This is a genomic window from Enterococcus pallens ATCC BAA-351, assembly GCF_000407485.1.
Classification (GTDB): Bacteria; Bacillota; Bacilli; order Lactobacillales; family Enterococcaceae; genus Enterococcus_A; species Enterococcus_A pallens.
In genome coordinates, this window is record NZ_ASWD01000008.1 from 1 (window position 1) to 115,343 (window position 115,343).

Here is a 115,343-nt window from a genome sequence, read left to right on the forward strand (position 1 = left end):
GTGGAAGAAAAAGCGTTCGACTTGCATGTATTAGGCACGCCGCCAGCGTTCGTCCTGAGCCAGGATCAAACTCTCATAAAAAGTGTTTGAAACAGTCTTGCGACTGTTCAGCTCAATTTAAAAATTGATTCGCTAGCAATTGCTTGCTATGTTGTTTGCTTCTATATAGAAGCGCCCTACACATTTGGTTTGTTTTATTCGTTCAGTTTTCAAAGGTCTACTTGATAAAATCGTGTGTTTCGTGTTGCACCAGCAACTCTTAAATCTTATCAGGTTGCCAACTCAATGTCAACAACTTTTTAAACTTTTTTTCGAAAAGTTTTTTCGATTTGTTTGAGTAATTCAAATGCGACTTTGATAGAATAACTGATTTGCGGTTATCTGTCAACGACTTTTTTTATTAAATCAAAATTACTTTCAGCTCTTTCGAACAATGAATAATATAGCAGTTTTACAACGATTGGTCAACGAAAATCTTAAAGGTTTTTCTGTTTTTTTCAAATCCGATTTATTTTTGTTTCATAACTATTTTTTGTTCGTTTTTAGTTCAAAATATGCTGCTCTAGCTTACCTTAAGATTTTTTTTTACGCCATTTGTATTCTTGATTTTTCTTAAACTCATAAAGCGTATTTTCGCCTTCATTCCGTTTCTCTGGTAAAATGAGGGAAAGAATATATTTTTTAATTATGGAGGTCATTATATGAAAGTATTAGTTGCCGATGATGATAAAGAAATTGTAGAACTGTTAAGTATTTATTTACACAATGAAGGCTATGAAGTTGTAAAAGCCTACGATGGAAAAGATGCGTTAAGCAAACTACGTACCTCATCAGACATTGAATTATTGATTTTAGATATTATGATGCCGGTTATGGATGGTATGCAAGTTGTGAAAGAACTGCGAAAAGAGTCGCAAATTCCAATAATCATGCTAACTGCCAAAACAACAGACATGGATAAAATCAAAGGCTTAGTGGCTGGAGCTGATGATTATGTAACTAAACCGTTCAATCCTTTAGAAGTTATGGCTAGAGTAAAATCTTTATTACGCAGAACAAAAATGCAAGTTGCTGAAGACCAACCAGATATTCTAGAGATCCAATCATTAATCATTAATAAGGATTCGCATGAAGTTAAAACTGTTGATGGTAAAGAAATACAATTGACTGCATTAGAGTTTGGAATACTTTACCTACTGGCTAGTCATCCAAATCGTGTCTTTAGTGCGGATGAAATTTTCGAACGTGTTTGGAAGCAAGAAAGTATTGTTTCTGCTAAAACTGTTATGGTTCATGTGAGTCATTTACGTGACAAGATCGAAGAAGCAACTGATGGAGAGAAAGTCATCCAAACCGTTTGGGGAGTTGGATACAAGATTGATGCAAAATAAGATTGAAAAGAAACGGCGAGTTACTCTTACTTCAAAAGAAATTAGTGAGTTAATTGCTGAAGGTATCGTCACTATTATTATTTTACTTCTATTGAATGTGGCGATTATGGTTGTTTTGACTCAGATGATTGAAAACTCACCTAATTTGAGTGATGCCATCTACAATTCACGAAATATTTTTGCTCAGAATTTCAATACAGATATTTTTCTGAGTGCTCGAAATTTTCTTTTCCCATTCTTTTTTGTAGTAGATGCTTTAATTGTGTTCTGGCGTTTAATTCGACGTTATCGCCAAATGCAGCTTCGGCATATCATTAATGAGCTACATTATATTGCTAATGGAAACTACGATTATCGAATTCCCTTTGAATTAAGAGGAGATTTGAGTAAAGTTGTTGCCAGTATTAACGGCTTAGTAGATAGCACTGTAGCTGCAATTGAAGATGAAAGAGAAATTGAAAAGTCAAAAGATGAGCTAATAACTAATGTTAGTCACGATATCCGAACACCTTTAACTTCTATTATTGGTTATCTTGGCCTTATTGAAGATGGTCAATATCAATCCAAAGAAGAAGTTCTTAAATATACTCACATCGCTTATACTAAGGCGAAACAAATGAAGTCTCTCGTAGATGATCTGTTTGAGTATACTAAAGTTCGACAACCAACCGTTCCAGTTAATGCAATATCATTCGATATGGTTCAATTATTGGAGCAGTTAGCAGCTGATTTTGAGTTGGAAGCTAATAAAAAGAATGTACAAATATCTGTGGAAACCTCTGAATCTAGTTTAATTATGGATGGAGATACTGAGAAACTTGTTCGAGTGTTTAATAATCTTATCACCAATGCTCTAAAATATGGTGGAGGTGCCACGCAAATTGTTATGCAACTGGAAAAAGCCAATACTGAAGCTATTATTACAGTAAAAAATAATGGTACTCCTATCCCACGTGAATCTTTAGATCAATTATTCGATCGCTTTTATCGTGTGGATGAATCTCGTTCGCAAGAGATCAGCGGTACTGGCTTAGGATTAGCTATTTCGCAAAATATTGTTAATCTCCATGGTGGATATATTTATGCTCAATCTAACAAACAATGGACATCATTTATTATTCATCTTCCTTTAAAAGCCAATATGGCGAAATAACTTAGAAACTACGACTATTTGACTTTAATTTTCTTTTTGCTTATACTGTGGATAATCATATAAATGCAGGAAACCAAGTACTTAAGTTTGTCTTTTTAGAGAGTTGGTGGTAGGTGTAAACCAACAGTCAACTTAAGGAAATCCAGTTTCAAAATCTGCGCTTTTTGAAAGAAAAGCCGGTGGACAGTCGATATTTGTCATGCTAAAGAGCAGCTAAACTCAGCTGAACTCGGGTGGTACCGCGAAATAACACATCATTTCGTCCCAAGATTTTATGGGATGAAGTGGTGTTTTTTTATTTTATTTAAGGGGGAAAAACACATGTTAGATGTAAAAATGATTCGTCACAACTTTGAAGAAGTTCAAGAAAAATTAGCCACGCGTGGTGTAAAAAGTGAGGTATTGGAACGTTTTGTCGATTTAGATGAACGGCGACGTGAATTATTAGTAAAAACAGAGGAATTAAAAAAATATCGTAACGAAGTATCTGGAGAAATTGCCAAATTAAAACGAGATAAAATTGCTGCTGATGATAAAATTGCTGAAATGAAAGAGGTCGGTATAAAAGTAAAGGATCTTGACGGTGAAGTTGCTGAAATTGACGCTCAATTAACTGAAATAGCAACTACACTACCAAATTTACCACATGCTTCAGTGCCTATAGGAGAAGATGAAGAGGATAACGTAGAGGTACGTCGTTGGAGTACTCCACGTCAGTTTGCATTTGAACCAAAACCACATTGGGAAGTTGCTGAAAAATTGGATATATTAGATTTTGAACGAGGAGCAAAAGTTTCAGGCAGTCGATTTGTCTATTATAAAGGCTTAGGCGCTAGATTAGAACGTGCTGTTTATAATTTTATGCTAGACGAGCACGTTTATGAGCAAGGCTATACAGAAATGATTACACCTTATTTAGTCAATAGTGAAGCCATGTTTGGTACCGGGCAATTTCCTAAATTTAAAGAAGATGTTTTTCAAATTGAAGACCGTGACCTTACCTTGATACCAACTGCTGAAGTGCCTCTAACAAACTACTATAGCCATGAAATTTTAGATGGAAAAGAGTTACCAATCTATTTCACTGCCTTATCACCTTCATTCCGCTCGGAAGCTGGAAGCGCTGGTAGAGATACTCGCGGATTGATTCGGTTACACCAATTTCATAAAGTAGAAATGGTGAAGTTCAGTGATAAAGAACATTCTTATGATGAACTAGAAAAAATGACTAATGATGCTGAAATTCTTCTACAAAAGCTGAACCTACCTTATCGCGTGGTTGCGTTATCCACAGGTGATATGGGATTCTCTGCAGCAAAAACTTATGATTTAGAGGTTTGGGTACCTGCTCAAAATACTTATCGTGAAATCAGCTCGTGTTCAAATTGTGGAGATTTTCAAGCAAGACGAGCTATGATTCGATACCGTGATGAAGATGGAAAAGTACAATATGCTCATACTCTAAACGGCTCTGGTTTAGCTGTAGGAAGGACTGTCACAGCAATCTTAGAAAACTATCAAAATGAAGATGGGACTGTTACAATTCCTGAGGTTTTAGTGCCATACATGGGTAATCTAAAAGTTATTAAAAAAGAAAATTAAAAGGAAAAGTTCAAGCTAAGCGTGACTATTTGAATTCATCTATAAAAAAAGAGGAAAGAATCGCGAGATTTTTTCCTCTTTTCTTTATTACTTATTTATTGTTCTACAGAATAATTAGGTGCTTCTTTAGTAATTTGAACATCATGAGGATGGGATTCCTTTAACCCATTTCCACTCATTTGAACAAACTGTGCGTTGTCTCTTAAGTCTTTCAAGTTGGGAGCTCCCACGTACCCCATTCCTGATTTTAATCCACCAATCATTTGGAAAATGATATCCGCAACGCTTCCTTTATATGCAACACGACCTTCAATACCTTCAGGAACTAACTTGTTAGCTTCATTTACACCACTTTGGAAATAACGATCACTTGAACCTTTTTCCATAGCACCTAATGAACCCATTCCACGATATGTCTTAAATCGACGTCCTTGATAAATTTCAAATTCTCCTGGAGATTCATCTGTTCCAGCCAGCATCGATCCCAGCATAACAGCATGCCCTCCAGCAGCTAAAGCTTTAACAATATCTCCTGAATATTTAATACCACCATCTGCAATAATTGCTTTACCATACTGACGAGCAACCGAAGCAGCATCATAAATAGCGGTTAACTGAGGTACACCTACACCGGCTACAACTCGTGTAGTACAAATAGACCCCGGTCCAATACCAACTTTCACTACATCCACGCCAGCATCATATAGTGCTTTAGCACCTTCCGCTGTAGCAATATTTCCTGCAATTAATGTTGCTTCTGGGAAAGTAGCATGAATTTCCTCAATTTTACGAAGGACACCCGCACTATGACCATGTGCTGTGTCAATGACAATCGCGTCTACTCCAGCTTCTAATAATGCCTCTGCGCGCTCAAAAGTATCACTGGTTACGCCAACCGCTGCCGCTACTAATAAACGTCCATGTTCATCTTTAGCCGCATTGGGGAATTCAATCACTTTCTCAATATCTTTGATAGTAATTAATCCGCTTAAACGTCCTTCATTATCAACAATAGGCAATTTTTCAATTTTATGTTTTTGTAAAATCTTTTCTGCGTCTTTCAAAGAAGTCCCAATTGGTGCAGTCACCAAATTATCTTTGGTCATTACTTCGGCAATTGGCATCCGGAAATCAGTAACAAACCGCATATCTCGATTTGTAATGATTCCAACTAATTTGCGATTTTCCAAAGTTTCAACTACTGGTACACCACTAATTCGGTAACGACTCATCAAATCTTCGGCATCCTGAACTCTATGATCAGGAGTTAGGAAAAAAGGATCAATAATTACGCCGCTTTCTGAACGTTTTACTTTACGAACTTCATCTGCTTGGGCAGCTATACTCATATTTTTGTGTACAACACCTAGTCCACCTTGTCGCGCCATTGCAATTGCCATTTTACTATCAGTGACCGTATCCATACTTGCACTCATTAAAGGAATATTTAATTTGATATTTTTGGCTAATTGCACACTCATATCTACTTCATTTGGCAATACATGACTTTCCGCTGGAATTAACAAGACATCATCAAAGGTCAAACCTTTTTTTGCAAATTTCGTTTCCCAATTAGACATTGTTCGTAACCACTCCTCTAAATTATTTTTACTGATTAAACTAACAGATGGATTTAAGTAAGTCAATAACCTAGAAAGAAATCCTCATCTAACCTTCACTTTTTCTCCACTTATCCAATTGTTGTTCTGTCAGTATAGTTTCCTGAGACAATAATTTAAACCAACTATTCTTACCTTTGGCGGCCTTGCTTAAATAAAGTTGTTCTTGGTTGGAAAAACCATCTAGGTGTAAAATGATGAAATATTTATCGACTTGATAGATTAACTACATGTTTTAATAAACGTTTTGTTTCATGAGCTCTTTTTTGTTATTTTGTCGCTTTAGCAACTGCCGTTGTTAGTGTATGTCCCATCATCTAAATAGTTTTTAATAGTTTCTACTCTATCTAACGCAGGAAGTTTATATTTTCGCTTTCCCATATCCTTTTAATAAATTGAAGAAATATAACTCTACTCTTCCCAATACGAAACTGTCTCAGAGAAGCCTCTGTCATCTTACTTCGTTTAACAATACCAACTATTAATTCATTACTTTCTGGCAAATGCTTTACTTTATCCATCGAAACACCTCATTTCTATTTACGATTATACTTTTACTAATATATGTGCTAAATATGTTCACAAGTATCATTTGGATATTTTCTGAAATTTTCATAAAAATGTAGTGAAATCGTAAAATAATCGGTCGATGTTTGCGGCCTCCAATAGTCGCTCCCCTGCTAGTTGTTGTACTACTAATCGAAACTTTTTGTACTGTTTTAAATCAAACATCATCAACTACTGCATTTCTCACTTTGATGAAAGCTTTTGATATTTCCGCTTCAAACGTATAGTGACTAACCACGAGTTTTTTTGCTGGTTTTGGGATTACGTTCTCCATTAGTGCTTGGTTAATTAACGAATTTAGTTCAAAAAAATTATTTATGACTGCAATGATAATTTTTCTCAAATGAATTCGCTATCTGTTAATTTAATCAGTCATGGTACCGCTGTCAATAATACTTTTCATTAAGTTGTCAGTTCTATTGGCACAGCTATCTTGATTAGTATCTTAAGTAGTGTCACTAAAGGAAATCTTCCTAAAGCTGGACTACTAAAAATATTACGCTATAAGACACAAGCGTTAACTGCCAAACTATTCGTGTTACCAAACAGCATTTTATAATGCTATTGCTTTTGAGTATTGTCGGTTCCATCATCACCGTCCTCCTGAAGCAAGAAAAAGGATTACTCAGCAAGCTACTGCTGAATTTCAAAAAAAGTTATGAAGAAATTGGTTGATGAATACAAACAATAAAAATAGAAGGTGATCTTCCAAGTCAGAAAATCACCTTCTATTTTTATTATTTTTGCGGTCTTGGTCCAGCTAAACTGCTGACAATACCAAAACGTTTCTTTAAGAAATAACGTGCAGCCAATGAAACACCGCCCAATACTGCTAATACAAACGGATCGATGATTGGATTTAAAGATGCTGGTAAAAAGACTGCTCCATTAAAAATCAAAAACCAGACTAGCGTCATCGATCCTAGGATCAAAATGGTTTTCCAAGTTTTAGGTTTTTTGGACCTGTCTGCTCCTGGTTGTTCGTATTGGTATACGAATAGATACATGAAGTAAAAGACTAATCCTCCAGTCGCTGATGCCACAACTAACGCTGTTAAGCCGTAAGTAGCCGTTTGTGTTCCACGTGGAACAAATAACGCCATAGCTCCTGATATAAGTGATAGCAAGCCAAACAAGAACATAAAGTTGTCTAACCACATTAGAATAGGCTTTGTGGCCAACTCATTTTTAACTGGTTTATTAACAATTGCCTCTAACCTTTCGGACACTGTACCAAAAAGCTGTCGAGCTGTTTTTCCAGTTTTTTGTTCAGTGACAAGGATAGGCAGCATGTCATGCAAGGCTTCTTCTTGTTGCTCCGATGAAAAATTAGCTGCTTCTAATGATTTTTTCAAGTCAAAGATATATTGCTGATTTCGTTTTGTCAGTTGTGATTCTAGCTCACGATTTTCTGTCGCTAGCTCCTGCAACTTTTCTGGTTCCATCTTTTTTCCCCTTTCGGCTTAAACGTTGAAGCGGAATAACATAACATCGCCATCTTGTACGACGTAGTCTTTTCCTTCCAATCGAACACGCCCTGCTTCTTTAGCGGCGTGCATACTGCCATATTTATCTAGATCTTCAAAGGATACTGTTTCAGCTCTGATGAATCCACGCTCAAAATCAGTATGAATAATTCCTGCAGCTTGTGGAGCCTTCATCCCTTTACGGAAAGTCCACGCTCGAACTTCTTGCTCACCAGCAGTGAAATATGTTGCTAACCCCAGTAAATCGTAAGCAGTTCTGATCAACTGATCCAATCCTGATTCTTCTACACCCATTGCCTCTAAAAATTCCGTTTTGTCTTCATCATCTAATTCAGCAATTTGCTCTTCCGCTTCTGCACTAATTACAATTACTTGAGAATTTTCAGTTGCAGCAAAATTGCGTACTTCTTGAACATAATGATTATTGTCTGGCTCAGCAACGGTTTCTTCGTCGACATTGGCAACATATAAAACAGGCTTACTAGTTAATAAAAATAACCCTTTAACAATTTTTTGTTCTTCATCAGTAAATTCAATTGTTCGTGCTGATTGCCCTTCTTCCAGCACAGGTTTAATTTTATCCAGTACCGCTAATTCAGCTACTGCATTTTTTTCTTTAGTTTTAGCAACCTTCGCTACCCGTGCATAGCGTTTATTGATAGAATCTAGATCAGCGAGTACCAATTCTAAGTTAATTGTCTCAATATCTTCTAGTGGATCTACCCGTCCTTCAACATGAGTAATATTCTCGTTGTCAAAACAGCGAACAACATGACAAATAGCATCTACCTGGCGAATATGACTTAAGAATTGATTTCCTAAGCCTTCTCCTTTACTTGCTCCTTTTACAATTCCGGCAATATCAGTAAATTCAAAAGTAGTAGGAACCGTTTTCTTAGGTTTCACTAACTCTGTTAAACGTTCCAAACGCCAATCTGGTACTTCCACCATACCTACATTGGGATCGATTGTCGCAAAAGGATAATTAGCCGCTTCAGCTCCAGCTTTTGTAATTGCATTAAATAAGGTCGATTTCCCTACATTGGGTAATCCGACAATTCCGGCTGTTAAGGCCATTTTATTTCATCTCTTTCTATATAAGATAATATTTTTTCAATTTTAGCTTTCTTTTTTTTCAAGTATTTTTTTCATTTTCTTTTCAAAATCACGACGAGTCATCATGACAACATGGCCGCAATTAACACACTTAATTTTGATGTCGGCTCCCATGCGCACAATCTCCCAACGATTGGTTTGGCAAGCATGAGGTTTTTTCATTTCAATAATATCGCCTAAATCATACATAGTTATTCCTCCTATGCTTCATCAAAATGAATACTTAAAATATCCAAGATACGTGTTAAATCATCTGGTGACAAGTACTCAATTTCAATTTTTCCTTTGCCATCTTTTTCAACAATTTCCACACTTGTGCCGAACTTATCCATTAAACGATCTTCACTCTCTCTCAGATAGTACGGTTTTTCTTTAGCTAAACGTGGTCCTTTTTTCTTTTCTTTCGTTTTTCCTTCATTATACTCAATTACTATTTGTTCCAATTGGCGAACAGTTAGACTTTCTTTCACAGCACGATTAGCTAATTTTAAGATTTGATCTTTCTTTTTTAAACCCAAGAGCGTCCGAGCCTGTCCCATTGAAAGACGTTCGTCTTGCACCATTTCCTTTACTAGTTTTGGTAAGGTCAGCAAGCGTAAATAGTTCGCAATATATGGACGGCTTTTGCCTAACCGTACAGCAACATCAGCTTGAGTTAATTTTAGATTCTTCATCAGCATATGGTAGGCTTCAGCTTCCTCTAAAGGATTTAAGTCTTCCCGTTGCAAATTTTCTAATACAGCAATTTGCATCATCGCTTCTTCATCAAATTCACGAACAATAGCAGGTATATTTTCTTTACCAGCCAATTTTGAGGCACGAAAACGACGTTCGCCCGCAATCAATTCATAGCCCTTTACCGCAGATTTTCTAACAATAATTGGTTGAAATACACCAGACTGTTCAATTGAATTTGCCAATTCTTGCAACGAAGTCTCGTCGAAAGATTTTCGCGGCTGATAAGGGTTGGGACGTAATTCACTCAAGGGAATTTCGATTATTTGATCATTCTTCATGTCAACCTCTTCAATTTCTGATAGATCTTGAAATAACGCATCGATTCCGCGACCTAAACCTTTATTTTTGCTCACGATCTAACACTTCCTTTGCTAGCGTCTGATACACTTCCGCCCCTTTTGAACGTGGGTCATAATCGATAATAGGTTTGCCGTGACTTGGCGCCTCAGATAATCGAACATTACGAGGGATAATCGTGTCATAAACTTTTTCTTGGAAATAACGACGAACTTCTTCTACCACTTCTGCCCCTAAATTGGTTCGAGCATCATACATGGTCAACAATACGCCTTCAATTTCTAATTCAGGATTGAAATGCTTTTGAACGAGTCGAACGGTATTTAATAACTGACTGAGTCCTTCTAAAGCATAATATTCACATTGAACTGGAATTAAAATAGCGTCACTAGCTGTAAATGCGTTAATAGTTAAATGTCCCAATGATGGTGGACAATCAATCAAAATAAAATCGTACTCGTCACTAACTTCTTTTAGTGCCCCTTTTAAACGGGATTCTCTGGCCATCATGGAGGTTAATTCAATCTCCGCACCAGCTAATTGAAGAGTTGCTGGAACAATAGACAAGTTTTCTCTTTCTGTTTGAATGATTGTCTCTTTAATTGAGACTTCATTAACTAAAACATCATAAATGTCTTCTTTTACGTCTGGTTTTCTAATCCCTAAGCCGCTAGTCGCATTACCTTGTGCATCACTATCAATTAATAAGACTTTTTTTCCAATAAAGGCTAAACAAGCACCCAAATTGACCGTAGTTGTCGTCTTACCGACACCGCCTTTTTGATTTGCAACAGAAATAATCCGTGCCATGTATTTTCCTCCTATTTCAATGGTTGTTTATTAGGCATCCCTGGTTTTCGTGGATACTTTTTTGGTGTTTCTTTTTTCTTTTGAATAGTTAAAATGTAACGACTGCCACCATCCTTAGGTAAGGAAACATCTTGTTCCTTAATCAATTTCCCACCTAAAACAGCAATTGCTTTTCGAGCCTCCTCAAGTTCTTCTTCACTTTTCGCTGCTTTTAAAGCAAAAAAATATCCTTGCTTTTTAACTAGAGGAAGGCAAAGTTCAGCCAATACATTTAGTCTTGCTACAGCGCGAGCCGTGACAAAATCAAAAGATTCTCGCAATCCCTTTTTTTGAGCAAAGGTTTCTGCACGATCATGATATAAAGAAACATTTTCTAAGCCAAGCTCATCCACTAAATTAGTTAAAAAAGTAATTCTTTTATTTAAGGAATCTACAATAGTTACTTGCAGTTGCGGACAAATAATCTTCAATGGAATGCTCGGGAAACCTGCTCCCGCTCCAACATCGCACAATGACCCATCTTTCTGAAATTCTTTCGAAAAAAGCAAAGTTATGGAGTCATAAAAGTGTTTCAAGTATACTTCCTGCTCATCCGTAATCGCTGTTAAATTCATCTTTTGATTCCATTCAACAAGGAGCCTATAATAAGTGGAAAATTGTTCCATTTGTTTAGCGCTTATTTCCAACCCATATTTAGCTAGTTCAGCTTGAAATTCTTCTGGTTTCATAGGAAATCCTCTCATATTGTGAAACAGATAAAATGTTTCACAGACTAACCTCTACTTTAACGCAAATTTCTATTTGATGCAATGCCTTAACTGTGTTTCACAGATTGACTAAAGAAAGTTTTAAATCCATTTGAGAATCTTCCTGTACTTATATAAAAATCCTTTATCTAATTTATCAAAATAAAGCATTAGTACTAAAGCCTTTGCTACCTTAAAATGACTATGTAACTAATTTAAAGAAGTGAGGGTATTAATTATGACTGAACGATTAACCGGACACACATTACTGATTGGTTTAATGGCCTATCCAATTCGTCACAGCATGTCTCCTACAATGCACAATGAAGCTTTTGCAAAGTTAGGGCTCGATTATGCATACTTGGCTTTTGAAGTAGAAAACGAGCAACTTAAAGATGCGGTACAAGCGATTCGTGCTTTAGGTTTGCGCGGTTCAAATGTTTCAATGCCCAACAAACAGGAAATTATTCAGTATTTAGATGAAGTTTCTCCAGAGGCACAATTGATTGGTGCAGTAAATACTGTTACTAATAAAGATGCTAAAGGACATCTAGTTGGATACAACACTGATGGTATTGGCGCTATGGAAGCATTGAAAGATGAAGGCGTAGAAGTGAAAGATGCTATTATTACTTTAACAGGTGCTGGTGGAGCAGGAACGGCGGTAGCGGTGCAAGCAGCATTCGATGGTGCAAAAGAAATTCGTATTTTCAATATAAATGATGGCGTTTTCGAAAATGCTAAGGAAACTGCTAAGAAGATCAATGAACACACAGCCTGTGTTGCCACTGCCACAGACTTATCTGATCAAGAAGCATTCAAAAAATCAATTGCCGAAAGCTCTATTTATATTGATGCAACTGGTGCTGGAATGAAACCACTAGAAGACGTCAGTTTGATTGAAGATCCTTCCATGATTCGTTCTGACTTAGTAGTTTTTGATGTGGTTTATTCTCCAAGAGAAACGAAATTATTGAAATTCGCTAAAGAACAAGGTGCAAAAAAAGCCATCAATGGCTTAGGTATGATGCTTTATCAAGGTGCAGCTGCTTTCAAATTATTTACAGATGAAGATATGCCTGTTTCATATATCAAAGAATTACTATTTAACGAAGAATAAAGAAAAGGGGGCTGTGATGTTTTATGTCATAGCCTCCTTTCTTCACATTTAAGATTAGAAAAACCTAATATTCACCAGCGTATCGTTTTGCATAAATATTCTTAAATTTTAATAATAAGTTTTCTGTTATACAACAATACATCTGGGAGATTTATACTGCAAAACAGAAAAATGGTATCTAACAGTTCTTAACAACACATAAAAAGCAATAGAATTGTTTCACGTGGAACATTCGATTTTTTTCATTTTCCTCAACAATATATAAGCTTCCACTTTTTTATATAACGTGAATTCTCTTTCGTCTTATCATACAGATTTCTTTTCTTTCGTTATTTTAGTTTTCCGTTAAATAACAAGGGCGTGGAAACGAAAAAATATTCTCTTATTGTCTACCCTAAAGGATTATATTTCAGAAAAATTATGTATCGCCAAAACGATAATAGATATCTCCATAAAAATCTCTATAGAATCATAAGATATAGCATTTACTCCTTTTGAAACTATACTGGGATTTCCTAAATTGATTTAAATGTATATCCATAAGTTCTTTCATTATATAAAGGAAATATAAGGCATTTTCGAATAAGCCCTCCAGTTAATATCCTCGTATTATAATGACGCGCTATTTATCAAGGGAAATTGTTTAAACATCATAAAATAGTAAATTCTTACTATCTTACCCTTGATGTTAGATCGGATTCTTTAGTTATCTTATCTATTCCATATTATTAATAGAGTACCTATAATAAATGTAGAAATAAAACGATAGTTAGGCATTAAAGATAGTCTCTAGACAAGAAATTATCTATGAACTTGATTGCTCATAAAGTATGGATTTTTTCTATCATTTACCTATAAAATCTGCATTACACTTCTTTAATCAAAAAAAGATGTATATAGACAAATGTTTCATGTGAAACATTTTCATAGATTTACACACTAAAAATAACTACATATCAATAAAAAACATAAAGCAAAATGTTTCTGCCTTATGTTATTATTTTGTCACTTGCTTTTTTATTCTAAATTTTTAGCTATCTAGTTATTTGTCCTCTTGGATATATAATTATATTAGAGCTCTTTACGATAACATTCTCTTATTAAGCTGATTATACAAATTCTTTATGTTTATCCTTCATAGTGACTTTGTTTGTGGTCACCACGAATTGATAATAATACCTATCCTGTATGTTTGATTTTATTCACCGAATGAATATTAATTCATATTAGCCAGCTATATATTTACTTTCGATATTTCTGACCATCATAATTAGACTCTCTAAATTTCTAGCTAACAGAAAAAAACGACTTTTAATTAAGCCGTTTCTTCTACCTTCGCTATTTTTCCTTGTTCGATATAAACCATCAATATACTAATATCTGCTGGATTTACTCCGCTAATTCGACTAGCTTGCGCTATTGTCTCAGGTTGGATTTTTTGTAATTTTTGACGTGCCTCTGTAGCTAAACCATTAATTGCTTCATAATCAATTCGTTCTGGAATCCGTTTAGCTTCCAGACGTTTGAGTTTTTCTACCTTTTCCATAGCCTTTTTGATATAACCTTCATATTTGATTTGAATTTCTACTTGTTCTATTTCCTTAGTACTTAGTCCTTCATTATGGGGAATAAATTGTAGAACTTCTTTATAATCAATTTCTGGACGCTTCAAAAAATCTGCAGCTAAAACACCATCTTTTAATTCAGCACTGTTTTTTTCTCTCAAAAAGCTTTGTACTTCAGCTGTTGGTTTGATACGAATTTTTTGTAGGCGTTTGATTTCTTCTTCAACATTGTTTTTCTTAATTAAATATTGCTGATACTGTTCATCATTGACTAGGCCAATCATGTGCCCATATTCTGTTAAGCGAAGATCCGCATTATCATGTCGTAAAATTAGACGATATTCTGCTCTTGAAGTTAATAAGCGATAAGGTTCATTGGTACCTTTAGTTACTAAATCATCAATCATTACTCCGATATATCCATCACTTCGTTTCATTATAAACGGTTCTTTTCCTTGGATTTTCAAGGCTGCATTAATTCCTGCGATCAATCCTTGGCCTGCTGCTTCTTCATAACCACTAGTACCATTAGTTTGGCCTGCTGTATAAAGATTTTCAACAACTTTTGTTTCGAGCGTTGGCCGTAATTGATGAGGGGCCACCATATCATATTCGATAGCATAACCCGTACGCATCATTTCCGCATTTTCAAGGCCTTCAATCGAATGTAATACCTCGTTTTGAACATCTTCAGGCAAAGAAGTCGATAGTCCTTGTACATATACTTCTTCTGTGCGTAAACCTTCTGGCTCTAAAAATAGTTGATGGCGATTTTTATCAGAAAAACGAACAATTTTATCCTCGATCGAAGGACAATAACGCGCACCAACTCCTTCTACAATTCCTGTAAACATAGGGGCACGGTGAAGATTCGCTTGAATAATCTCATGGCTTTTGGGATTAGTATAAGTCAACCAACAAGGTACTTGCTCTTGATTGTAGTCTTCGTCAGACGTTTGATAACTAAAATGATTAGGTGCTTTATCCCCTGGTTGAATTTCTGTCTTACTATAATCAATCGATCCAGATTTCACACGAGGAGGAGTACCTGTTTTAAAGCGATGAATTTCAAAACCCAAATCCTTCAAATTATCCGATAATTTGATTGAGGGTTGAGAATTATTTGGTCCAGAAGAATATTTTAATTCTCCAATAATTATTTCGCCTCGTAAAGCCGTTCCAGCAGTAATTATTACTGCTTTAGCTGTATAAACTGCACCAGTAGCTGTAACGACACCTCTGCAAATCCCATCTTCTACTACTAAACGATCCACTACACCTTGTTTCAAAGTTAAGTTTTTTTCTTTTTCAATGGTGTGTTTCATCTCTTCAGCATAAGCATGTTTATCAGCTTGTGCTCTTAATGCACGTACTGCAGGCCCCTTACCAGTATTTAACATGCGCATTTGAATATAGGTTTTATCAATGTTTTTACCCATTTCTCCACCCAATGCGTCAATTTCTCTTACTACTACTCCTTTAGCGGGACCACCAATTGATGGATTACATGGCATGAATGCCACCATTTCCAAGTTAATAGTAATCAACAGGGTTTTGGAACCCATTCTTGCTGCTGCTAATGCCGCCTCTGAACCTGCATGTCCGGCTCCTACGACAATTACATCATATGCTTCTGCTTGATACTCCATATCTCTCTCCTTTATTTTCCTAAACAGAACTGACTAAATAATTGAGTAATTAATTCATCTTGGACACTGTCCCCGACAATCTCTCCTAAATAGTCCCAGCAACGCGTCATATCTATTTGAACTAGATCAACAGGCATTCCTGCCTCAATTCCATTTTGAACCTCTTTTAGAGCCTGTGAGGCGTTTTCCAGTAATGCAATGTGCCTAGTATTTGAAACATAGGTTGCATCTTTTTCACCGGTTTGTCCCCCAAAGAACAAATTAGCAATCGCTTCTTCTAATTGATTCAAGCCATCCTGCTGTAATACTGATATTGCCAATAACTCATCTTTTCCGATTAATTTCTGAAGCTCTTTGCGATCTAATTTAACTGGGAGGTCTGTTTTATTTAGTAATATGATGCGTTTTAACTCTTTGGTTGCCTCTAACAGATTGCGATCTTCTTGAGTCAGTTCTTCGCCTTGATTTAATACTAATAAAATTAAATCAGCTTCACTTAGTGCTTTACGGCTGCGCTCTACCCCAATACGTTCCACGATATCTTCTGTTTCACGAATTCCTGCTGTGTCAACTAATTTAAGCGGTACACCTCGAACACTTACATATTCTTCTATCACATCGCGGGTAGTTCCTGCAATATCAGTAACGATTGCTTTTTCTTCATGGAGCAAATAATTTAGCAAGCTTGATTTACCAACATTCGGACGACCAATGATTGCTGTACTTAATCCCTCACGTAAAATTTTTCCTTGCTTAGCATTCACTAATAAGGCATCAATTTGTTGACTTACTTGGCCAGCCTTCTCTAATAACAATTTAGTAGTTAATTCTTCCACATCATCGTACTCAGGATAATCTATATTTACTTCAACTTGAGCTAATGTTTCAAGTATTTCTTGGCGTAACTGACGGATTAATTTAGATAAATTGCCATCCAACTGATTGATTGCTACATTCATCGCTTTATCCGTTTTGGCACGAATTAAATCCATTACTGCTTCAGCTTGAGATAAGTCTACTCGTCCATTTAGAAATGCTCGTTTAGTAAATTCCCCTGGCTCTGCTAGGCGAGCACCTTCACGTAAAATTAACTGAAGTAATTCGTTGACTACGACAATACCTCCATGGCAATTAATTTCTACAACATCTTCTCTAGTGAATGTTTTGGGTCTCCGCATAACACTAACCATTACTTCATCAACCAGTACTTGATTCGCTGGATCCACTATATGGCCATAGTGAATAGTATGGCTGTCTACTTTTTTTAGTGTCTTTTTGCCACTTTGAAATACTTTATCCGCAATCTCAATTGCTTGATCACCACTCAAACGAACAATGCTGATTGCCCCTTCACCAGGAGGGGTTGAGATTGCCGCTATCGTGTCAAATTCTAAAATATCTGGCACAAAAATCCTCCTTATATGCACAAAAAAAGCGCCCACTCCACCCCTTAAAAATAGAGGTAGATTTAGCACTTTGACTGCTGTCTCTTTATTCTTGTGCTAGGTTAGCACATTTTTTTTCCTTTTTCAAGTTGAAAAAACCCCCGCCATGACGAGGGTCATATCAAAGTAGGCACAACTCAGTCGTATACTTTGATAAGAATGATTTCTAACACAATATACTTGCTTTATCAGCCTTTGTCAATCTGTTCTGATGAATTTAAGCAAGAACTTGCTGAATTAATCACTTTTTAGCTAAAAAAACCGCATCAGCTAAGATGCGGTCGATCTTTCTACAAACTAAAAATATTTCTTTGCTGGCTCAACTACCAAGTAACGATAAGGTTCTTCGCCTTCAGAGTGTGTTTTAATGTATTCATCGTGACTTAGTGCTGAGTGAATCATCTTACGCTCAAAGGCAGGCATAGGCTCTAAAAATACTGGTCGTCCAGTGTCTTTTACCTTTTCAGCAGTCCGTTTGGCCAAACGGACAAGTACTTCTTCGCGTTTTTGACGATAATTTCCCACATTTACAACAACTGAAAGTTTATTTTTTGCTACCCGATGAACAAAAACTTGTGCCAAATATTGTAAGGCATTTAGTATTTTTCCATGCTTTCCGATTAGCATTCCTTGTTTATTTGTTTCTAAATTTAGAGTTGTCAGCCCATTGCTTCCTCGATCAATCTTTACTAACGCTGGAACACCCATTTCTTTAGTTACGTTAGTCAAATAAATTGCTAGTTGTTTTAAGGCTTCCTCATTGTCTAATTCTGTTCCATCATCCGACAGCTGAACTTCAGCAGCCTTTTCTTCCACGATAGCTTCGGTTACAACTTCTTGGACCGCTTCTTCAACAGCTTCATTGATTTCTTCAGAAACAGTCGGTTCCATTGAAACCTGTGCATTCTTCTTGCCAATTCCCAAAAAACCTTTTTTACCTTCATCCAAGATGTCAATTTCCACATCATCTTTTGTTAACCCTAGAACATCTAATCCATGCTTGATTGCTTCATCAATCGTTGCACCTTCATAAACAGGCATTTTTTATTACCTCCTTGTTCTATCTCTTTACATAACTAATTCTTAGTACATAGTTTTATTTTTTGCGCTTTTTCTTAGGATTTCTAGCTTTTTCCAGTGCTCGTTCACGCTGTTTGATCCGTCGTGCTTCTTCTGCTCTTTCTTGACGAATTTTAAACGGGTTGTTTAACAATAATGTTTGAACTGTCTGGAATGCATTTGATACTACCCAATAGAGTGATAACCCACTAGCTAAATTCATCCCCATAACGAAAATCATTACTGGCATAAAGAAATTCATAATTTTAGTCGATGGATTAGATTCCAATTGACTCATGCTCGACAAGTAAGTACTAGCAAACGTAAATATAGCCGCTAGGATAGGTAAAATAAAATACGGATCTGGACGACTTAAATCTAACCACATAAACTGTCCTTGTCTTAATGCCGGGATACGTAAGATTGATTGATACAAGGCAATCATTACTGGCATCTGAACTAACAATGGTAAACATCCTGCATATGGATTTACATTGTGCTCGGCGTACAGTTTTTTAGTCTCAGCTTGGAGTTTTGCTTGTGTCTCTTGATCACGCGAAGCATACTTTTGTTGAAGCGCTTTGATTTTTGGCTGCAAATCTTGCGTTTTACGCATGCTTTTAGTCTGGAAGTGCATCAAAGGCATCAAAATAACTCGGATAATAATCGTGAACAAAATAATCCCAATTCCGACATTACCAAAGGAGAGTCCTTTAATTGCCTCACCAAAATAATAAATGATGTAGCGGCTCCAAATGCCCGTACTGTTTGAGTCTACATCACCTGTACCACAGGCTGACAGCAAAACAACTAACGAAAGCAGTCCTGCCATTAAAAGTATTCGATTGTATTTCTTCACTTAGTTCTGTTCCCTTCCTCATTCAATATTTTTGCTAGCTTTAACACGTGGATCAAATTAGAACGTACTTCTTCATAGGAAAGGTTCTTTATCGACGGTCGTGCAATGACAATGAAATCCAGTCTAGGATCAATATCTGAAGACAACTCATGTAAAACTGCTCGAATGAGTCGTTTTACATAGTTTCGAGTCACTGCGTTACCTACCTTTTTTCCTACAGAAAGTCCTACTCTAAAATGTGTCTGATCAGAAGGCTCTAATCGATAAACCACAAATTTGCGGTTGGCAAAGGAAGTTCCCTCCTGAAAAACTTTTTGAAATTCTTTTTCTTTCTTTACGCGGTATGCTTTTTTCATTCAGCTTCCTTCGTTTCTTTAAATCTATACTTACCAATAATACCATACTTCAATTTGAGGATTCATCTTATTTTAAAAGAAAATATAGAAATCCCAATGCATAAAAAAGGCTTCACGAACAGATTCGGCTTTTTCGCTTAAAAATCGATAAAGCTAGTTCGTGAAGCCAGATATCTTTAAACTTACTATGTAATTAGAAGTTTATTCGGTCCCTCTCATAAAAAAGAAAAAACCACTGGACCGGCAGTGGTTTAAGCAGAAAGTACTTTTCTTCCTTTACGGCGACGGCTAGCTAAAACACGGCGACCATTTTTTGTGCTCATACGTTTGCGGAAACCATGAACTTTCTGACGTTTACGTTTATTAGGTTGATAAGTTCTTTTCATCTATTCCACCTCCATTACCAACGATACATAGACATACTTTAGTAGTATAACGACTTTCACTACTATTTGTCAATCGAAAAAAAATAAAAAAATTTTTAGTTTATCCACATTTTTTGGGGATAACTTCTCTTTAATTGGGGATAATTTATCCACAGAAAAAATCGTCTAGAACTTGTCTCAACTTTTTCCCCAAAAAATTTTAACATGGATAAGTTATGCACATGGTGGATAACTATTGTGCATAACTTGTCTGGTCGTTATCACATCAAGCTCTATTTATTTCCTCTTTTGTGGGTAATCTCGTGGAAAACGATAAAAAAGTTTCCTTATTCACATCCTTGTGGATAATTTTTTTCAACAAAGAGGATATCTTACTCCTTAGTTTTTCACTGTGTGGAAAAACGATAAGAAAAAAACAACTTCAGCTTTTGCCTGTGGAAAACTTTCGAAAAAAATGATAAAGTAGGACTAACTGAATTTTATTATAGTAGGAGGCGAATTATTTGACCTCATTAGAAGATATCTGGCAGGAATTAAAAGAAAGCTATAAGCAAGAATTAAATCCTGCCAGCTATGATGCTTGGGTGGATACAGCCAAGCCTTTGTCTTTTAACAACAATCAAATAACCATTGAAGTCACCAGTGATTTGCACAAAAAATACTGGGAAAAGCACCTAGCAGCAAAAATCGTTGAAATTGGCTTTAAGTTAACAGGGGATGAGATTATGCCGGCCTTTGTCACACCTGACGAAGCACCGGTTTTTACGCCTGTGGCAAAACCGATAACACCAACGGTTGAGGTAACAAAGAAAGCTATGCTTAATCCAAAGTATACTTTTGACACATTTGTGATTGGTAAAGGCAACCAGATGGCACACGCTGCTGCACTTGTCGTTGCTGAAGAACCCGGATCCATTTATAATCCTTTGTTTTTCTATGGGGGAGTTGGTTTGGGGAAAACTCACTTGATGCATGCGATAGGTCATCAAATGCTAGCTATTAATCCGCAGGCAAAAGTTAAGTATGTTTCAAGCGAGACTTTCGCTAATGATTTTATCAACTCAATCAAGAACAAAATCTCAGAAGAATTTCGACAGGAGTATCGTAATGTTGATTTGCTGCTAGTCGATGATATTCAATTCTTTGCAGAAAAAGAAGCTACCCAAGAAGAGTTCTTCCATACATTTGAGAACTTATATAATGATAACAAACAAATTGTTTTAACCAGTGATCGGCTGCCAAATGAGATTCCAAAACTGCAGGAACGCTTAGTTTCACGCTTTGCTTGGGGATTATCTGTAGATATTACGCCGCCAGATCTTGAAACTAGAACTGCTATTTTACGAAAAAAGGCACAAGCAGAAAATCTGGAGATTCCTGATGACACCTTAAGCTATATTGCAGGACAAATTGATTCTAATATTCGTGAATTAGAAGGAGCTTTGGTTCGAGTACAAGCTTTTGCAACTATGAATAACGCAGACATTACCACCAGCATAGCAGCAGATGCTTTGAAAAGCTTAAAGAGCACGGGTAATACACAGCTGTCTATTACACAAATTCAGGAAGAAGTTGCCAAATATTATCATATTCAAGTTAAAGATTTAAAAGGGAAAAAACGAGTAAAAACCATCGTAGTGCCTAGACAAATAGCTATGTATCTTTCAAGAGAAATGACAGACAGTTCTTTACCTAAGATTGGTGCTGAATTTGGTGGCAAAGATCATACGACAGTTATCCATGCTCATGAAAAAATTGCTCAACTAATTAAAACCGATACGAGTACTCAGCAAGAAGTTGCCGAAATCAAAAATTTACTATTAAACTGATCTGTGGAAAAATACATGAAAAAGAACCGGAGTTTTCCACACCTTTTCCACAAGTGGAAAACTCATGATTGAAAGCTTTTCTGCTGTTTTCCACAGGATCCACAGTGCCTACTACTTTTATTACTTAATACTATAAATAAATATATATAAAAAAGGAGTTTCCTTATGAAATTTACTATTAACCGCTCTCGCTTTATTCAAGAATTAGCAACTGTTCAACGGGCTATTTCAACCAAAACGACTATTCCCATCTTAACCGGTGTAAAGATCGTTTTAACCGATGAAGGACTAAATTTAACAGGAAGTAATGCAGACATTTCTATTGAATCATTTTTAGCAGCAGATGATGAAAAAGCGCAGATGCAAATTGAATCAACAGGGATGATTGTTCTGCAAGCCCGTTTCTTTAGTGAAATCATCCGTCGTTTACCTGAAAGTACTTTTACTTTAGAAGTAATGGATAATTATCAAGTAGCTATTACTTCAGGAGCAGCTGAATTTACTGTAAATGGTTTGGATGCCGATAATTATCCACATCTGCCTGTTGTCGAAGAACAAAATCAGTTAAAATTACCTGTCCACATGTTAACAAAATTAATTGGTGAAACTGTCTTTGCGGTTTCTCAACATGAAAGCCGTCCAATCTTAACTGGAGTTCATTTTATGCTAGCTAATAATCAGTTATTGGCTGTAGCAACTGATTCTCATCGTATGAGTCAACGTGTCGTACCTGTCGAAAATGCATCAAGTGATTTTGATATTGTTATTCCTGGTAAAAGTTTAGTGGAGCTTTCTAAATCATTAACAGATGAAGAAGCTGAAGTAGAAATTAGTATTATGGAAAACCAAGTGTTGTTCAAAACACCAACAATGTATTTCTATTCTCGTCTGCTAGAAGGAAATTACCCGGATACAAATCGTTTAATACCTAACAGCTTTAATACGGAAATTACATTTGCTGTTCCAACCTTGCTGGCTGCGATTGAACGTGCTTCTTTATTATCACATGAGGGAAGAAACAATATTGTTCGTTTAGCGATTGAATCTGATTCAGTCATTCTTTACGGAAATTCACCAGAAATAGGTAAAGTAGAAGAAGAGCTTGCTTATGAAAAGGTGACTGGAGATCCATTAGAAATCTCATTCAATCCTGATTATATGAAGGACGCTTTGAGAGCGTTTGGTGATATGAGCATGACGATTCGTTTTATTTCGCCAATTCGTCCGTTTACTTTGGAGCCAAGTGAAGGAGAAGTTTCATTTATTCAATTAATTACTCCAGTGCGGACAAACTAAACTGAAAAGTTTCACAATTCTTTTTGAAAATTTTAGAAAGAGTTAAAATGAGTGTAAAAGGTCTTAAAATCGATTTTAAGACCTTTTTTTCTTTTTGGACTGAAACTTCGAAAATAGAATAAAACTTCTTAAAACGAAAAATACAACGAGTTTATTTGTTTTCTGACTAAAAAAAGAGTATAATATAGAGGTGTTTCTGAAATGAAAATGAGGGATGAAATGTGAAACAACAAATAGTTTTAGAAACTGAATATATGACGCTCGGCCAGTTGTTAAAAGAGATTAATTTAATTTCTAGCGGCGGACAAGCTAAATGGTATTTAGCTGAGCAAACTGTATTCGTAGATGGTGAACCAGAGAATCGCCGTGGACGGAAGCTCTATCCAGGTATGATGATTGAGATACCTGAGATGGGTACTTTTTTTATGGCTAAAAATGGGACTATCGAAGATGAAACTGAATAAACTTCAGCTGAAAAATTATCGGAATTACCAAGAATTATTCTTAGAGTTTCCCAATAGCCTGAATGTTTTCCTAGGCGAAAATGCCCAGGGAAAAACCAACCTGTTAGAAAGCATCTATGTGCTGGCCTTAACAAGAAGTCATCGCACCAATAATGAACATGAGTTAATTGGATGGCATGAAGAGTTCGCGCAGATTAAAGGACGTATATCCAAAGGATCCAGCGAGACGGAATTAGAGCTGCTGCTAACAAAAAAAGGCAGGAAGTCAAAAGTCAATCACATTGAACAGAAACGTTTAAGTAGTTACATAGGCCAACTGAATGTCATCTTATTTGCACCTGAAGACCTTTCATTAGTGAAGGGGAGCCCCCAACTGAGACGGCGGTTTATTGATATGGAATTAGGTCAGATTAGTCCGCTGTATTTATACGATTTAGCCCAGTATCAGAAAACGTTAAAGCAGCGCAATCTCTATCTTAAACAATTAGCCGAAAAGAAACAGACGGATGAGATCTATTTGGACATCCTTACTGAACAACTAGTTGAATTCGGGAGCAAGGTGTTAATCAATCGTTTGCAGTTTATTAAGCGTTTGGAGCACTGGTCCAATGAACTGCACACACGAATTACCAATCAAAGAGAACACTTAGCGATTGAGTATGTAAGCAGCTTTGAAATGGAAAGCCAAAGAATTGAAGATATTCAAGAGACGTTCCAAAATGAGCTCCAAAAAAACCGCAAGCGGGAAATGTTTAGAGGAACGACACTAATTGGTCCTCATCGAGATGACCTGCGTTTTTTAGTTAACGAGCAAAATGTTCAAACATATGGTTCACAGGGGCAACAAAGAACCACTGCGTTGAGTGTCAAATTAGCGGAAATCGATTTGATGAAAGAAGAGACGGGAGAATATCCTTTGTTGCTGTTAGACGATGTGATGAGTGAGCTGGATGATAATCGTCAAGTGCATTTATTAGAAACAATAGAAGATAAAGTTCAAACATTTTTGACAACTACAACCTTAGAACATGTAAAAGGAAAGATGACCGTTCATCCGGATATCTTTTATGTCCAGCAAGGGCAGATAGAAAGGAAAGAAACCTAAATGACAGAAGAAGAAAAGAGTTTACGAGAGCGAGCTCAGGAATATGATGCTAGTCAGATTCAGGTACTCGAAGGTCTCGAAGCCGTTCGTAAGCGTCCTGGTATGTACATTGGCTCAACTAGTACAGAAGGATTGCATCACTTAGTTTGGGAAATTGTTGATAATTCAATTGACGAAGCCTTAGCAGGTTTTGCTACAAGTATTCACGTAATAGTTGAAAAAGACAATAGTATTACTGTTAGTGATGATGGCCGGGGGATTCCGGTAGATATTCAAGCTAAAACAGGCCGGCCGGCTCTTGAAACTGTTTATACCGTGTTACATGCGGGAGGAAAATTCGGCGGCGGCGGGTACAAAGTCTCTGGTGGTTTGCACGGTGTGGGAGCTTCCGTAGTAAATGCATTATCTAGCAGTTTAGACGTACGGGTTTTTAAAAATGGAAAGATTTATTTCCAAGAATACCGACGTGGTGCTGTGGTAGATGATTTGAAGGTCATTGGAGATACCGAAAAGCATGGAACGACTGTTCACTTTGTGCCAGATCCAGAAATCTTTACCGAAGATACGGAATTTAATTTTGAAAAGTTAGCTACACGTGTACGGGAATTAGCCTTTTTGAATCGTGGATTGAAGATTTCGATTGAAGATATGCGCCCCGAAGAGCCAGTTTTACGCGAATACCTTTACGAGGGTGGAATCAAGAGCTATGTTGAGCACTTGAATGCTAGTAAAGCTGTTCTATTTGATGAACCAGTTTTCGTTGAAGGGGAACAACAAGATATTACCGTAGAAGTTGCGATGCAATACACTGACGGATATCACACCAACATATTAAGCTTTGCAAACAATATTCATACCTATGAAGGTGGAACCCATGAGTTTGGCTTTAAAACAGCTTTGACTCGGGTAATTAATGATTATGCCCGCAAACAAAAGATTATGAAAGACAATGATGAAAACCTTTCTGGTGAGGATGTTCGTGAAGGATTGACAGCAGTTATCTCCATCAAACATCCAGAGCCGCAGTTCGAAGGACAGACAAAGACAAAACTTGGAAATTCTGAGGTACGTACAGTAACGGACCGCCTGTTTTCTGAGAGTCTGTCGAAGTTCTTGATGGAAAATCCATCTGTTGGACGTCAAATTGTTGAAAAAGGAATTTTGGCGGCTAAGGCTCGCTTAGCGGCTAAACGCGCCCGGGAAGTTACTCGGCGAAAAGGTGCTTTAGAAATCAGCAACCTGCCAGGGAAATTGGCCGATTGCTCTAGTAATGATCCTGAACGCTGCGAATTATTCATCGTGGAGGGGGATTCTGCCGGAGGATCAGCAAAACAGGGGCGAAATCGTGAATTTCAAGCAATTTTGCCGATTCGGGGGAAAATCTTAAACGTTGAAAAAGCTTCGATGGATAAAATTTTAGCTAACGAAGAAATTCGTTCGTTGTTTACCGCAATGGGAACGGGCTTCGGCGCTGACTTTGATGTAGCAAAAGCTCGTTATCACAAATTAGTGATAATGACCGATGCTGATGTGGATGGCGCCCATATCCGTACATTGCTGCTAACCTTGTTCTATCGTTACATGCGTCCGATTGTTGAAGCAGGATATGTTTATATTGCTCAACCCCCTTTATATGGGATTAAACAAGGCAAGAACATCACATATATCCAACCTGGTAAAAACGCTGAAGAAGAATTGCAGCAAAAAATGGCTGAATTACCAGCTTCGCCAAAACCAAACGTGCAACGCTACAAAGGGTTAGGAGAAATGGATGATCACCAATTGTGGGAAACCACCATGGACCCAGACAATCGTTTAATGCTGCGTGTCAGTGTTGATGATGCGATTGAAGCGGACCAAGTATTTGAAATGCTAATGGGTGATCGTGTAGAACCACGTCGCGCGTTTATTGAAGAAAACGCTCATTACGTTAAGAACTTAGATATTTAGTGAGGAGGATCGATTTGGAAGATCGAAGAGAAAATATCCATGATGTCAATCTAACCAGTGAAATGCGAGAATCCTTCATTGACTATGCCATGAGTGTTATCGTGGCTCGGGCTTTGCCTGACGTTCGTGATGGCTTGAAACCTGTTCACCGAAGAATTTTATATGGAATGAATGAGCTGGGGGTAACTCCTGATAAACCACATAAGAAATCTGCTCGTATCGTAGGGGATGTAATGGGTAAATACCATCCTCATGGTGATAGTGCGATTTATGAGTCAATGGTTCGGATGGCGCAGCCATTTAGTTATCGTAATATGCTGGTAGACGGCCACGGAAACTTTGGTTCAGTGGATGGCGATGGTGCTGCGGCAATGCGTTATACTGAAGCGAGATTAAGTAAAATTGCAATGGAAATGCTGCGGGATATTAATAAAGACACTGTAGATTACCATGGCAACTACGATGATAGTGAGCAAGAACCAGATGTTTTACCAGCTCGGTTTCCCAACCTGCTGGTTAACGGTGCTACAGGTATTGCGGTGGGGATGGCTACCAATATCCCTCCTCACAACTTAAGAGAAGTAATTGATGCAATTGGTCTATTAATGGAAAATCCCGATGTGACAACGCAAGAATTAATGGAGGTTCTTCCTGGACCAGACTTTCCTACAGGCGGTTTGGTCATGGGGAAATCAGGAATTCGGCGAGCGTATGAAACCGGAAAAGGCTCAATTACTGTTCGGGCTAAAATTGAAATAGAAGAACAAAAAAATGGGAAAGAACGCATTATTGTAACTGAGTTGCCATATATGGTGAACAAGGCGAAATTAATTGAGCGTATTTCCGAACTGCATAGAGACAAGCGAATTGAAGGGATCACTGATTTGCGGGATGAAACTTCTCGTGAAGGAATGCGTGTAGTAATTGAGGTCCGTCGAGATGTTAGTGCATCAGTAATCTTGAATAATTTGTATAAATTAACCTCATTGCAAACTTCTTTCAGCTTTAATATGTTGGCAATCGAAAATGGAGTTCCGCGGATTCTGAATTTGAAACAAATTTTAGAAAACTACGTAGCTCACCAAAAAATTGTCATCACTAGACGAACTAAGTTTGAAAAACGTAAAGCCGAAGCTCGTGCGCATATTTTGGAAGGTTTACGGATTGCACTGGATCATATTGATGAAATTATTGCAATCATTCGTGGGTCTGAATCAGATGAAGTAGCGAAAAATACGTTGATCGAACGCTTTGAATTGTCTGATCGGCAGGCACAAGCAATTTTAGATATGCGTCTGCGCCGTCTAACCGGCTTAGAACGCGAGAAAATCGAAAATGAATACCAAGAGCTGCTGAAGTATATCGAGGACTTAGAAGACATTCTAGCGCGTCCTGAGCGGGTGATCGAAATTATCCGAACTGAATTAGAAGAAGTAGCTGCTAAGTTTGGTGATCCTCGTCGTACAGAACTATTAGTAGGAGAGGTATTAAGTCTAGAAGATGAAGATTTAATTGAGGAAGAGGATATTGTTATTACCTTAACTAATAACGGCTATATTAAGCGAGTAGTCTCTAGTGAGTTTAGAGCCCAACGTCGCGGTGGTCGTGGAGTTCAAGGGATGGGTATCCACGATGATGACTTTGTTAAGAACCTTATTTCATGTTCTACGCATGATACGTTGCTTTTCTTTACGAACACAGGTCGAGTTTATCGGGCGAAAGGCTATGAAATTCCCGAATATGGGCGAACAGCTAAGGGAATTCCGATTATCAATCTGTTAGGCATTGATTCCAGTGAAACTATTCAAGCGGTTATTGCGGTTACTGGTGAGGCCTCTGATGGACAATTCTTATTCTTTGTGACGAAAAATGGAATTGTTAAACGGACAACTGTAACGGCATTTTCAAATATCCGCAGCAATGGCCTAATCGCTATCGGTTTGAAGGAAAATGACGAATTGGTTAATGTTCTCTTTACTGAGGGTGAAGAAACGATTATCTTAGGAACTCATAACGGTTATTCCGTTACTTTTGCTGAAGAGGCTGTCCGTGATATGGGACGTACAGCTAGTGGTGTACGTGGTGTACGTTTACGAGAAGATGATTACGTCATTGGATCTGCAGTGCTTAAGGACGATCAAGAAGTATTAGTGATCACCGAAAAAGGCTATGGCAAACGCACTAAAGCGGCTGACTATCCGGTGAAGGGTCGCGGTGGTAAAGGAATCAAGACAGCTAACATTACGGATAAAAATGGTCAGCTTGCAGGTTTAGCAACGGTTAATGGGGATGAAGATATCTTGTTGATTACTGACAAGGGTGTCATTATCCGCTTTAACGTGGCAAGTGTTTCTCAAACTGGTCGTGCTACCTTAGGTGTTCGTCTAATGAAGATGGAAGAAAATACCAAGGTCGTGACAATGGCGGTTGTTGAAAATGAAGCTGAAGAAGCCGAAGAAGAAGCAGCTGAAAATGTAGAAACGAATACAGAAGAAAAAAGCGAATAAATTTTGAAAGACTGAGATTTTTCTCAGTCTTTTTTGCGTAATTTATAGTAAGTAACAAAGAGACTTAAAGAAACATTTGATTTTTGCTGGACGATTATGTATAATGAATATTTGTGAGTAGTCTATATTTTTTTAGATCGCTCTCCTTGCTCTTAGTAAACTGAGAGCCTTATAGTCCATAGGGAGGTGAAAAATCAATGGAAAATACGAAGTATGAAATCACATACATCATTCGTCCAAACATTGATGAAGAAGCAAAATCTGCTTTAGTAGAACGTTTCGATACAATCTTGAAAGATAATGGTGCAGAAATTATCGATTCAAAAGATTGGGAAAAACGCCGTTTCGCATATGAAATGAACGGTTTCCGTGAAGGTGTCTACCATATCGTCAATGCTACTGCTCCAGCATCAGCCGGCGCAATCAACGAATTTGATCGTCTAGCAAAAATCAACGACGATATCATTCGTCACATGATCGTAAAGATTGAGGAGTAATTGTTTCACGTGAAACAATTGACGAGAAAGGAGCTGGCTTTACTTGATTAACAATGTTGTATTAGTTGGTCGCTTAACAAAAGATCCAGATTTACGTTATACTGCAAGTGGTACTGCAGTTGCTACTTTTACTTTGGCGGTAAATCGTAATTTTACTAACCAAAGTGGAAATCGCGAGGCAGATTTTATCAATTGTGTGATTTGGCGTAAATCAGCAGAAACACTAGCAAACTATGCCCGAAAAGGTACTCTATTAGGTGTTACTGGACGCATTCAGACACGTAATTATGAAAACCAACAAGGACAAAGAGTATATGTTACAGAAGTAGTAGCGGATAACTTCCAACTACTTGAATCACGTAATGCAAGTGAACAGCGTCAACAGAGTCCTAACTTTGATGGCGGTGGAACGCAAGGATCCAATAATAGCTTTAACAACAACTTTGAACAATCTTCGCCGTCAGCTAAAAACACGATGCCTGACTTCGATCGTGATTCAGATCCATTCAGTGGGTCTTCGATCGACATTTCAGATGATGATTTACCATTCTAACAATTGATTGGAGGGAAACGGAATGGCTCAACAAAGAAGAGGTCGTAAACGTCGCAAAGTAGATTACATTGCAGCAAATCATATTGAATATATTGATTATAAAGATATCGAATTACTGAAACGATTCATCAGTGAACGTGGTAAAATTTTACCTCGTCGTGTAACAGGTACAAGCGCTAAAAACCAACGCAAAATTACTGTAGCGGTTAAACGTGCACGTATTATGGGATTATTACCATTTGTTTCAGAAGACTAAACTATTTAAAGACTTCCTTGTGAAGTCTTTTTTTGTTTCACGTGAAACATCTAAGGATTCGCTCACTGGCAGTGATTGTGATAGAATAAAGTCTGTCAGGAGGAAGATGGATGAAAAAGAACACGAAATTTACGTTGTCTCTTTTTTTCTTTTTTTTATTGTTGCTGATTCAACTAATGGCAATCTTTTTCTTGCCCCTTAATTATGTATCTGCTGCGATTGTTGTGTTTATTGATTTGCTACTATTGGTACAAATTGTACTACAGCATCGACGTTTACAAATCAGCAACCACCAGAAAATTATGCAGGCTTCTAGAGTTGCCGAGAAAGCACTGGATTATGTATCTGAGGATATGCCAGTGGGGGTAATATCTTGGGGAACGGATTATCAATTTATTTGGATGAATCCTTATATAACGGATAAGGTAAAGGAGCTTTCATTAGCTGACCAGCAAGACATGATTAATGAGTTAATTCAACGGGATGAAAGAGGAAAAAACGTTTATAAGATTAAAGATACCTTGTATCATTTCCAATTGAATAAAGAAAAGCAATTGGTTTATTTGATTGATATTACTAAAGAAGTGGAATTAGAAACGAAAGAACAGAACTTGCAAGCAGCTGTAGGTCTTTTATCCGTTGACAACTATGATGATGTAATTGACCGAAGAGATGACAAGGAAATCTCTTATTTGAATTCATTTATCACCACGGTTATTTCCGATTGGATGGATTCTTATCAGATTTTTTATAAGCGAATCAATGCGGAACGTTTTTTCTTTTTAGCACGGTATGAAGATTTAGAAGCTATGATTGACAATAACTTTGATTTGCTGGAGAAGATACGTGCGGCGGCAGAAAAAGAGGGGATTCTAATTACGGTTAGTATGGGAATCAGCTACGGGAATCAGTCGTTGGAAGTAATTGGAGATACGGCACAGAATAATCTAGACATCGCCTTAGTTCGAGGTGGAGATCAGGTAGTAGTGAAAGACGCTGAGGAAAATGCTAAACCCGTATTCTACGGTGGAAATTCAACTAGTGCAGCGAAGCGGACTCGCGTACGTTCCCGGGCGATGTCGACTGCCTTGAGGAATGTTTTCAATGAGACGGGAAATGTGTATGTGATGGGGCATCGTTTCCCAGATATGGATGCTATTGGAGCTTCGTTTGGAGTTTCATGTTTGGCTCGATTTCATAATAAATCAGTTCGTGTAGTTATTGATGAGCAAGAGACTATTCCTGATGTGGATCGTTGTTTGGAAGAGATTCATAAAGATGGGGAATTAGAGGACTTGTTGATTTCACCGTCGGAAGCGATGAAGCAGCGAAAGACAGGAGATTTGCTGGTGATGGTGGACTATCACCGTCCCTCTCTTTCGATTTCTCAAGATCTGTATGAACAATTTGATAATGTGGTAATTATTGATCATCATCGCCGAGGAGAAGAATTTCCTAGCAAGCCGTTATTAACGTATATTGAATCATCAGCTTCATCGGCTTCTGAGCTAGTTGCTGAATTAATTCAATTTGAAAGCAAAGACGATCGTCAAATGACTAAAATGGAAGCAACTTTATTACTAGCAGGAATAACGGTAGACACGAAGAATTTTTCTATTCGCACGACAGCGCGCACTTTTGATGTTGCCAGCTATTTGAAGACTTGTGGAGCGGATGCTTCTTTAGTACAATATATTTTAAGTACGGACATTCAGTCTTACCTTGAGATTAGTCAGCTGGTAGGAGAAAGTGAGTATGTTCGTGAAGATATTGTTGTAACTGCAGGAAGTGAGACAAAAAAATACGATAGTGTCACTGCAGCAAAGACTGCAGATACCTTATTGTCTATGGTAAACATAAATGCTTCCTTTGTTATTATTAGACGCACAGATGATGTAATAGCTATTAGCGCCCGTAGCACTGGGACGATTAATGTCCAAAGAATTATGGAGGCTATGGGTGGCGGTGGTCATTTTACGAATGCCGCAGTTCAATTGGAGGATACATCAGTTGCTGAAGCTAGAGAAAAGCTGTTAGCAACTATTAATGAACAATTGTCGGGAGGAGAAGACGAATGAAAGTAATTTTCTTGGAAGATGTAAAAGGAAAAGGCAAAAAAGGGGAAGTGAAAGAAGTCCCTACAGGGTATGCACAAAACTATCTGCTTAAGAATAATTTGGCTAAAGAAGCCAACAAAAGCAGTATCTCGGCATTGTCTGCTCAAAAGAAAGCTCAAGCAAAACACGATGCTGAAGTATTAGCTGAAGCAGAAAAGTTGAAGGAATTTTTAGCAAAAGAAGATACGGTAGTAGAATTGAAAGCTAAAGCTGGTGAAGACGGCCGCTTGTTTGGCTCAATCCCTTCAAAACAAATTGCTGAAGGTTTGAAAAAGCAATATGATTTAAAATTAGACAAACGTAAAATTGAATTAGATAATCCGATTCGAACATTAGGTTACACTAAAGTTCCTGTAAAGCTTCATACTGAAGTAAGCGGCATTATCAAAGTTCATGTAAGTGAGGAATAAACACGAGGCTGAGACAATTTGTCTCAGCCTTTATTGTATTTCTTAGGTTTATTTTGTAAAATAGGTGGACGAAGAATTTTAGGAGCGAAAAGCATGAGTGAAATGTTACAAGATCGGATCCCGCCACAAAGTGTTGAGGCAGAACAAGCAACATTAGGCTCGATATTTTTAGATACAGATGCGTTGATTACGGCAATGGAATTTATCCAACCGGAGGATTTCTATCGCCGCAGCCATCAAGTAATTTTCCAAACAATGATTAAGTTAAACGACCGTAACGAGGCGATTGACGTTGTGACGGTCAAGGAGCTGTTAGAGCAGGAACATCTGCTGGAAGATGCTGGCGGCTTAAGCTATTTATCTGAGCTGGCCTTAAGCGTCCCAACTGCGGCTAACGTCGGGTATTATGCGAAGATTGTGGAAGAGAAATCTTTGCTGCGCAATTTGATTCAAGCAGCGACTAATATTGTAACTGAGGGTTTTGAACAAGGAGACGATGTTCAAACCATTTTAGATGCAGCTGAGCGCAGCATTATGGAGGTTTCAGAGCGGCGGAATAAGAGCGGCTTTTTGTCGATTGCTGAAGTATTAAATACCGCAATCGAGAATATTGATCAGCTTGCTCGGAATGATGAAGAGATTACTGGTATTCCTACAGGCTATGCCGCCTTGGATAAGATGACTGCCGGATTGCAGGCAGAAGAGTTAATTATATTAGCGGCTCGTCCTGCGGTAGGGAAGACGGCATTTGCTTTGAATATTGCCCAAAATATTGGAACGAAGACAGATCGTTCAGTTGCTATTTTCAGTTTGGAAATGGGGGCTGAATCGCTGGTGAATCGGATGCTTTGTGCAGAAGGATCTATTGAAGCCAGTCATTTAAGAACGGGTCAGTTATCAGAAGAAGAATGGCAAAATTTGATTGTAGCGATGGGCAGCTTGTCTAGAGCAAATATTTTTATTGATGATACACCGGGGATTAAAATATCGGAAATACGGGCAAAATGTCATAAGCTGGCAAAAGAAAAAGGCAACTTAGGATTAATCCTAATTGACTATCTGCAGCTGATTGAGGGAACCGGGCGTGAGAATCGCCAACAAGAGGTTTCGGAAATTTCCCGACAATTGAAAAAGCTGGCTAAAGAATTAAAAGTACCTATTATTGCTTTATCACAGCTTTCTCGGGGTGTGGAGCAGCGTCAAGATAAACGTCCAGTACTAAGTGATATTCGTGAATCCGGTTCGATTGAGCAGGATGCAGATATTGTGGCTTTCTTATATCGTGATGACTACTACGAGCGTGAGGGCGACGAAGAAGCGGATACGAGTGCCAACCGCAACGTGATTGAGGTAATTATTGAAAAGAACCGGAGTGGGGCTCGTGGTACCGTAGAGCTGCTGTTCATCAAAGAGTACAATAAGTTTTCTTCACTTTCGCCAAGAGAAGAATTTTAAAGCGCCTGTTATGCGACAGGTGCTTTATTTTTTATGTTCTTCCAACTCTTGGGATAAATGATCCAATTCAGTCTGTTTTTGCGAAAGAATTTTCTGGTCTTCGCGGATTAAGGCGCGTATTTCAGATTTAGTAGGTTGGAAAAGAGTATTGATTCCAACTGCGATTAAGGTTCCAATAAAGGTGTCGATGATTCGGCTGAGAGCAAACCCAAAGGACTCGCCATAAGAGACACTCAGAGAAATAAGAATAGTAGCGGAGATGGCAGGAACTATTCCGCTGTGTTCATGCAGCAGTTCACAGACCAGTACCACTAAAATAATGAAAAACGGCAGTAGAAAGATTTCGATGTCAAAATTAGCATGATCGATTTTTGTAATAAAAAAATAGAGAAGTGCCATCGTACCGCCGATTATATTTCCGGCAACAGTGTTTTTACCAGTTTTAATTGTGGTATGCAGGTCGCTAGTCATCAAAGGAGCTACTGCAGATAAAGAGGCTGCTATGGGAGCGCCGCGATCGCTAAAATGAAAGATGAGAATACATAATGCGACAGAAACAGCAATCTTTACTGCGCGTATAAGGGTATATTTGTGAATGATTTTCATTGCTTCTACCTCCTCATGTTATTGTGACAAGGTTAAGAAAAATTGGCAAGTAAAGCCCTTTATCAAGATTAATGTTCGTGATTTGACAATAAAAAACAAAATGAGAATTTGAATATTCGAATTTAGATTGAAAAACAGTTGGTTTATTGGTACAATGGTTCAGGATTAAAAAAATTAAAACGAGGTGTTCAGATGTCATCTGTAGTAGTGGTAGGAACGCAATGGGGCGATGAAGGAAAAGGAAAGATTACTGATTTCTTAAGTGAAAATGCTGAAGTCATTGCTCGCTATCAAGGTGGAGACAACGCAGGACATACCATCAAATTTGATAATGAAACATACAAATTGCACTTGATTCCTTCTGGTATTTTCTATAAAGAAAAAATCAGCGTAATCGGTAATGGTGTGGTAGTCAATCCAAAATCTTTAGTTGAGGAGTTGGCTTACTTACATGAACGAGGCGTAACTACGGAAAATTTACGTATTTCTGACCGTGCTCATGTGATTTTGCCTTACCATATCCAATTGGATCAATTGCAAGAAGATGCTAAGGGCGAAAATAAAATTGGTACAACAATTAAAGGAATCGGGCCAGCTTATATGGATAAGGCTGCTCGTGTGGGCATTCGAATTGCTGATCTTTTAGACAAAGAGATTTTTGAGGATCGTTTAACCATTAACTTAGAAGAGAAAAACCGTCAGTTCGTGAAGATGTTTGATTCTGAGCCGATCGATTTCGATTCTATTTTTGAAGAGTACTATGAATATGGTCAACAAATCAAACAATATGTAACAGATACTTCAGTCATCCTGAATGATGCACTTGATCAAGGCAAACGTGTTCTTTTCGAAGGCGCGCAAGGAGTTATGCTGGATATCGACCAAGGAACGTATCCTTTTGTTACGTCCTCCAATCCAGTGGCTGGTGGGGTAACTATCGGAAGCGGTGTAGGACCAGCGAAAATCGACAAGGTTGTGGGTGTATGTAAAGCTTATACCTCTCGTGTTGGTGATGGGCCATTCCCAACTGAATTATTCGATGAAGTTGGTGATCAAATTCGTGAGGTTGGCCGTGAATACGGAACAACAACCGGACGGCCTAGACGTGTTGGCTGGTTTGATTCAGTGGTGATGCGTCATTCTAAACGAGTGTCAGGGATTACCAATCTATCTTTGAATTCGATTGATGTGTTGAGCGGACTAGATACTGTAAAAATTTGTACCGCTTATGAGCTGGATGGTGAGCTAATTTATCATTATCCTGCAAGCTTGAAGGAATTGAACCGCTGCAAGCCTGTCTATGAAGAGCTGCCAGGCTGGAGCGAAGATATTACCGGCTGCCGCGATTTAGCTGATTTGCCAGAAAATGCTCGTAATTATGTTCGTCGTGTTTCAGAATTAGTTGGTGTTCGTATCTCTACTTTCTCTGTAGGACCTGATCGTACACAAACTAACATTCTGGAAAGTGTTTGGGCACAAATTTAAGGGTTCTATTGGAACAAACAATCAGTTATTTAGTATAATAAAGCTTACTAAAGGTGTTAGGAGGATAAATGATGTATCAGATTCTAACCGATTCCTGTTGTGATGTTCCTTATAAGCTGTTAAAGGATTTAAATGTTGAGTTTATTTCGATGTATATTGATATTAATGGACAAGAAATCGCGGATGACTTAGGGAAAAGCTTTGATATTAATGCCTTTTATCAAGAGATTGCAGAAGGTGCATTGCCTACAACTTCTCAAGTGAATGTAGGTCGGTATACTGAATTTTTTAAGCAGTATGCGAAACAAAATATTCCTGTGCTGTACATCTGCTTTTCATCAGGATTAAGCGGTTCTTACCAAAGTGCTCTACAGGCCGTGGAGATTGTTAAAGAGGATTTTCCCGAGGCTGAAATTCATGTGTTTGATTCTTTGGCTGCTAGTGGTGGAGAAGGGCTGATGGTCTACGAAGCTGCCAAAAAGCAGCAAGCAGGCATGACTCTATCAGAATTGCTGGCATGGCTAGAAGAAAATCGTTTAACGTACCAGCATTGGGTAACGGTTAATGATTTGAATCATTTGCAGCGGGGTGGAAGGATTTCCAAAACGAGTGCAGCAATTGGCGGCTTGATGAATATCAAACCAATTATTGATGTGGATCCACAAGGAAAGCTGCGAACGCTAGAAAAAATTCGTGGACGTAAAAAAGCTTTGCAGCATATTGCTGATAAAATTGTTGAGAATACGGATACTCCTAGCGAGCAGGTTATTTTCATCAATACTAGCGGTGATTATGATAGTGCCGAGGAAGTGAAACACCTGATTGAGGAACAAATTCAGCCCAAAGCGATTGAAATTTTCCCATTAGGTCCAACAATTTCCAGCCATACGGGACTGGGTTGCATTGCGGTGTTCACTAGAGGTCCAATTCGAAAATAGTTCACGTTAGCTTCACAAATGACTTGATTATTCAGGTGTTTGTGAAGCTTTTTCTGTGTCTGAAAACTCGCGAATAATTTGACTGAGTTGATTGCGATAGGCTGTTTGCAGGACATTGTCTCGTTGAACCAAAGAAATTAAAAAATCCGGCTGCGGCTGGTCTTCAATTGGAATGCTGACTAGATGATCTTCAGCGTTAATTGCCAACTCAACTAAAAAACCGATGCCCACTTGTTCACGGATCATTCCTTTTAAGATATTCAGATTACTGCTTTGGTAAATAATTTTTGGTTCAAAATGAGCCTGCTGACTAAATTTCTCAAAAGCAATCGGATGAACGTAGTGCTCATTTAACAAAACAAAGGACTCATGCTCCAGCTCACTGAAGGAAATACTTTTGCGTTGAGCCAACGGGTGCTCAGGACTAACCACAATAGTAAAATTCTTTTTAACCAAAAGCTCACTGTAAAGCTCAGGATCACGAATTGGTTCTGTGGAGCCTAGCAAAGCCATATCAATTTTTCCTCGTTTCAGCAGCATATATAAATCCTTCGAGCCACCATCAATTAAATTCACGTGCTCCATCAAATTATTTTTGAATAAAAATGAGGAAAGCTTAGGGAAGTAATAATTGCCAATAATTGGCGGTAGACCAAATTCTAAGGTTTCTTCCTTCAAACGATCAATTTCTCGAATGGCTACAGAGAGTTCTTTTAGCATCGTGCTGATATGTTTTGACAAGATCATGCCAGCTTTGGTGATAATCACGGAGCGATGAGACTGGTCTCGCAGAATCAATTCCGTACCTAGCTCCTGTTCTAACCGCTTCACGGCATAGGTGACTGTTGGCTGGCTAACATGGAAGGCTTTAGCAACTTTAGTGAAGCTCTTGTCGTGAACTAAACGTTGAAAGTACTCTAAGTCTTTAAGATTCATCATAAACTCCTTTAGTCAATCCTAAACTTTTTGTCATATAAGTATTATTTATCATAATCCTAATTTTTGACTATGACAAGTCAGAGGGTGTACCTTGTTAATGTAATTAATAAGGATGCCGCTTCGAATCAGTTATTGTTAAGTCAAAAGTCGAAACAACATAGGATACAAACTACAAGGAGGAATTTAATTATGAAAGGAATCGAAATTTTAAACAATCCGTTTTTGAATAAAGGAACAGCCTTTACAAAAGAGGAAAGAAAACAATATGGCTTAGAAGGCATGCTGCCTTCACAAGTACAAACTTTAGAACAACAAGCTGTCCAAGCTTATGGACAATATTTAAGCAAAACCTCAAATCTTGAAAAACGTATTTTCTTGATGAATATTTTCAATACAAATCGTACTTTGTTCTACAAATTGATGGGACAACACGTAGTAGAATTTATGCCAATTGTCTATGATCCAACAGTGGCAGATTCTATCGAACAATACAATGAATTGTTTGTTCAACCTCAAGATGCTGCTTTCTTGTCAATTGATGATCCAGAAGCAATTAAAGCAAGTTTGCAAAATGCAGCTGCTGGCCGCGACATTCGTTTGATCGTTGCAACAGATGCTGAAGGGATTTTAGGTATTGGCGACTGGGGTGTCAATGGTGTCGATATCGCGATTGGTAAATTGATGGTTTATACAGCAGCTGCTGGGATTGACCCATCTCAAGTATTGCCTGTATCGATTGATGCTGGTACGAATAACCAAGAATTAATCAATGATCCATTGTATTTAGGCAATCGTCATGAACGTGTAACGGGTGATCGCTACTATGATTTCATCGATCAATTTGTTAATGCAACCCAAGAATTATTCCCTAAAGTATTGCTTCACTGGGAAGACTTTGGCCGTTCAAATGCAGCGAATATTTTGGAAAAATACGAAGATAAAATCACCACCTTTAATGATGACATTCAAGGAACAGGAATTGTGGTACTAGCTGGTGTATTGGGTGCATTGAATATTTCAGGTGAAGATTTAACTAAACAAACCGTAATGACCTTTGGTGCTGGGACTGCCGGTGTCGGCATTGCCAACCAATTGCTAGATGAAATGACTCGCCAAGGTTTGTCAAAGGAAGAAGCACGTAAACATTTTTATATGGTAGACAAACAAGGTGTTTTGTTTGAAGATACCGAAGAGTTAACCAATGGACAAAAACCATTCACTCGTCAACGCAGTGAATTTGATAATGCGGATGAGTTAACCAACTTAACAGCAGCGGTTAAAGCTATTCACCCAACGATTATCATTGGAACATCGACTCAACCAGGTGCTTTCACTGAAGAAATCGTGAAGGAAATTGCGGCTCATACCGAACGTCCAATCATTTTCCCATTGTCTAACCCAACTAAGCTGGCAGAAGCAACTGCGGAAGATTTAATTAAATGGACAGATGGTAAAGCTTTAATTGGTACGGGTATTCCAGCAGCAGATGTGGAATATAATGGTGTAACTTACCAAATTGGCCAAGCAAATAATGCGTTAATGTATCCAGGATTAGGACTTGGTATTATTGCTTCAACTGCTTCTCGCGTAAATGGCGAAATGTTGTCACAAGCTAGTCACGCACTAGGCGGCATTGTTGATACAACGAAACCAGGTGCTGCAGTATTACCGCCAGTATCTAAGTTGACTGAGTTCTCACATACTATTGCTGAAGTAGTGGGACAAAGCGCATTGGATCAAAAATTAAACAAAGAAGAAATCAAAGATATTAAACAAGCAGTCGAAGACATGAAATGGTACCCAGAATACCACTCACTAGATGCTGAATAATTATAAGAGGGGGAACCAAAGATGATCTTCTTTCAATCGATTCAAAGTGTCATTAGTATTATTTTGATGATTGCTTTGGGGTATATCTTGAAAGGCCAGGGATGGTTTGACGAAAAATTTGGCGGCAGTATTTCATCGTTAATTACGAAGGTTGCTTTGCCAGCTTCGATTTTCGTTTCAGTTTTGAAAAATTTGACAAAGGAAACACTGTTTCAATTGTCTGGTAGTTTGATTTATCCAGTCGGCGGGGTAATTATTTCTTATATCATTGCGTATTTATTAGTGAAGATATTGAAAATCCGCCCAGGCCGTCGCGGAATTTTTATGAATGCAGTAGTAAATGCTAATACGATCTTTATTGGCTTGCCACTAAATATTGCATTGTTTGGCGAAAAAGCGTTGCCTTACTTCTTGGTTTACTATGTTACCAATACAGTTTCAACTTGGGCCTTTGGTGTATTCTTAATCTCTAACGATGATCCAACTAAGGTGAAAGGGGAAACCAAAGCCAAACTAAACTGGAAGAAATTGCTGCCACCACCATTACTTGGTTTTATTGTAGCGATTGTTTTCTTACTAGTCGGTATTCCAGTACCAACCTTTATTAACTCTACGTTGACTTATGTTGGGAACATTGTTACGCCATTGTCACTGATCTACATTGGGATCGTTTTGTACGATGCAGGTCTTAAGAGTATTCGCTTTGACCGCGATACTATAGTTGCTTTGCTGGGTCGATTCATTTTGGCACCAGCAGTTCTAATTGGTTTATTAGTTGTTGGTCAAAATGTCTTTGGAGCTAACCTAGATACTTTGCTGCAACAAACCTTAGTTGTTCAATCAGCAACTCCAATGTTGGCTGTTTTGCCTATCTTGGCTAATGAAGCACATGGCGATGTTAAATATGCAACCAACCTTGTTACAACAAGTACGCTGCTATTCGTGATTGTTGTACCTATCTTGATGCAGCTTGTACAATTTATTTAATAAGAAAAAAAGGGAAAGCTCAAGGCGAGCTTTCCTTTTTAGTTACCTGTAAACAGGTGTTTTAGTTTTTCTTGTACATCTTTGTTTTCCAAGAATTCGTCGTATGTTGTTTCGCTGCGATCAACTACGCCGTTCTCAGAAATAGCAATGATGCGGTTAGCAATGGTTTGAATGAATTGATGGTCATGAGAGGCAAACAGCATTGCGCCTTTATAAGCCACCAAGCCTTCATTTAGAGCTGAAATAGATTCTAGGTCCAAATGATTGGTTGGATCATCCAAGACTAAGACGTTCGCTTTTGACAGCATCAGCTTAGACAGCATGCAACGGACCTTCTCGCCACCAGAAAGTACATTAACAGGTTTCATTACTTCGTCACCTGAGAACAGCATACGTCCTAAGAAGCTGCGTAGGAAGGTGTTGTCGTCTTCTTCTTTGCTGGCATATTGACGCAGCCAATCCAAAATTGGCAATTCGCTGTCGAATTCTTTGCTGGTGTCTTTTGGCAAATAGGCTTGACTAGTAGTGACACCCCAGCGAACTGTTCCAGTATCTGGTTTTAGATCGCCCATAATTACGCGGAACAATGTTGTAGTAACAATATCATTTTCAGCAATGAAGGCTGTTTTGTCTTCGCGATTCAAGATGAAGGAAATATCATCCAGAATTTTCTTGCCATCAATCGTCACACTAACGTTTTCCACCTGCAGCAAGTCATTGCCGATTTCGCGATCCGGTTTGAATTGCACGAATGGGTAACGACGTGAAGAAGGCTGAATATCATCCAAAGTGATTTTATCCAACATTTTCTTCCGAGAAGTTGCTTGCTTTGATTTTGATGCATTGGCACTAAAGCGAGCAATAAAGTCTTGCAGCTCTTTGATTTTTTCTTCTTTTTTAGCATTTGAATCAGATTTTAGTTTTGCTGCCAATTGGCTGGATTCTAACCAGAAATCGTAGTTGCCGACATACAATTGAATTTTACCAAAATCAAGATCGGCCATGTGGGTACACACTTTGTTTAAGAAGTGGCGGTCATGGGAGACAACGATAACTGTGTTTTCAAAATCAATCAGGAACTCTTCCAGCCAGTTAATTGATTGAATATCTAATCCATTGGTAGGCTCATCTAGCAGTAGGACATCGGGTTTGCCGAAGAGTGATTGTGCCAACAGGACTTTGATCTTTTGACCGGCTGTTAATTCACTCATTTTTTGCTGATGCAATTCTTCTGGAATATTTAGGCCTTGCAGTAAAACAGCTGCTTCAGGTTCAGCCTCCCAGCCGCCTAATTCAGCAAATTCGCCTTCCAGCTCAGCTGCTCGAATGCCATCCTCGTCGGAAAAATCTTCCTTCATATAAACGGCATCTTTTTCTTTCATCACTTGATACAAACGTTCATGGCCCATAATGACGGTTTCAATTACTGGATAATCTTCATAGTCAAAATGATTTTGCTTCAGCACAGCTAAGCGTTCATTAGGGCCTAAGATGATTGAACCAGTAGACGGTTGGATTTCACCAGACAAAATTTTCAAAAAGGTCGACTTGCCGGCACCGTTCGCACCGATCAATCCGTAACAGTTGCCAGGGGTAAATTTGATATTTACATCATCAAATAGTTTACGGTCAGAAAATTGTAAACTAACATCACTTACAGTAATCAATAGTATTCCTCACTTTTCTTTATTGGCGTAAGCCTCTTTTGCATTATAACGAGGGGTTAAGGAAGTTTCAAGTTAATAACTGTTAATTTACTTGTGTTTTAAAATACGTTAGACTTAGATGGGAAGGAGTGAGGGTGAAATGATTGGGATAATTGTCGTTGCGCATGATCATTTAGCAGAAGGCTTGGTAGAGACAGCACAAGCAATTATGGGACCACAACAATATGTAGATACCATCGCTGTGGAGGCTCAAACGGAGAATCTCCAAGAGGTGTTTAATCATAAAGCGCAAAAAATGTTAGAGCAAGTCGATGAAATTGTTTGGCTGATCGATATTTTTGGTGGGACACCATTTCGCTATGCAAGCCAATGTGTCGTCAACCACGAAAACCAGCATTTAGTAACCGGTATGAATCTCCCCATGCTGCTGCAGGCATTGACTAACCGTAACTTGCCAGCTAAGAAGTTAACTAAGCAGCTAGAAGATGAAAGTAAGGAAGCCATTCGGCGGATATAAAGGTCTTGGAGCGTGCCAAGTTTTACTGATATGAAAAACTACAAACATGAATTTATTTTTCCGCTAGCAGGAAGAATAAATTCATGTTTTTTTATGTGGGAAAAATAGGGATGATAAAGGAATTTGGTCCACTGCAATCCAAGGATTTACAATTATTAAATGCACCTCATTCGAGCACAAAAGAGTATTTAAGTGAAAAAAATAAAATAAATAGCGTTTACAAGCTCGTTATTGCGTGATATACTCATTTACGAGTAGAAGTGAGTTAGAAAATGTGCTCGAATATGAGGAGGTTAAGGAATGACTGTGTTACTTGAGTCAAGAGTATTAAGTTTAGTGAAGCCTGAGGTAATCCAAGAGGTTACTAAAGAAAGAGAAGTTAAAGAGGGTTGGGTAGCCATCGAACCTACATATGCTAGTATCTGCCATGCAGATTTAAGATATTTTGCAGGCTTGCGGCGACCAGAAGCGTTGGCTAAGAAACTTCCGATGGCTTTATTGCATGAAGGAATTGGAGTAGTAAAAGCATCCGGTTCTCCAGATTTTGCAAAAGGAGACCGTGTGGTAGTGGTACCTAATATTCCGGGAACGATCCTTCACCCGGAGATAGAACAAAAAGCAGAGGTTCCGCCTAACTATTCGAAGGGCAATGCCTTTTTAGGCAGCGGCTACGATGGTTTAGCACAAAGTGTCTTAGTTCACCCGGCAGAGTGCTTAGTTCGAATACCGGATGAAATTCCAGCAGAAATTGCGGTATTGTCTGAATTGTCTTCTGTTTCTCATCATGCAATTAGTCATGTGAAGGATAAGCTGGTAAAAGAGGATACCCGCGTTGCTTTATTCGGTGATGGACCTGTAGGCTACTTTACGTCAGTGATGTTGAGATATTTATATGGTGTAAAGGCTGATCGTTTCATGGTATTTGGTGCTGCGGAGGATAAGCTGGCAAACTTTGATTTTGCACGGACTGCGAATGTTTTAAGCTATGATTTTGAAAATGAACCAGAGAAATTTGATGTCGTGATTGAGTGTACCGGCGGTCGTTTCAGCGAAAGTGCAATTAACCAAGCGATTATGATTGCTGATTCATTAGCAGACATCATTTTTATGGGAGTAACTGAGGACTTAGTACCGATTAATACCCGTGATATTTTAGAAAAAGGGATTACAGTTCACGGCAGCAGCCGCTCATCTACAGTTGATTTTGCAGCAGTGGTTGAAGGAATGAGAAACGCGGAATATCGAGCAGCGTTGAAAAAAATCTTACCGCAGCAAATTACGGAAATTTCAAACGGTGAAGATTTTAGCCGAATGATGGAAAAATTTGTTGAAAATCCAGGCTGGAATAAAACAGTGATGCATTTTAATTGGCAGGCATAAACAGAAAGGCGGGAAATGATGGCAGGAATTTTATTAGTAACACATGGAGAAATGGCTAACGGAATTATGGACAGCTTAAGTCTGATTATGGGTGAGCAGGAAAATTATCTGACACTAGGCTTAAAGCATGGCGATGACATCGGCGAATTTAATGAGCAAATTCAAAAGGGGATTGTTCAATTAGATCGAGGCAACGGTGTGCTGGTAATAGTGGATCTGTTTTCTGCCAGTCCTTACAATCAGGCAGCTATGTGTTTTAGTCAGTTGCAAGGCGCTCATCAATATCGCTTGGTTTCTGGTGTGAATCTGCCGATGGTTGTGGAAGCCTTTAATCAGCGACTGATTGGTTCCGATTTGGAAACAATGTACCAGGCAGCTATGCAGACTGGACGAGAAGGAATTAAAGAGTTTTTTGAAGAGATGGAAAAAATTAATCAGAGGAGCGTTTAAAAATGGGAGAAATTGTATTAGCAAGAATCGATGATCGTTTAATTCATGGACAGGTAATGACTGCCTGGCTGCAGTTTACTGGAGGCAATCATATCGTGATTGTAGATGATGCCACAGCAGGGGATGAATTTACCAAATCCATCATGTCAATGGCGGTTCCCAACGGCATTAAGCTTTCTATTTTAGGGATTGCCGATGGTTCTGCTTTGTTAAAAGATATTCCCGCTAATGAAAAGGTCATTATTTTAGCCAAAGAGCCGCAAACTTATCTGCAGCTGATTGAAAATGGTGTAAAGCTGGATGAAGTTATTATCGGTGGTATGGGTGCTAGAAAAGACCGCAAGAGCTTCTACAAAAATATTTCAGCGACGGAAGAAGAAAAAGAAACCTTCAGAAAAATTATTGCAAACGGTGTCAAAATGAAAATCCATGTGATTCCTGATCAAGGCTCACAAGCAATTGATAATCTATTATAAGAAGGAAGTGGAAAAATGAAAATCAGCTTAATCCAAGCGATTTTAATCGGTGTTGTTTATTATTTGGGTATTAATGGAACGCCTTGGCTTTCGCTTGTCGGCACACACGGCTGGATGCGGCCTTTAGTCAATGGAACGGTAGTAGGACTTATTTTAGGTGATCCAGTTCAAGGGTGTATCATTGGTGCGGCAATCAACCTGCCTTATTTAGCATTTATCTCGGCTGGAGGAACTGTAGCAATGGACCCAGCCTTGGCGGGAACCTTAGGAACGGCTTTGGCAATGGCTGCTAATGTTGAACCTTCTGTTGCGACGACGCTTGCTGTGCCGTTAGGGTTGTTAGGTACGTTGGTATGGGTAGCCCATATGACCGTGGATATTACATTTGTCCATATGGCAGATAAAGCAGCAGAAGAAGGAAATATTGATCGAATCAACTGGCTGCATATTGTTCCACCGCAATTGTTCTTATTATTGATTACAGTTGTACCTGTCGCTGCCGCTGCATACTTAGGTGCGGATGCTGTAGAAGGTGTTGTCGATGCCTTGGGTGGTAAACCACTAGCTGTCTTGTCGGCGATTGGCGGAATCTTGCCTGCGTTAGGGATTGCCATGAACTTGCGGGCAATGAACGGTAAAGGAACCCTGTTGTTCTTTATACTTGGCTTCATGTTGGCAGTTTACTCAGGCTTGCCAGCGGTTCCGATTGCTATCTTTGCTATAGTAATTGGTTATGTGTTTACTGAGTTGTATCTAAAGGATAAAAATGGAGGTATGGCTTGATGGAACAAACCACAGTGGAACAACCAAAATTACTATCTAAAAAAGATGTGGTCAAAGCCTTTTGGCGTTGGACCTTCTTCTCTCATGCTAACTACAATTACGAGCGCCTGCAGGCAACTGGTGTTGTTCATGCCTTCAGCCCTATTTTGAAAAAATTATATGGTAAAGACGAAGATGAAATGAAGGCGGCCTTGGACCGACACATGCAATTCTTCAATACAGAGCCTTCCTTTGGCGGACCAGTTTTATCCATGGTTATTGCGATGGAGGAAGAGCGGGCCAGCGGTGCTGAAATCAATGACCAAACGATCAACGGCTTGAAGACTGGGCTGATGGGACCTTTGGCTGGGATTGGCGATACCTTATGGCAAGGAACTTTAATCCCGATCTTGCTTTCCTTTACTTTACCATTTGGTGCTCAAGGAAATATTATTATGGGACCTGTGCTTTTCTTTGCTCTACATTGGATCATTATGACGGTATTGGCTTACTTCTTATGGATCCAAGGCTATGAACAAGGAAAAGAAGGGATTCAAAAACTGATGGCTGGCGGCCGACTGTCTTATATTATGACCCTTTCGCAAACTTTGGGAGCAATAGTCATCGGCTCACTGGCAGCTAATTTTGTCAAACTTGCTACGCCGCTGCAGGTTCATTTAAGTGGGAAAGAATCATTGTCCATTCAAACAGACGTACTGGACAGCTTAGTAAAAGGGATTTTGCCGTTAGGTGTAACCCTATTAACTTACTACCTGTTAAAGGTTAAAAAATATACACCAACTAAAGTTTTAGTGATTCAAATTATTGGTGGTGCGATCTTGGCAGCCTTGGGCTTGGTGGTTAATTCCCTATAGTCTTAGTATTTAGTTGTCAATGAGCAGGGAACAGAGAAATATAGGAAAAGAACGCTTCAAGCAATTCATATAATGTCCCTACGTAAATAGGAAAAACTACTTGAGTCGGCAGATACGTATCTGCCGGCTTTCTTTGTGCTCAGATTCTTAGTTAAGGCTATTTCCGCCTATTCCGCTTCCGGTTCTTTTTCTTGCTGGTGTTCTTGCGCAGCGCTTTTTCCAGCTCAAGATTCCGCTTTTTTTTCTTTTTTTTGCCAGTTGCAGTCAAGTCTTTCCAGCTGGGCATCCGATCCGTTGGGACTTTGCCGGCTTTTTTCTTCTTCGTATCATTCGAAGCTTGTGTCTGCTCTGACTGATTAACGGGCGGAGCTGACTGAGCCTCAGTATCTGCGTCTGCTTTATCACCATCGTTTGGCACGGCCTTTTTAGCTGGCTGTTCGGTTAATTGTTCGCCTGCTTCTTCCGCCGTGTCTTCTTCATTGCGAATGTCGAAGTTGCGGGTGCGTTCATCAGGGGCGAAGTCCAGCCAAACCACTTGGGTGAATTGACGAAGACCATCCTTTTGGAAAACGGTTAAATTTCCTAAAATATCTAAAAGAGTCCGATGTTCTTCAGGTGAACGCAGACACACTACGTTACTTAAGCTCCAGGTGTGCATTTTGTTGGTTTCATCTAAGAAGCCGGCCTTCAATTTTTGTCTGCTGTCGACGGGTTGCTCCCCAGAAATTAGTGCAGGGCGCAAGGGTTCTATCTGTAAACGCGCTTGTTGCGTCAGCTCGTTGAATTCTTGTTGGTTTTTGTATAGGCGGTTGATGACAGTTTGCCATTCTTTATCAGTGGTAAAATAATCTTGGAAGTAGATGCATAAATGACGAACGGAGGCTGGAACTTCGCCAGTTAGGAATAAGTCGCGCACTTGTTTTTTTGCGACAAAGGATAGATCAAGAGGACTAAATGCATTGCGTACCATGATGGCTACACAAAATTGAATGAAAAACGCAGTATTTTTGGTTTCCGATAAAAAAGCTTCTAAGCGGCTGGAAAGAGTCTCGCGTTTTTTTAGGGTGAAGACCTGTCTTTTTCCGAAGGGATGGGCTGATTTGTCCATAAGTGATTTCGCTGTCATTTTTTTACATCTCCTTGTAGTTGTTTAATTTTTCTTTTTACTAATTGTTGGGTGTTTGATTGAATAATTCATTCAAGTATTTGAAAGGAAGCGTTTTACCGATCAATTTGTTTAAAGAATACCGTAAAAGGGCGTACTTTTCAACGATTTATTTTTTGTTTTATAATTGGTTTATTTTGAAATAAATGTAAAGGTATTTAGCTTTAGTAAACTGTTTTACTCAATTAGATGCTAGCTTTTAACTCGCTAAAACCTTACTAGCGCAAGAGATTGAAAAATCTTTTAATAAAGTGATATGTTATTTAAGAAAATGTAATTGCGAAGTTTTGCGATGAAAAATCGTTTCATATAAAGTCCTTTTTTTCTATTTTAGCGGAAAAAAATGAGCAATTTTTTTTTAGGAAATGGGGAAAAATTATGGGAGGAAGACGAATATAAAAAAAGTTCTTTGATTTATTTAAAAAAATTATAATTTTGCGTAAAAACCCAGCTGGATGAACCAGCTGGGTAGGATTATTTCTATTGTTCACGCAATAGTTCACCTAAAGCAGGCATGTCGTGAACTTGGTATTTTTCTTTAAAGGCTTGAATTTCTTCTGTTGAGAATTTCTCAGGATCCAGCTGTAATTCTTCTACTGGTAATGGACGAGCATTCTCGATTTTTACATCAATCACTACTGGACGTTTGCTGTTTTTAGCAGCATCAAAGGCAGGTTGTAATTGACTGTATTCAGTAATAGTGAAGCCGTCAGCTCCCATGGCTTCAGCAGCCTTACCAAAGTCAGCGCCACCTAGGAAAACGCCAAATTTCTTTTGTTCAGTGTCTTCCTGCTCTGCTTCAATGAAACCAAATGATTCATTGGAGAAGACCACGTTAATGATTGGCAATTCATATTTTACTTGAGTCATAATGTCTTGCATCACCATAGCAAAGCCGCCATCGCCACTAAAAGTAAAGACTTGGCGTTCAGGATAGCTTAATTGAGCAGCAATCCCGCCTGGTACACCATTTCCCATCGTTGCAAACCATCCTGAAGTAGTATGCAATTGTTTGCCATTCATTTCTAAATGACGGATGGCATGGATCGTGGTGTTGCCGACATCTGTAACGAAGATAGCATCTTCTTCAGCAATGCGGTTGATTTCTTTAAAGACTGGTTCTGGACGTAATGGAGAGCGATTATCGTCATAAAAGCTCTTACGCCAGTTATGCCAGTTTTGAATATTGGTTTGATTGGCTTTTAGCCAGTGATCAGCTGGACGTGCTTGACCTAATTCCACCATTCGGCGCAAGGCTGTATTAGCATCACCTAAAATGGCAACATCTGTATGGTGGCGACGACCCAACTTGCTCATATCGATATCCACTTGGATAAACTTCGCTTCTGGGTTGAAGAAGTAAGCCGCAAATGGGAAATCGCTGCCGACGAAAACAATCAAATCGGCTACAGCTAGAGCTTCATTGGCAGGTTTGGTTGCTACCCGTGCAGCAAATCCCAAGAAGTTTTCGTAGGTATCAGGAATAATTCCTTTGGCTAAAACAGCTGCAGCAACTGGCATAGAGAAGTGTTCCGCAAAGGCTTTGATTTCTTCAAAACCGCCACGAGTTCCTTGACCTACGTAAAGAACCGGTTGTTTAGCTGCTTCAATTAAAGGAATTGCTGCTTGTAAATCTTCTTCAGCAGGCATAATTACTCCTTTACGATGATTCTTCGCTGTTGCAATTTCTTGTTCTTCAATATCCTCGAAGCCAAAATCAACGGGAATAGTTACTACGGCTACCCCTTTATGCTCGTAAGCCGCTTTAATCGCTTCATCCACTAAATGGGGCAGGCTTTCTGGTGTCATAGCAGTCCGGTTGTAGATGCTGACATCAGCGAACATTGGATTTTCATTTAATTCTTGGAAAGAATTGTAGTTCATGGCGGTTGAAGCAACTTGCCCCAACAAAGCAACAACTGGCACATGATCCATTTGAGCATCATATAAACCATTGATTAAATGGCTTGCTCCGGGACCAGCTGAACCGAATACGGCACCAACCTTACCTGTTAATTTTGCATCCGCTGCCGCCGCTAGTGCACCGACTTCTTCGTGGCGGACTTGAACATATTTAACACTTTCTCGTTCTTTGTATAAAGCATCCATCGTTGAGTTGAAGGAACCTCCAGGGATTCCGTAAATATGATCGACGCCCCAAGCTTCGAACACTTTGACCATTGCAATAGCAGCATTAATTTTTGTCATGTTTCTCACTCGCTTTCATAATAACTAACAACCCAAGTATAACGCTTTTACCAAAACCAACCAAAGAATGTGTTTCGCAGAAGCCTGGATTTGAGGGCTTGTTTATCTTGTGATAAACTGAAAGTGTGTAAAAACGCTTTAGGAGGTTATTATGACGGAATGGTTGTTGTCGCTGGCTGCTTGGCAGCAGGCACTTGTTGGGACACTATTTACTTGGGGAATGACTGCTTTGGGAGCAGCCATGGTTTTTTTCTTTAAAAATATTAATCGCAACGTCTTAAATACGATGCTGGGCTTTGCTTCAGGTGTCATGATTGCCGCCAGTTTTTGGTCTTTGCTGGATCCGGCGATTGAAGCGGCAGAGGAGAATGGTTCGATTCCTTGGCTTGTGGTGAGTATCGGCTTTGGATTAGGCGGACTTTTTTTATACATTGCCGATAAAACGATTCCACACATGCATTTTGGGCCGAACAAAGAAAAAGAAGGCTTGCCTAGCCATTTGAAACGGACGATTCTATTAGTATTTTCGATTACCTTACATAATATTCCAGAAGGATTAGCGGTGGGGGTTGCCTTTGGGGCTGCAAATGAGGCAGCGAATCCAACTGCTGCAGTTTTAGCTGCTATTTCGGTTTCCTTAGGAATTGGGATTCAAAACTTTCCAGAAGGTGCGGCCGTCTCTATCCCGCTGCGGCAGGAGGGGCTCAGCCGTTGGAAGTCCTTTGTCTATGGTCAGGCTTCTGGAATTGTAGAACCGATTGCTGCGGTAATTGGCGCACTCCTAGTGATGCGGGTTCAACCTTTGCTGCCTTATGCGCTGGCTTTTGCGGCAGGAGCAATGATCTATGTTGTTATTGAAGAGCTGATTCCAGAGGCGCAAGCAACCACCGACAGCAAGCATCATTTCGGAGTCTTCGGTGCAATGTCTGGTTTTATTATTATGATGATCTTGGATGTAGCTTTAGGATAAATGGCCGTAGTATCTACTTTAGAAATGTTCCTATTTGTGAAGAATAACAAAGCTTAAATCGGATTCGCTTCTTAAGAAAATCGGCTGTTTCTTAATGTTTATCGGATAATTTCTTGAAAATGTTCATCTTTTCTTGCAATTGCCGACTACAAGTGTTATGCTAACGCTTGTAATACTTTTGATATGTGACTATTTGTTTATCTATAATTTCTTGATACAACACTTCTTTCTACACATCATTTTTTATTACAAAATAAACACACTTGATGTGTATTTGGAGGTACTTAATATGAATAACGGTACAGTAAAATGGTTTAACGCAGACAAAGGTTTTGGATTTATCACTGGTGAAGATGGAAATGACGTATTTGCTCACTTTTCAGCTATCCAAGGCGACGGCTTCAAAACTTTAGAAGAAGGCCAAGCAGTTTCTTTCGACGTAGAAGAAGGACAACGCGGACCTCAAGCAACTAACATCGTTAAAGCGTAATTACATTTAACATTCGAGAGTATAGGCAGATTGCTTATACTCTTTTTTTGTCTGCAAATACGGTCTGGCAGCAGGGAATAAAACGGCTTCTTTATTTAGAAGATGTGAATAATAAATGAGATGCGTTATAATCTATATAATAAGATGTGACAGGAAACAATTCTCTTTCTAAAAGAAATACGACATTATTTGCTATACATAATCAATATAATGGTTCCTGATACTTTATACATAAATCTTCAGATAGTTGTTGTATCTGTGCAAGGCAAAACTACTTCTACTATAGATGGGAGCAAGGGTGCGTGAAAACATTATTGTCAAATTCAGCAAATCGCCAGGTTCTAATTATTGAGCAGCTTAAGTATTCCGATGACTGGGTATCTGTGAAGAGTATCGTAGAAAGCATTGATGCCACTCCGAAAACAATCATTAGAGATTGTGAAGATATTGAAGACCGCTGGGGACATATTGTTAGTATTCAAAGAGATGGTTCTTCTGCGCTACATTTATCGGAAAAGAAAGGACATTCAGTAGCAGAAATTTTTTCCGAAATGATCCAGGAATCAGTAGCTTTTCAGCTGCTGGAGCAAATCATTTTTTATCCTGGGAAAAGCCGTTCCCAGCTGCAAAAGGAACTGTTTATCAGTTCCGCCAATTTGTATCGTCAGATTATCAAAATGAATGAGATTTTGGCGGCCTTTGGTGTCTACATTGATCGGACAAACGTCTGTCTGTCAGGAAAAAATGAGGTGCAAATCCGGATCTTTTTGGCTCTTTATTTTTCTGAAGCCTATGATTACAACAGCTGGCCTTTTCCGACCATTGATCGCGGGCAGGTAGAGCAGCTGGTCGAGAAAATGACGTCTATTTATCCGCAGGAGCTGAGTCTGCCATTTCTGGTAGGGGCAACTATTTTAAGGCAGCGCCAAGGCTTTGTAGTCTCTGAGGAGCAGATGAAAAAGAAGGATCACCACTTAGATGTTTATCATTTTTTCCTGCTGAATTTGCAGGAGCTGCTTCCGGAGTTGGTTGAAAAAGAGTTGTATTTGGATTTTGCCAGTACGATTTTGTGGCGGGATTTTTCTTGGGATAACCGCGAAGAAGAGCGGAGGATTGACCGGCTGTGCACGGCCTCCATTCAATTGATTGCAGAGGTTTTAGCTTTAAAAAATTCAGCAGAAAATTTGCAGAAGTGTATTTATGTACTCAAAAGCTTTTACTGTCTGCATAAAACGTACCCTTACAAAAATTACCTGATATACAATCGCTGCTGGAGTGCCAGTAAAACCATTCGCAATCGTTTTGCGGTTTTTAATAAAGTCTTGGAAAAAAATCTTAAGGATCTGGAAAAGGCAACCAATATTCCTTGGTATTCTGCCTATTTTGTTTCCATTCTTTTTGAATTGTTTATTGCCTGGGAAAATCTCCCTCAGCAGCTGTATGCATTACGGCAGCCGGTTTCAGTAGAGGTAGCCAGCAATCGCGGTGTGGATCACGCCCACTTGCTGAGGTATTGTGTAGAACGAAGCTTGAACGATAAAGTGCTGGTAAATATCAATCCTACATTGATAAAGTGTGATCCAAGTGAGGGGCAGCAAATTAATTTTGATCTCTGTGTAACCAATTTTTTAGCGAAGAGCGTGCCGAAGGAAAAATTGTTTATCGTGGAAGATATCCCTTCGGCCAAGAATTTGACCTCCCTGCAGGAATTGATCGAGAAGCATCGGATGGAAATGGTTATCGAACAATTAGCGTATTTAGAATCATAACGAAAGGAAGCCCACGCACCTGTTCCTGTTTTTAGGTGAGTGGGCTTCTTAATTTGTAAGGATATGTCGATACCGAGCTGTTAATATCTGCGTTGATTGCTGCGCTTAGTTAACCAGTTAACAATAAAGTAAGCAATTGCTAAAGGAATCCCAATGCGGAATACAAGGGATAAGACACCGGAAATGAGTGGGCCGATAATGTGCAAGGCTAGGCTAGCGACTAGAAAAAAGCCGATGACCATTAAAATACGTACAGGAGTTGAATAAGTTTTCATAAGTTCTTCCTTCTTCCTTTGTGTTCTTGATTATGTACAAAGTATAACAAAGGTTTTTATTGAAAACGTCCAACCTAAGACGTATTTATCAATTGGCTATTAGTAGGAGAAATTTATGGGAAGGAAGCTATCTTAGGAGAAACAAATATGCTAGAGTGTTAATTGAACGAATAAATGATGAGGTGGGAAAGTATGCTAGAGGCAATCATTTTTGATATGGACGGGGTATTAGTAGATTCTGAATATACCTATTTTGAAAGCAAATCGACAATTTTAAAGGAAGCCGGACATCCAGTAGAAGAAAGCTATCATTATCAGTTTATGGGAACAACGGGTGAATACATGTGGCAAAAGATGAAGGAAGAATTCTCTTTGCCCTTAACGGTTGCTGAATATGCAGAGCAAATGACTCAGCTGCGAGAAAAAATGGTAGAAACGGATGGCGTGCGGGCAATTGAGGGAGCTCCAGCCTTAGTGAAACGTCTTCACGAAGCCGGTTTGCCGCTGGGAGTGGCTTCTTCATCAACGTTGAAGGAGATTAAAGCTAATCTGCAGGCTCTAGGAATTGCCGACTGTTTCCAGATTGTCATGAGCAGTGAAGAAGTCCCTCATTCTAAACCAGCTCCTGACGTTTACTTGGAGGTTGCTCGCCGTATGGGGGTAGAGCCAACCAATTGTCTAGGAATTGAAGATACGAAAAATGGCAGTACCGCAGTTCATCGGGCAGGAATGGTTTGTGTAGGTTTCCATAATCCCATCTATCCCAAGCAGGATTTGCAAAAAGCGGATCGAATTGTCGAGAGCTTTGAGGGACTGGATCGGGACACTTTGGAAAAAATTTATCAAGAAGTAAAAGGGGAAAAAGATGCAGGCAATCATTAATCAGCAGGAATTTATTACCGAGGGCGGCTGCAATGCTTGCGGACTGCAAAGCTGCATTACGTACACCTTGCAGTTAGAAAATGAAAAAATGGTCTTATTAGACGAGTATGACAATCCTTCATTGATTACAGCCTTAGCTCTGGAAAATGGCTGGCGGCAGGAGTATGTAACCGTGGGAATTGGTGAGGATGCCCTAGTGTTTAAAAAAGAAGGACAGCAGGTAGCTGTTCAGGAGACCGGCTCGATGATCACCTATCAAAACATAGGACGCAAGTGCACGATTCCGAAGTGTGGGGCAGTTAAGGAAGAAGGGTTCCAACAGGTGAACCAAGTGCTGCAGGACATTTTTTCACTAGAAGCCTATGAATTTTTCGAAGCAGTTAAATAGAAAAGGCCGCAACCTTTGACGAATAATCAAGGGTTGCAGCCTTATTTTTTATTTTTTCAAATCTTCCCAAGTCCAGTCAGTTACATCGACTAAATCTTTCCCTTCAGCTCGAATGTAATCATGGTGGCGTTGCAAAATTTCGTCCATTTCTTCAGAGAAGTCGGCCGCTTTTTCACCGTAAGCTGCATTAGCTGCGGCTTGTGCTAAGTGGAAACGGTCCATTTCACTGTAAACCCGCATATCAAATGGGGTAGTAATGTCGCCATTTTCTCGGTAGCCATGAATATACAAGTTATGATTGTGACGATCAAAGAAGAAGTCGCGAATCATGTTTTCATAGCCGTGGAAAGCAAAGACAATTGGTTTGTCTTTCGTAAATAAATCATCAAATGCTTCATCGCTCAATCCCCGTGGATCGTTATCTGGATGGCGCAGTTTCAAAATATCTACTACGTTGATAAAGCGAATCTTCATTTCAGGATAGTGCTTGTGTAAAATGCTGACAGCAGCTAACGCCTCTAAATTGGGTTCAGTTCCGGCAGCCGCGATCACGATATCCGGTTCATTGTCGCCATCAGTGCTGGCCCAGTCAATAACCTTCAAGCCTTTATCCACTAATTCTTCAGCTTCTTCCACCGAATAGAATTGAGGGCGGGGATGCTTGCTGGAAACGATCAAGTTAATCACTTGTTCTTCCTGCAAAGCTTTATCCATAACAGCCATCAAAGTATTGGCATCAGCTGGCAAATACTCACGGATAAATTCGGGTTTCTTCTCAGCTAAGTGAGATAAGATACCTGGATCTTGGTGAGTGTAGCCATTGTGGTCTTGCTGGAAGACCGTGGATGTTGAAATCAGATTCAAGGATGGATAATGCTTACGCCAAGGTTGATCACTGGCTTTGCGCATCCATTTGAAATGCTGTGTCAGCATGGAATCCACCACCCGCAGGAAGGATTCGTAGCTGGCAAAGAATCCGTGACGGCCAGTTAAGACGTAGCCCTCCAAGAAGCCTTCTGCTTGATGCTCGGATAATTGACCATCAATGACCCGACCAACAGAAGATTGCCATTCGTCTGAGCTGAGCTTAGGCTCCAGCCATTGACGATTGGTTACTTCAAACACTTTATTCAAGCGGTTGGATTTGGTTTCGTCTGGTCCAAAAATTCGGAAGTTGTCAGGATTATTTTTAATAATGTCTCTGGCATGACCGCCGAAAACGATCATATCTTGTGCCGTAACTGCACCTGGATGTGAAGTATCAACAGCCAGTTCACGCCAATCAGGCATATTCAATGGTTTAGGATCAATCCCGCCATTGGTAATCGGGTTGCTGGACATCCGTTTGCTGCCCTTTGGTGAAAGCTCGCGAATCGATTCTATCAAGGTTCCATTTTCATCAAATAGTTCCTCTGGGTGATAAGACTTCAACCAATCAACCAATTTATCTGCGTGTTCCATGTGATCAGCATCCACTGGAATAGGAACTTGGTGTGCTCGGAAGGTTCCTTCAATTTTTTCACCATCCCAAGCTTCAGGACCCGTCCAGCCCTTTGGTGTACGGAAAATGATGACTGGCCATTGCGGCATTGTCGCATCTTCAGCCTTGCCTTGACGAGCTTTGGTTTGAATCGCTTTAATTTCTTCAATTACCTTGTCCAAGGTTTCTGCCATGATTGGGTGAACCTTCTCAGGATCAGTCCCTTCAACAAAGTAAGGCTTCCAGCCCATCCCTTCAAAATATTTCACCAAATCTTCATTGCTCTTACGAGAAAGAATCGTTGGATTGGAAATTTTTCCGCCATTTAAATAAAGGATCGGTAAAACAGCGCCATCGTTTACTGGATTAATGAACACATTAGAGAACCAGCTGCCAGCGAGTGGGCCTGTTTCTGATTCGCCATCACCAACAACAGTTGCGGCAATGACATCTGGATTATCCAAAATCGCTCCAGTTGCGTGAGAGATGGAATAGCCTAATTCGCCGCCTTCATGAATGGAGCCCGGTGTTTCTGGTGCAGCATGAGAAGCGATCCCGCCAGGAAATGAGAACATTTTAAACAGGCGCTTCAAGCCAGCTTCATCTTGGGTAACCTCTGGATAAATTTCAGAGTAGCTGCCATCTAAGTAAGAGTTGGAAACCATTACTTGGCCGCCGTGTCCAGGGCCTTCAATGTAAAACATGTTTAAGTCGTACTTATTAATGACGCGATTTAAATGAGCATAAATAAAGTTTTGACCGGCAATAGTGCCCCAATGTCCGATTGGATGAGATTTAATGTCTTCTTTTTGAATGGAGCGCTTTAATAAAGGATTGTCCTTTAAATAAATTTGAGCGACAGAGATGTAATTGGCAGCACGCCACCAAGCGTTGAGTCGGTCGAGATATTCTTTAGAATCTACGTTTACTGTCATAAGTAAAAGCCCCTTTTTAGTATTTTTTACTATAAATATAGCCACCCTCACTATAGCGCGATCGTAAAAAAATGTAAAATAATCAGTCTCTTGTTACAGCATGCCATAGTTAAATAATGAGACTATTTCACAGATAAAAAGCGAATCCAAAGTACCAAGTTGCATAAAGGGTTGCTAAAAAAGTATATTGAAGAGAGTGGGAACTTTGATTTAGTCAGCTTATCCCCAAGAACATAAAAGGCAAATGAATCAGCAGTGCAGCAGCGATCTCATGTTGCATAAAAAACACTGAATATTGTGGGAACAACGCTGGTGGTAATGTAAGCGATTTTATAATAAATTGTAATTGTGAGAGGGATGACTATGAACCTAGAAAAACGAACAAATCAAATTTTTATGGAACTGATCAACAATCCGCAGCTGACTAGTAAAGCGCTGTGTGAAAAGTTTGATCTTTCCCGCGGACAATTAAATTATGCATTGAAGAAAATTAATGATTCACTGCAGGATGAAAAGCTGGGGGAAATTAAGCGAACCAAAAACGGCCGCTTTATTATTCCAAATGAAACGTTGTCCTATTTTAAAGGTGGTGATGAAACGCTGGGAGAGCATCAGGAAAATTATGTTTTTTCCGGCAAAGAACGCGTTTATTTAATTGAACTGATGCTGTTAAGTAAAGAAGACTATCTCTCGCTGAATCATTTCATTGATGATTTACAGGTGAGCCGCAATACGATTTTGCGAGATTTAAAAGAAACCAACCAGGATGTTGCTCGGCATGATTTAATTTTGAAGTACACCCGACAAAAGGGCTACTTCATTGACGGAGATGAATGGAACAAACGGCAACTGCTGTCGGATGTGCTGGGGCACTTGGCGGAAATGTACAATGGCATTAATTTCATCATTCAGTTTGCTAACCTGGAGGTGGAAATGATTGAAACCTTCCGCAAGCGGGTGGAATTAATTGAACAGGATTTAGAGGTTCGTTTCACGGATGAACGCTTGAAGATTTTGCCGCTGCTGATCATTTTACTGATTCGACGGGCACAAAAGGGCAGATTGATTTCCTACAGCTTCAAGGTTAATTATCGGGAGCTGGCGGATACTAAGGAATACCTGGCAGCTGATCGAGTGGTATGGGATGTGGATGGCTTAAGTGAGAACGAACGAGTTTATCTGACGATGCTGCTCTTAACCACTAACCTTTCCCGAGGCGACATACTTTCTCTAAAGGAAATCAACAAGATGAAGGAAGCCTTGGAGGGAGTCATGGCCAACTTTGAAAAAATTGCCGGTGTGAATTTAGAGGATAAGGAGAAATTACTGGACCGTCTGCTAGTTCATATGCGACCGGCCTATTACCGGATTAAGTATCATTTGAATCTGCAAACTAAGTATTATCAGGAAAATAAAGATGCCAACCTGTTCTCCTTGGTGTATTTGGTTAAGGAAGCGAGCGGCCCGTTGGAGGAATTCTTCGGTCAGGCAATTCCTGATGCAGAACTGTTCTTCATCTCATTGTTTATCGGCAGTCACATTATTGAAAGTACCGAGATTATTCATCCTGAAAATCGAAAAAAAGGAATTATCGTCTGTCCCAATGGCGTATCTATTGCAGTTTTGTTAGAAAATACACTGCGAAATTTACTGCCAGAAATTGATTTTGTAGCTTTGATGTCTGCTCGGGAGTTTTATCAGCAGGATTATGAAGCAGATTTTATTTTCTCAGCGGTTCCATTAAAAACCGAGAAAAAAGTATTCGTAGTCAACAGCTTTTTAACCGAACAGGAGAAAAAGCAGCTGCGGGAACGGGTGCTGCGTTCAACGGCTGCGATTCAGCCAGGAGTAGTTACGCCAGAGAAGGTTTTATCCGTAGTAAAAAAATACGCAACTATTGCCGATGAGGATCAGCTGTATAGTGAATTACTAAATCTATTCACGCCTAAGGAATCCAAAATTTTAACGAAAAAGAAACCGCATCTAATTGATTTGTTAAAAGGCGAAACAATTCAAATTTTTGAAGAACCGACGGAATGGCTGACTGTTTTGGATCAGCTGGCAGTCCCGTTGCAGAAACACAAAGTAATTACTAACAACTATATTGAAGCCTTAAAAAAGGAAATGCCTACCTTGCCAGCTTATACGGTTTTACGTAATCGGATTGTTTTACCCCATACGGTTCCCGAGGCTGGAGCCATTGGTGTGGGAATCAGCTTGGGCATTTTGAAGCATGCACTGATCGCTGATGATGGCAGCCGAATTAAGACTGTGGTGCTGTTAGGATCTAATGACAAGGATGAACACATTGATTTGATTTTTGAACTAATGAGCTTGGCAGGTGCTAAGCAGATTGATCAATTGGAACAAGCAAAAACTGAAAAAGAAGCACGGGAAGCTTTACTAAGCTTCAACGAAGACTATTGGAGGTAATGAAATGACGGCAGAAACGAAACTAAGCGGGTATCTGAAGGAACCCCTGATTTTTGTACAGGAGGTCTACGATTCGCGGGATGAACTGTTGGAACAGGTTTATCAGCGGGCATTCAATCTTGGTTGGGTGCGAGAAGACTTTCTGTCACGGATTAAAGAGCGGGAGGAAAATTTCCCGACCGGTATTCAGCTGCAGAATCTAGGGGCAGCGATTCCTCACACAGACTCTGAATGTGTTTTAAAGGAGTTCGTGGCAGTAGTAACGAATGAACGCCCAGTTGTTTTTAACAGTATGGAGGACAAAGATGTCCAGGTAAAGACAGACATTGTGTTTGTCTTAGGATTGAATCAGCCTCATGCCCAATTGGAAATGCTGCAGTCGTTAATGGGGCTTTTGCAAAATGAAACCCTGTTGTCAGAAATGTTGCTGGCGTCAAATGAAGTGTCGCTTTTGGAAGTCATTAAAAAAAATAACTTATAAGATAGGGGAAAATAAAATGAAAAGAAAAGTAAAAGTATTAGTCGCATGTGGAGCAGGGATTGCAACATCTACGGTAGTTATGAAGAAGGTAGAGGACTTATTTGCCCGCAATGAGATTCCGGTAGAAATTACGCAAATTAAAATCGCGGAAGCATCAGCTAAGCAGGATGAAGCGGATATTTTAATCTCAACAACGATGCTGCCAACGGAATACAAGATTCCAGCGATCAAAGCGATGGCCTTCTTAACGGGCATTAACACGGAAAAAGTTGAGAATGAGATTTTGGAAGCTGTGAATTCATTAGATTAATAGGCGGATAACTGAAGGTAAATAGGAATAGTTTTTTACTGAAAAATTATTCCTTAATATATTTAAGGAGGATTTCATTGAATGGATAGCTTAGCAAACATTGTACAAAGTATTTTGAACATGGGCTCAAGCGTTGTGCTGCCGATTATCATGTTTATTGTGGGGATTGTCTTTCGGGTTCCACTGAAAAAAGCCATTATTTCAGGTCTTACGGTTGGTATTGGGATGATTGGGATTAACTTAGTCATTAATTTATTAACAACAAGTGTTGGTCCTGCAGCACAGGCAATGGTTGAACGGTTTGGGCTAAACTTAACAATCATCGACGCAGGCTGGCCAACAGTCGCAGCTGGTACTTGGGCGCAACCAATCGCAGCTGTGATGATTCCAATTATTTTGATAGTGAACCTGATCATGTTAGCAATGAACTGGACAAAGACACTAAATATCGATATTTGGAACTATTGGCACATGAGTGCGGCTGCAGCAACCGGTTACATTGTAACAAATAATTTTCTTTTTGGCATCATCTGCGGCATTATTTATACCGTATTTGTGCAAATTATTGCTGATAAAACTGCACCAAAAATGCAAGAATACTACGGCTTAGAAGGTGTCAGCTTACCAACTGGCTCAGCTCAGGGTTATGCAGTTTTGGCGATTCCTATCGGCTGGCTGATTGATCGTATTCCAGGAATCAACAAATTAGATGTTAAGCCAGAAACCATTCAAAAACGTTTTGGTATTTTTGGCGAACCAATGATTATGGGAATTATTATCGGGGTATTTTTAGGATTGCTGGGTGGCTATGATATTGCTGGGATTCTGCAAATTGGGATGACCATGGGTGGTGTCATGTTCTTGATGCCGCGGATGGTAAAAATCTTGATGGAAGGTTTAATTCCAATTCAAGAAAGTGCTCAAAAAATGCTGCAAAGTCGTTATGGCGATCGGGAAATTTACTTAGGAATGGATGCGGCTTTAGCAACAGGCTCTCCAGCAGCCTTGTCAACAGGACTGTTGATGGTACCAATCACATTGTTCTTAGCAGTTATTTTACCAGGAAACCGCGTATTACCGTTTGGTGACTTGGCAACGATTCCTTTCTTTGCGGCCTTGGTTGTACCTAGTCGTAAAGGGAATATTTTGCACTCGGTTTTATCTCTAACTGTCGTAATTGCCTTGGCGTTATTGATGGCGACTGACTATGCACCAACACTAACTACCATGGCTGAAGGGATCGTTGAATTCCCAGAAGGCGCTGCTCAAATCAGTAATCTAGATACTGGCGGAAATATCTTAAACTGGATTTTCTTAAAATTAGCGCAGTTAGTTAACTCAATCATGTAGGAGGCTTTTATATCAATGAGTAAAATGATGAAAGGTGTCTCAAAGCAGGCCCCTGGTTACGATCAAATGGAATTTATCGACTTAGCAGTACCTGAAGCAACCGGAGACAAGGTATTAATCAAAGTTGCTTATACGGGAATTTGCGGATCAGATATTCATACCTTCAAAGGCGAATACAAAAATCCAACGACGCCGGTTGTCCTAGGACACGAATTTTCCGGTCAAGTGGTAGCAGTTGGCGATCAAGTAAAAAAAGTGAAGCTGGGGGATCGCGTAACCAGTGAAACGACCTTTACTGTTTGTAATGAATGCGACTATTGTAAGGAAAAACAATACAACCTGTGTCCTCACCGTAAAGGAATCGGCACGCAGCAAAACGGCAGTATGGCCAATTATGTGTTAGCTAGAGAAGAAAGTATTCACCTGCTGCCGGATGGCTTGAGCTATGAAGGAGCAGCGATGAGTGAACCGCTGGCCTGCTGTGTCCATGCCATGTATCAAAAGAGCCGTCTGGAATTACAGGATAAAATTATCATTATGGGCCCTGGTCCAATCGGGCTATTCCTGTTGCAAATCGCTAAAGATATCGGAGCCTTCGTCATCATGACGGGGATCACCAAAGATGCACATCGGCTTGAGTTAGCGAAAAAATTAGGGGCTGATGTGGTTGTCGATACCATGAAGGAAGATTTAGCCAAGGTGGTTGAAGAAGTAACCGATGGCTATGGTGTCGATAAGGTGTATGATGCTTCCGGTGCTTTGCCGGCAGTGAATGCCAGTCTGCCGCTGATGCGCAAACAAGGAATTTTCGTTCAGGTTGGTTTGTTCAGAGATAAAATGAATGAACTGGATTTGGAAACGATTATTCAACGCGAAATTGCGTATGTGGGCAGCCGCTCACAAAATCCTTACGACTGGCCGATTGCGATTCATCTGTTAGCCAAAGGAGCTATCCATATTGATGAAATGATTACTAAAAAATATCCGCTGGAGGAATGGCGTACTGCCTTTGATAAAGTCATGGAAGGTAACGAGATCAAGGTAATGATCGAGTCTAATCCAGGAGAATTTTAAACTAAAAAATGAAGCTGATTCAAACTGCCGATGGGTAAGTTGAATCAGCTTTTTTTGCCGGAAATCAGCAAATAAATCAGGCGGCGAGTGGAAACAAAATTAAATGATACCGTTTACTAAATGTCGAATTAAGGTTAGACTAGTTGGAAAATGATTGAGGCAGGTGAATTTAAGTGGAATTAGATAATCGCAATGTGCAGCTTTTGCAGCTGATTTCTTCTAGTGTGCAAATTACTTCAAAGGAGCTGATGGAGAAAAATGAATTAACCCGCAATCAACTAGACTATTCACTTAAGAAGATTAATGAGTTTTTGAAGGACAATAATTATGAACCGATTATTCGTTCCCGCAAAGGTCATTTTGTGGTAGATGCTAAGGTAGTGGACGACTTTTCCGGCTTAGCCAACAGCGAGAGCCGCTTAAAGGCAACTGAAAGCAGCTTTTTGGATGAGGAGTATCGGCTGCTGGTGATCTTGCTGCTGACGTTTTCATCGGATTATTTGTCCCTGTATCATTTTTCTGATACGTTGGAGGTTAGCAAAAATACGATTGTCTCAGATATCAAAAAGCTGAAGGAATTTCTAAGCAAGCATCGAATTACCATCGAGTACTCTCGTAAAAAGGGTTATTATTTCAAAGGCAATGAGGAGATTATCCGCGGAGTAATTCTTTCCATTACGGACAAAGTGATGGAGTCGATTTACAATACGGTCATTTTCCATAAGTATCTGCTGCTTTCGGAACAGGAAATTGAAGAGAAACGTAAGCTGATTCGCATGATCGAGTTAGAGCTTCAGGTACATTACACCGACAATCGGATTCAAACGGCACCGTATTTTTTGAGCTTGCTGACGAAGCGAGTGCAAAATGGCCATTTATTGGATCAGCGTTTTGGCTCCATCGCTAAGGAAGTGATGGACACAAAGGAATACGCCGCCATCGTGAAGGTACTGGCAGGGCGCTATGAATTGCCGAAAAGCTATAGCGAGCATTTATATTTGTGTCTGTTTATTTTATCCTTGAAGATTACTGATTTGAGCAATACATTTTCGTTAAATACGGATGCCCTGCGCAGTCATATCACGGCATTTATTGAATTATTGGAAAAGAACATCGTGATTCAGTTAAATGACAAGGCTCAGCTGATTGAAAATCTGGCCTTGCATCTGGCGCCGGCCTATTATCGAATTAAGTATGGCTTAACCAGCGATTATACCATTACCGACTTTGTAAAAACGCAGCTGGACCCGCTATTCTTCATGGTGAAAACCTCGATTGCGCCGCTGGAGGAATTCTTCCAGGAGCGGATTCCTAACGATGAAATTTATTTGATCACCATGTTTGTTGGGGCGTATATGCAAAAGGAAAAACCAATTAACGAAAGCAAAACGACGGTTAATGCGATAGTTGTTTGTCCAAACGGCATTATCAGCTCGAAGCTGTTGGAAAATACGCTGGACAACTGGTTTCCAATGATCCATTTTCTGCCGGCGTGCTCGATTCGGGAGTTTTATCAGCGGGAAAGTGAGCTGGATGTTCAGCTGGTCTTCTCTACGACCCCCTTGACTACCGAGCTGCCGGTAATTGTGGTGGGAAATGATTTGTCCACCATGAATAAGAACTTGATCGTCAACGAAGTGATTCAACTGATTTACAAAATTGACAGCTACAAGCTTCAGCCTGATCATACCTTGGCAATTGTCAAAAAGTATATAGACCTGGCGCCGGAAATTGAGGAACGAATTCGCAAAGAGCTGTTGATCTCTTATAATTCCATCTTCCAAATTCAGGATCAGGAGGTGTTGACTAACGAAATCAAGCTGCACCTTAGTGACGTGATTACGCCGGAAAGCATTATCTTGCTGGATGAAGAAGAGAGCTGGGGAAGCGTGCTGCAAAAAACGACCCAGAATTTGATTGAGCGCGACATTGTGGAGCCTCGCTACCTGACAAGCTTGCAGGAACAGTTTCCGGTGGTTAAACCCAATATTTTGTTAGGGAACAGCATCGTGATTCCTCATACAGTTCCGGAAAACGGCACGAAAAACTTAGGAATGTGCTTTGCCAAGGTTAAGCAGGGCTTTCAAAGCGGCGAACAGCGCTTTTACTATGTGGTGGCTATTTCAGCGGTAGATAAAAAGCAGCATATTCAGCCGATGATGGAGCTGTTGAAGATTGCCAGCGACAGTAAAATGCTGGACAAATTGGCGGCAGCAGACAGCAAAGAAGAAATTTTAGCGCTTATTGCAGCGGTCAAAAAATAAAGATGTGCTCCTCTGAGGACCAAAATCAGAGGAGTTTTTTAAGCCTTTGACCGATAAAAAAACTTTGTGAAATCAACGTTTTCAGCAAGTCATACAAGTGTTGCTGAATTTATTGAGTAAAAAGTAATTCCAAAACCAATTCAAAAGAAACCGTTTCCGTGCTATCTTTTCATTAGCAAGACAAGCAAGGAGGAGATAGCGTGCTGAGAAAAGAACTTTTATTTTATAAGCTGGCCCCGGACGATTACGAATCATTGGTCCGTTTTCTAGGGGGCCGAATGGAGGAAATGGGGTATGTAAAAAATAGCTATGTACCAGCAGTGGTAGAAAGAGAAAAAGGATTTCCCACTGGATTGAGTATGGGGGACTACGGTATTGCCATTCCTCACACTGATCGGGAGCATGTCAATCAGTCTGTTTTGGCGATTGCCAGCTTGAAAAAACCGATCTATGTGCACTCTATGATCGACCCCACCAAAGAAGTGGAAGTGTCATTGGTCATCCTGATGGCAGTGGAAGATCCTGATGGCCAGGTCAAAATGCTGAGCAAGCTGATGGGGCTGTTCCAGGATGTGGAAACCTTGAAGCAATTAGAGCAATCCAACTCGTGTGAAGAAATGTATCAAATCTTGTCCAAATTAGAATTAGAAGTTGTTTAAAACAGTCAGGAGGAAAAAATAATGAAACAGTACAACGTATTATCCGTATGCGGATCAGGCACAGTGACCTCATCCATGGTGGCAGAAAAATTAAGAGAGGCCTTAGAGGAAAAAGGGTATCGCATCACAACAACTGAAGCCCGACCAACCGAAGCCTTGCAGCTAGCACAGGGAGGAACCTTCGATTTTATTACTTACACCAGTCCATTACCAGAAGGCGATTATGGAGTTCCGGTAGTTAATGCGATTGGTTTTCTAACCGGCTTTGGAGATGAGGAATTTTTGGAAGAGATTGATGGTGTGTTAGCAGAGCTAGACAAGCAGTAAAAGATATAGGGGGAAACAAAGATGAAGCACTACAAGGTCTTGTCGGTATGCGGATCAGGGACGGTTACTTCGTCTATGGTTGCAGAGAAGCTGCGGGAATCGTCAGAGGAAATGGGATTTTTCATTACGACAATGGAAGCACGGCCAACCGAAGCGCTGCAATTGGCTCAAGGAGGAATGTTTGATTTTATTACCTACACCAGTCCACTGCCGGAAGGAGACTACGGAGTGCCAACAGTCAATGCCATGGGATTTTTAACTGGCTTTGTCGATGAATTTTTGGAGGAAGTAGCAGAGGTTCTGGCAGAGCTGGACAAAAATAAAAAAGTGTAAAGGAGTAATGAGATGTTAGAAACGTTAAAAAGTGTGTTTGATACTTTCGGCTCAGCGGTATTTGTACCAGTCATGATTTTTGTTGTCGCAAAGGTTTTGAAGGTTAAAACACAAAAAGCCTTCCTTTCTGGTTTATATGCCGGTGTGGGATTGATGGGCTTTACCTTGATTTTGAACTCATACACACCGATTATTTCAGAAGTTGTTCAGCAAATGGTGGACCAGACAGGAATTAATTTACCTGCCTTTGATGTGGGCTGGCAGGCAACTGCTCTAGTGGCTTATTCAACCGAAGCAGGCATGATTTACTTAGTGATTGCCTTAGTTTTACAAACCGTTCTATTCTTGGTGAAATGGACCAACGTGTTCCAGCCATCAGACTTGTGGAACAACTATTCTTACATGGTTTGGGGTTCAATGGTTTACTTGGCCACCCGCAACATGATTTTAGCTGTTGTTTTAATGTGTCTGTTGAATATGTACAGCCTGCTGCTGTCAGAAATGCTGGCACGAAGATGGTCAACCTACTATAACTATCCCAACTGTACCATCATTGCCATGCACAATATTGAACCAGGTATATTCGCCTTAATCATGGACCCGGTTTGGAACATGATTGGTTTACACAAGGTACGGATGAATCCGCAAGGGCTGCAAAAGAAACTCGGCTTCTTGGGAGAACCTATTTCATTAGGTTTGTTTTTAGGTCTATTCTTAGGGATTTTAGGAAACTTCAGTCAATTAGGCAGTTTAGCCTCTTGGGGACAAATTACCCAGGTAGGAATTGCAACGAGTGCCGTAATGGCGATTTTCCCGAAAGTGGCGGGAATCTTTGCTCAAGCCTTTAACCCGATTTCACAGGCTGCCAGCAAAAACGTTCGCGGCAACAACAAAGAACGTGAATGGTATCTTGGGGTAAATGATGCTACGGGATATGGAGAACCAGCAACCTTGATTTCCGGAATTATTTTAATCCCAATCATGGTCGCTTTGGCAATGATTTTACCAGGCAACCAAACCTTGCCAGTGGTGGATTTATTGGCAATTCCTTATATGGTTCAAGCGCTAGTATGTTTAACAAACGGAAATATTGCGAAGACCTTATTAAACGGAGCTATTTGGTTTAGCTTAGGTTTGTATATGTGTACCTACACAGCACCGATGTTTACCGAAATTGCTCAGACAGTCGGAGTTACTTTGCCAGCCGGTGCATTAATGGTAACCAGCTTTAATATTTTAGGAAAACCGATTTTTGGCTTGATTTTCTTAGCCTTCTTAAGTCAAAATCCAATTTTTATTGGGTTAACCATTGTGGCATACTTTGTTATTTACTTCCTGTTCCGTAAAAATAAAGAAGCATTTTACGATTATCTTGAACGGGCTGCAGCGAAAAACAATGGAGAACAACCTTCAGGTGAAACAAAAGTAGCGTAGGAGATGAAAGCATGACGAAGCAAATGGAGGCAAGTGTTTTAGTGGCGCCGGGTGTTTTGGAATATAAAAAAGTGGGTATTCCAGAAATTGGCGCAAATGATGTCTTAATTAAAGTAGCTTACGCGGGAATCTGTGGGTCAGATGTGCCCCGCGCAAACTTAGAAAACGGTGCAAGAATGTACCCGATCATCTTAGGTCACGAATTTAGCGGTACGGTTGATAAAGTGGGATCAAACGTAACTAAACTCAAGACGGGTGATAAGGTAGCCGTGGCACCATTAATCCCAGATCCTAATTCTGAATACACAAAAGAAGGATACTACGGGCTTAGTGACAATTATAACATAATTGGTACAGGGAGTAATGGCGCATTTAGTGAATATGTGGTAGTACCGGAGGAGCATGCTGTCGTTATGCCAGAGGAGCTAGATTTACTCTCGGCAGCTGGCGTGGAGCCGGCAACAATCAGCTGGCATGCTTTGCGGCGCGCCCAAATTGAGGTAGGAGACACTGTAGCAGTTTTGGGCTGTGGACCGATTGGCCAGTTTGCTATTCAAATCGCTAAAATATTTGGGGCGAAGACTGTGATTGCGGTGGACATTTTTGATGATAAATTGTCCTTGGCTAAGGAATTAGGCGCTGACATTGCAATTAACAGCAAAGAAGTTGATTTGGAGCAGGCCATCAAGGAATTAACCGGATTAGGTGTCGATGTAGTCATTGAGACTGCCGGCAGCAAAATTACACAAAAGCAGTCATTGTTGATTACCCGCAAGCATGGACGCATTGTCTTTGTAGGCATTTCCCATCAGGACTTGCCTTTGTCTGAGGCAGAAGCGGAGCGGATTATGCGGGCAGAGTTGACCGTTACTGGTTCATGGAATTCCTATACGGCCCCTTATCCTGGCCGAGCTTGGGAAGCTACCTTGGATGAAATGTCTAAAGGGCGCATCAAATTTAAAGAAATGATCTCTCATGAAATTTCTTTAGAAGAGCTGCCGGAAATACTGCCGAAGATGTTCAAACGAGAATTAAACTACAACAAGATTGTGGTCGCTGTTCATCCAGAATAAAAAGGAGTATCGATGATGTTAGAGCAATTAAAAGAAGAAGTCTTTCAAGCCAATTTAGAGCTGCCTAAACACGGGCTGATCAAATATACATGGGGCAATGTGAGTGCCTTTGATAAAGAAACCGAATATTTTGTGATTAAGCCCAGCGGAGTCAGCTACGAAAATATGACGGCTGACGATATGGTAGTTGTGGATTTAGAAAACAATGTCATAGAAGGCAAACTGAACCCTTCATCAGACACCCCAACGCATGCGGTATTGTACAAAGCTTTCCCTGAAATTGGTGGAATTGTGCATACCCATTCGACTTGGGCCACAATTTGGGCGCAATCTGGACTGGATTGTCCGGCGATGGGGACCACGCATGCAGATACCTTTTATGGTGCAGTTCCCTGTGCTCGTCTGCTAACCCAGGAGGAAATAGACGAAGGATATGAGCATGAAACCGGCAATGTGATTGTCGAAACCTTCAGCCAGCGAGGCATTCAACCGATGGAGATTCCTGGCGTTTTGCTGCATGGTCATGGTCCGTTTACTTGGGGCAAAGATGCCAGCAGTGCAGTAATGAATGCGGTAGTTTTGGATGAGGTATGTAAGCTGAATTTGTTTACCCGTCAATTGAATACCTATGCGGAGAATTTGCCGCAACGAGTTTTAGATAAGCATTATTTACGCAAACACGGTGCGAATGCTTATTACGGTCAGTAAGCAACTGCGAATAACCAGCTCAAGGAGTTGGTTATTCGTCTTTGTTCAATGAATAGGAGGACTACAGATGTTAAGTGAACTGTTTACGTTGATTGGCTTCGCCTTTTTTATCAAAATCTTTTTTGATGGTGCCAAGAAAATTATTATCGGCAGCAATGGAGATATCGTCAAAAACAAGACGTATATTATTCATGGGATTTTAGGCTTTGCCTTCATTATTGTTAGTCGTCTGCTGCTATTGGTTTTATAGGAGGAAAAAAAGTGAACATTCATAACATTTTAAGCGCACCCTTTATTCAAGAAATGTGCGAAGCCACCAATCAGCTGTGGCGTTATGGCTGGGCTGAGCGCAATGGCGGTAATATCAGCTATCGAATACCGGCTGAGGAGGTACGCTATTATTTATCCTTGGATCGAACGTTTCCCGTGTTGCCCTTGTCCTTTCAGATTCCTGAACTAGCTGGTGAGATCTTTTTGGTTTCGGGCTCAGGCAAGTATTTTAAAAATGTGCAGCATAATCCGGCGGACTGCTTGGCGTTGATTCGGATTTCAGCAGATGGTGCCAGCTATGAATTATTATGGGGACTGGAAAATGGCGATGTGCCTACTAGCGAATTGGCTTCTCATTTAAAATGCCATCAGGTTCGCCTAGCTCAAGATCCGCAGCACCGAGTCATTTTACATACGCATGCCTCGGCTATTTCAGCCATGACCTTTGTCCATCCTTTAGAGGATCAGGCTTTTACCAAAACCTTATGGCAGATGATCACAGAATGTCTAGTGGTTTTTCCAGACGGAGTGGCCGTTTTACCTTGGATGGTTGCCGGAACCAATGAACTAGGAGAGGCCTCGGCAGTCAAAATGAAGGATTGTCGGATAGTTGTCTGGCCGCATCATGGCATAATGAGTGCCGGTCAATCAATGGATGATGCCTTTGGGTTAATTGAAACTGCTGAAAAAGCGGCGGAGATTTATTTGAAAATTTGTTCGACCAATCAGCCTATTTTGCAAAAAATCACGGATGCACAGTTGTGGGATTTAGCGGAGGCCTTTCAAGTAGTACCTAAAGCTGGTGTGTTGGAGGCGAAAAAGGCATGACTAATATAGTAGTCGTAGGAGATCCGTTTGTCCCCGCTGAGAGCTTGGTAAAGGCTGCCCAACAGTTAAAGGTTGACCAGCCTAGTGAAATTAGAGCCTTTGACTGGTATCCCGAGTATTCTCGCGAAGCATTTCGTCAGATAGTTAAGCAGATTGAACAGGAAGGACCCAATGACTTTCTGCTGCCGGAAGGATTGTTAGCAGCAATGAAAACGGCCGAAATTTTGTTGGTTCATATTGCTCCGGTGTCTCAAGCCATGCTGCAGGCAGCTGACAATTTACAATTGATCGGGACCTGTCGTGGTGGATTGGAACACATTGATCTGGTTGAATGGGAAAAGCATCCTAACGTACAGCTGATTCACGTTATTCGCAATGCTGAGCCAGTGGCGGATTTTACGATTGGGTTGATGTACAGTGTGGTGCGAAATATCGCCCATTCCTACAAAGAAGTTCAAGCAGGTAACTGGCCGCAGCATTTTCCCAATGATCCCTACAAAACCTCGCTGTCTAATTTAACCGTTGGACTGATTGGCTTGGGCCACATTGGCAAGCTGGTAGTAAAGAAGCTTAATGGCTTAGGTATTCCAGTGATTGCTTATGATGCCTTCGCTGACCAGCAGCTGCTGCAAGCTGCTGGATACAACCTTCAGCTGACGGATATCGAAACAGTGTTCCGTCAAGCGGATATCGTTTCCTTACATTTGCGGGTAGTACCAGAGACGATCAACCTGATCGATCAGCAGCTCCTGCAGTTAATGAAGCCTAGCGCTTATTTGATCAATACCGCTCGACCAGATATTTTGAACAAGCAGGATTTCTATGAGGTCTTGGCAACGAATAAAATCGCTGGTGCCGGCATCGATGTTGTGTGGGAGGAGCCGATTCAAGTTGAAGATCCATTACTCGACTTAGATAATTTAATTATCACTTCACACATTGCTGGGGATACGATTGATGCCATTGAGCGTTCTCCTGAATTATTGCAGCAGGAATTAAATCGTTACTTAACAACTGGTAGTTCCGATTTATTGATCAAACATAAAAGTAAATAAGTAACTTAGAAGGTGTCTTTCAATGTAAAGTAGTAACATTGAAAGACACCTTCTTTAAAGAGTATCAACAGAGCTTATGCATAAATGACAGATAATCACCAAAATATACTCGGCTATTTTCAGCTCAATCGACGTATTTCTCAGAGCTAGATGCTTCTGTCGCAACCTCTTCCCATCTTTATGTTCAATTTCTACTTGAAGATAAGACATAGTACAAGGGTGTTGCCAGTACTATTGAGCCGCCAATTACATTTCCAAGAATCGAAAGAGAAATACTTTGAGTAACTAGAATAACGTCAAGAGCAGAGTGGTCTATTATTCCTTGCATCAGGAACAAACCAATATTTGCAATACAATGATCAAACCCACACAATACGAATGTCATAATCACAAGTAGCATAATCGTTGTCTTTGCTAGATCATCTTCTATTTTCAATGCTACATAAGTCGCAATGCAGACAATAAAATTGCATAAAATCGATTTGATAACTAAAGATTCCAGCGTAAAAGACTGTTTTGCAACGACTAAATTAGCAATGTACGGAAAAACAATGGTCTCTAGAGCTCGACTTTTAACAAAAAGTATCCCATAAATACTTACTCCTAAGCTATTTCCTATTAAACAGCTACTCCACATTTTTATCAAACAATGGCTTTTCTGTTTTTTTGCATAAACCGGAAAAATAGTTGTCAAACAGTTCCCTGTAAATAATTCTCCATTTAAATAAATAATCAGAACAAATGTCAGACCAAAGAACATGGAAAATGCAATCTTTGCCAAATTAGCATCAACCGATGCGACAATTCCTCCTAAAGCAAGAGAAAGACTCATAGCCACACCTAAGTAGATTCCAGCTAATATTGATTTAACAAAGAACTTCAGCGGTGATTTCTGAAAAAAATCAAATTTTTTCTGTCCTGCGTTTAAAATCAAAGAATAATCTTCCATTTAAACAGTCACCTGTTCAAGGTCGAGTAAATCACCATTTGTCTTAATGAGCGTTTTATACCAATCAAATGACTTTTTCTTTGATCTATTCAAGGTACCATTACCTTCATCATCTTTATCAACATAAATAAAACCATAACGTTTTCTCATCTCACCAGTACCAGCAGAAACGATATCTATCGGACCCCAAACCGTGTATCCTAGAAGATCAACGTAATCTTTTTCTACCGCGTCCTTCAGGGCTTTAATATGACGAGCCAAGTAGTCAATTCGATAATCATCTTGAATCGTTCCATCCTCTTCGACTAGATCAAGAGCGCCTATCCCATTTTCAACGATAAATAAGGGAATTTGATAGCGGTCGTAAAGGTTATTCAATGAATTTCTTAAACCCACTGGGTCAATTTGCCATCCCCATTCTGTTGTTTCTAAAAATGGGTTTCTGCCTCCACTAGACAAATTTCCCTCTGCCATTTCGATTTCTTCACTAATCCCTTCAATAGCTGAAAAGTAGTAGCTGAATGACAAATAATCTACAGTTCCTTGAGACAAAATGGATTCATCATTTGGCTCGAAATCGATTGATCCATTCAAAGAATCAATATACGCTAAGCAATTATTGGTATATTTTCCACGAATATGGACATCCCCAAAGTAATAAGTCGCAAGCATCTTTTCTCTAGCTTTAATCTGATCATTAGGATGACAGGTAGCCGCGTAAGTACACGGATAAAGCAACATACAGCCAAATTGAAAATTTGGATTAATTTTTTTTCCTTCAATTACTGTCAAAGCACTTGCTAGTAATTGATGGTGGGCTGCTTGAAGCATAGTCTTCACTCGATCTTCATTTTCTTGATAAATGATCCCTGCCATATGCCACGGCTGAGATGAGATAAAAAGCGCGTTGATCTCATTAAACGTGATCCAATATTTTACTTTATCTTTATATCTTTCCATCACCGTTTGGGCATACTTAACAGCCAAGTCAATTAGCTTTCGATTTCGCCAAGCGCCATATTGTTTAACTAAATTTAATGGTAACTCAAAATGATGCAGCGTAACAACGGGTTCAATTCCATGCTTTAATAATTCATCAAATACACGATCATAAAAATTTAATCCTTTTTCATTTGGCTCAGCATCGTCTCCATTAGGAAAGATTCTTGCCCATGAGATAGAGATTCGCAAACTTTTAAATCCCATCTCCGCGAATAAAGCAATATCCTCTTTATAACGATGATAAAAATCAACTGCTTCATGGCTGGGATAGTAACTTCCGGATTGAATTGCTGAGTGGATTTCTCGCGCCTTGCCATGCTCTGATCCCATCTCAACATCATTTATCGTTAACCCTTTGTCGTCTTCCAAATAGGCTCCTTCATATTGATTGGCGGCAGTAGCACCACCCCATAAAAAATCTTTTCTTAATTTCATCATTATCTTCCTCATTTCAAAATCTATTAAGCTAACTGAATAGGATTATCTTTTAAAATATCGATTTTTATATTCTCAAAATCTGAGCTATTCGTTACTACGTAAATCACTGTAGTATCGTAGCCAGCTGCCTTAATTTTTTCATTATCAAACTGAATTAATGGTTGCCCAGCACGCACCGTGTCCCCTTGAGAAACATACGTATCAAAATACTTTCCATCTAATTGAACTGTATCGATTCCCACATGAATCAAAAGCTCAACACCAGAATCTGTCGTCAAACCAACCGCATGTTTGGTTGGAAAAATAGCCGAAACCGTTCCATTAAAGGGTGACTTAATTGTATTTTCGATTGGAATAATCGCAAAGCCCTTTCCAATGGCTCCTGAAGAAAAGGCGGGATCATTAACCTCTTGTAACTCAATCTTTTTACCACTGATCAGAACTTCTTCCCCTAAATCATTAGAAATCATAGTTTCTATTTTCGCAGGATTTGTCACTCCAAAAAGATAGGTCAACAGCGTCGCTCCACATAAACCGACAATTAGACCGATCACTTCAAAGCCAAACCCATTACCTAAATAAGTTGGGATAGCTAAAATACCCGGAAAAGTGAAGGTTGAAGCCTTTACTTCACCAAAACCAGCGATTGCCCCACCGATGCCACTTGCTAAAAGTGCAAAATACATTGGTTTTTTCAATTTTAAATTGACTCCATAGATTGCAGGCTCTGTGATACTAAAAATTGCAGTAACAAAAGCTGATCCTGCGATGGACTTCATTTTTTTATCTGTTGTTTTTAAAAATACTCCTAATGCGGATCCTGCTTGGGCAAATACCGCAATACAAACAATAGGTAACCACGGATCCTGACCAAATTCAGAAATATTGTTTATCATTAATGTAATTAAAGCCCAATGAACACCAAAGATAACGATTACCTGATGAATAGCTCCTAGAATTAATCCTGCAATCATTGGTGAAAAACTATAAACAGCTCCCAATGCTGTAGCAAGACCTGTACTCACGATATTTCCAATAGGGCCAACTACTAGCAAAGTTAAAGGAACCATAATCATTATTGATAATAACGGTGTAAAAATATTCCGTACAGATTCTGGAAATATTTTATCAAGTACTGGTTCAATAAAAGATAGTAACCAAATGGCTAACAATATTGGAATTACTGAAGCTGAATATGTGGCTGATTGAATAGGTAAGCCGAAGAACTCAATTCCCTTACCCTCTGACATCAACGTAATCAGATTAGGATAAACTAGTGCTCCAGCAATCGTTACTGCCACAAATTGATTGACTCTAAGCTGTTTAGCCGCAGTAAATCCAATGAATAGTGGTAAGAAATAAAAAATTGCATCGGAGGAGGCACTCCATATTTGATAGGCACCATCTGTTTCTGATAGAACGTTAAAATTCGTTGCTAAAATTAATAGACCTTTTAATATTCCTGATGCTGCCAGAGCTCCCAAAAATGGAGTGAATACACTAGACACAAATGCCAATAATTTATTGATTAAGCGTTGTTTCTCCCCGTTTTCTTTTACCGACCGATTCATTGACTGATTCTCAAATTTATCATTAAGTTGAATAATTTCTTCATAAACTTTACCAACTGAGTTCCCAATAACCACTTGATATTGCCCCGCACTTTGTACTACGGTCACAACACCATCTAACGCTTCAACCGCTGTTGTATCCGCCTTCTCCTCATTCACTAATTTGAATCTTAAGCGTGTTGCACAATGCCAAACTTTACTCACATTTTCAGCATCTCCGACATTTTTTAAAATTTGCTTTGCTAATAGGTTGTAGTCCATAACAATTTCACCCCATACTTTCTTGTGGGTTAGGCGCCTTAACCCAACTTGTTTTGTTTGGCCTTACAATGTAAAATATAGTTTATTCTAAAGCGGTTTCCAAGAGAGAATCGGTATTTAGGAAAATCGTTTTCATTTCTATTAAAAATCCCCGTTTTTTTTTAAAATGAAATTCCAATTTCTATAGGAGGTGATACGCATGACAATTCTTGAATTGATGAAAGAAACAAAATTTACTGGTGCAGAGCAATTAGTAGTAGATTATATGCATAGTCAAAAGTATGAACTTGCTAACAAAACACTAAAGGTAGCGGCAAAAGAAAGCTTCACTTCTCCTTCAACCTTCATCCGAGTAGCAAACAAGCTGAACTTCGATGGATGGAATGACCTGAAGTCAACCTTCCTTAAAGAATTGACTTACTTTGAGCGAGACATTTCAACTGTCGATTTGAATATCCCATTCTCGAAAAATGATTCTGTTTTAAGCATAGCTAACAAAATAACTGAACTAAAAAAGAATACCTTTGATGATATTGTTGATCTCCTATCTTATAAAGAACTGACTAAGGCAGTTGACTATCTGAATCAGCGAAAATCGATCACGATTTTTGCAAGCAGTGTAAATCTTTTATTGGCTGAAGAATTTCAATTTAAAATGAAACGATTGAAATACCCTGTAACAATTAGCAGCCTCGAAAGTGAACACATATATGATGCACTCAATATGGAAGAAGAATCTTGTGCCATATTAATCTCCTATACTGGAAGCAGTGTAAAAATGCTCGAGATTGCAGATATTCTAAAAGATCGTAGAATTCCTATTATTGCTATTACGAGCTTTTCAGATAATATTCTGTCTAAAAATGCGAACGCTATTCTATTTATGGCTACTCGTGAACGTCTGTATTCTAAAGTTGGTCATTATTCGACGAACACTTCAGTCACACATTTGTTGGATATCCTTTATTCGGCACTATTCGCAAAAAACTTTGAATCAAATATGGATCATATAGTGAGCACTTCTAAAATTGCCGATATTCGACTAGCGACCTCTCGAGCAATGGAAGAATGAAGCCTAACAAAAATTCCTAGTCAAAAAGACAAGCAAAAGCAACTACGAAGTTTACGTAGTTGCTCTTGCTTATGATATCTAGTTTTTTCTTTATGGCTGGAAGCCATTGCAAGTCAGCGTTTAAAAATTATGCATTTCCAGAAGATAAACGCCAGTCTTCATCGCTATTTCAGTATAAACCAAATGATTTCAAGCCATCACCAATGTTTTTCTTTTTAGTGACCAGAATAATATTTTTATATACGAGCGCCTATGTTCTTTGTAAGAAACATTAGGGGCTTTTTTGCTTAGCATTGTTTATTTAGTTTAGTTTGATTGACTAACTTTCAACGTAATAAATAATTCTTCATTTTTGAATGTTAAAAACCTGGGTATTAACGTACTACCTAAACGCATTTCAGAAATTCTTTTCCGCTCATTTTTCACAAATTCACGAATTAGTTCACGTTTTTTTATCCAGCGCAAAAAAAGACCGTATTAATTTTGTGATCGAGGGGCTCTATACTTTGGGTGTATTAGAAATAGGAGGAACGGGCTATGACAGATTGGTTAAACATTGCAGGAAAAAAAGTGATTGTGACTGGCGGTTCGTCAGGAATCGGTGCAAGTATTGTAGCAGAATTGTTGGAGGTTGGGGTACAGGTTGCCAACTTTGACTTAAGAGAAGGCAGCCAGCAGCATGAGAATCTTCGTTTCTTTGCCACTGATATTTCTTCAAGAGAACAGGTGGAAGCAAATGTAGCAAAGGCAGCCGCGGAATTTGGCACGATTGATGGTTTAGTAAATAATGCTGGCATTAATGTTCCAAGATTATTAGTAGATGACAAGGAACCTCATGGTGAATTTGAATTATCCGATGGTGTTTTTGACAAGATTTTTGCAATTAATCAAAAAGGTCTCTTCTTAATGAGTCAGGCAGTTGCTAGAATAATGGTAGGGAATAAACAAGGTGTCATCATCAACATGTCTTCTGAAAGTGGACTAGAGGGTTCTGAAGGGCAAAGCGCCTATGCAGCAACCAAGGCAGCCGTTAACAGCTATACCCGTTCTTGGGCGAAGGAGCTGGGCAAGCAAGGGATTCGAGTGGTTGGAATTGCTCCTGGAATCATGGAGGAAACCGGCTTGCGGACGATCGAGTACGAAACAGCTCTAGCTTACACCCGCGGAATTACAGTTGATGATTTACGCCAAAACTATAGTAAAACCACGACGATTCCTTTAGGCCGCAGCGGCAAATTAAGTGAAGTAGCAGATTTGGTGTGCTACTACCTATCGGATCGGGCAAGTTATATCACTGGGGTCACAACCAATGTCGCAGGTGGTAAAACACGAGGTTAAGGTGAAAGCGGGGTAATAAGATGGCGTTGGTGAATCGTTGGTATCAAGTGTTGCAGCATTTTATTACTCAAGATCGGTTGACGCTAGAGGAGCTGGAGCTGATTACCAATACAACTTCACAAACAGTCAAAAAAACCATTCAGCTGCTGAATGAACAAATGGAGCATGTGGCCAAAATCGTTGAAGCTACAGGTTTTTATCAGTTAAAGGTGATTGATTCCAAGCAATTTGAAGGCGTTATGAATGGCAGCCTGAAGCAGCAGATGGATTTCAATTCCAGCAGTAAACGCATGGCTGTATTGATTGACTGTTTTATGAAACGGCAGGATTACGTGGTAATCGATGATTTATCTGAAATAGTCGGTGTCAGTCGTTCGACGGTAAACAAGGATTTGCGGAATTTGAAGCAGCTGCTGCAGGATTTTGATATCTCCTTGATTGGAACCCCCAATAAGGGCTTGCTGCTGCAAGGGCAGGAAGAGAATTTACGGATGTTGTATTTGTACCATGCTTATGATTACTTGGAATACACCAGCTTAAGTGAGACGATTTTATTGTTAATCGAAGAAATAGCAATAACTAAGAAATTGGATTTTCGTACGGCTGGTTTATGGAAAAAGGTAATTAGTTTAACTTTGGATCGGATTCAAGCAGGAAAAACACTGCAAGTTCCTGTTCCATATTACGTAAACTATTTCGCGGAAGAGGAGAGCATAGAAGAGCTGCGGATGACGATTGAGGAAAGCTACAGTGTCACTTTGAGTCAATTTGAGTTTGATTTCCTGTGTTTTCCGTTGAATATCTTTAACAACAACGTCGTCGATGAGCAGGCAGCGGAAAATCCGATTGTGAGTCAGCTGTTTGAGACGATGATGGCGGCAATTCATGAAGCGGTAATTATTACGATCAATGAAGAGGAGCTGTTCAAAAATCTGCGGGCTCATTTTATGTTTTTGCTTAACCGCATCATTTTTCGCGTACAGGCCTATGACATTTTCGGGCATGATTTTCGCAACAAGCATGCCTTTGCTTATGAACTAGCCGATATTGGCATTCGAGCGTTGGCAGACTTTTTAAACAAGCCGCAGCGTACAGCCGAAATTTCTTATCTGGCCATTTATTTTGAGCTGGCTCTAAAGGCAGATACTAGTGGGAATTTTAAAGAAATTGCGATTGTCTGCAATACGGGAAAAGGAACAGCCCTGATGCTGAAGCGTCAGTTGGGCAATGTTTTAGGGCCCAATATTCGAATTGCTCATTATTCAGAGGAAGAGTATCAAACCAAAGATTTGGATCGCTATTTTGCGATATTCACAACGATTCCGTTAAAGGAAACCAAGGTTCCAACCACCTTAATTAAGCTGACTGATCTGTTTAATGACAATTGGCTTTTAGGCGAGTGGAAACGAATCATAGCTTCCAAGGCAGCTTCCTTTGAAAATATCCATTTCAGTTTTGCGGATTTGAATGGTCAGAAATCCTATGAAGAAAACTTGCTGAAGATGCTGAATCAGCTTGAAACTGAAAAGTGGATTGATACAGCCTTCAAAACCTATATCCTGCAAAAATCGCAGGAGGAATCGGCAGTAATTGAAAATGGGATTGCTTTTCCCCATGGGATTAACAATCAAAGTGATCAAATTGTGGCTTTTATTGGTTCGTATTCAGAACAACCGTCGCTGGAGGAAATCGAGCTGGTCTTTTTAGTGGCCATTCCGGTGAACCTGACGATGGAAGCAGAGGACGAGCTGTTAAGTTTTTACGATACTATTTTTACCATTTCTTCCAATCCTAACCTGCGTAAAAAGGTGAAGGAAGTGACTTCCAAGGAAGAATACACACAGCTATTAACGAAAGGGGAAGTCTAAGATGAATATCTTTTTTCTAGGTGCTATTGCTCTTGTTGCTTATATTATTCAAACGCTTTTAGGCTTAAAGCAAATTAAAAATTTTAACACGGTGTACGGTCGCATGCGCCGCAAAGGCAAGGTGGCTATCGGCCGAAGACCAGGAAAAATTGCTTCCGGAACTCTGCTTTTATTTTCAGTAGATGCGGCAGGCAAAATTGGTGAGGCGGAAATGATGCAGGGCACGTCCATACTGGCTCGCTTTAAAGCGCGACCGCAGTTTGTCGGCTTGGATATTCACGAGTTAAATGAAGAACATCCTGTTTTATTGAAGGAAAACAAATTAACTCGCCAAGCTGCCTTGAATGCACAAAAGGTCTATTTAGAAGTTGAAAAAGGGAACTACCAAGAACGTCAGCCAGTCTCGCCAGCGATGAATGTGGGGCTGCAATTATCAATGTTAAAACAATCAATTCAAACAAAATTTACTAAAGGGAGTGTTTAAAAATGGATTTTCTAATTAAATTCGCGGAAGGCTTCATGGGCCTTTTCCAAACAGGTGCTGAAACATTTATCAGCTGGATGACTGGGATTGTACCAGTTGTACTACTTTTGATGGTGGCAATGAATACGCTGATTGCCTTCTTAGGGGAAGAACGGGTAACTAAGGTAGCTCGGGCTTCATCTAAAAATCCGTTTACTCGTTACTTGATCTTGCCTTTTGTTTCAGCCTTTATGTTAGGAAATCCGATGTCATTTACTATGGCTCGTTTCTTGCCAGAGTATTACAAACCAAGCTACTACGCATCTCAAGCGCAGTTTTGTCATACCAGCAACGGTGTTTTCCCCCATATTAATCCGGGTGAATTGTTTGTTTGGATGGGGATTGCTCAAGGGATTACTGCACTAGGTCTGAATTCAATGGAGCTGGCGATTCGCTACATGCTGGTAGGGATTGTGATGAACTTTATCGGCGGTTGGGTAACGGACTTTACGACAGCCTTTGTTTGTAAACAACAAGGTGTTGAACTAAGTAAAGACGTTCGAACAGTAGAGTAGGAGGAAAGAAAAATGACTTACAAAAGTATAAAAATCGTAAAAGGCAACGGTGGATTTGGTGGACCATTAGTCATTACTCCAACCGCAGAAAAACATAAATTCATTTACGTAACTGGCGGCGGTGAAAAGCCAGCAATTGTTGATAAAATTGCAGAATTAAGCGGAATGGAACCAGTCAATGGCTTCAAAACCTCTATTCCAGATGATGAAATTGCGATGGCAATTATCGACTGCGGCGGAACCCTGCGCTGCGGAATTTATCCGAAGAAACACATTCCAACGGTCAACATTGTACCCACTGGTAAAAGTGGTCCGTTGGCACAATATATTACGGAAGAGATTTATGTTTCGGCAGTAGGACCGGATCAAATTATGCTGGCCGACGAAAGTGAAGCAGCTGCTGCACCAACAGAAGCACCGAAGGAAGAAAAGAAATACAAATATTCTACTGATAAAAAAATCACCGAGCAACGAGCTGAGCAGCAAAGCTTCATTGCTAAAATCGGGATGGGCGCCGGAAAGGTTGTAGCAACCTTTAACCAGTCCGCTCGTGAAGGTGTGCAAACCATGATTAACACGGTTATTCCTTTCATGGCCTTTGTATCACTATTAATTGGGATTATTCAAGGGTCAGGAATCGGAACGGTTTTTGCCAACATGATGAAGCCGTTAGCAGGTAACGTAATTGGCTTGATTATTATCGGCTTTATCTGTTCACTGCCATTCCTGTCACCATTGTTAGGACCAGGGGCAGTTATCAGCCAGATTTTAGGTACCTTGATTGGGGTAGAAATTGGTAAAGGCAACATTCCACCACAATTAGCGTTACCAGCCTTGTTCGCCATTAATACCCAAAATGCTGCTGACTTTATTCCGGTTGGTTTAGGTTTAGAGGAAGCTGAAGCGGAAACCGTTGAAGTTGGGGTACCATCTGTTCTGTATTCTCGTTTCTTGAATGGTGTGCCGCGGGTTGTGGTAGCTTGGCTGGCAAGTTTTGGTATGTACAGTTAAACTAGTAGGTAAAAGTAGTTGTTGGGAGAGATGATAAAAATGATTTTTGAAACGCAAGTGACCAATATTGGACCAGAAGCCGAAATGTTCCAAGCCGAAAATATGCTGATATTCTTTGGCAACGAAGCACCAGATACGTTGGCAGATTACTGCTACAACATTGAATTAAAGGCTTCAACTGAGGAAATTCTTCCGGGTATGACTTTTTCATTTGATGATCAAGCGTACCAAATCACTGCTGTTGGGGATGTTGTGAAGAAAAACTTAGATGATTTAGGCCATATTACGTTACGCTTTGACGGGTCAACAGAAGCCGAATTACCGGGAACCCTGTACGTAGAAGCAAAAGAAATGCCGACGATTCAAGTTGGCACTAAAATTAGTATTCAGTAAGAGCCGCTGCGGAAACTTGCAACTAGTCGAGCTTTTACGAAAACGGATACTTTCTTTACACATCAAATAAATACCTTCTTGGAAAAGCTTTGCATTTTTGGTTAAGAAATGTAAGACTTGAACCAAGAAGGTATTTTTTATGAGGAGGAAAGTGCACAATGAAGGTACTAATTATGCCCGATTCTTTTAAAGGGAGTCTATCGGCACCAGAAGTTGCAGCAGCTGTTCAAAAAGGATTATCTAGAGTCTGGTCAGAAGCGGAATATCTGACATTGCCAGTTGGCGATGGCGGAGAAGGAACCTTGGATGCGTTAATCAGCAGTTTGGGGCTAGAGACCGCGACGGCTGAGGTAACGGGGCCATTTGGCGATCAGGTGGCGATGCGCTACGGCTTTAAGGGACAGCAGGCCTTTTTTGAAATGGCTGATTTGGTAGGATTGCCCCAGATCCCGGCTGAACAGCGAGCACCTTTGCGCTTACAGACTAAAGGCTTAGGTGAGCTGCTGGTTTACTTAATCCAGCAGGGCTTTACCGAAATCGGAATTGGTGTGGGTGGCAGTGCCAATGTGGATGGCGGAATCGGCTTTGCGGCTGGGCTAGGCTATCGTTTCTTAGATGAAGAGGGCGCAGAGCTGTTGCCAATAGGTGAAAATTTGGCTAAGGTTGCCAAAATTGAGAAAGCGGCGGTATTTCCTAAGCTTGGTGAGGCAACAGTTAAAATCATTAATGATGTTAAAAATCCTCTCTGCGGTGAACAGGGAGCAGCGGCGGTTTTTGGACCGCAAAAAGGGCTGCGCAAAGAAGAAATCCCGCCGACAGATACTGCATTGCAAAGCTTTTATCAATTAGCAGCGCCCGAAGTCTTAGAGCTGGCCGGTACAGGTGCTGGCGGTGGAATCGCAGCGGGTGTAGTAGCTTTTGCCCAGGGTGAGATTGTTTCTGGGATTGATTATGTTTTGGATTTGATGGAGTTTGAAGAGACGGTAAAGGACGCTGATTTAGTTATCGTTGGTGAAGGCCGTATGGATCAGCAAAGTCTTTCTGGGAAAGCACCCGTCGGCATTGCGCAGCGAGTACCAAAGGAAATCCCGGTAATTGCTCTATGTGGCAGTGTCGATAAGAATTTGACCAATACCGCAGCAGCTGGAATCACGGCGGCCTTTCCTATTTTGCATCAGCCAGAGGAGTTAGCGGCAGCTTTAGCCGATACGGAAGCTAATCTGATGCGAACGGCTGAAAGTGTAGCTAGTTTTTATCACAAAGTAGTTGAAAAATAGGAAGAAATCATTGAAACTAGGGTTGTTGCAGCGATAGAAAGTAGGCGAAATTCATGCAGGTGCGACTTGCAAATAATCCCCGTTACCAAGAACACTTTTTGATGGACCAAGCAGCGATTGCTGATTATGTAGTCAATGAACTGCAGTTGTTTTCTTCAACTGACGAGCTGGAAGTAACCGAGATTGGTGATGGCAATATTAATTATGTCTTTCGAATTGTGAATCAGACAAGTGGGGAAAGTATCGTTATTAAACAGGCGGATAAGCGGCTGCGTTCTTCTGGTCGACCCTTGTCGATTGATCGCAGCCGAATTGAAGCGGAAATATTGATTTGGCAAAATGAGCTGGCACCAGATTATGTGCCAACGGTTTACTATTTTGATCCTCAAATGCATGCTCTAACCATGGAAGATATCTCCGCTTATCACAATATGCGTTACCAATTGATAGATCACCAGATATTTCCTCATTTCAGTGAAGCGATTTCTGATTATTTAGCAGAGACTTTACTGCCGACGACTGATCTAGTATTGGCGCGAGGAGTGAAGAAGCAAAAGGTGCGGGAATTTATCAATATCGAGATGTCAGATATTAGTGAGGATTTGGTTTTTACCGAGCCTTACAATGATTACAAGCAGCGAAACATCATCACACCTGGCAATCAGGACTTTGTGGCGGAAAACTTGTACCAAAATACGCCGCTGCAATCTGAGGTGGCTTGGCTGCGGAACAATTTTATGAACAATGCCCAGGCCCTGATTCATGGGGATTTGCATACAGGTTCGATTTTCATTCATCAGCGGGGATTAAAGGTTATTGATCCCGAGTTTGCCTTTTACGGTCCGATTGGCTATGATATCGGCAATGTACTGGCTCATTTATATTTTCCCATGGTGGAAATGATGTTTGAAGATCAGCCGAAGGAAGCCTTTGTTCAATGGAGCCAGTCAGCCATTCAAGAGGTTTATGACAAGACTCGAGAAAAATTCGAGCAGGTGTACGATCAACAGGTTCAATGCTCCTTATACCGAAACGAGGTCTTTGAACAGAGTCTGCTGGATGATATTTTTGCTGATGCTTTAGGCTATGCTGGTACGGAAATTATTCGCCGGGTGGTTGGTGATTCAAAGGTTAAAGAATTGAGTCTGCTAACAAATCCCGAGTCCCAGCTGAAAATGGAGCGCTTATTGATCAAAATCGGCATTCAATTAATTATTGATCGCCGGAAAATCACCAGTGGTCAGCAAATAATTCAGCACTTTAATGAATTGAAGGAGCGATAAGTCAAATGGAACGACAAGATACAGAGATGCCCACGTTGCTGCAATACGAAAACGTGGCGTGGTATGAAGCAGGCAAGGTCCGGATTTTAGACCGTCGCATTTACCCAACCCGTTTAGAATTTGTGGAATGTACCACTTATCAGGAGGTTGCTCAGGCAATTACCGACATGGTAACGCAAAGCGCCGGACCTTATACAGCTGCGGGAATGGGCATGGCTCTAGCTAGTGATCAGAGTAAAGACTTAGCCCCAGAAGAACGGATTGCCTATTTGCAGGAGGCTTCAGAAACCATTGCGACAGCTCGTCCCACCACGGCTAATCGCATGCGCTTAATCACGGAAAAATGCTTGCGGGTGGCGGAGGCAGCCTTAACGATTGATCATGATCCCACGGAAGCCATCAAGCAAAATACGATTGATTCTTTGAATCGTCGTTACTTTACGATGAGCAAGGTAGCCAAATATCTAATTGATAAAATTCCTGACGAGGGTACAGTGCTGACACAATGCTTTGGCGAAACGATTATCGGAACCCTGCTGCGGGAAGCCAAGCAGCAAGGCAAACAGCTGCGCTTTTTCTGTGCTGAAACCCGACCTTACTTGCAGGGGGCCCGTCTTACAGCTAGCTGCTGTGCTGAAATGGGCTTTGAGACGACGGTGGTCACTGACAACATGATTGCCTATCTAATGACCCATGAAAAAATTGACATTTACACTTCAGCGGCTGATACGATTGCTCAAGACGGCTACATAGCCAATAAGGTGGGCACTTACCAGATTGCGCTGTTGGCGAATCGCTTTGGCATTCCTTATTTTGTGACAGGAATTCCCGATACCGACAAAAAGACCAAGGAAAGCATTAAAATTGAGATGCGCAATCCAGAGCAGGTGTTGGAAATGAATGGGATTAAGCATACCTTACCAGGTGTTATAGCGATTTATCCCTCCTTTGACGTGACGCCGCCAGAATTAATTGGGGGAATTGTCACCGATCGCGGGATTTTTTCACCCTATGATTTAGCCAGCTATATGGAAGTCAATCCAGAAAATACATTTTATTAAGGATGAGAAGAAATGAACTATTTAAAAGAACGGGAAGCAATTGTTGACTATGGTAAAAAGTTGATTACGGAAGGGTTAACCACCGGAACCGGCGGCAACATCAGTCTTTATTTAAGAGAACAAGGCGTGATGCTGATCAGCCCCAGCGGGATTCCTTACTTTGATACCAAAATGGAAGATATTGTCGTGATGGATTTGGATGGAAAGGTTGTTGAAGGCGATCGCAAGCCTTCCAGTGAATACGATCTGCATGCGATTTTTTATCGCAATCGTCCAGATGTGAACAGTGTGGTTCATACGCACTCGGAATATGCTACCACCTTTGCTTGTTTACAGCAGGAGATTGAGCCGTTGCATTACATTATTGGTTCGATTGGCGAAAAGGTTCGCTGCTGCGATTATTGTACCTTTGGCAGCTATGAATTGGCCGAAGAAGCCTACAACAAAATTGGCAAAGATAAAGGAATTTTGCTAGGAAATCATGGTGTTTTAACGATTGGCAAGACCCTGTCAGCTGCTTTTGAGGTGGCTAAGGATATTGAATTTATCGCCAAATTAAATTACCGGGCCCGTTGTATCGGCACCCCTGTTTTATTAAACAATGAACAGCTGGCAGAAGCCGTGGAGAAATTCGGCACATACGGTCAGCAATAGGAAAGTCAGCTTTTAAAATCAGGACTCTCATTAACAGAGTATTTTGTTAATGAGGGTCTTTTTTCTAACATTTTTTCAACAAAAAATAACATTGAAAGGGTGTCTGTTAAGGCTGGATTATTTATAGGAAAAACAGCAGTTCAATCATAACGCTTACATTTTTGCACAAATAGTTGGCAACAATCTCTACTTATCAAGAATTGTTGCCAACTATATACTTTGTTTAGACGAGGGGATAAGAATATGAAAGATCGAACGATTAACATGCTAAAACTTTTTATAACTACTGACTATCCTTTAGACCTGCCAGCACTGGAAGAGAAATTTCGTATCAGTGCCCGCACGATTCGCAATGAATTGAAGGAAATTAATGAATTTCTGATGCGCAAGCATTTTCCCGAAATTGAGAACGTTCGCAAAAAAGGATACCAGCTGGTTTTGTCAGAAGATCAGCGCAAGCAATTGAATGAGTTTACCAAAAAGGTGGAGACCCCAGATTATCTAGAAAGAGAAAATCGGATTTTTGATTTGATTCTGGCCTTCTCTTTAGGTAAACGCCCAGTTTTTCTTTACCAAAAGGAAGAAGAATACTTGATCTCTAAAAGTACCTTGGATGAAGACATGCGGCGGGTACGGACAACTCTGCAAACCTATGGAATTGAAGTATTAAGTATTGCCAAGCAGGGAATTGTCCTGCGGGGAGCTGAGCGTTCCATTCGGACAATGATCTATGACATTATCAACGAAACAGTTGGGGTCATTGATCCAGGGAAGGCACATTTATCCTCGTTAAATCGTTCAATCCTTGATCGCTACATTCCGCTGACGCTTTTACAGAAGCTGGATCAGCTGTATGACCAATCCATCTCATCAGTGGAAGACAATATTTATCGGAATCAATTAATTGTTTTTACCGCGGTATGGCTCAGTCGTTATCTGCGGCAGGATTTGATTGCCAGTACTGCCTGGGAGGTAGTGGACACACCGCAAAGTGAAATTCGCGATTATGTGAATGCGATCTGTGAGACATTTGCGATTCATCCGCCGGAAATTGAAATTAAATATATTGTTTTCATGCTGAATACCTTCAACTCACGGGATATGAATAATTCCATCGAATGGGTTCAGGCGCAGCTGTTATCGATTCAATTGATTCAATTTGTAGAGACGCAAACCAAAATCCCTTTTTCCCGCAAGGAAGAGGTACTGCAGGAAGGGCTGTACAAGCATATTGCTGGATTGATCAATCGAGTCAAGAGCGATATCCAAATTGTGAATCCGCTAAAGGAAAATATTCAAAAGAACTATGGCAATATTTACACCGCCATTCAGCAGTTCACCCCGGAAATCGAGAAGTGGACCGGCAAAAAACTGAGTGAAGATGAAATGGCTTTCCTAACGATTCATTTTTCTACCTCAGTCAGTGCGATTAATCAAGATCTTCACTACGTCTATAAAGCGGTAGTAATTTGCAACCACGGGATGGCAACAGGAAAGCTGTTATCGGAAAACTTAAAGGAGCTGTTCAATATTGAAGTATTGGCGGTGTTAAGCTCTCGGGAAATAGCCTTGATTGACAAGCTAGATGTCGATTTAGTCTTTTCTACCGTCCAGGTTTCCTATGACAAGAAGCCGTTGCTGGAGCTGGACCCGATTATCAAGGAAGAAAGCAAAAAACGGATTCAGCAATTTTTAAACGAAAACAGCAAATACAAACGGTTGATTAACAACAGCAACGATTCCACACACTTGTTTTACACCTTGATTGACATCATCGAACGAAGTCAGGGACAGGTGAGTGGTGAAATTTATAAAGAATTAGAATTAGTCTTTGATCAAAACCATTTAGTGATCAATAAAAAGGAGATTCAGCCGATGTTGAAAGATGTGTTAAAGGACAGTGCGATTTTATTGAAGCAGCCTGTTCACGATTGGGAGGAAGCAATTGAGAAGGTAGCGGAGCCATTATTAAAGGAAGCCGTGATTGAAAAAAGTTATGTGGAGGCCATGATTCAATCGGTCAAGGAGTTTGGGCCTTATATTGTGATCGGTAAGCATATCGCGTTAGCCCATGCCCGACCAGAGGATGGCGTGAACCGCTTAGGTCTTAGCGTAGCCACTTTGGAAACGCCAGTGGAATTTGGCAATGACAGCAATGATCCAGTGAAAATCGTATTTTGTCTGGCCGCCGTGGATTCCTTCTCTCACTTAAATATCATGAAAAGCTTGGTGGAGTTAATCAATGACGAAGAAAAGATTGACCAGTTAAGCGAGTTCACCGATGTAGAAGAATTCAAAGCAGTATTGTTCAGTTAAGCAGGAATAATTTTTTTAAAAATAGAATGGAGCGAAATGATTATGGGAAAAAGAGTAGAAATTTTATTTGTTTGCGGTGCAGGCTTAGGCAGCAGCTTTGCCGCTCAGATGGCCGCTGAGGATGTCTTAAATGCACACAACGTCGATGCAAAATTGGATCATGTAGATATTTCCACGGCGGCTTCGGTTCAACCAGATGTGATTATTACCGCACAAAATTTCCAGTCGCAGTTTGAAAAATTCTCGATTGATGAAAGTAAAACGTCAATTGTTTTCTTGAAGAATATCGTCTCAAAGGCAGAAATTGAAGAAAAATTATTACCAGTTTTAGCAGAAAAGGGCGCTTTGTAAAAAATTAGCATAAAGGAGACAAAACAATGGGTGTAGTGAATTTTATTATTCAAAATATTTTGACACAGGCCTCAATCACAATTGCGTTGATTGCCATGTTGGGTTTGGTCCTGCAAAAGAAATCGGTGGGGCAAGTAATTTCTGGTACCTTGAAAACCTTACTGGGCTTCCAGGTATTAAGTGCCGGCTCCAGTATTATCGTTGGCAGCTTAACCTACTTTGGTGAAATCTTCACAGCCGGCTTCAATATGCAGGGAATTATTCCTTCGATTGAAGCAATTAATGGACAGGCGATGAATGAACTAGGCTTAGGCCGCGACATTGCCTTAACCTTTTTAGCCATTTTTGTTTTTAATATTATTATTGCTCGCTTTACTAAATGGAAATACATCTTCTTAACGGGTCAGGCAATTTTATGGATGGCAACCATGACAACCGTCTTTGGTTACTTCTCTGGTTTAAGAGGAATTGTCTTAATTCTAGTTGGTGGATTCGTCGGTGCCGTCTTTGCGGTGGCTATGCCAGCAATTGCTCAGCCGATTATTCGTAAGATTACAGGTTCCAACGACATTGCCCTCGGTCACTTTTGTACGATTGGTTACATGTTTGAAGCAGGAGTTGCTTACATTTTCGGTGAAAAAGGCGAAAACAAAAAATCAATCGAAGACATTAATTTACCAAAATCCTTTGAATTTCTGCAAGATACGTATCTATCAGTGATGGTAGTCATGGTGCCGTTGTATATTATCACAGCTGCCTTTGCTGGAGCAGACGTTGTCGATACTGGGTCCCAGCATTACTTGATGTATGCCTTCCTGCAAGCCATCCAGTTTGTCGTTGGGGTTTATGTCCTGCTATCAGGTGTACGTTTGTTGCTAGGAGAAATCGTGCCAGCCTTCCGCGGAATTGCTATGAAGCTGGTGCCGAATGCCGTGCCAGCTCTAGACTGCCCAGTGTTCTTCCCTTATTCACCAAACGCAGTTATCTTAGGCTTCATTACAACAACGATTGGTACGATTATCGCCATGTTTGTTTTACCGATGTTTGGTTTAGCCATGATTCTGCCAGGAATGTTAACGAACTTCTTTGCTGGTGGGACTGCCGGCATCTTCGGTAATGCAGTTGGCGGACGACGAGGCGCAATTATCGGCGGGATCGCTCACGGATTCTTCATTACGCTGCTGCCAGCCTTGTTAGTAACTATTTTCAATCAAATGGGCTTCGTCAACGCTACCGCAACCGATGTTGATACAGTTACGGTCGCTCTATTGTACGCCTGGATATTAAGCCCTATCTTAAAAGCCTTCTAGGCTGGAAAGGAATTTCTTATGTTTGGTTTTTTCAAAAAGAAAGAAAAGAAAGCTGTTGAAGTGGTAGAACCAACCTTGACCGCAGAAGATAAACAAGCGTTAACAGGTAAGCTTCAGGAATTAACGGCTGAAATCGAAGCAGCTGATCCAGCCGAAAAAGAAAAAATGGCACAATTACACGAGCAGCTGGGTCTCACTTATGCAGAATTACAAGAGACAGAGCAGGCCATCAACGCACTGGAAACCAGTCTCGATTACAAACTTACCATCAAGGACGGCTACAAAAAGTTAATGAGTCTCTACAACGCCAAGCGGGCTGAAGCTGCCCGCAACGGCGACGATGCAGGGATTGATTATTATATGGGCAAAATGGACGACATGCGCCAGATTGCCAAAAAAGTCACTATCAGCGGATAAAAAAGAAAAGAAGGTATTGTATACATGTATAAAACACTTAAAGAAGTCACTCAAACTGCCACAGAATTAAACATGACCATTGGCGCCTTTAACACTCATAATTTAGAAATGCTGCCGGAAATGATTCGAGCGGCTAAAGAAATGGGCGCACCGATTATCATTCAAACCAGTATTGATACAGCCAAGTATATTGGCTACAAAGTTATGGTAGCTGTAGTCAAGGAAATTGCCGAGGATGAAATGGTCGATGTCTGCCTGCATCTGGATCATGCACGCGACTTTGACGAAATCAAAGCAGCTATCGATGCCGGCTACTCGAGCGTCATGTACGACGGATCCCATTTGCCCTTTAAAGAAAATATTGCCAAAACTAAAGCAGTTGTTGAATATGCCCATGCCCATGGTGCTTCAGTAGAAGGGGAATTAGGAACCATCGGCGGAACCGAAGAAGGCATCTCCGTTGCAGAAGACGACAAGGTGTACACTAAACCGGCTGATGCAGTAGAATTTGTCCAACAAACCGGTGTAGATGCACTAGCCATTGCCATTGGAACAAACCATGGTCAGTTCAAATCCAAAACCGAAGTCAATATTCCTTTATTAAAAGAAATTCACGCAGTTGTTGATATCCCGTTAGTTGTACATGGCGGCACCGGAGTAAAAGAAGAGGATTATCCGGAACTAATCAATAACGGTATCCGCAAGTTTAATGTCGGAACCGAATTGCTGGTAAATTGGACCAAAACCGCAAAAGAATCCTTTGCCGAAACTGAAGTCAATAAATCACTGCGCCATAATGTCATTCCAGCAAATATCAAAGTAAAAGAAATTGTTAAACACAAAATCGGCCTGTTCATGAACGTAGACAGCCCGCTAGCCTTGAAGAAATAAGATGAAAAAATACTTGATTTTACTGGCGGGGAGTCCGGCAACCGGCAAAACGTATTTAATCAACGAAATAAAAAAGGTACTGCCGGAGCTGTTTGTCATCACCCCAGACGAAGGCAAAGAGATTCTAGCGGATTCAGTTGGGTTTAACAGCTTAGCTGAAAAAGCCGCTTTAGAACAAAAAGTCTGGAAGTTTTACTATGGGGTACTGGATTTATATATGGAAGCAGGTAAACGGGTGATTCTTTCAGAGTACCCCTTCAGCCAAAAGCAGGCACCTAATTTGCAGGCGCTGGCAGAGAAATATGATTATCACATCATTACCATTCGTTTAGTTGCAGATTTTGATGTTCTGTGGCAGCGGCGAAAAGTAAGAGATGTGGCGAATGATCGGCATTTAAGCCATATTATGACTCACTATCATTTTGGTGATCAGCTTGCTGATCGGACTCAAGCAGATGCCTTGATTACCGAAGAAGCCTTTCGCCAGATAATCAACGACCGGCGCTATCATGAATTTCAATTAGGTGAGCTAGTAGAGTTTGATGTTTCAGATTATGAAAAAGTAGATTATCAACCATTTATTCAAGCGTTGAAGAAACGGATTGAGGAAGATCGATAAGGAATAAGCAAAACAGCAGCAGGATCCCTAAAAAAAGGGAACCTGCTGCTGTTTCTATTCGTCTGGATTATCGGAAAGCATGCGATGGGCAATGACGTCAGTTGTAATCAAATCAGTAATTAAATGGTTCTTACAGGCATAGTAAACCCCAGACCACTTGTCTTCGTGATGGGCGATGGCAACTACCTGAGGAATTTTTTTCAAATCTTCAATTCCCACCCCAATGACATTGTTATTAATATCATGATTAACTTCCTTGCCTTCGCGATCAAAGAAACGGGAATTCACATCGCCGACTACCCCCAGTTTTTCTAACTCAAGAATATCTTCCTTAGTTATATAACCAATCTCCTCCATCGTATTTACATGGTAAGGCGAGGAGATACTTACGATGGCCAAAGAGACATTTTTTGCCTCTTCTAAAATCCCCTTGATGTAAATATTATTTTCAAATTCCTTTCGCATCAAAGGATTAGAAACCAGTGCTGGTGTATACAAATACTTTGACGTACTGCGTGTTTTTCTAGCAAATTCATAACACAGCTGATTAGAGTGAATATCAAAATGATCTGTTCCCATCCCACCGATCAAAGGAATAAAGACCTTATCAGGATAATTCTCAAAAGGAAACTGCGTCACCAGGCTTTTGATAGATTTCCCCCAAGAAACGCCAATTGTATCGGTTTTTTCAATGTTATTTTTAATTGAGATGGCTGCAGTCTGACCTAAGACCTTCTCCACCTCTGAAAAGGATAAGTTACTTGTATCAATAACCACAGCAGAATTTAACCCAAACTCTTTTTCTAATTTATTTTCCAGATCAATAGAATAGACGTCCTCGCTATTAATAAAAAATTCTATAAAGCCCTTATTACGGGCGGCAATCAGCCATTTAGAAATAAGAGAGCGTGAAACACCTAGCTTTTTCGCTATCTGCACCTGTGTTAAGCCCTCTTTGTAGTAAAGTGTGGCAACCTTCAGCATATTTCTTTCCTCGGATGTACTCATAGCTCTCCTCCTCCACGCACATTCTATTTCGTTTTGCGTACTGTTAAGACAGTACCATTTTAAACCATTTTGCTGCAAAAAAAAAGTGAAAATATCATTTGACATTTTTTGTGTCACTTGATATATTGTTCTCGAAAGTATCATTCGACACAACTTGTGTCATATGATACGAAAACTCGCGCGAGTGTCATATTCCAAATTTTAGGAGGAAGGTCATGGATTTTTTAGTAAAACTATCAGACGGTTTCATCGGAATGTTTCAGGCAGGAGCTGAAACATTTGTGGGGTTCCTAACCGGGATTATCCCATTGCTTATTACGTTAATTTTGTTTGTAAACGCTTTGATCAAGATTATCGGTGAAGAAAGAGTTTTCGGCTTTATGCAAGTTTGTACCAAGTTTATCGTTTTGCGTTACACCTTGATTCCGTTTCTCGCTTGTTTCTTTTTAACCAATCCGATGTGTTATACCTTTGGACGATTCTTAAAGGAAGAGCACAAGGCAGCTTACTATGACTCAACCGTATCAATGGTTCACCCAATTGTTGGACTTTTTCCTCATGCGAATGCCGCGGAATTATTTGTTTATTTAGGGGTTGCTGCTGGTTTTGAAAAGGTCGGTAACCAGAGTGAATTGGCTCTTCGTTATCTCTTAGCTGGTTTTGTCGTCATCCTGATTCGGGGAATTGTTACGGAACGGATTGCTGCTATTTTAGCTAGTCGCGACAAGAAGAAAGCAGTAAATGCTTAACGAACGGAGGGAAAAGGATGAGTAAAACAGTAATTGTTCATAAAGGAAAAGGTGGCTGGGGTGGTCCATTAACCTTGGTACCAGATGCGAAAAAACGATACGTCATTAGTGTAACTGGCGGTGGTATCCACCCCGTAGCCGAAAAAATTGCTCAATTAACCGGAACAACAGCAGTGGATGCATTTAAGAACCCGGTAGAAAAAGAAGAAACCTTAGCAGCAGTGATCGACTGCGGAGGAACAGCTCGTTGCGGTACCTATCCACGGATGCGTATTCCAACAGTCAATGTAAAGCTGCAGGCACCTTCTGGACCACTAGCGAAATTCATGACTGAAGATATTTTTGTTTCAGGAACAACAGTAAATGATTTGGAATTAATCAATGGGAATTCCAGCCGATTGGAAGAAACTGTCGTTCAAGAAATAAAAGAAGAACCAATTGTTAGGGAGATGGAAGAACCGACACCGGAAGCAGCTGCGACAGCGTCGGAAGAAAGCTACGAAAATAAAAAAGGGTTCATTGGACTGATTGATAAAATAGGCCGGGCAGCTGGGAGCTTTATCAATATTATGTATCAGGCGGGACGCGAAACGATCGAAACGGTTATGACCAATATTTTACCGTTTATGGCCTTTGTCGCGACCTTAATTGGGATCATCAATTATACCGGTATCGGTGATTTGATCGCAAAAGTCTTGTCCCCGTTAGCTGGAAGTCTGATTGGCTTGGTAATTTTAGGCTTAATTACCAGCCTGCCATTTCTGTCGCCGCTATTGGCACCAGGAGCCGTGATTGCTTCAGTGATCGGGTTATTAATCGGTACAGAAATTGCAAACGGAACCATTCCGGCCCATTATGCATTACCAGCATTATTTGCTATCAATTCACAGGTTGGCTGTGACTTTGCACCAGTAGGGATGACTCTTGGTGAGGCTGATCCGGCAACGATTTCCTCTGGTGTACCATCGATTCTTTTCTCACGGGTGTTAACCGGCCCATTGGCAGTTGTGGTTGCTTACTTCATGTCATTCGGACTGTAAAAATAATTTAAGAGGTGAAGGGTAAATGATTCCTGAAAAAATTAAGTTTGGCTGCTTACTCGAAAAGGGAGTAGCCGAGGTGAAAGAAATGAAATTGCCAGAGCTCAAGGAGGATGAGCTTCTTGTGAAGCAGGAAGCCTGCAACATCTGTACAACCGATTATCAGCAATGGTTGGGACTGCGGGAGCATCAAGGCTATCCTATGGCAGGTGGACATGAATGTTCAGGAACAGTGATTGCTAAAGGAGCTGCTGTTGGCGACACTTACGAAGTTGGCGATAAAGTCAGCGTCGTTTATGACTATTGCGGTTATTGTGATGAATGTAAACACGGCGAGGTAACCAGCTGTGAAAACATCAAGCAGTTTGGTAAAAATTACTCAGAGGACTATTACGGGATCTTCGGCTTTGCCAACTACTTTATTCGTAAGGCAAAAAGCTTTGTGAAAATGAATCCAGACTTGCCTGCTTCAGAAGCAGCCTTTGTTGAGCCTTTATCATCGGTGATTCAAAATATGAAGAAGCTGCGGGTGAAATCCGGTACCGATACCGTAGTTGTCATCGGTGCAGGAACCATGGGACTGCTAAATGCGGAAACAGCACGGGCGTTTGGCGCTCGGGTAATTGTTTCTGAATTAATGGAGAAAAAGCTGCAGGTAGCACAAGCAATGGGCTTTGAAACCATCAACCCTAAAGAAGTAGATGCAGTTGCTAAGGTAAAGGAATTAACCAATGGCAAGGGAGCCGATATCGTAGTTGTAGCGGTAGGTGCCACTGCAGCAAACAATCAGGCCTTGGAAATGGTGAAGCCAAAGGACGGCAAAATATCTATGTACGCCGCCGGCTATCCAGCACCGGAGATGGATGTTGATCCTAACAAGATCCATTACATGCGCTTAGAATTAATCGGAACCTATGGATCAACCTTGGAAGATTTTTCTGACGCGGCTGAGATGCTGAACACAGGTCGAGTAAATGTTTCCAAATTGGTAGAAACACACATTCCATTGGCGGAAATTCAAGCGGCCTTTGAGGCGGCAAGTACCCCAGGCAACTTTCGAGTGTCAGTCACATTAAATGAAGATAGGAGTTAAAGAAATGGCAAAATGTTTAGCAATCGCAGACCTTTTCATCGATCAGGAAATGATGGAAAAGGGACTCACCCTGTTAGAAGAAAAAGGAATTACTGTTGTTGTCAAGAATTGGCAGCATGAGGATTTGGAGGCTTTGCAAAAGGACAATATTACGCTGGAAAAACAAGGCAGTGAAGCTGTTGATTTGCCAGAGGAATTACTAGCGGATATTGAAGAATATGATTATATCATTACGCAATTTGCTCCGATTGGCAAAAAAGTTATCGACCGAGCAAAAAAACTGAAATTTATCGGTGTTTTGCGAGCAGGGATTGAAAACGTCAACCGCAGCTATGCTGAAGCCAAAGGAATCACAGTCTTTAATACACCTGGTCGCAGCGAAACCAGCGTTTCAGAATACGCTGTCGGATTGATGCTGTCAGAAATCCGTAATATTGCTCGAGCAGACCGCAAGCTGCGCAATGGCGAGTGGGAAAAATACTACCCTAATGGTGTATTGGCACCAGAATTGAAAGAATCGGTAGTTGGTTTAGTTGGTTATGGGGCAATCGGACAGAAGGTAGCTAATTTAGTTCGACCCTTTGGCGGCAAAATTATCTTCTTTGACGACTATTTCACTGGAGACACACCAGATACTCAAGTTTCCTTAGAAGAATTAGTCACTCAAGCCGACATTATTTCCATGCATTACCGACTGACACCAGAAACCAAGAATATGTTGAATCGTGAGCACTTCAAAAAGATGAAGTCTACCGCTGTAGTTATTAACAGTGCTCGTTCAGGACTAATTAATGAACAAGATTTAATTGAAGCCCTGCAAAACAAAGAAATTACTGGAGCAGCAGTAGATGTCTTTGAGCAAGAGCCGCTGCCAGCTGACCATCCTTATTTAACGCTGGAAAATGTGACCATCACACCACATATCGCAGGATCAACAATCGGCAATTTCGCTAATTCACCGAAGATTTTAGCGAACCGTATGGTGAAGGAGTACCTGCCAACCGCTGTGACAGTAAACTAAATCATTCATAATAGGAGAACACAATGATCGATCTTCGCTTGGTATTCATAATTATCGCTTTACTACTGTTAAATCTCGCTACCTCAATGAGTCATGCCAGCTATTATCGGAAGACACTGCGAAGCATGATGGAACGAAATGAAGAAGGTTTTCTTGGTGTAGGTATGGCCAACAGCAAATTAAAGGCACGCATGATTACCTTGATGCTGGCAGACAAAAACGGTGTGATTACTGAATGCCAAGTGATGTCAGGTCTAACCGTTTTCGCCAAATTTAGAACCTGTCATGAATTAACCGGCTGCAGTATTCAAAACCTGTCAGCAGAAATTCAAACGAGTAAATACAAAGCATCTATCGAAGAAGCCATCAAACTAATCCAAATTGAAATGGACAATAAAAAATCGGAGGGAACAACATGACACTGTATGGAGAACTGTTAAAACGTCAACAAGAAGGAAATCCAATTCGCGTCGGAGTAATCGGGGCTGGGCAAATGGGCCGCGGCATGATCGCCCAAATTGCGACGATACCTGGCATGATCGTAACTGGAGTCAGCGATCTGTTCGTAGAAAATGCTGAGAAGGCCAAAGAAGCATATTTAGCCTCTTCAGAAGTAAAAAATGATCTGCTGGTATCGGCGGATTTTAAGGAGATTATTCACTCTGACTTAAACGAAGTAATTGTTGATGCTACCGGTGTTCCTGAGGTGGGCGCCAAAATTGCGCTGGAAACCTTAATTGCCAAAAAACATTTAGTCCTATTAAATGTTGAAATCGATATTACCATTGGACCATTGATGCATAAATTATATGACTCAGCTGGTCTCGTTTATACCGGCTCTGATGGGGATGAACCAGCAGCGACAACTGAATTATTTGAATTCGCAAAATCAATGGGAATGGAAGTCTTAGTTGCCGGAAAAGGCAAAAACAATAAGCTGAAAACAACTGCCAATCCTGATACAGCCGCTGAAGAAGCCGCCGGCAAGCATATGGCAGCTCACATGCTGGCAGCCTTCCAGGATGGAACAAAAACAATGGCGGAAATGAACCTGCTCTCTAATGCGATTGGTTATATTCCAGATAAGGTGGGAATGCACGGCTTATCCGGTGATGTGGACTCAGTAATTAAGGATCTAGATTTGAAGGAAAAGGGCGGGGTTCTTTCACAATACGGCGTAGTAGAATATGTGGATGGTCTAGCCCCTGGTGTCTTTGTCATTGTCAAAGGACAAAATGCTGATGTGACTGGTGAATTGAACTATCTGATGAAAAAAGGCGACCGCGATCATCACATTCTGTACCGACCATATCATTTAGCCAGCTTAGAAACACCAATTACTATTGCTAAAGCCGTTCTGCAGCAGGATCATGCCATCATTCCAATGGGGGCACCGATTTCAGAAACTGTGGCCGTTACTAAAAAAGCTATCAAAGCTGGAGAAAAATTAGACGGTATCGGCGGTTATTGTGTTCGAGGCGTTTTAGAAACACATGCTGACATGGATGCACAAGGACATATTCCAATTGGTTTAATTTCGGGTGAGGTTGTAGCTAAACGCGACATCCAGGCAGAAACCTTCATTACCGAAGACGATGTAGAATTGGATCAAAGCACCTCAGTATGGCAATTGCGCAAACTGCAAGATGATACCTTTAAAGGAGCTTAAGCATGCATCAAACAAAAATTACTGAAATTGGTTCGATTGTCGAAGATTTCGCCGAAGAGTTTCTGCTAGTGCTGTTTGGACCGGAAGCGACAGCAGAATTGCGCGACATTTGTGTCATTCACGAGACAGATCAGCGCCCGGCGGATGCCTTAAAAAAAGGCGGCAAACTGACCATTGGCTCACAGGAATATACCATTTTGGAGGTGGGCAGCGAAGCCAATCCAAATTACCAAGCACTGGGACATATTTCGATTTATTTTAGAGATGGCGCAAACAATGAAATTCTACCAGGTGCCATTTTGGTTGAACCAAAAGTATTTCCTAAGCTGCAGGTGGGAGACGTCATTACATTTAATTAGCTGCTGGGGGGAATCCTGAATCTCATATAAGGAGAAACTAGTGATGGATATAATAGAAGAAAAAAATATTGTCAAAATGGCCTGCTTATATTATGAGGAGGGATTAACCCAGGCTCAGATCGCCAAGCAGGTAGGAGTTTCTCGCTCTTTGGTATCTAAATTACTGCTGGATGCCCGCGAAGAAGGCATTGTAGAAATCACCATTAATAGTAAAAATGCCTATACTTCCATGCTGGAACGAAAGCTGGAAAAGAAATATGGTTTGGCAGCGGCTGTTATCATCGATTCCAAGGATCTTACGATTGAAGAAATCGAAAAAATGACTGCAAAAGCTGCTGCTTACTATTTAAATAAGCAAATGAAGCAGGCTAAAAGTGTCGGGATTTCTTGGGGCAAGGCAATTAGAAGAATGGTAGACTATTTTCCTTACAGCAATCATTCCGCCCTTTCAGTTGTCCCGCTAATCGGCGGCATGGGAGATGATTTCGTCAACATCCACTCTAATCAGTTAAGTCATGATTTGGCTAAAAAGGTTCGCGGCAAGTCCAAATATCTCTATGCACCAGCGCTGCTAGCAAACGAACAGCTGGCAGATGCTCTAAAAAGCAACCAAGCGATTGAATCAGTATTAAACGATGGTCTAAATGTAGATATCGCAGTTGTTGGAATCGGCAGTCCTTACAAGCGAAGTACAATGGAAGAAATCGGCTATCTTTCTCAAGAAGATATCGAAGAACTCCGCAGCAGCCAAATCGTTGGTGATATCAATTCCCGTTTTTACAATGCGCGAGGAGAAGAAGCTGCCTGCAAAATCAACCGAAGCATCATCGGAGTGAACTTGCCCGCTATTAAGCAGGTTCCCCAAGTATTAACGATTGCTGCTGATGACCAGCGGATAGAAGCAATTAAAGTAGCCGTAGAAAATCAGCTAGTCAACGTACTAGTAACTACCGATGCGATTGCTTCACAATTATTGAATGACGAATAGAAATATTCTAAAAGAGCATTCCTGCTTCTAAAGCAGGGATGCTCTTTTTATATAAAAATGACAAAAATAATCGATTCTCATCGTATTTATTCAATTAACTCATCGTTTTTTAACAAAAGATTCGCGATAAATAATTAATGTGTAAACGCTCACAATGAAGAAGATGATGAAGGCAAATATCGGATTCAAGCCACTTGAAAATTTTCAATTCATTTCTACTATCCACAGTAAAGGTATCAAAGTAATCCAAGTGAATGAATGATCAATCTTTTTATAGAAATTAAAAAAAGTGATCTTTATAGTCAGTAATACCTTTAGTTTATGTTATTTAATTTAGAGCTCTATTTTTACATTATATAATGAATAAAGCAAATAGCAAATGGGTTCCAGTGCATAAAACCAGGTACTATCACCTTTTCTATAGGCTTTTTAGCAATGGTAACATATGTTCCAATCAATATATAAAGTTCAGAAAGTTAAAAGAAAGCGTTGGCATGTTTTTGGGTCATGTTATACTAAGGGTGTCTTAAGGCATATGACAGTTTAGTTGTCATATGACAATATTATGGAGGGATTCACAATGACACTTTACGGAAAGCTTTTGGAGAGAGAAAGAAACAATGACCCAATCAAAGTCGGAGTAATTGGCGCTGGTCAAATGGGATTCGGGATGATCGCCCAAATTTCAACCATTCCAGGGATGGCAGTGACTGGAGTCAGCGACATCAATATCGACGGAGCCAAACGAGCAGCTGAGGCCTATAATGCAAGTGCGGAAAAGAAAGTTGACATCTTAACTAGTGCAGATTTTAAAGAAATTAATCATTCAGATAAAGTAGAAGTAATTGTAGATGCAACAGGTGTACCAGAGGTCGGCGCTCAAATTTCCTTAGAGACATTGTTAGCCAAAAAGCATTTAGTTCTCTTGAATGTAGAAGTGGATATTACCATTGGCCCTCTGATGAAGAAAATGTATGATTCAGCAAACTTAATTTACACCGGATCTGATGGCGATGAGCCAGCAGCAACTACTGAGCTGTTCGAATTTGCGAAAAGCATGGGGATGGAAGTCTTAGTTGCTGGTAAAGGAAAGAACAACAAGTTAAAGGTTGGCGCTAATCCAGATACTGCCCAAGCGGAAGCGGATGCGAAAAACATGTCTAGCCATATGTTGGCCGCCTTCCAGGATGGTACAAAGACCATGGCGGAAATGAACCTATTATCCAATGCGATCGGCTTTGTTCCTGATAAAGTTGGAATGCATGGAATCAGCGGGGATGTTGATTCAGTAATTAAAGATTTAGATACTAAAGAAAATGGCGGTATCTTAGATAAATACGGTGTTGTCGAATATGTAGACGGCCTAGCACCAGGTGTATTCGTCATTGTTAAAGGTCAAAACGAAGGCGTACAGCACGAGTTAAGCTACTTAATGAAGAAGGGCGATCGCGATCATCACATCCTGTACCGTCCATACCATTTAGCCAGCTTAGAAACACCGATTACAATTGCCAAAGCAGTCTTAAATCACGATCATGCGATTGTTCCAATGGGTGCACCAATCTCTGAAACAGTGGCAGTAGCGAAGAAAGACATTAAAAAAGGTGAAAAAATCGATGGCATCGGCGGCTACTGTGTTCGCGGCGTTCTGGAAACTCACGCCGATATGGCGAAAAACGGCAATGTGCCAATTGGGTTAGTCGGCGGAACATCAGTTGCTAAACGTGACATTAAAGATGGCACCTTCTTAACCTACGATGATATTGAAATCGATGAAACAACGACTGTTTATCGTCTACGGAAATTACAAGATTCTACATTTGGTGACTAAGAAACAATAGAGCGGCTGGGGGGACGCCCCCTGCCTGCTTTTGGAAAGGAAGAGCCTTATGGGTGGATTTGTTATACTTTTAGCTATATTGATGATGCTGCAAAGTGTTTTTAGTGTTGTCCAAGTCAAATATTATCAAAGCTTTATCCGCAAGATTACAACTGAACAGGCCGGCACGGACTATGATTTCTATACCGAAGTGGTAAAAGGCCGCCTGCTGCGAACCATCGTGGCGGTTGTAATCGATAAAAACGGAAAAGTCGTTCAGTGCTATTGCTGCAGCGGGTTAACGATCTTTGCCAAATTTAAAGAGGACCCAGCATATCAGGGCATGCACTTAGAAGAAATTTACAGCAAGAAGCTGCAAGAAAATCAATTATCGAAGATTGAAGAAGCATTGTCAAAAATCTACTCACGGAAATTGGAAGCGGTTACCTAAAAGGAGGACATTATTATGAAATATATCGAATGGGCAGGAAAAAACTTTATTGGTTTGTTTGAAGCAGGCGGCGAACAATTTATGGGCTACATGACCGGGATTGTTCCATTATTAATTGTACTATTAACCTTTACTTATTCAGTTATTGCATTTATCGGGGAAGAACGAGTTGACCGAGCAATCCGCTATTGTTCCAAATATATGATTTTGCGCTATTCATTAATGCCGATTTTAGCAGTTTTGATGTTAACCAACCCAATGGCTTATACCTTTGGAAAGTTTGTTAAGGAAGAAGAAAAACCAGCCTTTTACGATGCAGCGGTATCCTTTGTCCATCCCGTTACCGGCTTGTTCCCTTATGCCAATGCAGGTGAATTGTTTGTTTACCTAGGAATTGCCAATGGGGTAATGGAAGCCGGCTACAATCAGTCAAGCTTAGCCGTTCGTTACTTCCTAGTTGGGGTAGTAGTTATCTTGATGCGGGGCATTGTTACTGAGCGTTTGACCAAATTTATGATGGCCAAAGAAGCAAGAAAAGCGCGAGCATAAGAAGGAGGAAGCGGCATGTATAAAACAGTTTTTGTAAAACCGGGAAACAAAGGTTGGGGAGTTGGCTTAACCTTAGTACCCTCAGATAAAAAGAATAAAGTTGTCTCAGTTACTGGCGGCGGCATCCATCCGGTAGCCCAACAAATTGCCAATTTAACAGGCTGCGAGGCTTGTGACGGCTTCAAAAATTCAATTCCAGAAGATGAAACACTTTGTGCAGTTATTGACTGTGGGGGAACAGCCCGGATTGGGGTTTATCCGATGAAACGTATCCCAACCGTGGATATTTTACCATCGTCACCATCTGGACCTTTAGCAAAACATATCACTGAAGATATCTTCGTTTCTGGCGTACGTCCAGAAGATGTAACCTTAGTAGAAAATGCAGACCTAGAAGATCGTCAAATGGCAGGCATTGACCATGCGCATGCGACTGGTGCCGAGTCTGCAGCAGCAACCGAAGCAATGATCACTAAGCAAGACGAAGGACGCGAATCAGAAGAAGAATTCCGGGAAAGATATTCGAAAATCAAAGAAGAACATGCACAAGAAGTCGCAAAAAAAGACAGCTTCCTAGTTCGTTTTTCTCGTGGAATTGGTAGTGTCATGGGAACCTTCTATCAATCGGGTCGTGACGCAGTTGATATGCTATTGAAAAATATCATTCCATTTATGGCCTTTATCAGTATGATGGTGGGGATCATTAACTACACTGGTGTCGGCGACTGGTTGGCCAATGTTTTGTCTCCATTAGCAGGGTCACTGCCAGGAATGATTGCTTTGTCTCTAATTTGTACGATTCCGATTTTATCGCCAATCTTAGGACCAGGTGCAGTAATTTCACAGGTAATCGGGGTACTAATTGGTACGCAGATTGCGAATGGATCAATTCCGGTACAATACGCATTGCCTGCTTTGTTTGCAATTAATGGACATGCTGGTTGTGACTTCATTCCGGTTGGTTTATCATTAGGAGAGGCGAAACCTGAAACCGTAGCCATCGGTGTTCCGGCGATCCTGTATGGTCGGATGTTAACTGGATTCACTGCCGTAATTTTGGCTTGGTTGGCAAGTTTCGGTATGTATTAAAAAGAATTTGAATGGGAGCGAATAACTAAATGGTAAAAACGAAGATTATAGAAATTGGCAGCATGGTACCAGCTTTTGAAGAAGAACAGTTGATTATTCTCTTTGGACCAAAGGCAACCGCTGAATTAAGAGATATCTGTTTGATTCATGAATTTGAAGATACACCAAAGGATGCCTTAAAAGTTGGTGGCAAAATAAAATTTGGAGATCAAGAATTTACAATTGATGAAGTTGGCTCTCAAGCGAACGCAAATTTTGAAGAATTAGGTCATATTTCCATCTACTTCCGTAACGAAGTCGGTGATGTTCTACCAGGAGCAATCATTGTAAGCCCTGGCGGATTTCCAAAATTTGAAGTTGGCGATACAATTGAAGTATTGTAATTAAACGCGACCTCCCTTACACTCTAAGGGAGGATTTTTTTAATATTCAGCTTCACAAAATTAAAGAATTGCGAAGCTTTTACGGTGAGGGGCGTTTAGGATGGAAAAGGGCAAGAACAATAATCGAGACTTAGTAAAAGTAGCAACCATGTACCATAAGGAAAATATGAAGCAGTCAGACATTGCGAAGCGGTTGGGTATTTCACGATCATTGGTTTCCAAGTATCTTATCGATGCAAAGAATCAAGGGATCGTGGAAATTTATATCAAAAGCGAAAGCGCTTACTCTATTGAGCTGGAGCTTCAATTGGAACAGCTTTTTGGATTAACCAAAGCAGTGGTGTTAGATACCAGTACCCTGCGAGAAAATGAGATTGAAAAAATCATTATTCAAACAGCAATTACTGCCTATAAAAGAGATATTGCCAAAGCTGAAAAAATCGGCTTGTCATGGGGGAAAATTTTACGTCGATTTGTTGATGAGTATCCTTACGAAAATCATCCTGATGCTTGCATCATTCCTTTGATCGGCGGGATGGGCTCAGATTATGTCGATATCCACTCCAATCAGCTGGCGTATGACTTAGCCAGAAAGCTGCGGGCCAAATGTAAATTTTTGTATTCACCTGCCTTAGTAGACAATCCACAAATCAAGGAGAACTTAATCAATAATGCTGCCATTAAGGATGTGTTGGAGGCTGGCAGAAGTGTTGATATGGCCATCGTTGGCTTGGCATCACCATTTTCCGACAGCAACACCATGACTGAAATCGGCTATATCAGCCAGGAAGATATCCAAATGCTGGCAGAAGCCGAAGTTGTTGGCGACATTAACTCAAAATTCTTTGATGCAGAAGGCCAAGAGGTCGCCTGTACCATTAACGAAAATGTTATTGGTGTCAGCTTGGACAGCATTCGGAAAATTCCTAAAGTTGCCACTATCTGTTATGAGGATACGAAGAAAGAAACGCTTTATGTAGCGATGAAGTCTAAGGTTTTTAATTGTGTGACGGTGACGGATGTGCTGGCAGAATATTTGATTAATCGGATACAGCAAAAATAAAATAAGGACACTGCCGAGGTAGTGTCCTTATTATTTATGGATGTGCAGCGATAAAATTCTCAACCGTCTCTTTATATTTAGCAGGATCTTTCGACATCGCTTGGGCATGTCCAGCTCCGGCAACTACGTATTTTTCCTTTGGTGCATCGGTGGCTGCATAGACCTCATCCAGCATATAAAATGGCACGAAATCGTCCTTGTCACCATGAATAAACAGCATCGGGGTCTTATTTTTCTTTAACTGCTTCACCGCATCTGCTTCTCCAAAGAAGTAGCCAGCTCGAACCTTAGTCACCAGACTAGTCATTGGAATTAACGGGAATGAAGGCAAATTAAACATTTCCTTCAGCTGATAGCTTAGTTCATCCTTAGCGGAAGTATAACCGCAGTCCTCAATGATCGCTTTCACATTGTCCGGTAATTTCTCGCCGCTGGTCATCATAACAGTCGCAGCGCCCATGCTGACACCGTGTAAGACGATCGATTCATCAGAGTTCGTTTTTTTCAATACTTCCTGAATCCACTTCACATAATCCTTGCGCTCATCCCAGCCAAAGCCAATATAATCTCCTTCACTGGAGCCATGTCCCCGCGCATCGGGCACCAGTACATTGTAGCCTAAGTTATGATACAGCTCTGCATACTCAGCCATATCCTCCGCTTTACCCATGTACCCATGAGCCACAATCGCCGTCTTCTTTTCATCCTTTTCAGCGGGCAAATAAATCGCTGAGAGCTTTAAATCATCCGCTGAGGTCAGCTGCCAGGTTGTTCGATTGTTTTCATCGGTAAACCAGTTTTCTGCTTGAATCTGCTCTTCGGATTTCTCCCAGCTGCCATCTCCTAAAAAATCTTTTTCAGTAGGAACAACGGCATAGTTGTAAAAGTAATTACCGGCAAAGATCAAGCCGATGATCAAAACAACCACGACACCAATCAAAATTTTCATACTCTTTTTCACAAACCTGCTCCTTGTCTTTTCTTTCATTCAGGCTATTGAACCTAAAATTTTTAGTCATTAGCGTATCCACGAGTCAATTATACTTGAGAATACGAAGGACTGCCAAAAGCACACGCTTTAAAACAGTATAGGGTAACATTTTTTGTATTGATATAAGCAGTTTAGATTGTAACATAGTTTTCTGGGCTTTTTCTAAATAGAAGGATAAGTGATGAAAGATTGTAAACGAGCTATGTTGAAACAAAAATACTGTACAACGTACGTTGATTTCAGTGAGTGACGGCCCATAAAATTATTTCCTAATGAGTAATCTATTTTTTTACACAGCAGAATTGAGTCAACAAAGTAGCGAATTCCAATATGATATAATTATTTCAGGCATAATAGTGTGGGTTAGGAGTATTGGAGTGTGTTTCTATGATTATTGAACTATTAGAAGAGAAGAAAAACTTTACACAGACAGAAAAGCAAATTGCTGATTTTATTTTAAAGAAACCTTTCGAACTAAGTGAGATATCAGCTGATGAACTAGGAAAGAGATCATTTACAAGTAAAGCATCCGTTTTTCGTTTTTGTAAAACGCTAGGGGTCAGCGGCTATGATGAACTTAGAAGAAGAGTTGAACATGAGAGCAATGAAAAATCGCGCCTAAATATGCTTTTAGAGCAGGAGCCGATTGGAAAAGAGACGTCATTAAAGGATCTGATTTCTATTATTCCTTCTGTTTATGACACTGCTATCAGTAAAACCAAGATGCTGCTGGATTATAGTGCGATTAGTCGTGTCGTTGGTTATATGAAGCGAGCAGATAAGTTAGATATTTATAGTGGTGGGATTACTTACAGTTGTGCGAGTGCCGCTCGATTTAAGTTTTTATCCATAGGAATGGACTGTAATGCGCATTCGGGTGTGAATGAGCACTATATCATGGCAAATCGTGAAAGAAATGTTGTTGCCTTGGTTTTATCATTTACAGGGCAAAATCCAACGATGATTCGTATTGCTGAGTACCTGAAAAAGAATGGCATACTCGTAATAGGGATTGGCGGGACAGAGTCTCCAGACTTAAAAAATATTTGTGATGAATATATAGAAATCTTCAATCGAGAGCTAGTCATGAGCATGGAGATTTTAACACCATTTACTTCGCTAACGTATGCTTTAGATATTCTCTTCGCAGCGACTTTAATTGAAGATTATGAAAAAAATTTGAAATACTCTGTGGACGTCATAAAAAATAAATACATCGATCCACCGGATAAATCATTTTATGCTGATTTCCTGGATTAACTTGAGCTTTCTATTTTCAAAATAGAAGGCTTTTTTAGTCTCATTATTTCCTTTGATTTTGATACTGTAGTCTCAAAAAAAGCTAAAATCTATTTGAAAAGCTGATACTGAGAGACCTAAGTGATGAAACTCTGCTGATTCTTGTAGCGAACCATGCTATTCTGAATTTATCAATAAAAGCGCTTTTATGATGAGTAACTAAAAATTTGGAGGAGTTAAGATGAATGATAAACAACTCGCTGAAAAAATTCTTGAGTTAAGCGGCGGAAATTCCAACATCACAGGGGTTACGCATTGTATGACCAGACTACGATTGAGCGTTAAGGATAATGGTGTAGTGAAGACGGATGCGCTTGAAAAGCTGCCGAATGTTCTAGGTGTAAATACGGTAGGAAGTAATCAGTTACAAATCATTTTAGGTGGAAAAGTGAAAAGTGTTCACGAAGCTTTCGTTCCATTAGTTGACACACAAAGCGGTAATGGCAATGCTTCAGAGCCGCAGCAAAAAGCCAATTTGTTTAACCGTTTCCTTGAGACGATTTCCGGTATTTTCTCGCCGGTTCTACCGGTAATTATCGGGGCTGGTTTAGTTAAGGGTATTTTGTTTACTTTAATGTTTGCAAAGGTTGTTCAACCGGATAGTCAGTTATTTAGCTTTTTAAACATCTTCTCCGATGCCGGTTTTTATTTCTTACCAATCTTTCTTGCCTACAGTGCCGGGATCAAGTTTAAATGCAATCCTTATCTAGCTGCTATGTTAGCTGCTATTATGCTGCATCCAGACTTAGTTTCCATGATGAGCGACTCTTCATCGCTGCACTTTTTAGGAATTCCAATTGTCAGTATGAGTTATGGAAGCTCAGTGATACCAATCATTTTTGGCGTCCTTTTCATGTCTTACGTGGAACGCTATGTGACAAAATTTCTTCCAGCTATTTTACGTACGGTTTTCGTGCCATTATTAACTATTTTGATTACAGCACCGATTGTTTTAGCAACCATTGGCCCGGCTGGAAAAATTCTTGGCGATGCAATTGGTAACGGGATTATTTGGCTATACCTATCACCATTAAGAGTGATCGCTGGTGCTTTAGTAGGGGGATTAATGCCTTTCTTAGTTATGACCGGCATGCACAATGGTCTTGGTCCGATTGGGCTTCAGACTATTTCTAAATATGGTGTTGACTATATTTTGGCGCTGCAGGTAGCCTCTAATTCAGCTCAGGCAGGCTCAGCATGGGCTGTATTTTTCAGAACGAAAAATAAAGAGTTCAAACAGCTTGTTCAAGCCGCGGCTTTTAGCGCTACCTTAGGGATAACGGAACCCGCATTATTTGGGGTTCATTTAAAATTGAAAAAAACGTTAGGACCAGTGGTAGCTGGAGGCGCAATTGGCGGTGCAATTGCTGCCTACTTTAAAGTGACATCTCTAGGTATGGCGACAGGTCCCATCATAGGAATTCCACTTTTTATTGGCGACACCTTCATTTGGTACATTGTTTCATTTATGACAGCCTTTATTATTGCCTTCATTCTAACGAATATTATCGGTTTTGAAGATGTTCCTGTAGAAGAAGTTGCTGCACCTATCCAAACAAGTGAAATGATTGATGTTGCCCTAGATCAAGAAGTGTTTAGTCCATTAGCTGGTGAAGTTGTTTCATTAGAGGAAGTGAAGGACAATGTTTTCTCGCAACGAATGATGGGAGATGGCGTCGCAATTAAACCTAGTAATGGCAAAGTAGTCGCTCCTTTTGATGGTGTAATTGAAGCTGCTTTTGAAACAAAGCACGCCATCGGATTGAAGAGTTACGATGGCTGTGAGCTGCTTATTCATGTTGGCTTAGACACCGTCGAATTAGAGGGCGCAGGTTATACGATGCATGTTAAAAAAGGAGATTCTGTATCTAAAGGGGATTTATTAATAGAATTTGATCGGACAGAAATCCAAGCTGCTGGTTATGACACGATTACACCAATCATTGTTACAAACACAGCAATGTATGAATCAATTGAGAAAACAAACAGTAAACAAGAAAATACTGGCGACAAGCTGATGAAGCTGATCGCAAAGAATTAAGGTATGAGATGTTTAGAAAGCAGGGACAATAATGGAAAAATTCGATGATAAGCAATTTCCTGAGGGATTTTTGTGGGGGGGAGCTGTTGCAGCAAATCAATGTGAAGGTGCTTATTTAGCAGATGGCAAGAAGCCGTCAACTGCCGATATGGTGACAGGTGGGACGAAGAATACGCCGAGAATGTTTGCGCCAAAAATTATGGAAGAGGCTTATTATCCAAGTCATGAAGCAATTGATTTTTATCATCGCTACAAGGAAGATATTGCACTGTTTGGAGAAATGGGGTTTAAGGTTTTCCGCTTGTCGATTAATTGGACTAGAATCTTCCCTAATGGCGATGACCAAGAACCCAATGAAAAAGGGTTGGCTTTTTATGATAGTGTTTTTGATGAATGCAAAAAACATGGAATTGAACCCTTAGTCACACTAAGCCATTATGAAATCCCCTGGAATCTTGTCACGAAGTACAAAGGCTTTTATTCTAAAGAAACGATCAATTTATTTGTTCGTTATGCGACAACCTGCTTTGAGCGCTACAAAGATAAAGTAAAATACTGGCTGACTTTTAATGAGATTAATGTCGCTGCGATTGCGGAAGGCGCATTAAACGGGTTAGGACTGGTTCAAAGCGAAGATTTGGCGCGTACAGAGCCTATTCCATTAGATGAGTTGATGGATGATCCTCAAGAACGCTTTGAAGCATTGCACAATCAATTTGTCGCTTCAGCTTTAGCAGTTCAAGTAGGGCACAAAATCAATCCTGATTTTATGATCGGCTGCATGATTAATCGGATTACTTGGTATCCTCATACGCCTAATCCCCAAGATGTGCTTGCTTGTCAAAAGCATGATCGTCTATTTAATCAATTTGCTGGGGACATCATGGTTCGAGGGGAATATCCAAGCTATATGTACTCCTACTTTAAAGAAAACGGAATTGATCCATCATTCATCACAGAAGAAGACAAGGCCATCTTGTCTGCAGGCACAGTGGATATGTATACTTTCTCTTATTATTTAACCAATTGTGTGTCCGCAGATCCAGCGGTTGAAAAAGTAGGCGGAAATATAACCGGAGGTGCCCGGAATCCTTACCTTAAGCTTTCTGATTGGGGATGGCACATTGACCCGCAAGGCCTGCGGTACACGTTGAATTTGATTGCGGATCGTTACCCAAATATTCCGATAATGGTTGTAGAAAACGGGTACGGCGGCATTGATGAGGTAGAAGAAAATGGCACTATCCATGATACGGATCGAATCAATTATTTGAGAGATCATATCAAGGAAATGAGGAACGCGATTGCCGATGGCGTCCCATTGATCGGCTATACTGAATGGGGTCCCATTGATATTGTCAGTGTCGGTACGGGCGAAATGTATAAACGGTATGGCTTCATCTATGTAGATCGTCACGATGATGGTACAGGTGATTATAGTCGCAGGAAAAAAGACAGTTTTGAATGGTATAAAAAAGTGATCGCATCCAACGGTGCAGATTTATCGTAACACGTTCATAACAATCAGTTAAAAAGTATAAGGCTATTAGGATTTTTTCTGATAGCCTTTACGATTACATAGACAATGGAGGAAAATATGAAAAACAAAACAATCCGATTGCTATTGCCGCAATGGCAAGGTGGAAATAATTCAGATTATTATTTTGGTGCTGAGCTGTTAGCTCATATCGTGCCACAAAGTAAAGAGTCAGCATTGATTCGTGTGCCGGTAAACACTGACCTAGCCCAAGAACTATCCATCGAGCATGGTGTTGAAGGGGAAGGGCAGCTGCTGGCTCAATTAGAAGCTACAACAAAAATTTTGGAAGAAGAAAGTCCCGACAAGATTATTGTTCTAGGAGGGGATTGTTCTATTTCCCAAGCGCCTTTTGATTATTTAAATGGAAAATACGATGGGAAGCTGGGTGTCCTTTGGCTGGATGCTCATCCCGATGTTGCGACTATTGAGGATTCTACGAGGGATCATGAAATGGTTTTAGGAAATTTGTTGGGGCATGGTGCTCCGCAGTTTTCTGACAAGGTAAAAAATATCATTAAACCAGATAATGTCTTTTTTGCAGGCTTGATCTATGATGAGCTGCGTTCAAAAGATCAAGACGTGAATCGGTTGAATTTGCGATACGCAGTACCGGATCAGTTGAAAAAAGACAGTCAGCCAATTTTAGATTGGCTAAAGGAAAACCAAATTGAGCACATTGCGGTTCATTTTGATTTGGATGTATTGTCACCGCAGGATTTTCGTTCGATTTATCCAGCCGAACCTTATTTGGAAGAATTTGGAGCAGCAATTGGAGAATTGACGCTGAAAGAGGTGACCCGCATTCTCACCGATATTTCTAAGCAAGCAGACATTGTTGGCTTAAGTATTGCGGAGCATTTACCCTGGGATGCGATGAATCTTCGTGCCGCTCTAGCCCAGCTTCCACTATTCAATGACTGATAGCTTGAAAGGATTTAAGATGAAGAAACTGATCGTTTTAATGATAGGTATCTCAATGATGGCATTGGGAACCTCTATCTGCAATATAACAGGGCTAGGAATCGATCCCTTCAACGCATTATGTGTGGCTTTTTCAGAGCTTTTCACGATTCAATTAGGAACAATGGTCCTGATTTTACAGGCATTTCTTGGTATTTTCGTATTCATCTCTGATCGGAAAAAACTAGGGATCGGCACGTTAGTACCAATGATTTTATTTGGCTATTTTTTACAGTTTTTCAATTGGTTCATGCCACAACTAATTGAAGCATCCGCTAATTTGATAGTCAATCTGTCTCTATTTCTGGTAGGTATGATGATTATTTCCATCGGGATGTCCACTTATATGGAATGTGAAGTTGGGATGGTTCCTTATGACTGTTTGTCTTTTGTTATTGGAGAGCGCATCAATAAAAATCCTTTTACGTTTCGAGTGGCGATCGATACGACGGTTGCTGTCGCTGCGCTTCTATTAGGAGGTCCAATTAATGTCGGAACAGTTTTATTAGCCTTTTTCACAGGACCTTTAATCAACTTTTTCAGGAAAAAGCTGCCGAGGAAATTGTTTGTTGTCAATTAGTATGAGAAACAGAGTCAACGAAGTGATTAGCACTGCTGGCTCTGTTTTTATGTTGTGTAGCAAACTGTTTCATAAATAAAGCTGCATTTAAAAGACGAACTAGCTAGAGGAAACAGGCAAGAGCTGGTTAGAAATAGTTAAAAAATAACTAATTAAGTACACTTAGACTAAGGCTAGTAACGGAAAACATGCTACAATCTGTTCTGGAAAGGACGAATGTACATATGAAACTTACCTTAGCAATTGATCTTCTAGAAAATGAGTGGAACATAGTAGAACCCAATAAACCTGTTTCACCAGTACCGCTGATTTTTGCCACCTTCTTGATCGACAAAAAACGCCTGGCCTTTGACTTGAACAATCAGCCTAAGCTGGCGCGTAACGATGAACGGGATTTAAAGAAAATTCTGAAGCTGCTGCGCACGAATCATCGGGAATATTTGCAGGCACTGGATCAGGATCTGCTGCTTTCAAATAATGAGCATCTTTTCCAGCAACAGCTGCTGGTACAAGCTCTGCTTCAAGAATTACGGAAGCTTGAAGCGGCCGATGAACTTAAGCTGATTCGCCTGGAGCTGACTGGCGGCTGGCCGCTGTATCAAACAGAAGAAGGCCTGCTGGACTTGTCCTACGAGGAAGACTAACAAAAAAGCAAAGTGACTGAACTAGTTTTCATTCGGCCATTTTGCTTTTTGTTTGAATGAGGCTTGATACCTTTCATTAACGGTTTTTAGGAATTTCTTTTACAATGAAGAAAAGGGCTAATGAAAGGAAGTAAGTAAGATGGTATTAGAATATTTTGATGGACAAGCAAATTTTTTTGACGATTACAAAAAAGTAGTAAAAGATGAAGACTTCGATAAACAAACCGTAATTGATGATGTAATGGCGCAATTGAGTTTGCCAGCTGATGACGGCAAGCTAAGCTACACGCTTTCCGGCAGCAAAACGAAAAGCGGCAAGTCATCAAGCTTCCCCTTTAGAAAAGAGTTAGTTGCTCGTGACCCTGAAGCAACGGTGGACACTCTTTACTTTTATGAAGGTGCGCCTTACG

110 protein-coding genes, 1 rRNA gene, 1 pseudogene and 1 other annotated feature (1 of these 113 running past the window's edge) are annotated in these 115,343 nt (G+C 40.2%); of the genes and pseudogenes, 85 read left to right on the forward strand and 27 right to left on the reverse strand.

Features of this window, described 5'->3' with window-relative positions:
- Nucleotides 1–81, reverse strand: a 16S ribosomal RNA gene (locus I588_RS24980); the annotation flags it as partial.
- Nucleotides 82–701: 620 nt separating this feature from the next.
- Here I588_RS24980 and croR point away from each other — a divergent pair.
- From croR to serS, 3 genes are all read left to right on the forward strand, one after another.
- Nucleotides 702–1,391: a response regulator transcription factor CroR gene (gene croR / locus I588_RS24985; protein ID WP_010758780.1), complete on the forward strand. Its 690-nt coding sequence runs from the start codon at nucleotides 702–704 to the stop codon at nucleotides 1,389–1,391.
- Complete coding sequence (locus I588_RS24990) at nucleotides 1,381–2,544, forward strand: sensor histidine kinase (RefSeq protein ID WP_010758779.1); 1,164 nt, start codon at nucleotides 1,381–1,383, stop codon at nucleotides 2,542–2,544. Before croR ends, I588_RS24990 begins: the two co-directional genes overlap by 11 nt.
- A gap of 57 nt (nucleotides 2,545–2,601) precedes the next feature.
- Nucleotides 2,602–2,814 (forward strand) — a binding site (T-box leader).
- Between the two features lie 51 nt (nucleotides 2,815–2,865).
- A complete protein-coding gene (gene serS / locus I588_RS24995; protein ID WP_010758778.1) occupies nucleotides 2,866–4,146 on the forward strand; it encodes a serine--tRNA ligase in 1,281 nt (426 codons plus the stop codon).
- A gap of 95 nt (nucleotides 4,147–4,241) precedes the next feature.
- Here the strand turns inward: serS and guaB are convergent, their stop codons facing one another.
- Nucleotides 4,242–5,726, reverse strand: coding sequence for an IMP dehydrogenase (gene guaB, locus I588_RS25000; RefSeq protein ID WP_010758777.1), 1,485 nt, complete (start codon nucleotides 5,724–5,726; stop codon nucleotides 4,242–4,244).
- Between the two features lie 386 nt (nucleotides 5,727–6,112).
- Nucleotides 6,113–6,286, reverse strand: coding sequence for a hypothetical protein (locus I588_RS27465; protein ID WP_010758776.1), 174 nt, complete (start codon nucleotides 6,284–6,286; stop codon nucleotides 6,113–6,115).
- 117 nt (nucleotides 6,287–6,403) lie between these two features.
- Here I588_RS27465 and I588_RS27975 point away from each other — a divergent pair.
- Nucleotides 6,404–6,673: pseudogene (locus I588_RS27975) on the forward strand (MFS transporter); the annotation flags it as partial.
- Between the two features lie 396 nt (nucleotides 6,674–7,069).
- Here I588_RS27975 and I588_RS25010 read toward each other — a convergent pair.
- Genes I588_RS25010 through rsmG form a run of 6 tightly spaced genes read right to left on the reverse strand, consistent with a single transcriptional unit; the run spans nucleotide 7,070 to nucleotide 11,508 of the window.
- Nucleotides 7,070–7,777, reverse strand: a complete 708-nt coding sequence (locus I588_RS25010) for a DUF1129 domain-containing protein (protein ID WP_010758775.1) — start codon at nucleotides 7,775–7,777, stop codon at nucleotides 7,070–7,072.
- An 18-nt stretch (nucleotides 7,778–7,795) separates the two neighbouring features.
- The gene (ychF, locus tag I588_RS25015; protein WP_010758774.1) at nucleotides 7,796–8,896 is read right to left on the reverse strand and encodes a redox-regulated ATPase YchF; all 1,101 of its coding nucleotides are present in this window, start codon (nucleotides 8,894–8,896) and stop codon (nucleotides 7,796–7,798) included.
- Nucleotides 8,897–8,938: 42 nt separating this feature from the next.
- Nucleotides 8,939–9,124 carry a DUF951 domain-containing protein gene (locus I588_RS25020; protein ID WP_010758773.1) on the reverse strand — a complete coding sequence of 62 codons (186 nt, stop codon included), beginning with the start codon at nucleotides 9,122–9,124 and terminating at the stop codon, nucleotides 8,939–8,941.
- 11 nt (nucleotides 9,125–9,135) lie between these two features.
- Nucleotides 9,136–10,026, reverse strand: a complete 891-nt coding sequence (locus I588_RS25025; RefSeq protein ID WP_010758772.1) for a ParB/RepB/Spo0J family partition protein — start codon at nucleotides 10,024–10,026, stop codon at nucleotides 9,136–9,138.
- Nucleotides 10,013–10,780 carry a ParA family protein gene (locus tag I588_RS25030; protein ID WP_010758771.1) on the reverse strand — a complete coding sequence of 256 codons (768 nt, stop codon included), beginning with the start codon at nucleotides 10,778–10,780 and terminating at the stop codon, nucleotides 10,013–10,015. The genes I588_RS25025 and I588_RS25030 overlap by 14 nt, the downstream gene beginning before the upstream one ends.
- An 11-nt stretch (nucleotides 10,781–10,791) precedes the next feature.
- Nucleotides 10,792–11,508: a 16S rRNA (guanine(527)-N(7))-methyltransferase RsmG gene (gene rsmG, locus I588_RS25035; RefSeq protein WP_010758770.1), complete on the reverse strand. Its 717-nt coding sequence runs from the start codon at nucleotides 11,506–11,508 to the stop codon at nucleotides 10,792–10,794.
- Nucleotides 11,509–11,764: 256 nt separating this feature from the next.
- Between rsmG and I588_RS25040 the strand changes: the two genes are divergently transcribed.
- Nucleotides 11,765–12,646 (forward strand): shikimate dehydrogenase, encoded by an 882-nt coding sequence (locus tag I588_RS25040; protein WP_010758769.1) that lies wholly within the window; start codon nucleotides 11,765–11,767, stop codon nucleotides 12,644–12,646.
- A gap of 1,315 nt (nucleotides 12,647–13,961) precedes the next feature.
- On the opposite strand, the gene mnmG is transcribed toward I588_RS25040, so the two are convergent.
- From mnmG to rpmH, 6 genes are all read right to left on the reverse strand, one after another.
- Nucleotides 13,962–15,860: a tRNA uridine-5-carboxymethylaminomethyl(34) synthesis enzyme MnmG gene (mnmG, locus tag I588_RS25045; protein WP_010758768.1), complete on the reverse strand. Its 1,899-nt coding sequence runs from the start codon at nucleotides 15,858–15,860 to the stop codon at nucleotides 13,962–13,964.
- Between the two features lie 11 nt (nucleotides 15,861–15,871).
- Nucleotides 15,872–17,266: a tRNA uridine-5-carboxymethylaminomethyl(34) synthesis GTPase MnmE gene (gene mnmE / locus I588_RS25050; RefSeq protein ID WP_010758767.1), complete on the reverse strand. Its 1,395-nt coding sequence runs from the start codon at nucleotides 17,264–17,266 to the stop codon at nucleotides 15,872–15,874.
- A gap of 336 nt (nucleotides 17,267–17,602) precedes the next feature.
- Complete coding sequence (gene jag / locus I588_RS25055; RefSeq protein ID WP_010758766.1) at nucleotides 17,603–18,346, reverse strand: RNA-binding cell elongation regulator Jag/EloR; 744 nt, start codon at nucleotides 18,344–18,346, stop codon at nucleotides 17,603–17,605.
- A gap of 55 nt (nucleotides 18,347–18,401) precedes the next feature.
- Nucleotides 18,402–19,223, reverse strand: coding sequence for a YidC/Oxa1 family membrane protein insertase (locus tag I588_RS25060; RefSeq protein ID WP_010758765.1), 822 nt, complete (start codon nucleotides 19,221–19,223; stop codon nucleotides 18,402–18,404).
- Nucleotides 19,220–19,579 (reverse strand): ribonuclease P protein component, encoded by a 360-nt coding sequence (rnpA, locus tag I588_RS25065; protein WP_010758764.1) that lies wholly within the window; start codon nucleotides 19,577–19,579, stop codon nucleotides 19,220–19,222. Before rnpA ends, I588_RS25060 begins: the two co-directional genes overlap by 4 nt.
- A gap of 251 nt (nucleotides 19,580–19,830) precedes the next feature.
- On the reverse strand, nucleotides 19,831–19,965 hold the full coding sequence (gene rpmH / locus I588_RS25070; protein ID WP_002293121.1) for a 50S ribosomal protein L34: 135 nt from the start codon (nucleotides 19,963–19,965) through the stop codon (nucleotides 19,831–19,833).
- Nucleotides 19,966–20,486: 521 nt separating this feature from the next.
- On the opposite strand from rpmH, the gene dnaA reads away from it, so the two are divergent.
- The 12 genes from dnaA to dnaB all read left to right on the forward strand — a co-directional run bounded on the left by dnaA (nucleotide 20,487) and on the right by dnaB (nucleotide 34,404).
- Nucleotides 20,487–21,794 (forward strand): chromosomal replication initiator protein DnaA, encoded by a 1,308-nt coding sequence (dnaA, locus tag I588_RS25075; RefSeq protein WP_425387128.1) that lies wholly within the window; start codon nucleotides 20,487–20,489, stop codon nucleotides 21,792–21,794.
- Nucleotides 21,795–21,959: 165 nt separating this feature from the next.
- On the forward strand, nucleotides 21,960–23,090 hold the full coding sequence (gene dnaN / locus I588_RS25080; RefSeq protein ID WP_010758762.1) for a DNA polymerase III subunit beta: 1,131 nt from the start codon (nucleotides 21,960–21,962) through the stop codon (nucleotides 23,088–23,090).
- 221 nt (nucleotides 23,091–23,311) lie between these two features.
- On the forward strand, nucleotides 23,312–23,554 hold the full coding sequence (gene yaaA, locus I588_RS25085) for a S4 domain-containing protein YaaA (RefSeq protein WP_010758761.1): 243 nt from the start codon (nucleotides 23,312–23,314) through the stop codon (nucleotides 23,552–23,554).
- Nucleotides 23,541–24,659 (forward strand): DNA replication/repair protein RecF, encoded by a 1,119-nt coding sequence (gene recF, locus I588_RS25090; RefSeq protein WP_010758760.1) that lies wholly within the window; start codon nucleotides 23,541–23,543, stop codon nucleotides 24,657–24,659. Before yaaA ends, recF begins: the two co-directional genes overlap by 14 nt.
- Nucleotides 24,660–26,609, forward strand: a complete 1,950-nt coding sequence (gyrB, locus tag I588_RS25095) for a DNA topoisomerase (ATP-hydrolyzing) subunit B (protein ID WP_010758759.1) — start codon at nucleotides 24,660–24,662, stop codon at nucleotides 26,607–26,609.
- A gap of 14 nt (nucleotides 26,610–26,623) precedes the next feature.
- Complete coding sequence (gene gyrA / locus I588_RS25100; RefSeq protein WP_010758758.1) at nucleotides 26,624–29,116, forward strand: DNA gyrase subunit A; 2,493 nt, start codon at nucleotides 26,624–26,626, stop codon at nucleotides 29,114–29,116.
- A 197-nt stretch (nucleotides 29,117–29,313) separates the two neighbouring features.
- Nucleotides 29,314–29,613 (forward strand): 30S ribosomal protein S6, encoded by a 300-nt coding sequence (rpsF, locus tag I588_RS25105; protein WP_010758757.1) that lies wholly within the window; start codon nucleotides 29,314–29,316, stop codon nucleotides 29,611–29,613.
- Nucleotides 29,614–29,656: 43 nt separating this feature from the next.
- Nucleotides 29,657–30,166 (forward strand): single-stranded DNA-binding protein, encoded by a 510-nt coding sequence (gene ssb / locus I588_RS25110; protein WP_010758756.1) that lies wholly within the window; start codon nucleotides 29,657–29,659, stop codon nucleotides 30,164–30,166.
- A 22-nt stretch (nucleotides 30,167–30,188) separates the two neighbouring features.
- Nucleotides 30,189–30,422 carry a 30S ribosomal protein S18 gene (gene rpsR / locus I588_RS25115; protein WP_010758755.1) on the forward strand — a complete coding sequence of 78 codons (234 nt, stop codon included), beginning with the start codon at nucleotides 30,189–30,191 and terminating at the stop codon, nucleotides 30,420–30,422.
- A gap of 110 nt (nucleotides 30,423–30,532) precedes the next feature.
- A complete protein-coding gene (locus I588_RS25120; RefSeq protein ID WP_010758754.1) occupies nucleotides 30,533–32,500 on the forward strand; it encodes a DHH family phosphoesterase in 1,968 nt (655 codons plus the stop codon).
- The gene (rplI, locus tag I588_RS25125; protein WP_010758753.1) at nucleotides 32,497–32,949 is read left to right on the forward strand and encodes a 50S ribosomal protein L9; all 453 of its coding nucleotides are present in this window, start codon (nucleotides 32,497–32,499) and stop codon (nucleotides 32,947–32,949) included. The genes I588_RS25120 and rplI overlap by 4 nt, the downstream gene beginning before the upstream one ends.
- 93 nt (nucleotides 32,950–33,042) lie before the next feature.
- Entirely contained in the window at nucleotides 33,043–34,404 is a 1,362-nt protein-coding gene (gene dnaB / locus I588_RS25130) for a replicative DNA helicase (protein WP_010758752.1), read from the forward strand.
- 24 nt (nucleotides 34,405–34,428) lie between these two features.
- On the opposite strand, the gene I588_RS25135 is transcribed toward dnaB, so the two are convergent.
- On the reverse strand, nucleotides 34,429–35,010 hold the full coding sequence (locus I588_RS25135; RefSeq protein WP_010758751.1) for an FUSC family protein: 582 nt from the start codon (nucleotides 35,008–35,010) through the stop codon (nucleotides 34,429–34,431).
- Nucleotides 35,011–35,202: 192 nt separating this feature from the next.
- Between I588_RS25135 and I588_RS25140 the strand changes: the two genes are divergently transcribed.
- Nucleotides 35,203–36,495 carry an adenylosuccinate synthase gene (locus I588_RS25140; protein WP_010758750.1) on the forward strand — a complete coding sequence of 431 codons (1,293 nt, stop codon included), beginning with the start codon at nucleotides 35,203–35,205 and terminating at the stop codon, nucleotides 36,493–36,495.
- Between the two features lie 71 nt (nucleotides 36,496–36,566).
- On the forward strand, nucleotides 36,567–37,433 hold the full coding sequence (locus I588_RS25145; protein ID WP_010758749.1) for a DegV family protein: 867 nt from the start codon (nucleotides 36,567–36,569) through the stop codon (nucleotides 37,431–37,433).
- A 27-nt stretch (nucleotides 37,434–37,460) separates the two neighbouring features.
- Here the strand turns inward: I588_RS25145 and I588_RS25150 are convergent, their stop codons facing one another.
- Nucleotides 37,461–38,369, reverse strand: a complete 909-nt coding sequence (locus tag I588_RS25150) for a LysR family transcriptional regulator (RefSeq protein ID WP_010758748.1) — start codon at nucleotides 38,367–38,369, stop codon at nucleotides 37,461–37,463.
- 72 nt (nucleotides 38,370–38,441) lie between these two features.
- Here I588_RS25150 and I588_RS25155 point away from each other — a divergent pair, with 72 nt between their 5' ends.
- Together I588_RS25155 and I588_RS25160 are read left to right on the forward strand one after the other, a co-directional pair.
- Complete coding sequence (locus I588_RS25155) at nucleotides 38,442–40,202, forward strand: malolactic enzyme (RefSeq protein WP_211219418.1); 1,761 nt, start codon at nucleotides 38,442–38,444, stop codon at nucleotides 40,200–40,202.
- 21 nt (nucleotides 40,203–40,223) lie between these two features.
- Nucleotides 40,224–41,189, forward strand: a complete 966-nt coding sequence (locus tag I588_RS25160; RefSeq protein ID WP_010758746.1) for an AEC family transporter — start codon at nucleotides 40,224–40,226, stop codon at nucleotides 41,187–41,189.
- Nucleotides 41,190–41,227: 38 nt separating this feature from the next.
- Here I588_RS25160 and I588_RS25165 read toward each other — a convergent pair whose 3' ends face one another.
- Nucleotides 41,228–42,856, reverse strand: coding sequence for an ABC-F family ATP-binding cassette domain-containing protein (locus tag I588_RS25165; protein ID WP_010758745.1), 1,629 nt, complete (start codon nucleotides 42,854–42,856; stop codon nucleotides 41,228–41,230).
- A gap of 139 nt (nucleotides 42,857–42,995) precedes the next feature.
- Between I588_RS25165 and I588_RS25170 the strand changes: the two genes are divergently transcribed.
- The 6 genes from I588_RS25170 (at nucleotide 42,996) to I588_RS25195 (ending at nucleotide 47,316) form a co-directional block, all read left to right on the forward strand.
- Nucleotides 42,996–43,373, forward strand: a complete 378-nt coding sequence (locus I588_RS25170; RefSeq protein ID WP_010758744.1) for a PTS sugar transporter subunit IIA — start codon at nucleotides 42,996–42,998, stop codon at nucleotides 43,371–43,373.
- Between the two features lie 300 nt (nucleotides 43,374–43,673).
- A complete protein-coding gene (locus I588_RS25175) occupies nucleotides 43,674–44,753 on the forward strand; it encodes an alcohol dehydrogenase catalytic domain-containing protein (protein WP_010758742.1) in 1,080 nt (359 codons plus the stop codon).
- 18 nt (nucleotides 44,754–44,771) lie between these two features.
- Entirely contained in the window at nucleotides 44,772–45,203 is a 432-nt protein-coding gene (locus I588_RS25180; protein WP_010758741.1) for a PTS sugar transporter subunit IIA, read from the forward strand.
- Nucleotides 45,204–45,205: 2 nt separating this feature from the next.
- Nucleotides 45,206–45,679, forward strand: coding sequence for a PTS sugar transporter subunit IIB (locus I588_RS25185; protein ID WP_010758740.1), 474 nt, complete (start codon nucleotides 45,206–45,208; stop codon nucleotides 45,677–45,679).
- Between the two features lie 15 nt (nucleotides 45,680–45,694).
- Nucleotides 45,695–46,462: a PTS mannose/fructose/sorbose/N-acetylgalactosamine transporter subunit IIC gene (locus I588_RS25190; protein ID WP_010758739.1), complete on the forward strand. Its 768-nt coding sequence runs from the start codon at nucleotides 45,695–45,697 to the stop codon at nucleotides 46,460–46,462.
- Nucleotides 46,462–47,316 carry a PTS system mannose/fructose/sorbose family transporter subunit IID gene (locus I588_RS25195; RefSeq protein ID WP_010758738.1) on the forward strand — a complete coding sequence of 285 codons (855 nt, stop codon included), beginning with the start codon at nucleotides 46,462–46,464 and terminating at the stop codon, nucleotides 47,314–47,316. The genes I588_RS25190 and I588_RS25195 overlap by 1 nt, the downstream gene beginning before the upstream one ends.
- A gap of 157 nt (nucleotides 47,317–47,473) precedes the next feature.
- Here I588_RS25195 and I588_RS25200 read toward each other — a convergent pair whose 3' ends face one another.
- Complete coding sequence (locus tag I588_RS25200; RefSeq protein WP_010758737.1) at nucleotides 47,474–48,442, reverse strand: hypothetical protein; 969 nt, start codon at nucleotides 48,440–48,442, stop codon at nucleotides 47,474–47,476.
- A gap of 519 nt (nucleotides 48,443–48,961) precedes the next feature.
- Nucleotides 48,962–50,689 carry a pyruvate oxidase gene (spxB, locus tag I588_RS25205; RefSeq protein WP_010758736.1) on the reverse strand — a complete coding sequence of 576 codons (1,728 nt, stop codon included), beginning with the start codon at nucleotides 50,687–50,689 and terminating at the stop codon, nucleotides 48,962–48,964.
- A gap of 151 nt (nucleotides 50,690–50,840) precedes the next feature.
- Between spxB and I588_RS25210 the strand changes: the two genes are divergently transcribed.
- From I588_RS25210 to I588_RS25220, 3 genes are all read left to right on the forward strand, one after another.
- Nucleotides 50,841–51,659, forward strand: a complete 819-nt coding sequence (locus I588_RS25210; RefSeq protein ID WP_010758735.1) for a ZIP family metal transporter — start codon at nucleotides 50,841–50,843, stop codon at nucleotides 51,657–51,659.
- A 289-nt stretch (nucleotides 51,660–51,948) separates the two neighbouring features.
- A complete protein-coding gene (locus I588_RS25215) occupies nucleotides 51,949–52,149 on the forward strand; it encodes a cold-shock protein (RefSeq protein ID WP_010758734.1) in 201 nt (66 codons plus the stop codon).
- Nucleotides 52,150–52,451: 302 nt separating this feature from the next.
- Nucleotides 52,452–53,918 carry an AcpB/EbpR/MafR family transcriptional regulator gene (locus I588_RS25220; RefSeq protein ID WP_010758733.1) on the forward strand — a complete coding sequence of 489 codons (1,467 nt, stop codon included), beginning with the start codon at nucleotides 52,452–52,454 and terminating at the stop codon, nucleotides 53,916–53,918.
- 80 nt (nucleotides 53,919–53,998) lie between these two features.
- On the opposite strand, the gene I588_RS25225 is transcribed toward I588_RS25220, so the two are convergent.
- On the reverse strand, nucleotides 53,999–54,193 hold the full coding sequence (locus I588_RS25225; RefSeq protein ID WP_010758732.1) for a hypothetical protein: 195 nt from the start codon (nucleotides 54,191–54,193) through the stop codon (nucleotides 53,999–54,001).
- A gap of 192 nt (nucleotides 54,194–54,385) precedes the next feature.
- Between I588_RS25225 and I588_RS25230 the strand changes: the two genes are divergently transcribed.
- Nucleotides 54,386–55,075 (forward strand): HAD family hydrolase, encoded by a 690-nt coding sequence (locus I588_RS25230; RefSeq protein ID WP_010758731.1) that lies wholly within the window; start codon nucleotides 54,386–54,388, stop codon nucleotides 55,073–55,075.
- A complete protein-coding gene (locus tag I588_RS25235) occupies nucleotides 55,059–55,463 on the forward strand; it encodes a DUF4809 family protein (RefSeq protein ID WP_010758730.1) in 405 nt (134 codons plus the stop codon). Before I588_RS25230 ends, I588_RS25235 begins: the two co-directional genes overlap by 17 nt.
- Before the next feature lie 48 nt (nucleotides 55,464–55,511).
- Here I588_RS25235 and I588_RS25240 read toward each other — a convergent pair whose 3' ends face one another.
- Nucleotides 55,512–57,878, reverse strand: a complete 2,367-nt coding sequence (locus I588_RS25240; RefSeq protein ID WP_010758729.1) for a phosphoketolase family protein — start codon at nucleotides 57,876–57,878, stop codon at nucleotides 55,512–55,514.
- 363 nt (nucleotides 57,879–58,241) lie between these two features.
- Between I588_RS25240 and I588_RS25245 the strand changes: the two genes are divergently transcribed.
- From I588_RS25245 to I588_RS25315, 15 genes are all read left to right on the forward strand, one after another.
- Complete coding sequence (locus tag I588_RS25245; RefSeq protein WP_010758728.1) at nucleotides 58,242–60,311, forward strand: BglG family transcription antiterminator; 2,070 nt, start codon at nucleotides 58,242–58,244, stop codon at nucleotides 60,309–60,311.
- Nucleotides 60,312–60,315: 4 nt separating this feature from the next.
- Nucleotides 60,316–60,792, forward strand: coding sequence for a PTS sugar transporter subunit IIA (locus I588_RS25250; RefSeq protein ID WP_010758727.1), 477 nt, complete (start codon nucleotides 60,316–60,318; stop codon nucleotides 60,790–60,792).
- A 16-nt stretch (nucleotides 60,793–60,808) separates the two neighbouring features.
- On the forward strand, nucleotides 60,809–61,102 hold the full coding sequence (locus I588_RS25255; RefSeq protein WP_010758726.1) for a PTS sugar transporter subunit IIB: 294 nt from the start codon (nucleotides 60,809–60,811) through the stop codon (nucleotides 61,100–61,102).
- An 81-nt stretch (nucleotides 61,103–61,183) separates the two neighbouring features.
- Nucleotides 61,184–62,452 (forward strand): PTS galactitol transporter subunit IIC, encoded by a 1,269-nt coding sequence (locus I588_RS25260; RefSeq protein ID WP_010758725.1) that lies wholly within the window; start codon nucleotides 61,184–61,186, stop codon nucleotides 62,450–62,452.
- Nucleotides 62,453–62,467: 15 nt separating this feature from the next.
- Nucleotides 62,468–63,526: a zinc-binding dehydrogenase gene (locus tag I588_RS25265; RefSeq protein WP_010758724.1), complete on the forward strand. Its 1,059-nt coding sequence runs from the start codon at nucleotides 62,468–62,470 to the stop codon at nucleotides 63,524–63,526.
- A gap of 173 nt (nucleotides 63,527–63,699) precedes the next feature.
- Nucleotides 63,700–65,790, forward strand: a complete 2,091-nt coding sequence (locus I588_RS25270) for a BglG family transcription antiterminator (RefSeq protein WP_010758723.1) — start codon at nucleotides 63,700–63,702, stop codon at nucleotides 65,788–65,790.
- A 200-nt stretch (nucleotides 65,791–65,990) separates the two neighbouring features.
- Nucleotides 65,991–66,449 carry a PTS sugar transporter subunit IIA gene (locus I588_RS25275; RefSeq protein ID WP_010758722.1) on the forward strand — a complete coding sequence of 153 codons (459 nt, stop codon included), beginning with the start codon at nucleotides 65,991–65,993 and terminating at the stop codon, nucleotides 66,447–66,449.
- Nucleotides 66,450–66,470: 21 nt separating this feature from the next.
- Nucleotides 66,471–66,776, forward strand: a complete 306-nt coding sequence (locus I588_RS25280) for a PTS sugar transporter subunit IIB (RefSeq protein ID WP_010758721.1) — start codon at nucleotides 66,471–66,473, stop codon at nucleotides 66,774–66,776.
- Nucleotides 66,777–66,797: 21 nt separating this feature from the next.
- On the forward strand, nucleotides 66,798–67,109 hold the full coding sequence (locus I588_RS25285) for a PTS sugar transporter subunit IIB (protein ID WP_010758720.1): 312 nt from the start codon (nucleotides 66,798–66,800) through the stop codon (nucleotides 67,107–67,109).
- Between the two features lie 12 nt (nucleotides 67,110–67,121).
- Nucleotides 67,122–68,543, forward strand: a complete 1,422-nt coding sequence (locus I588_RS25290) for a PTS galactitol transporter subunit IIC (protein WP_010758719.1) — start codon at nucleotides 67,122–67,124, stop codon at nucleotides 68,541–68,543.
- Between the two features lie 11 nt (nucleotides 68,544–68,554).
- Entirely contained in the window at nucleotides 68,555–69,616 is a 1,062-nt protein-coding gene (locus I588_RS25295) for a galactitol-1-phosphate 5-dehydrogenase (protein WP_010758718.1), read from the forward strand.
- Between the two features lie 15 nt (nucleotides 69,617–69,631).
- A complete protein-coding gene (locus I588_RS25300) occupies nucleotides 69,632–70,324 on the forward strand; it encodes an L-ribulose-5-phosphate 4-epimerase (protein ID WP_010758717.1) in 693 nt (230 codons plus the stop codon).
- 67 nt (nucleotides 70,325–70,391) lie between these two features.
- Complete coding sequence (locus I588_RS25305) at nucleotides 70,392–70,574, forward strand: hypothetical protein (protein WP_010758716.1); 183 nt, start codon at nucleotides 70,392–70,394, stop codon at nucleotides 70,572–70,574.
- An 11-nt stretch (nucleotides 70,575–70,585) separates the two neighbouring features.
- Nucleotides 70,586–71,422, forward strand: coding sequence for a rhamnulose-1-phosphate aldolase (gene rhaD, locus I588_RS25310; protein WP_010758715.1), 837 nt, complete (start codon nucleotides 70,586–70,588; stop codon nucleotides 71,420–71,422).
- Nucleotides 71,419–72,477 (forward strand): NAD(P)-dependent oxidoreductase, encoded by a 1,059-nt coding sequence (locus I588_RS25315; RefSeq protein ID WP_010758714.1) that lies wholly within the window; start codon nucleotides 71,419–71,421, stop codon nucleotides 72,475–72,477. The genes rhaD and I588_RS25315 overlap by 4 nt, the downstream gene beginning before the upstream one ends.
- 184 nt (nucleotides 72,478–72,661) lie before the next feature.
- Here the strand turns inward: I588_RS25315 and I588_RS25320 are convergent, their stop codons facing one another.
- Genes I588_RS25320 through I588_RS25330 form a run of 3 tightly spaced genes read right to left on the reverse strand, consistent with a single transcriptional unit; the run spans nucleotide 72,662 to nucleotide 76,698 of the window.
- Complete coding sequence (locus tag I588_RS25320) at nucleotides 72,662–73,426, reverse strand: formate/nitrite transporter family protein (protein ID WP_010758713.1); 765 nt, start codon at nucleotides 73,424–73,426, stop codon at nucleotides 72,662–72,664.
- Complete coding sequence (locus I588_RS25325; RefSeq protein WP_211219419.1) at nucleotides 73,427–74,866, reverse strand: 6-phospho-beta-glucosidase; 1,440 nt, start codon at nucleotides 74,864–74,866, stop codon at nucleotides 73,427–73,429.
- A gap of 23 nt (nucleotides 74,867–74,889) precedes the next feature.
- Nucleotides 74,890–76,698, reverse strand: coding sequence for a beta-glucoside-specific PTS transporter subunit IIABC (locus I588_RS25330; RefSeq protein ID WP_010758711.1), 1,809 nt, complete (start codon nucleotides 76,696–76,698; stop codon nucleotides 74,890–74,892).
- A gap of 199 nt (nucleotides 76,699–76,897) precedes the next feature.
- On the opposite strand from I588_RS25330, the gene I588_RS25335 reads away from it, so the two are divergent.
- The 17 genes from I588_RS25335 (at nucleotide 76,898) to I588_RS25415 (ending at nucleotide 93,597) form a co-directional block, all read left to right on the forward strand.
- Nucleotides 76,898–77,770: a MurR/RpiR family transcriptional regulator gene (locus tag I588_RS25335; protein ID WP_010758710.1), complete on the forward strand. Its 873-nt coding sequence runs from the start codon at nucleotides 76,898–76,900 to the stop codon at nucleotides 77,768–77,770.
- A 537-nt stretch (nucleotides 77,771–78,307) separates the two neighbouring features.
- A complete protein-coding gene (locus tag I588_RS25340; protein ID WP_010758709.1) occupies nucleotides 78,308–79,108 on the forward strand; it encodes an SDR family oxidoreductase in 801 nt (266 codons plus the stop codon).
- A gap of 20 nt (nucleotides 79,109–79,128) precedes the next feature.
- Nucleotides 79,129–80,976, forward strand: a complete 1,848-nt coding sequence (locus I588_RS25345) for a BglG family transcription antiterminator (protein WP_010758708.1) — start codon at nucleotides 79,129–79,131, stop codon at nucleotides 80,974–80,976.
- Between the two features lies 1 nt (nucleotide 80,977).
- Entirely contained in the window at nucleotides 80,978–81,460 is a 483-nt protein-coding gene (locus I588_RS25350) for a transcriptional regulator GutM (RefSeq protein ID WP_010758707.1), read from the forward strand.
- Between the two features lie 2 nt (nucleotides 81,461–81,462).
- Entirely contained in the window at nucleotides 81,463–82,014 is a 552-nt protein-coding gene (gene srlA / locus I588_RS25355; RefSeq protein WP_010758706.1) for a PTS glucitol/sorbitol transporter subunit IIC, read from the forward strand.
- 12 nt (nucleotides 82,015–82,026) lie between these two features.
- Entirely contained in the window at nucleotides 82,027–83,025 is a 999-nt protein-coding gene (gene srlE / locus I588_RS25360) for a PTS glucitol/sorbitol transporter subunit IIB (protein WP_010758705.1), read from the forward strand.
- Nucleotides 83,026–83,064: 39 nt separating this feature from the next.
- Nucleotides 83,065–83,418, forward strand: a complete 354-nt coding sequence (locus I588_RS25365) for a PTS glucitol/sorbitol transporter subunit IIA (RefSeq protein WP_034694063.1) — start codon at nucleotides 83,065–83,067, stop codon at nucleotides 83,416–83,418.
- A 158-nt stretch (nucleotides 83,419–83,576) separates the two neighbouring features.
- Entirely contained in the window at nucleotides 83,577–84,695 is a 1,119-nt protein-coding gene (locus tag I588_RS25370) for a glycerate kinase family protein (protein ID WP_010758703.1), read from the forward strand.
- Nucleotides 84,696–84,748: 53 nt separating this feature from the next.
- The gene (gene mtnK / locus I588_RS25375) at nucleotides 84,749–85,978 is read left to right on the forward strand and encodes an S-methyl-5-thioribose kinase (RefSeq protein WP_010758702.1); all 1,230 of its coding nucleotides are present in this window, start codon (nucleotides 84,749–84,751) and stop codon (nucleotides 85,976–85,978) included.
- Between the two features lie 5 nt (nucleotides 85,979–85,983).
- Nucleotides 85,984–87,039 (forward strand): S-methyl-5-thioribose-1-phosphate isomerase, encoded by a 1,056-nt coding sequence (locus I588_RS25380; RefSeq protein ID WP_010758701.1) that lies wholly within the window; start codon nucleotides 85,984–85,986, stop codon nucleotides 87,037–87,039.
- Nucleotides 87,040–87,051: 12 nt separating this feature from the next.
- Complete coding sequence (locus I588_RS25385) at nucleotides 87,052–87,693, forward strand: L-fuculose-phosphate aldolase (RefSeq protein ID WP_010758700.1); 642 nt, start codon at nucleotides 87,052–87,054, stop codon at nucleotides 87,691–87,693.
- A gap of 243 nt (nucleotides 87,694–87,936) precedes the next feature.
- Complete coding sequence (locus tag I588_RS25390; protein ID WP_010758699.1) at nucleotides 87,937–90,009, forward strand: BglG family transcription antiterminator; 2,073 nt, start codon at nucleotides 87,937–87,939, stop codon at nucleotides 90,007–90,009.
- A 42-nt stretch (nucleotides 90,010–90,051) separates the two neighbouring features.
- The gene (locus I588_RS25395; protein ID WP_010758698.1) at nucleotides 90,052–90,360 is read left to right on the forward strand and encodes a PTS sugar transporter subunit IIB; all 309 of its coding nucleotides are present in this window, start codon (nucleotides 90,052–90,054) and stop codon (nucleotides 90,358–90,360) included.
- 26 nt (nucleotides 90,361–90,386) lie between these two features.
- Complete coding sequence (locus I588_RS25400; protein ID WP_010758697.1) at nucleotides 90,387–91,670, forward strand: PTS sugar transporter subunit IIC; 1,284 nt, start codon at nucleotides 90,387–90,389, stop codon at nucleotides 91,668–91,670.
- An 18-nt stretch (nucleotides 91,671–91,688) separates the two neighbouring features.
- Nucleotides 91,689–92,087, forward strand: a complete 399-nt coding sequence (locus tag I588_RS25405; protein WP_010758696.1) for a hypothetical protein — start codon at nucleotides 91,689–91,691, stop codon at nucleotides 92,085–92,087.
- Between the two features lie 24 nt (nucleotides 92,088–92,111).
- Nucleotides 92,112–92,978 carry a class II fructose-bisphosphate aldolase gene (locus tag I588_RS25410; protein WP_010758695.1) on the forward strand — a complete coding sequence of 289 codons (867 nt, stop codon included), beginning with the start codon at nucleotides 92,112–92,114 and terminating at the stop codon, nucleotides 92,976–92,978.
- A 1-nt stretch (nucleotide 92,979) separates the two neighbouring features.
- Nucleotides 92,980–93,597, forward strand: a complete 618-nt coding sequence (locus I588_RS25415; RefSeq protein WP_010758694.1) for an AAA family ATPase — start codon at nucleotides 92,980–92,982, stop codon at nucleotides 93,595–93,597.
- Between the two features lie 54 nt (nucleotides 93,598–93,651).
- Here I588_RS25415 and I588_RS25420 read toward each other — a convergent pair whose 3' ends face one another.
- The gene (locus I588_RS25420; RefSeq protein WP_010758693.1) at nucleotides 93,652–94,605 is read right to left on the reverse strand and encodes a sugar-binding transcriptional regulator; all 954 of its coding nucleotides are present in this window, start codon (nucleotides 94,603–94,605) and stop codon (nucleotides 93,652–93,654) included.
- A 215-nt stretch (nucleotides 94,606–94,820) separates the two neighbouring features.
- Here I588_RS25420 and srlA (I588_RS25425) point away from each other — a divergent pair, with 215 nt between their 5' ends.
- The 14 genes from srlA (I588_RS25425) (at nucleotide 94,821) to I588_RS25490 (ending at nucleotide 106,878) form a co-directional block, all read left to right on the forward strand.
- Nucleotides 94,821–95,354 carry a PTS glucitol/sorbitol transporter subunit IIC gene (srlA, locus tag I588_RS25425; RefSeq protein WP_010758692.1) on the forward strand — a complete coding sequence of 178 codons (534 nt, stop codon included), beginning with the start codon at nucleotides 94,821–94,823 and terminating at the stop codon, nucleotides 95,352–95,354.
- 17 nt (nucleotides 95,355–95,371) lie between these two features.
- Nucleotides 95,372–96,394 (forward strand): PTS glucitol/sorbitol transporter subunit IIB, encoded by a 1,023-nt coding sequence (gene srlE / locus I588_RS25430; RefSeq protein ID WP_010758691.1) that lies wholly within the window; start codon nucleotides 95,372–95,374, stop codon nucleotides 96,392–96,394.
- A gap of 25 nt (nucleotides 96,395–96,419) precedes the next feature.
- Entirely contained in the window at nucleotides 96,420–97,487 is a 1,068-nt protein-coding gene (locus tag I588_RS25435) for a zinc-binding dehydrogenase (RefSeq protein WP_010758690.1), read from the forward strand.
- A 4-nt stretch (nucleotides 97,488–97,491) separates the two neighbouring features.
- On the forward strand, nucleotides 97,492–98,508 hold the full coding sequence (locus I588_RS25440; protein ID WP_010758689.1) for a 2-hydroxyacid dehydrogenase: 1,017 nt from the start codon (nucleotides 97,492–97,494) through the stop codon (nucleotides 98,506–98,508).
- 23 nt (nucleotides 98,509–98,531) lie between these two features.
- A complete protein-coding gene (locus I588_RS25445; RefSeq protein ID WP_010758688.1) occupies nucleotides 98,532–98,927 on the forward strand; it encodes a transcriptional regulator GutM in 396 nt (131 codons plus the stop codon).
- The gene (locus I588_RS25450; RefSeq protein ID WP_010758687.1) at nucleotides 98,924–100,177 is read left to right on the forward strand and encodes an NAD(P)H-dependent oxidoreductase; all 1,254 of its coding nucleotides are present in this window, start codon (nucleotides 98,924–98,926) and stop codon (nucleotides 100,175–100,177) included. Before I588_RS25445 ends, I588_RS25450 begins: the two co-directional genes overlap by 4 nt.
- Before the next feature lie 2 nt (nucleotides 100,178–100,179).
- Complete coding sequence (locus I588_RS25455; RefSeq protein WP_010758686.1) at nucleotides 100,180–100,536, forward strand: PTS glucitol/sorbitol transporter subunit IIA; 357 nt, start codon at nucleotides 100,180–100,182, stop codon at nucleotides 100,534–100,536.
- A 43-nt stretch (nucleotides 100,537–100,579) separates the two neighbouring features.
- A complete protein-coding gene (locus tag I588_RS25460) occupies nucleotides 100,580–101,524 on the forward strand; it encodes a sugar-binding transcriptional regulator (protein WP_010758685.1) in 945 nt (314 codons plus the stop codon).
- A 580-nt stretch (nucleotides 101,525–102,104) separates the two neighbouring features.
- A complete protein-coding gene (locus tag I588_RS25465) occupies nucleotides 102,105–103,355 on the forward strand; it encodes an NAD(P)H-dependent oxidoreductase (RefSeq protein WP_010758684.1) in 1,251 nt (416 codons plus the stop codon).
- A 58-nt stretch (nucleotides 103,356–103,413) separates the two neighbouring features.
- Entirely contained in the window at nucleotides 103,414–103,794 is a 381-nt protein-coding gene (locus I588_RS25470) for a transcriptional regulator GutM (RefSeq protein WP_010758683.1), read from the forward strand.
- Between the two features lie 15 nt (nucleotides 103,795–103,809).
- Nucleotides 103,810–104,343 carry a PTS glucitol/sorbitol transporter subunit IIC gene (gene srlA / locus I588_RS25475; RefSeq protein ID WP_010758682.1) on the forward strand — a complete coding sequence of 178 codons (534 nt, stop codon included), beginning with the start codon at nucleotides 103,810–103,812 and terminating at the stop codon, nucleotides 104,341–104,343.
- A gap of 15 nt (nucleotides 104,344–104,358) precedes the next feature.
- The gene (gene srlE / locus I588_RS25480; protein WP_010758681.1) at nucleotides 104,359–105,432 is read left to right on the forward strand and encodes a PTS glucitol/sorbitol transporter subunit IIB; all 1,074 of its coding nucleotides are present in this window, start codon (nucleotides 104,359–104,361) and stop codon (nucleotides 105,430–105,432) included.
- A gap of 29 nt (nucleotides 105,433–105,461) precedes the next feature.
- Complete coding sequence (locus I588_RS25485) at nucleotides 105,462–105,815, forward strand: PTS glucitol/sorbitol transporter subunit IIA (RefSeq protein ID WP_010758680.1); 354 nt, start codon at nucleotides 105,462–105,464, stop codon at nucleotides 105,813–105,815.
- A gap of 100 nt (nucleotides 105,816–105,915) precedes the next feature.
- A complete protein-coding gene (locus I588_RS25490) occupies nucleotides 105,916–106,878 on the forward strand; it encodes a sugar-binding transcriptional regulator (RefSeq protein ID WP_010758679.1) in 963 nt (320 codons plus the stop codon).
- A gap of 34 nt (nucleotides 106,879–106,912) precedes the next feature.
- On the opposite strand, the gene I588_RS25495 is transcribed toward I588_RS25490, so the two are convergent.
- The gene (locus I588_RS25495; protein WP_010758678.1) at nucleotides 106,913–107,839 is read right to left on the reverse strand and encodes an alpha/beta hydrolase; all 927 of its coding nucleotides are present in this window, start codon (nucleotides 107,837–107,839) and stop codon (nucleotides 106,913–106,915) included.
- Between the two features lie 417 nt (nucleotides 107,840–108,256).
- Between I588_RS25495 and I588_RS25500 the strand changes: the two genes are divergently transcribed.
- The 7 genes from I588_RS25500 to I588_RS25530 form a co-directional block, all read left to right on the forward strand.
- Nucleotides 108,257–109,129, forward strand: coding sequence for a MurR/RpiR family transcriptional regulator (locus tag I588_RS25500; RefSeq protein WP_010758677.1), 873 nt, complete (start codon nucleotides 108,257–108,259; stop codon nucleotides 109,127–109,129).
- A gap of 220 nt (nucleotides 109,130–109,349) precedes the next feature.
- Complete coding sequence (locus I588_RS25505) at nucleotides 109,350–111,209, forward strand: beta-glucoside-specific PTS transporter subunit IIABC (RefSeq protein ID WP_010758676.1); 1,860 nt, start codon at nucleotides 109,350–109,352, stop codon at nucleotides 111,207–111,209.
- 31 nt (nucleotides 111,210–111,240) lie between these two features.
- Complete coding sequence (locus I588_RS25510; RefSeq protein WP_010758675.1) at nucleotides 111,241–112,719, forward strand: glycoside hydrolase family 1 protein; 1,479 nt, start codon at nucleotides 111,241–111,243, stop codon at nucleotides 112,717–112,719.
- Nucleotides 112,720–112,806: 87 nt separating this feature from the next.
- Nucleotides 112,807–113,670 carry an arginase family protein gene (locus tag I588_RS25515; RefSeq protein ID WP_010758674.1) on the forward strand — a complete coding sequence of 288 codons (864 nt, stop codon included), beginning with the start codon at nucleotides 112,807–112,809 and terminating at the stop codon, nucleotides 113,668–113,670.
- A gap of 19 nt (nucleotides 113,671–113,689) precedes the next feature.
- Nucleotides 113,690–114,289, forward strand: a complete 600-nt coding sequence (locus I588_RS25520; RefSeq protein ID WP_010758673.1) for a YczE/YyaS/YitT family protein — start codon at nucleotides 113,690–113,692, stop codon at nucleotides 114,287–114,289.
- 224 nt (nucleotides 114,290–114,513) lie between these two features.
- Nucleotides 114,514–114,933: a hypothetical protein gene (locus tag I588_RS25525; protein WP_010758672.1), complete on the forward strand. Its 420-nt coding sequence runs from the start codon at nucleotides 114,514–114,516 to the stop codon at nucleotides 114,931–114,933.
- A 139-nt stretch (nucleotides 114,934–115,072) separates the two neighbouring features.
- On the forward strand, nucleotides 115,073–115,343 hold the 5' portion of the coding sequence (locus I588_RS25530) for a DUF5960 family protein (protein WP_010758671.1). The gene runs 32 nt beyond the window's last position; 271 of the gene's 303 nt are visible here — the first part of the coding sequence; it begins with the start codon at nucleotides 115,073–115,075; its stop codon lies off the right edge, out of view.

Excerpts from the sequence above, each read along its gene's own strand:
- I588_RS25190 (WP_010758739.1), top strand. The coding sequence starts at position 45,695 with ATGAAAATCAGCTTAATCCAAGCGATTTTAATCGGTGTTGTTTATTAT.
- I588_RS25490 (WP_010758679.1), top strand. The coding sequence starts at position 105,916 with ATGGAAAAGGGCAAGAACAATAATCGAGACTTAGTAAAAGTAGCAACC.
- I588_RS25120 (WP_010758754.1), top strand. The coding sequence starts at position 30,533 with ATGAAAAAGAACACGAAATTTACGTTGTCTCTTTTTTTCTTTTTTTTA.
- I588_RS25385 (WP_010758700.1), top strand. The coding sequence starts at position 87,052 with ATGAACTATTTAAAAGAACGGGAAGCAATTGTTGACTATGGTAAAAAG.
- gyrB (WP_010758759.1), top strand. The coding sequence starts at position 24,660 with ATGACAGAAGAAGAAAAGAGTTTACGAGAGCGAGCTCAGGAATATGAT.
- I588_RS25525 (WP_010758672.1), top strand. The coding sequence starts at position 114,514 with ATGAAACTTACCTTAGCAATTGATCTTCTAGAAAATGAGTGGAACATA.
- I588_RS25350 (WP_010758707.1), top strand. The coding sequence starts at position 80,978 with ATGAATATCTTTTTTCTAGGTGCTATTGCTCTTGTTGCTTATATTATT.
- I588_RS25280 (WP_010758721.1), top strand. The coding sequence starts at position 66,471 with ATGAAACAGTACAACGTATTATCCGTATGCGGATCAGGCACAGTGACC.
- I588_RS27465 (WP_010758776.1), bottom strand. The coding sequence starts at position 6,286 with ATGGATAAAGTAAAGCATTTGCCAGAAAGTAATGAATTAATAGTTGGT.
- I588_RS25340 (WP_010758709.1), top strand. The coding sequence starts at position 78,308 with ATGACAGATTGGTTAAACATTGCAGGAAAAAAAGTGATTGTGACTGGC.
- rpmH (WP_002293121.1), bottom strand. The coding sequence starts at position 19,965 with ATGAAAAGAACTTATCAACCTAATAAACGTAAACGTCAGAAAGTTCAT.
- I588_RS25510 (WP_010758675.1), top strand. The coding sequence starts at position 111,241 with ATGGAAAAATTCGATGATAAGCAATTTCCTGAGGGATTTTTGTGGGGG.
- I588_RS25485 (WP_010758680.1), top strand. The coding sequence starts at position 105,462 with ATGGTAAAAACGAAGATTATAGAAATTGGCAGCATGGTACCAGCTTTT.
- I588_RS25210 (WP_010758735.1), top strand. The coding sequence starts at position 50,841 with ATGACGGAATGGTTGTTGTCGCTGGCTGCTTGGCAGCAGGCACTTGTT.
- I588_RS25225 (WP_010758732.1), bottom strand. The coding sequence starts at position 54,193 with ATGAAAACTTATTCAACTCCTGTACGTATTTTAATGGTCATCGGCTTT.
- rsmG (WP_010758770.1), bottom strand. The coding sequence starts at position 11,508 with ATGAAACCAGAAGAATTTCAAGCTGAACTAGCTAAATATGGGTTGGAA.
- I588_RS25255 (WP_010758726.1), top strand. The coding sequence starts at position 60,809 with ATGAAAAGAAAAGTAAAAGTATTAGTCGCATGTGGAGCAGGGATTGCA.
- I588_RS25460 (WP_010758685.1), top strand. The coding sequence starts at position 100,580 with ATGGATATAATAGAAGAAAAAAATATTGTCAAAATGGCCTGCTTATAT.
- I588_RS25135 (WP_010758751.1), bottom strand. The coding sequence starts at position 35,010 with ATGAAAATCATTCACAAATATACCCTTATACGCGCAGTAAAGATTGCT.
- guaB (WP_010758777.1), bottom strand. The coding sequence starts at position 5,726 with ATGTCTAATTGGGAAACGAAATTTGCAAAAAAAGGTTTGACCTTTGAT.
- I588_RS25440 (WP_010758689.1), top strand. The coding sequence starts at position 97,492 with ATGGCAAAATGTTTAGCAATCGCAGACCTTTTCATCGATCAGGAAATG.
- I588_RS25370 (WP_010758703.1), top strand. The coding sequence starts at position 83,577 with ATGAAGGTACTAATTATGCCCGATTCTTTTAAAGGGAGTCTATCGGCA.
- I588_RS25020 (WP_010758773.1), bottom strand. The coding sequence starts at position 9,124 with ATGTATGATTTAGGCGATATTATTGAAATGAAAAAACCTCATGCTTGC.
- srlE (WP_010758705.1), top strand. The coding sequence starts at position 82,027 with ATGACTTACAAAAGTATAAAAATCGTAAAAGGCAACGGTGGATTTGGT.
- I588_RS25415 (WP_010758694.1), top strand. The coding sequence starts at position 92,980 with ATGAAAAAATACTTGATTTTACTGGCGGGGAGTCCGGCAACCGGCAAA.
- I588_RS25170 (WP_010758744.1), top strand. The coding sequence starts at position 42,996 with ATGATTGGGATAATTGTCGTTGCGCATGATCATTTAGCAGAAGGCTTG.
- rpsR (WP_010758755.1), top strand. The coding sequence starts at position 30,189 with ATGGCTCAACAAAGAAGAGGTCGTAAACGTCGCAAAGTAGATTACATT.
- I588_RS25215 (WP_010758734.1), top strand. The coding sequence starts at position 51,949 with ATGAATAACGGTACAGTAAAATGGTTTAACGCAGACAAAGGTTTTGGA.
- I588_RS25305 (WP_010758716.1), top strand. The coding sequence starts at position 70,392 with ATGTTAAGTGAACTGTTTACGTTGATTGGCTTCGCCTTTTTTATCAAA.
- rnpA (WP_010758764.1), bottom strand. The coding sequence starts at position 19,579 with ATGAAAAAAGCATACCGCGTAAAGAAAGAAAAAGAATTTCAAAAAGTT.
- rpsF (WP_010758757.1), top strand. The coding sequence starts at position 29,314 with ATGGAAAATACGAAGTATGAAATCACATACATCATTCGTCCAAACATT.
- I588_RS25040 (WP_010758769.1), top strand. The coding sequence starts at position 11,765 with ATGACTGAACGATTAACCGGACACACATTACTGATTGGTTTAATGGCC.
- I588_RS25515 (WP_010758674.1), top strand. The coding sequence starts at position 112,807 with ATGAAAAACAAAACAATCCGATTGCTATTGCCGCAATGGCAAGGTGGA.
- I588_RS25335 (WP_010758710.1), top strand. The coding sequence starts at position 76,898 with ATGACAATTCTTGAATTGATGAAAGAAACAAAATTTACTGGTGCAGAG.
- I588_RS25145 (WP_010758749.1), top strand. The coding sequence starts at position 36,567 with ATGTATCAGATTCTAACCGATTCCTGTTGTGATGTTCCTTATAAGCTG.
- I588_RS25395 (WP_010758698.1), top strand. The coding sequence starts at position 90,052 with ATGGGAAAAAGAGTAGAAATTTTATTTGTTTGCGGTGCAGGCTTAGGC.
- mtnK (WP_010758702.1), top strand. The coding sequence starts at position 84,749 with ATGCAGGTGCGACTTGCAAATAATCCCCGTTACCAAGAACACTTTTTG.
- I588_RS25455 (WP_010758686.1), top strand. The coding sequence starts at position 100,180 with ATGCATCAAACAAAAATTACTGAAATTGGTTCGATTGTCGAAGATTTC.
- spxB (WP_010758736.1), bottom strand. The coding sequence starts at position 50,689 with ATGACAAAAATTAATGCTGCTATTGCAATGGTCAAAGTGTTCGAAGCT.
- srlE (WP_010758681.1), top strand. The coding sequence starts at position 104,359 with ATGTATAAAACAGTTTTTGTAAAACCGGGAAACAAAGGTTGGGGAGTT.
- I588_RS25195 (WP_010758738.1), top strand. The coding sequence starts at position 46,462 with ATGGAACAAACCACAGTGGAACAACCAAAATTACTATCTAAAAAAGAT.
- recF (WP_010758760.1), top strand. The coding sequence starts at position 23,541 with ATGAAACTGAATAAACTTCAGCTGAAAAATTATCGGAATTACCAAGAA.
- I588_RS25450 (WP_010758687.1), top strand. The coding sequence starts at position 98,924 with ATGACACTGTATGGAGAACTGTTAAAACGTCAACAAGAAGGAAATCCA.
- I588_RS25185 (WP_010758740.1), top strand. The coding sequence starts at position 45,206 with ATGGGAGAAATTGTATTAGCAAGAATCGATGATCGTTTAATTCATGGA.
- I588_RS25155 (WP_211219418.1), top strand. The coding sequence starts at position 38,442 with ATGACAAGTCAGAGGGTGTACCTTGTTAATGTAATTAATAAGGATGCC.
- I588_RS25200 (WP_010758737.1), bottom strand. The coding sequence starts at position 48,442 with ATGACAGCGAAATCACTTATGGACAAATCAGCCCATCCCTTCGGAAAA.
- I588_RS25140 (WP_010758750.1), top strand. The coding sequence starts at position 35,203 with ATGTCATCTGTAGTAGTGGTAGGAACGCAATGGGGCGATGAAGGAAAA.
- I588_RS25345 (WP_010758708.1), top strand. The coding sequence starts at position 79,129 with ATGGCGTTGGTGAATCGTTGGTATCAAGTGTTGCAGCATTTTATTACT.
- I588_RS25030 (WP_010758771.1), bottom strand. The coding sequence starts at position 10,780 with ATGGCACGGATTATTTCTGTTGCAAATCAAAAAGGCGGTGTCGGTAAG.
- dnaN (WP_010758762.1), top strand. The coding sequence starts at position 21,960 with ATGAAATTTACTATTAACCGCTCTCGCTTTATTCAAGAATTAGCAACT.
- I588_RS25240 (WP_010758729.1), bottom strand. The coding sequence starts at position 57,878 with ATGACAGTAAACGTAGATTCTAAAGAATATCTCGACCGACTCAACGCT.
- I588_RS24990 (WP_010758779.1), top strand. The coding sequence starts at position 1,381 with ATGCAAAATAAGATTGAAAAGAAACGGCGAGTTACTCTTACTTCAAAA.
- I588_RS25295 (WP_010758718.1), top strand. The coding sequence starts at position 68,555 with ATGACGAAGCAAATGGAGGCAAGTGTTTTAGTGGCGCCGGGTGTTTTG.
- I588_RS25505 (WP_010758676.1), top strand. The coding sequence starts at position 109,350 with ATGAATGATAAACAACTCGCTGAAAAAATTCTTGAGTTAAGCGGCGGA.
- I588_RS25445 (WP_010758688.1), top strand. The coding sequence starts at position 98,532 with ATGATCGATCTTCGCTTGGTATTCATAATTATCGCTTTACTACTGTTA.
- I588_RS25330 (WP_010758711.1), bottom strand. The coding sequence starts at position 76,698 with ATGGACTACAACCTATTAGCAAAGCAAATTTTAAAAAATGTCGGAGAT.
- I588_RS25315 (WP_010758714.1), top strand. The coding sequence starts at position 71,419 with ATGACTAATATAGTAGTCGTAGGAGATCCGTTTGTCCCCGCTGAGAGC.
- ychF (WP_010758774.1), bottom strand. The coding sequence starts at position 8,896 with ATGGCCTTAACAGCCGGAATTGTCGGATTACCCAATGTAGGGAAATCG.
- mnmG (WP_010758768.1), bottom strand. The coding sequence starts at position 15,860 with ATGGAGTATCAAGCAGAAGCATATGATGTAATTGTCGTAGGAGCCGGA.
- I588_RS25300 (WP_010758717.1), top strand. The coding sequence starts at position 69,632 with ATGTTAGAGCAATTAAAAGAAGAAGTCTTTCAAGCCAATTTAGAGCTG.
- I588_RS25010 (WP_010758775.1), bottom strand. The coding sequence starts at position 7,777 with ATGGAACCAGAAAAGTTGCAGGAGCTAGCGACAGAAAATCGTGAGCTA.
- I588_RS25250 (WP_010758727.1), top strand. The coding sequence starts at position 60,316 with ATGACGGCAGAAACGAAACTAAGCGGGTATCTGAAGGAACCCCTGATT.
- I588_RS25435 (WP_010758690.1), top strand. The coding sequence starts at position 96,420 with ATGATTCCTGAAAAAATTAAGTTTGGCTGCTTACTCGAAAAGGGAGTA.
- I588_RS25465 (WP_010758684.1), top strand. The coding sequence starts at position 102,105 with ATGACACTTTACGGAAAGCTTTTGGAGAGAGAAAGAAACAATGACCCA.
- dnaB (WP_010758752.1), top strand. The coding sequence starts at position 33,043 with ATGAGTGAAATGTTACAAGATCGGATCCCGCCACAAAGTGTTGAGGCA.
- I588_RS25260 (WP_010758725.1), top strand. The coding sequence starts at position 61,184 with ATGGATAGCTTAGCAAACATTGTACAAAGTATTTTGAACATGGGCTCA.
- I588_RS25390 (WP_010758699.1), top strand. The coding sequence starts at position 87,937 with ATGAAAGATCGAACGATTAACATGCTAAAACTTTTTATAACTACTGAC.
- I588_RS25245 (WP_010758728.1), top strand. The coding sequence starts at position 58,242 with ATGAACCTAGAAAAACGAACAAATCAAATTTTTATGGAACTGATCAAC.
- serS (WP_010758778.1), top strand. The coding sequence starts at position 2,866 with ATGTTAGATGTAAAAATGATTCGTCACAACTTTGAAGAAGTTCAAGAA.
- I588_RS25150 (WP_010758748.1), bottom strand. The coding sequence starts at position 38,369 with ATGAATCTTAAAGACTTAGAGTACTTTCAACGTTTAGTTCACGACAAG.
- I588_RS25405 (WP_010758696.1), top strand. The coding sequence starts at position 91,689 with ATGTTTGGTTTTTTCAAAAAGAAAGAAAAGAAAGCTGTTGAAGTGGTA.
- I588_RS25380 (WP_010758701.1), top strand. The coding sequence starts at position 85,984 with ATGGAACGACAAGATACAGAGATGCCCACGTTGCTGCAATACGAAAAC.
- I588_RS25500 (WP_010758677.1), top strand. The coding sequence starts at position 108,257 with ATGATTATTGAACTATTAGAAGAGAAGAAAAACTTTACACAGACAGAA.
- I588_RS25410 (WP_010758695.1), top strand. The coding sequence starts at position 92,112 with ATGTATAAAACACTTAAAGAAGTCACTCAAACTGCCACAGAATTAAAC.
- I588_RS25160 (WP_010758746.1), top strand. The coding sequence starts at position 40,224 with ATGATCTTCTTTCAATCGATTCAAAGTGTCATTAGTATTATTTTGATG.
- I588_RS25470 (WP_010758683.1), top strand. The coding sequence starts at position 103,414 with ATGGGTGGATTTGTTATACTTTTAGCTATATTGATGATGCTGCAAAGT.
- srlE (WP_010758691.1), top strand. The coding sequence starts at position 95,372 with ATGAGTAAAACAGTAATTGTTCATAAAGGAAAAGGTGGCTGGGGTGGT.
- rplI (WP_010758753.1), top strand. The coding sequence starts at position 32,497 with ATGAAAGTAATTTTCTTGGAAGATGTAAAAGGAAAAGGCAAAAAAGGG.
- I588_RS25235 (WP_010758730.1), top strand. The coding sequence starts at position 55,059 with ATGCAGGCAATCATTAATCAGCAGGAATTTATTACCGAGGGCGGCTGC.
- I588_RS25290 (WP_010758719.1), top strand. The coding sequence starts at position 67,122 with ATGTTAGAAACGTTAAAAAGTGTGTTTGATACTTTCGGCTCAGCGGTA.
- I588_RS25520 (WP_010758673.1), top strand. The coding sequence starts at position 113,690 with ATGAAGAAACTGATCGTTTTAATGATAGGTATCTCAATGATGGCATTG.
- I588_RS25230 (WP_010758731.1), top strand. The coding sequence starts at position 54,386 with ATGCTAGAGGCAATCATTTTTGATATGGACGGGGTATTAGTAGATTCT.
- croR (WP_010758780.1), top strand. The coding sequence starts at position 702 with ATGAAAGTATTAGTTGCCGATGATGATAAAGAAATTGTAGAACTGTTA.
- srlA (WP_010758692.1), top strand. The coding sequence starts at position 94,821 with ATGGATTTTTTAGTAAAACTATCAGACGGTTTCATCGGAATGTTTCAG.
- I588_RS25265 (WP_010758724.1), top strand. The coding sequence starts at position 62,468 with ATGAGTAAAATGATGAAAGGTGTCTCAAAGCAGGCCCCTGGTTACGAT.
- srlA (WP_010758706.1), top strand. The coding sequence starts at position 81,463 with ATGGATTTTCTAATTAAATTCGCGGAAGGCTTCATGGGCCTTTTCCAA.
- I588_RS25320 (WP_010758713.1), bottom strand. The coding sequence starts at position 73,426 with ATGGAAGATTATTCTTTGATTTTAAACGCAGGACAGAAAAAATTTGAT.
- I588_RS25180 (WP_010758741.1), top strand. The coding sequence starts at position 44,772 with ATGGCAGGAATTTTATTAGTAACACATGGAGAAATGGCTAACGGAATT.
- I588_RS25420 (WP_010758693.1), bottom strand. The coding sequence starts at position 94,605 with ATGAGTACATCCGAGGAAAGAAATATGCTGAAGGTTGCCACACTTTAC.
- jag (WP_010758766.1), bottom strand. The coding sequence starts at position 18,346 with ATGCCTGTTTATGAAGGTGCAACGATTGATGAAGCAATCAAGCATGGA.
- I588_RS25325 (WP_211219419.1), bottom strand. The coding sequence starts at position 74,866 with ATGATGAAATTAAGAAAAGATTTTTTATGGGGTGGTGCTACTGCCGCC.
- I588_RS25285 (WP_010758720.1), top strand. The coding sequence starts at position 66,798 with ATGAAGCACTACAAGGTCTTGTCGGTATGCGGATCAGGGACGGTTACT.
- I588_RS25400 (WP_010758697.1), top strand. The coding sequence starts at position 90,387 with ATGGGTGTAGTGAATTTTATTATTCAAAATATTTTGACACAGGCCTCA.
- I588_RS25175 (WP_010758742.1), top strand. The coding sequence starts at position 43,674 with ATGACTGTGTTACTTGAGTCAAGAGTATTAAGTTTAGTGAAGCCTGAG.
- I588_RS25365 (WP_034694063.1), top strand. The coding sequence starts at position 83,065 with ATGATTTTTGAAACGCAAGTGACCAATATTGGACCAGAAGCCGAAATG.
- srlA (WP_010758682.1), top strand. The coding sequence starts at position 103,810 with ATGAAATATATCGAATGGGCAGGAAAAAACTTTATTGGTTTGTTTGAA.